Source organism: Timaviella obliquedivisa GSE-PSE-MK23-08B (assembly GCA_019358855.1).
Taxonomy (GTDB): domain Bacteria; phylum Cyanobacteriota; class Cyanobacteriia; order Elainellales; family Elainellaceae; genus Timaviella; species Timaviella obliquedivisa.
The window spans coordinates 228,367-343,709 of record JAHHII010000003.1 but is presented as its reverse complement, the minus strand read 5'-3'; the positions used below and the strand labels follow the sequence as shown (position 1 = coordinate 343,709).

General features: G+C 47.7%; 100 protein-coding genes and 4 pseudogenes (2 of these 104 only partly in view). 52 read left to right on the top strand and 52 right to left on the bottom strand.

What is annotated here, in order from left to right; genetic code table 11:
* Nucleotides 1-450, bottom strand: partial view of a hemolysin family protein gene (locus KME11_07500; protein ID MBW4515053.1) — the 5' portion only. Its footprint begins 861 nt before the window's first position; the window shows 450 of its 1,311 coding nt (coding positions 1-450); its start codon is at nucleotides 448-450; the stop codon falls past the left edge of the window.
* Between the two features lie 140 nt (nucleotides 451-590).
* On the opposite strand from KME11_07500, the gene mfd reads away from it, so the two are divergent.
* The 5 genes from mfd (at nucleotide 591) to KME11_07475 (ending at nucleotide 11,047) form a co-directional block, all read left to right on the top strand.
* Nucleotides 591-4,061, top strand: coding sequence for a transcription-repair coupling factor (mfd, locus tag KME11_07495; GenBank protein MBW4515052.1), 3,471 nt, complete (start codon nucleotides 591-593; stop codon nucleotides 4,059-4,061).
* Nucleotides 4,062-4,268: 207 nt separating this feature from the next.
* Complete coding sequence (locus KME11_07490; GenBank protein ID MBW4515051.1) at nucleotides 4,269-6,485, top strand: GAF domain-containing protein; 2,217 nt, start codon at nucleotides 4,269-4,271, stop codon at nucleotides 6,483-6,485.
* Between the two features lie 80 nt (nucleotides 6,486-6,565).
* Nucleotides 6,566-9,325: a response regulator gene (locus KME11_07485; GenBank protein ID MBW4515050.1), complete on the top strand. Its 2,760-nt coding sequence runs from the start codon at nucleotides 6,566-6,568 to the stop codon at nucleotides 9,323-9,325.
* A 76-nt stretch (nucleotides 9,326-9,401) separates the two neighbouring features.
* On the top strand, nucleotides 9,402-9,785 hold the full coding sequence (locus KME11_07480; GenBank protein ID MBW4515049.1) for a response regulator: 384 nt from the start codon (nucleotides 9,402-9,404) through the stop codon (nucleotides 9,783-9,785).
* Between the two features lie 140 nt (nucleotides 9,786-9,925).
* Nucleotides 9,926-11,047: a 5-(carboxyamino)imidazole ribonucleotide synthase gene (locus KME11_07475; protein MBW4515048.1), complete on the top strand. Its 1,122-nt coding sequence runs from the start codon at nucleotides 9,926-9,928 to the stop codon at nucleotides 11,045-11,047.
* A 501-nt stretch (nucleotides 11,048-11,548) separates the two neighbouring features.
* Here the strand turns inward: KME11_07475 and KME11_07470 are convergent.
* Nucleotides 11,549-12,274 (bottom strand): peptidoglycan-binding protein, encoded by a 726-nt coding sequence (locus KME11_07470; protein MBW4515047.1) that lies wholly within the window; start codon nucleotides 12,272-12,274, stop codon nucleotides 11,549-11,551.
* A gap of 219 nt (nucleotides 12,275-12,493) precedes the next feature.
* Here KME11_07470 and KME11_07465 point away from each other — a divergent pair, with 219 nt between their 5' ends.
* On the top strand, nucleotides 12,494-12,856 hold the full coding sequence (locus KME11_07465; GenBank protein MBW4515046.1) for a hypothetical protein: 363 nt from the start codon (nucleotides 12,494-12,496) through the stop codon (nucleotides 12,854-12,856).
* A 267-nt stretch (nucleotides 12,857-13,123) separates the two neighbouring features.
* Here the strand turns inward: KME11_07465 and KME11_07460 are convergent, their stop codons facing one another.
* From KME11_07460 to KME11_07440, 5 genes are all read right to left on the bottom strand, one after another.
* Nucleotides 13,124-14,782, bottom strand: a complete 1,659-nt coding sequence (locus KME11_07460) for an AarF/ABC1/UbiB kinase family protein (GenBank protein ID MBW4515045.1) — start codon at nucleotides 14,780-14,782, stop codon at nucleotides 13,124-13,126.
* Nucleotides 14,783-14,956: 174 nt separating this feature from the next.
* Nucleotides 14,957-16,039: a glycosyl transferase gene (locus KME11_07455; protein ID MBW4515044.1), complete on the bottom strand. Its 1,083-nt coding sequence runs from the start codon at nucleotides 16,037-16,039 to the stop codon at nucleotides 14,957-14,959.
* A gap of 42 nt (nucleotides 16,040-16,081) precedes the next feature.
* Nucleotides 16,082-17,869 (bottom strand): serine/threonine protein kinase, encoded by a 1,788-nt coding sequence (locus tag KME11_07450; GenBank protein ID MBW4515043.1) that lies wholly within the window; start codon nucleotides 17,867-17,869, stop codon nucleotides 16,082-16,084.
* 291 nt (nucleotides 17,870-18,160) lie between these two features.
* Nucleotides 18,161-18,574, bottom strand: coding sequence for a hypothetical protein (locus tag KME11_07445; GenBank protein MBW4515042.1), 414 nt, complete (start codon nucleotides 18,572-18,574; stop codon nucleotides 18,161-18,163).
* 86 nt (nucleotides 18,575-18,660) lie between these two features.
* A complete protein-coding gene (locus tag KME11_07440; protein MBW4515041.1) occupies nucleotides 18,661-19,749 on the bottom strand; it encodes a hypothetical protein in 1,089 nt (362 codons plus the stop codon).
* Between the two features lie 371 nt (nucleotides 19,750-20,120).
* Between KME11_07440 and KME11_07435 the strand changes: the two are divergent.
* Nucleotides 20,121-20,273: pseudogene (locus KME11_07435) on the top strand (IS1 family transposase).
* Nucleotides 20,274-20,304: 31 nt separating this feature from the next.
* On the opposite strand, the gene KME11_07430 reads toward KME11_07435, so the two are convergent.
* The 9 genes from KME11_07430 to KME11_07390 all read right to left on the bottom strand — a co-directional run bounded on the left by KME11_07430 (nucleotide 20,305) and on the right by KME11_07390 (nucleotide 30,929).
* A complete protein-coding gene (locus KME11_07430; protein MBW4515040.1) occupies nucleotides 20,305-20,697 on the bottom strand; it encodes a DUF4280 domain-containing protein in 393 nt (130 codons plus the stop codon).
* A gap of 12 nt (nucleotides 20,698-20,709) precedes the next feature.
* Entirely contained in the window at nucleotides 20,710-22,701 is a 1,992-nt protein-coding gene (locus tag KME11_07425) for a VgrG-related protein (protein ID MBW4515039.1), read from the bottom strand.
* A 93-nt stretch (nucleotides 22,702-22,794) separates the two neighbouring features.
* Nucleotides 22,795-23,244, bottom strand: a complete 450-nt coding sequence (locus tag KME11_07420) for a hypothetical protein (GenBank protein ID MBW4515038.1) — start codon at nucleotides 23,242-23,244, stop codon at nucleotides 22,795-22,797.
* 33 nt (nucleotides 23,245-23,277) lie between these two features.
* Entirely contained in the window at nucleotides 23,278-29,397 is a 6,120-nt protein-coding gene (locus tag KME11_07415) for a hypothetical protein (GenBank protein MBW4515037.1), read from the bottom strand.
* A 14-nt stretch (nucleotides 29,398-29,411) separates the two neighbouring features.
* Nucleotides 29,412-29,951 (bottom strand): phage tail protein, encoded by a 540-nt coding sequence (locus tag KME11_07410; GenBank protein MBW4515036.1) that lies wholly within the window; start codon nucleotides 29,949-29,951, stop codon nucleotides 29,412-29,414.
* Entirely contained in the window at nucleotides 29,935-30,129 is a 195-nt protein-coding gene (locus KME11_07405; GenBank protein ID MBW4515035.1) for a hypothetical protein, read from the bottom strand. The genes KME11_07410 and KME11_07405 overlap by 17 nt, the downstream gene beginning before the upstream one ends.
* Before the next feature lie 76 nt (nucleotides 30,130-30,205).
* On the bottom strand, nucleotides 30,206-30,562 hold the full coding sequence (locus tag KME11_07400) for a DUF5615 family PIN-like protein (protein ID MBW4515034.1): 357 nt from the start codon (nucleotides 30,560-30,562) through the stop codon (nucleotides 30,206-30,208).
* Nucleotides 30,563-30,570: 8 nt separating this feature from the next.
* A complete protein-coding gene (locus KME11_07395) occupies nucleotides 30,571-30,708 on the bottom strand; it encodes a DUF5615 family PIN-like protein (protein ID MBW4515033.1) in 138 nt (45 codons plus the stop codon).
* The gene (locus KME11_07390) at nucleotides 30,705-30,929 is read right to left on the bottom strand and encodes a DUF433 domain-containing protein (protein ID MBW4515032.1); all 225 of its coding nucleotides are present in this window, start codon (nucleotides 30,927-30,929) and stop codon (nucleotides 30,705-30,707) included. The genes KME11_07395 and KME11_07390 overlap by 4 nt, the downstream gene beginning before the upstream one ends.
* 44 nt (nucleotides 30,930-30,973) lie before the next feature.
* Between KME11_07390 and KME11_07385 the strand changes: the two genes are divergently transcribed.
* Nucleotides 30,974-31,540, top strand: a complete 567-nt coding sequence (locus KME11_07385; GenBank protein MBW4515031.1) for an adenylate kinase — start codon at nucleotides 30,974-30,976, stop codon at nucleotides 31,538-31,540.
* On the opposite strand, the gene KME11_07380 is transcribed toward KME11_07385, so the two are convergent.
* On the bottom strand, nucleotides 31,511-32,368 hold the full coding sequence (locus KME11_07380; GenBank protein MBW4515030.1) for a DUF1350 family protein: 858 nt from the start codon (nucleotides 32,366-32,368) through the stop codon (nucleotides 31,511-31,513). The two genes, KME11_07385 and KME11_07380, sit on opposite strands and share 30 nt — an antisense overlap.
* A gap of 611 nt (nucleotides 32,369-32,979) precedes the next feature.
* On the opposite strand from KME11_07380, the gene KME11_07375 reads away from it, so the two are divergent.
* Nucleotides 32,980-33,849, top strand: coding sequence for a hypothetical protein (locus KME11_07375; GenBank protein ID MBW4515029.1), 870 nt, complete (start codon nucleotides 32,980-32,982; stop codon nucleotides 33,847-33,849).
* Nucleotides 33,850-33,896: 47 nt separating this feature from the next.
* Here KME11_07375 and KME11_07370 read toward each other — a convergent pair whose 3' ends face one another.
* A complete protein-coding gene (locus tag KME11_07370) occupies nucleotides 33,897-34,244 on the bottom strand; it encodes a VOC family protein (protein ID MBW4515028.1) in 348 nt (115 codons plus the stop codon).
* Nucleotides 34,245-34,375: 131 nt separating this feature from the next.
* Here KME11_07370 and KME11_07365 point away from each other — a divergent pair, with 131 nt between their 5' ends.
* The 4 genes from KME11_07365 to KME11_07350 all read left to right on the top strand — a co-directional run bounded on the left by KME11_07365 (nucleotide 34,376) and on the right by KME11_07350 (nucleotide 38,307).
* A complete protein-coding gene (locus KME11_07365; protein MBW4515027.1) occupies nucleotides 34,376-35,068 on the top strand; it encodes a YqiJ family protein in 693 nt (230 codons plus the stop codon).
* Nucleotides 35,069-35,079: 11 nt separating this feature from the next.
* A complete protein-coding gene (locus KME11_07360; GenBank protein MBW4515026.1) occupies nucleotides 35,080-37,068 on the top strand; it encodes a flotillin family protein in 1,989 nt (662 codons plus the stop codon).
* A 302-nt stretch (nucleotides 37,069-37,370) separates the two neighbouring features.
* Nucleotides 37,371-37,811, top strand: a complete 441-nt coding sequence (locus KME11_07355; protein ID MBW4515025.1) for an FxLYD domain-containing protein — start codon at nucleotides 37,371-37,373, stop codon at nucleotides 37,809-37,811.
* Nucleotides 37,812-37,965: 154 nt separating this feature from the next.
* On the top strand, nucleotides 37,966-38,307 hold the full coding sequence (locus tag KME11_07350) for a DUF760 domain-containing protein (GenBank protein ID MBW4515024.1): 342 nt from the start codon (nucleotides 37,966-37,968) through the stop codon (nucleotides 38,305-38,307).
* On the opposite strand, the gene tadA is transcribed toward KME11_07350, so the two are convergent.
* Both tadA and grxC read right to left on the bottom strand, forming a co-directional pair.
* Complete coding sequence (tadA, locus tag KME11_07345; protein ID MBW4515023.1) at nucleotides 38,299-38,823, bottom strand: tRNA adenosine(34) deaminase TadA; 525 nt, start codon at nucleotides 38,821-38,823, stop codon at nucleotides 38,299-38,301. The genes KME11_07350 and tadA overlap by 9 nt on opposite strands.
* A gap of 4 nt (nucleotides 38,824-38,827) precedes the next feature.
* Nucleotides 38,828-39,136, bottom strand: coding sequence for a glutaredoxin 3 (gene grxC / locus KME11_07340; protein MBW4515022.1), 309 nt, complete (start codon nucleotides 39,134-39,136; stop codon nucleotides 38,828-38,830).
* A gap of 117 nt (nucleotides 39,137-39,253) precedes the next feature.
* Here grxC and mutY point away from each other — a divergent pair, with 117 nt between their 5' ends.
* A complete protein-coding gene (gene mutY, locus KME11_07335) occupies nucleotides 39,254-40,321 on the top strand; it encodes an A/G-specific adenine glycosylase (protein MBW4515021.1) in 1,068 nt (355 codons plus the stop codon).
* 2 nt (nucleotides 40,322-40,323) lie between these two features.
* Here mutY and KME11_07330 read toward each other — a convergent pair whose 3' ends face one another.
* From KME11_07330 to KME11_07315, 4 genes are read right to left on the bottom strand one after another with little or no spacing between them, the layout of a single operon-like run.
* Nucleotides 40,324-40,965 carry a hypothetical protein gene (locus tag KME11_07330; protein ID MBW4515020.1) on the bottom strand — a complete coding sequence of 214 codons (642 nt, stop codon included), beginning with the start codon at nucleotides 40,963-40,965 and terminating at the stop codon, nucleotides 40,324-40,326.
* Nucleotides 40,966-41,006: 41 nt separating this feature from the next.
* Nucleotides 41,007-42,590, bottom strand: a complete 1,584-nt coding sequence (locus KME11_07325) for an HlyD family efflux transporter periplasmic adaptor subunit (GenBank protein ID MBW4515019.1) — start codon at nucleotides 42,588-42,590, stop codon at nucleotides 41,007-41,009.
* Between the two features lie 57 nt (nucleotides 42,591-42,647).
* Nucleotides 42,648-45,635 carry a peptidase domain-containing ABC transporter gene (locus KME11_07320; GenBank protein MBW4515018.1) on the bottom strand — a complete coding sequence of 996 codons (2,988 nt, stop codon included), beginning with the start codon at nucleotides 45,633-45,635 and terminating at the stop codon, nucleotides 42,648-42,650.
* Nucleotides 45,632-46,381 (bottom strand): peptidylprolyl isomerase, encoded by a 750-nt coding sequence (locus KME11_07315; protein MBW4515017.1) that lies wholly within the window; start codon nucleotides 46,379-46,381, stop codon nucleotides 45,632-45,634. Before KME11_07315 ends, KME11_07320 begins: the two co-directional genes overlap by 4 nt.
* A 527-nt stretch (nucleotides 46,382-46,908) precedes the next feature.
* On the opposite strand from KME11_07315, the gene KME11_07310 reads away from it, so the two are divergent.
* The gene (locus tag KME11_07310; GenBank protein MBW4515016.1) at nucleotides 46,909-47,790 is read left to right on the top strand and encodes a metallophosphoesterase; all 882 of its coding nucleotides are present in this window, start codon (nucleotides 46,909-46,911) and stop codon (nucleotides 47,788-47,790) included.
* Nucleotides 47,791-47,844: 54 nt separating this feature from the next.
* Here KME11_07310 and KME11_07305 read toward each other — a convergent pair whose 3' ends face one another.
* Entirely contained in the window at nucleotides 47,845-50,142 is a 2,298-nt protein-coding gene (locus tag KME11_07305) for a polysaccharide biosynthesis tyrosine autokinase (protein MBW4515015.1), read from the bottom strand.
* A gap of 92 nt (nucleotides 50,143-50,234) precedes the next feature.
* Nucleotides 50,235-51,518 carry a polysaccharide export protein gene (locus tag KME11_07300; protein ID MBW4515014.1) on the bottom strand — a complete coding sequence of 428 codons (1,284 nt, stop codon included), beginning with the start codon at nucleotides 51,516-51,518 and terminating at the stop codon, nucleotides 50,235-50,237.
* A gap of 619 nt (nucleotides 51,519-52,137) precedes the next feature.
* Between KME11_07300 and KME11_07295 the strand changes: the two genes are divergently transcribed.
* The 6 genes from KME11_07295 to KME11_07270 all read left to right on the top strand — a co-directional run bounded on the left by KME11_07295 (nucleotide 52,138) and on the right by KME11_07270 (nucleotide 58,949).
* The gene (locus KME11_07295) at nucleotides 52,138-53,133 is read left to right on the top strand and encodes a glycosyltransferase family 2 protein (protein MBW4515013.1); all 996 of its coding nucleotides are present in this window, start codon (nucleotides 52,138-52,140) and stop codon (nucleotides 53,131-53,133) included.
* 35 nt (nucleotides 53,134-53,168) lie between these two features.
* Nucleotides 53,169-53,771: a serine acetyltransferase gene (locus KME11_07290; GenBank protein MBW4515012.1), complete on the top strand. Its 603-nt coding sequence runs from the start codon at nucleotides 53,169-53,171 to the stop codon at nucleotides 53,769-53,771.
* Nucleotides 53,772-56,072: a DHH family phosphoesterase gene (locus KME11_07285; GenBank protein ID MBW4515011.1), complete on the top strand. Its 2,301-nt coding sequence runs from the start codon at nucleotides 53,772-53,774 to the stop codon at nucleotides 56,070-56,072.
* 32 nt (nucleotides 56,073-56,104) lie between these two features.
* Complete coding sequence (locus KME11_07280; protein ID MBW4515010.1) at nucleotides 56,105-57,511, top strand: aldehyde dehydrogenase; 1,407 nt, start codon at nucleotides 56,105-56,107, stop codon at nucleotides 57,509-57,511.
* A 323-nt stretch (nucleotides 57,512-57,834) separates the two neighbouring features.
* Nucleotides 57,835-58,581, top strand: a complete 747-nt coding sequence (locus KME11_07275; protein ID MBW4515009.1) for a 1-acyl-sn-glycerol-3-phosphate acyltransferase — start codon at nucleotides 57,835-57,837, stop codon at nucleotides 58,579-58,581.
* A gap of 221 nt (nucleotides 58,582-58,802) precedes the next feature.
* Entirely contained in the window at nucleotides 58,803-58,949 is a 147-nt protein-coding gene (locus tag KME11_07270) for a hypothetical protein (GenBank protein MBW4515008.1), read from the top strand.
* On the opposite strand, the gene kaiC is transcribed toward KME11_07270, so the two are convergent.
* The 4 genes from kaiC to KME11_07250 form a co-directional block, all read right to left on the bottom strand.
* Nucleotides 58,946-60,505: a circadian clock protein KaiC gene (kaiC, locus tag KME11_07265; protein MBW4515007.1), complete on the bottom strand. Its 1,560-nt coding sequence runs from the start codon at nucleotides 60,503-60,505 to the stop codon at nucleotides 58,946-58,948. The genes KME11_07270 and kaiC overlap by 4 nt on opposite strands.
* Nucleotides 60,506-60,571: 66 nt before the next feature.
* Nucleotides 60,572-60,895 (bottom strand): circadian clock protein KaiB, encoded by a 324-nt coding sequence (kaiB, locus tag KME11_07260; GenBank protein MBW4515006.1) that lies wholly within the window; start codon nucleotides 60,893-60,895, stop codon nucleotides 60,572-60,574.
* 113 nt (nucleotides 60,896-61,008) lie between these two features.
* Nucleotides 61,009-61,692 carry an SH3 domain-containing protein gene (locus KME11_07255; protein ID MBW4515005.1) on the bottom strand — a complete coding sequence of 228 codons (684 nt, stop codon included), beginning with the start codon at nucleotides 61,690-61,692 and terminating at the stop codon, nucleotides 61,009-61,011.
* A 53-nt stretch (nucleotides 61,693-61,745) separates the two neighbouring features.
* Nucleotides 61,746-62,612 carry a circadian clock protein KaiA gene (locus tag KME11_07250; protein MBW4515004.1) on the bottom strand — a complete coding sequence of 289 codons (867 nt, stop codon included), beginning with the start codon at nucleotides 62,610-62,612 and terminating at the stop codon, nucleotides 61,746-61,748.
* A 230-nt stretch (nucleotides 62,613-62,842) separates the two neighbouring features.
* On the opposite strand from KME11_07250, the gene KME11_07245 reads away from it, so the two are divergent.
* Nucleotides 62,843-65,971, top strand: coding sequence for a hybrid sensor histidine kinase/response regulator (locus KME11_07245; GenBank protein ID MBW4515003.1), 3,129 nt, complete (start codon nucleotides 62,843-62,845; stop codon nucleotides 65,969-65,971).
* A gap of 112 nt (nucleotides 65,972-66,083) precedes the next feature.
* Here KME11_07245 and KME11_07240 read toward each other — a convergent pair whose 3' ends face one another.
* The gene (locus KME11_07240) at nucleotides 66,084-69,341 is read right to left on the bottom strand and encodes a phycobilisome rod-core linker polypeptide (GenBank protein MBW4515002.1); all 3,258 of its coding nucleotides are present in this window, start codon (nucleotides 69,339-69,341) and stop codon (nucleotides 66,084-66,086) included.
* A gap of 382 nt (nucleotides 69,342-69,723) precedes the next feature.
* On the opposite strand from KME11_07240, the gene KME11_07235 reads away from it, so the two are divergent.
* The 13 genes from KME11_07235 to KME11_07175 all read left to right on the top strand — a co-directional run bounded on the left by KME11_07235 (nucleotide 69,724) and on the right by KME11_07175 (nucleotide 79,341).
* Nucleotides 69,724-69,897, top strand: a complete 174-nt coding sequence (locus KME11_07235) for a hypothetical protein (GenBank protein ID MBW4515001.1) — start codon at nucleotides 69,724-69,726, stop codon at nucleotides 69,895-69,897.
* A gap of 107 nt (nucleotides 69,898-70,004) precedes the next feature.
* Nucleotides 70,005-71,204 carry a class I SAM-dependent methyltransferase gene (locus KME11_07230; GenBank protein ID MBW4515000.1) on the top strand — a complete coding sequence of 400 codons (1,200 nt, stop codon included), beginning with the start codon at nucleotides 70,005-70,007 and terminating at the stop codon, nucleotides 71,202-71,204.
* A gap of 176 nt (nucleotides 71,205-71,380) precedes the next feature.
* A complete protein-coding gene (locus tag KME11_07225; protein MBW4514999.1) occupies nucleotides 71,381-71,731 on the top strand; it encodes an ATP synthase subunit I in 351 nt (116 codons plus the stop codon).
* A gap of 84 nt (nucleotides 71,732-71,815) precedes the next feature.
* On the top strand, nucleotides 71,816-72,577 hold the full coding sequence (locus KME11_07220) for a F0F1 ATP synthase subunit A (protein ID MBW4514998.1): 762 nt from the start codon (nucleotides 71,816-71,818) through the stop codon (nucleotides 72,575-72,577).
* Between the two features lie 142 nt (nucleotides 72,578-72,719).
* Nucleotides 72,720-72,965, top strand: a complete 246-nt coding sequence (gene atpE / locus KME11_07215; GenBank protein MBW4514997.1) for an ATP synthase F0 subunit C — start codon at nucleotides 72,720-72,722, stop codon at nucleotides 72,963-72,965.
* 105 nt (nucleotides 72,966-73,070) lie between these two features.
* The gene (locus tag KME11_07210; protein MBW4514996.1) at nucleotides 73,071-73,502 is read left to right on the top strand and encodes a F0F1 ATP synthase subunit B'; all 432 of its coding nucleotides are present in this window, start codon (nucleotides 73,071-73,073) and stop codon (nucleotides 73,500-73,502) included.
* A 41-nt stretch (nucleotides 73,503-73,543) separates the two neighbouring features.
* Nucleotides 73,544-74,086 carry a F0F1 ATP synthase subunit B gene (locus KME11_07205; protein MBW4514995.1) on the top strand — a complete coding sequence of 181 codons (543 nt, stop codon included), beginning with the start codon at nucleotides 73,544-73,546 and terminating at the stop codon, nucleotides 74,084-74,086.
* Complete coding sequence (locus KME11_07200; GenBank protein MBW4514994.1) at nucleotides 74,083-74,637, top strand: F0F1 ATP synthase subunit delta; 555 nt, start codon at nucleotides 74,083-74,085, stop codon at nucleotides 74,635-74,637. The genes KME11_07205 and KME11_07200 overlap by 4 nt, the downstream gene beginning before the upstream one ends.
* Nucleotides 74,638-74,682: 45 nt before the next feature.
* Nucleotides 74,683-76,203: a F0F1 ATP synthase subunit alpha gene (atpA, locus tag KME11_07195; protein ID MBW4514993.1), complete on the top strand. Its 1,521-nt coding sequence runs from the start codon at nucleotides 74,683-74,685 to the stop codon at nucleotides 76,201-76,203.
* Between the two features lie 61 nt (nucleotides 76,204-76,264).
* Nucleotides 76,265-77,215 (top strand): F0F1 ATP synthase subunit gamma, encoded by a 951-nt coding sequence (locus KME11_07190; protein ID MBW4514992.1) that lies wholly within the window; start codon nucleotides 76,265-76,267, stop codon nucleotides 77,213-77,215.
* A gap of 156 nt (nucleotides 77,216-77,371) precedes the next feature.
* On the top strand, nucleotides 77,372-78,547 hold the full coding sequence (locus tag KME11_07185) for an SAM-dependent methyltransferase (protein MBW4514991.1): 1,176 nt from the start codon (nucleotides 77,372-77,374) through the stop codon (nucleotides 78,545-78,547).
* A 154-nt stretch (nucleotides 78,548-78,701) separates the two neighbouring features.
* Entirely contained in the window at nucleotides 78,702-78,929 is a 228-nt protein-coding gene (locus KME11_07180; GenBank protein MBW4514990.1) for a hypothetical protein, read from the top strand.
* Entirely contained in the window at nucleotides 78,919-79,341 is a 423-nt protein-coding gene (locus tag KME11_07175; protein MBW4514989.1) for a putative toxin-antitoxin system toxin component, PIN family, read from the top strand. Before KME11_07180 ends, KME11_07175 begins: the two co-directional genes overlap by 11 nt.
* Before the next feature lie 45 nt (nucleotides 79,342-79,386).
* Here the strand turns inward: KME11_07175 and KME11_07170 are convergent, their stop codons facing one another.
* The 6 genes and pseudogenes from KME11_07170 to KME11_07145 form a co-directional block, all read right to left on the bottom strand.
* Nucleotides 79,387-81,063, bottom strand: coding sequence for a DUF3352 domain-containing protein (locus tag KME11_07170; GenBank protein MBW4514988.1), 1,677 nt, complete (start codon nucleotides 81,061-81,063; stop codon nucleotides 79,387-79,389).
* A gap of 56 nt (nucleotides 81,064-81,119) precedes the next feature.
* Nucleotides 81,120-81,920, bottom strand: a complete 801-nt coding sequence (locus KME11_07165; GenBank protein ID MBW4514987.1) for a TPM domain-containing protein — start codon at nucleotides 81,918-81,920, stop codon at nucleotides 81,120-81,122.
* 179 nt (nucleotides 81,921-82,099) lie between these two features.
* Nucleotides 82,100-83,443: a guanine deaminase gene (guaD, locus tag KME11_07160; protein ID MBW4514986.1), complete on the bottom strand. Its 1,344-nt coding sequence runs from the start codon at nucleotides 83,441-83,443 to the stop codon at nucleotides 82,100-82,102.
* A 271-nt stretch (nucleotides 83,444-83,714) separates the two neighbouring features.
* Nucleotides 83,715-84,059: pseudogene (locus tag KME11_07155) on the bottom strand (DUF948 domain-containing protein).
* Nucleotides 84,060-84,065: 6 nt separating this feature from the next.
* Nucleotides 84,066-84,425: a YtxH domain-containing protein gene (locus KME11_07150; GenBank protein MBW4514985.1), complete on the bottom strand. Its 360-nt coding sequence runs from the start codon at nucleotides 84,423-84,425 to the stop codon at nucleotides 84,066-84,068.
* Nucleotides 84,426-84,519: 94 nt separating this feature from the next.
* Complete coding sequence (locus KME11_07145) at nucleotides 84,520-84,951, bottom strand: hypothetical protein (protein ID MBW4514984.1); 432 nt, start codon at nucleotides 84,949-84,951, stop codon at nucleotides 84,520-84,522.
* A 165-nt stretch (nucleotides 84,952-85,116) separates the two neighbouring features.
* Here KME11_07145 and psb28 point away from each other — a divergent pair, with 165 nt between their 5' ends.
* From psb28 to KME11_07120, 5 genes are all read left to right on the top strand, one after another.
* Nucleotides 85,117-85,446, top strand: coding sequence for a photosystem II reaction center protein Psb28 (gene psb28 / locus KME11_07140; protein ID MBW4514983.1), 330 nt, complete (start codon nucleotides 85,117-85,119; stop codon nucleotides 85,444-85,446).
* A gap of 90 nt (nucleotides 85,447-85,536) precedes the next feature.
* Nucleotides 85,537-86,046: a MogA/MoaB family molybdenum cofactor biosynthesis protein gene (locus tag KME11_07135; GenBank protein ID MBW4514982.1), complete on the top strand. Its 510-nt coding sequence runs from the start codon at nucleotides 85,537-85,539 to the stop codon at nucleotides 86,044-86,046.
* Between the two features lie 225 nt (nucleotides 86,047-86,271).
* Nucleotides 86,272-86,874, top strand: a complete 603-nt coding sequence (locus tag KME11_07130) for an S-layer homology domain-containing protein (protein ID MBW4514981.1) — start codon at nucleotides 86,272-86,274, stop codon at nucleotides 86,872-86,874.
* A gap of 53 nt (nucleotides 86,875-86,927) precedes the next feature.
* A complete protein-coding gene (locus KME11_07125; protein MBW4514980.1) occupies nucleotides 86,928-87,398 on the top strand; it encodes a tetratricopeptide repeat protein in 471 nt (156 codons plus the stop codon).
* A 150-nt stretch (nucleotides 87,399-87,548) separates the two neighbouring features.
* The gene (locus KME11_07120; protein ID MBW4514979.1) at nucleotides 87,549-88,742 is read left to right on the top strand and encodes a trypsin-like peptidase domain-containing protein; all 1,194 of its coding nucleotides are present in this window, start codon (nucleotides 87,549-87,551) and stop codon (nucleotides 88,740-88,742) included.
* 40 nt (nucleotides 88,743-88,782) lie between these two features.
* Here the strand turns inward: KME11_07120 and murJ are convergent, their stop codons facing one another.
* Both murJ and recA read right to left on the bottom strand, forming a co-directional pair.
* Entirely contained in the window at nucleotides 88,783-90,474 is a 1,692-nt protein-coding gene (gene murJ / locus KME11_07115) for a murein biosynthesis integral membrane protein MurJ (protein ID MBW4514978.1), read from the bottom strand.
* Between the two features lie 43 nt (nucleotides 90,475-90,517).
* Nucleotides 90,518-91,618 carry a recombinase RecA gene (gene recA, locus KME11_07110; protein ID MBW4514977.1) on the bottom strand — a complete coding sequence of 367 codons (1,101 nt, stop codon included), beginning with the start codon at nucleotides 91,616-91,618 and terminating at the stop codon, nucleotides 90,518-90,520.
* Between the two features lie 509 nt (nucleotides 91,619-92,127).
* On the opposite strand from recA, the gene KME11_07105 reads away from it, so the two are divergent.
* Together KME11_07105 and xseB are read left to right on the top strand one after the other, a co-directional pair.
* Complete coding sequence (locus KME11_07105) at nucleotides 92,128-93,375, top strand: exodeoxyribonuclease VII large subunit (protein ID MBW4514976.1); 1,248 nt, start codon at nucleotides 92,128-92,130, stop codon at nucleotides 93,373-93,375.
* A 53-nt stretch (nucleotides 93,376-93,428) separates the two neighbouring features.
* Nucleotides 93,429-93,644, top strand: a complete 216-nt coding sequence (xseB, locus tag KME11_07100; protein MBW4514975.1) for an exodeoxyribonuclease VII small subunit — start codon at nucleotides 93,429-93,431, stop codon at nucleotides 93,642-93,644.
* On the opposite strand, the gene ureA is transcribed toward xseB, so the two are convergent.
* Together ureA and fabI are read right to left on the bottom strand one after the other, a co-directional pair.
* Nucleotides 93,634-93,936, bottom strand: a complete 303-nt coding sequence (gene ureA, locus KME11_07095) for an urease subunit gamma (protein ID MBW4514974.1) — start codon at nucleotides 93,934-93,936, stop codon at nucleotides 93,634-93,636. The genes xseB and ureA overlap by 11 nt on opposite strands.
* 7 nt (nucleotides 93,937-93,943) lie before the next feature.
* Complete coding sequence (gene fabI / locus KME11_07090) at nucleotides 93,944-94,720, bottom strand: enoyl-ACP reductase FabI (protein MBW4514973.1); 777 nt, start codon at nucleotides 94,718-94,720, stop codon at nucleotides 93,944-93,946.
* A 431-nt stretch (nucleotides 94,721-95,151) separates the two neighbouring features.
* Here fabI and ntcA point away from each other — a divergent pair, with 431 nt between their 5' ends.
* The 3 genes and pseudogenes from ntcA to KME11_07075 all read left to right on the top strand — a co-directional run bounded on the left by ntcA (nucleotide 95,152) and on the right by KME11_07075 (nucleotide 97,453).
* Nucleotides 95,152-95,823 carry a global nitrogen regulator NtcA gene (ntcA, locus tag KME11_07085; GenBank protein ID MBW4514972.1) on the top strand — a complete coding sequence of 224 codons (672 nt, stop codon included), beginning with the start codon at nucleotides 95,152-95,154 and terminating at the stop codon, nucleotides 95,821-95,823.
* A gap of 111 nt (nucleotides 95,824-95,934) precedes the next feature.
* Nucleotides 95,935-97,065 (top strand): annotated as a pseudogene (locus KME11_07080) (hypothetical protein).
* A gap of 169 nt (nucleotides 97,066-97,234) precedes the next feature.
* Nucleotides 97,235-97,453 (top strand): hypothetical protein, encoded by a 219-nt coding sequence (locus KME11_07075; protein ID MBW4514971.1) that lies wholly within the window; start codon nucleotides 97,235-97,237, stop codon nucleotides 97,451-97,453.
* Nucleotides 97,454-97,469: 16 nt separating this feature from the next.
* Here the strand turns inward: KME11_07075 and prfC are convergent, their stop codons facing one another.
* The 3 genes from prfC to KME11_07060 form a co-directional block, all read right to left on the bottom strand.
* Nucleotides 97,470-99,098: a peptide chain release factor 3 gene (gene prfC / locus KME11_07070; protein MBW4514970.1), complete on the bottom strand. Its 1,629-nt coding sequence runs from the start codon at nucleotides 99,096-99,098 to the stop codon at nucleotides 97,470-97,472.
* A gap of 150 nt (nucleotides 99,099-99,248) precedes the next feature.
* The gene (locus KME11_07065; GenBank protein ID MBW4514969.1) at nucleotides 99,249-99,560 is read right to left on the bottom strand and encodes a hypothetical protein; all 312 of its coding nucleotides are present in this window, start codon (nucleotides 99,558-99,560) and stop codon (nucleotides 99,249-99,251) included.
* 143 nt (nucleotides 99,561-99,703) lie between these two features.
* A complete protein-coding gene (locus tag KME11_07060; protein MBW4514968.1) occupies nucleotides 99,704-100,180 on the bottom strand; it encodes a phosphate-starvation-inducible PsiE family protein in 477 nt (158 codons plus the stop codon).
* A gap of 129 nt (nucleotides 100,181-100,309) precedes the next feature.
* Between KME11_07060 and queG the strand changes: the two genes are divergently transcribed.
* Together queG and KME11_07050 are read left to right on the top strand one after the other, a co-directional pair.
* Nucleotides 100,310-101,347, top strand: a complete 1,038-nt coding sequence (queG, locus tag KME11_07055; protein MBW4514967.1) for a tRNA epoxyqueuosine(34) reductase QueG — start codon at nucleotides 100,310-100,312, stop codon at nucleotides 101,345-101,347.
* A complete protein-coding gene (locus KME11_07050; protein MBW4514966.1) occupies nucleotides 101,344-102,186 on the top strand; it encodes a prephenate/arogenate dehydrogenase in 843 nt (280 codons plus the stop codon). Before queG ends, KME11_07050 begins: the two co-directional genes overlap by 4 nt.
* Here the strand turns inward: KME11_07050 and KME11_07045 are convergent.
* The 5 genes from KME11_07045 to psaC all read right to left on the bottom strand — a co-directional run bounded on the left by KME11_07045 (nucleotide 102,169) and on the right by psaC (nucleotide 105,776).
* Nucleotides 102,169-102,729, bottom strand: a complete 561-nt coding sequence (locus KME11_07045) for a cofactor assembly of complex C subunit B (GenBank protein MBW4514965.1) — start codon at nucleotides 102,727-102,729, stop codon at nucleotides 102,169-102,171. The two genes, KME11_07050 and KME11_07045, sit on opposite strands and share 18 nt — an antisense overlap.
* Nucleotides 102,730-102,857: 128 nt before the next feature.
* Complete coding sequence (locus tag KME11_07040; GenBank protein ID MBW4514964.1) at nucleotides 102,858-103,220, bottom strand: PadR family transcriptional regulator; 363 nt, start codon at nucleotides 103,218-103,220, stop codon at nucleotides 102,858-102,860.
* A gap of 712 nt (nucleotides 103,221-103,932) precedes the next feature.
* Nucleotides 103,933-104,595 (bottom strand): response regulator transcription factor, encoded by a 663-nt coding sequence (locus KME11_07035; GenBank protein MBW4514963.1) that lies wholly within the window; start codon nucleotides 104,593-104,595, stop codon nucleotides 103,933-103,935.
* Between the two features lie 96 nt (nucleotides 104,596-104,691).
* Nucleotides 104,692-105,429: a DUF554 domain-containing protein gene (locus KME11_07030; GenBank protein ID MBW4514962.1), complete on the bottom strand. Its 738-nt coding sequence runs from the start codon at nucleotides 105,427-105,429 to the stop codon at nucleotides 104,692-104,694.
* Nucleotides 105,430-105,530: 101 nt separating this feature from the next.
* A complete protein-coding gene (gene psaC, locus KME11_07025) occupies nucleotides 105,531-105,776 on the bottom strand; it encodes a photosystem I iron-sulfur center protein PsaC (protein ID MBW4514961.1) in 246 nt (81 codons plus the stop codon).
* 320 nt (nucleotides 105,777-106,096) lie between these two features.
* Here psaC and KME11_07020 point away from each other — a divergent pair, with 320 nt between their 5' ends.
* The 3 genes from KME11_07020 to KME11_07010 all read left to right on the top strand — a co-directional run bounded on the left by KME11_07020 (nucleotide 106,097) and on the right by KME11_07010 (nucleotide 108,982).
* A complete protein-coding gene (locus KME11_07020) occupies nucleotides 106,097-106,624 on the top strand; it encodes a DUF937 domain-containing protein (GenBank protein ID MBW4514960.1) in 528 nt (175 codons plus the stop codon).
* Between the two features lie 196 nt (nucleotides 106,625-106,820).
* A complete protein-coding gene (locus tag KME11_07015; protein MBW4514959.1) occupies nucleotides 106,821-108,170 on the top strand; it encodes an AAA family ATPase in 1,350 nt (449 codons plus the stop codon).
* Nucleotides 108,171-108,229: 59 nt separating this feature from the next.
* Entirely contained in the window at nucleotides 108,230-108,982 is a 753-nt protein-coding gene (locus KME11_07010; protein MBW4514958.1) for a hypothetical protein, read from the top strand.
* 56 nt (nucleotides 108,983-109,038) lie between these two features.
* Here the strand turns inward: KME11_07010 and typA are convergent, their stop codons facing one another.
* Nucleotides 109,039-110,832, bottom strand: a complete 1,794-nt coding sequence (gene typA / locus KME11_07005; GenBank protein MBW4514957.1) for a translational GTPase TypA — start codon at nucleotides 110,830-110,832, stop codon at nucleotides 109,039-109,041.
* Nucleotides 110,833-111,310: 478 nt separating this feature from the next.
* On the opposite strand from typA, the gene KME11_07000 reads away from it, so the two are divergent.
* Complete coding sequence (locus tag KME11_07000) at nucleotides 111,311-112,642, top strand: family 10 glycosylhydrolase (GenBank protein ID MBW4514956.1); 1,332 nt, start codon at nucleotides 111,311-111,313, stop codon at nucleotides 112,640-112,642.
* Between the two features lie 56 nt (nucleotides 112,643-112,698).
* Nucleotides 112,699-113,299: pseudogene (locus KME11_06995) on the top strand (Uma2 family endonuclease).
* Between the two features lie 203 nt (nucleotides 113,300-113,502).
* Here the strand turns inward: KME11_06995 and truB are convergent.
* A complete protein-coding gene (gene truB, locus KME11_06990; protein ID MBW4514955.1) occupies nucleotides 113,503-114,390 on the bottom strand; it encodes a tRNA pseudouridine(55) synthase TruB in 888 nt (295 codons plus the stop codon).
* A 41-nt stretch (nucleotides 114,391-114,431) separates the two neighbouring features.
* Nucleotides 114,432-115,343: the 3' portion of a phosphopyruvate hydratase gene (gene eno, locus KME11_06985; protein MBW4514954.1), read on the bottom strand. Its footprint extends 378 nt past the window's final position; the window shows 912 of its 1,290 coding nt (coding positions 379-1,290); its start codon lies off the right edge, out of view — the gene reads right to left on this strand; it ends in the stop codon at nucleotides 114,432-114,434.

Here is a 115,343-nt window from a genome sequence, read left to right as displayed (position 1 = left end):
CGGAGCGGTGAGGCGTTCCATCAGCCGCATAGGAATGGCGATCGTCAGAGCAATTTTTTCAGGGTTGTTGAGGGCTAAGCGCTTGGGGACAAGTTCTCCAACAATTAAAGATAAATAGGTGATTGCAATAACAACAAGTGTTGAAGCGATCGCCCCACTAGAAGGCGCTAACTGAGGAATTTGAGCGATCGCCTTTGCTAGGGGTTCATCCAGCGTTGCGCCGCCCAAGACCCCAGTCAAAATCGTAATTAGCGTAATACCAATTTGCACGGTCGAAAGGAAACGATTAGGCGAATTAGCTAAGGCTAGGGCAGCTTTCGCCTTAGCATCTCCTCTCTCAGCCATTTCCTGAAGGCGTACTTTTCGAGCCGAAACAACTGCCATCTCAGACATTGAGAATATGCCGTTAGCAATAGTCAGAAGCAGCACAACGATAATATCGAAAATCATGGGAGAACAGGATTGGGGTGCACTATTAGAGAATAGTAGTCGTTAAAGGGTGAAGGGTGAAGAGTCTGCCCTGACTTTCCTCTTGCCTTCTAGAATAGTAAACATTAAGACTCCTCCTTCGACTCTGGTGCGTACAGACTATGGCTTTTTCTTCGATTACCCGTGCCCTTGGGCGATCGCCCCTGACCACCGAACTGCTGTCTAAGCTCAATGAGCAGCGATCGCTCAGTCTCAACGGGGTTTCTCGCATTCCTAAAGGGCTGGTTGCTTCGACTCTGGCCCAGGCACAACAGCGGAGCCTACTGGTCGTTACTGCCACCTTAGAAGAAGGCGGACGTTGGGCAGCACAGCTTGAGGCAATGGGGTGGGCAACCGTTCATTTTTATCCCACGTCAGAGTCTTCGCCCTACGAGCCGTTTGACTCAGAGGCAGAAATGACCTGGGGGCAACTCCAGGTTTTAGCAGATTTGCTAGGGATTAAGGGCACGGGCGATAAGGCTTTGGCGATCGTGGCAACTGAGCGAGCGTTGCAGCCCCATTTACCTCCTGTGGAGGCGTTTCATCCTTATTGCCTGACGCTAGATAAAGGCATGGAGTTGAGCCTGGAAGATTTGGGGCAAAAGCTGGCAACCTTAGGATATGAGCGGGTCGCTTTGGTGGAAACCGAGGGGCAGTGGAGTCGGCGAGGAGACATTGTGGATGTGTTCCCGGTAGCGGCGGAACTGCCTGTACGATTGGAATTATTTGGAGATGAACTCGATCAGATTCGAGAGTTTGATCCCTCAACACAGCGATCGCTCGACAGCATCACTCGTCTGGTTTTGACCACCACCACCTTCAGTCCTATTATTGCCTCACAGATGCAATCTCAGTTGCCTCAAGCTGCCGAGCATCTGACTCCTGAAGAATTGGAGCAGCTTGAAGCCGGAACCCTGGAAGGAATGCGCCGATTCCTGGGACTTGCCTTCGATCGCCCTGCTTCCCTGCTCGACTATCTCACCGAAAATACTCTAATTGCCATCGACGAACCCGACCAATGTCAAGCCCATGGCGATCGCTGGTTTGAAAACGCCGAGGAGCAGTGGCAAGAAGTGGCTCGGCTGCCCAAAATTCATCGCTCCTTTGCTGATTCCTTGACAGCCATTCAACACGAACGCCTCAATCTCACCGAACTTGCTGAAGAAGGCAACGGCTTAAACCTTTCTAGTCGCACTGTCCCTGCCGTTCCTCACCAATTTGCTCGGCTGGCTGAAACCCTGCGACAAGAGCGCGATCGCCATTTTTCTATTTGGCTAGTCTCGGCACAGCCCTCCCGCTCCGTCTCGCTGCTGCAAGAACACGACTGTCCCGCCCAATTTGTCCCCAATCCACGCGACTATTTGGCGATCGATAAACTGCAAGCGCAACGCACTCCTGTCGCGGTTAAATATTCTGGTTTAGCCGAGCTAGAAGGGTTTGTTCTGCCTACCTTCCGGCTCGTAGTGGTGACCGATCGAGAATTCTTTGGACAACACTCTTTAGCGACACCCAACTACGTTCGCAAACGTCGCCAAGCGGCATCTAAACAAGTTGATCCAAACAAGTTGCAGGTGGGTGATTTTGTGGCGCATCGCAACCATGGGGTCGGAAAATTTCTCAAGCTAGAAAGCCTAACCATTAATCATGAAACCCGTGAATATTTGGTGCTGCAATATGCCGATGGTTTGCTGCGAGTTGCCGCCGATCAAGTCGGTTCATTATCGCGTTTTCGAGGCGGCGGCGATCGCCCTCCTGAATTAAATAGAATGTCGAGCAAAGCCTGGGAAAAGACTAAGAGTAAAGTTCGTAAAGCCATTAAAAAAGTGGCGGTTGATCTGCTCCAACTCTACGCCCAACGGACGCAACAGCAGGGCTTTTCTTATCCCCTGGATATGCCCTGGCAAGAAGAATTAGAAGACTCGTTTCCCTACCAGCCTACGCCCGATCAATTGAAGGCAGTGCAAGATGTTAAACGAGATATGGAAAGCGATCGCCCCATGGATCGCCTCGTGTGCGGTGATGTCGGCTTTGGTAAAACCGAAGTAGCCCTGCGCGCTATCTTCAAAGCAGTCACCGCAGGCAAGCAAGTAGCGCTACTTGCCCCTACCACTATTCTGACTCAGCAACATTACCACACGCTCAAAGATCGATTCTCGCCCTATCCTATTCAAGTCGGCTTATTGAATCGATTTCGCAGCCCCGAAGAACGTCGCAACATTCAGCAGCGTTTAACGACAGGAGAATTAGATGTGGTTGTCGGTACTCATCAACTCTTGGGCAAGGGCGTTGCGTTCAAAGACTTGGGGCTGTTGGTCGTGGACGAAGAACAGCGCTTTGGCGTGAATCAAAAGGAGAAAATCAAAGCTCTCAAAACCCATGTTGATGTGCTAACCCTGAGCGCCACGCCAATTCCTCGGACGCTCTATATGTCGTTGTCAGGAGTCCGGGAAATGAGTCTGATTACCACGCCACCACCGTCCCGCCGCGCCATTAAAACTCATTTGTCGCCCTACAATGCAGAGGTGGTTCGATCGGCAATTCGGCAGGAACTCGATCGCGGTGGGCAAATCTTCTATGTGGTGCCGCGTGTGGAAGGCATTGAGGAAATTTCGACGCAGATTCGAGAGATGATACCGGGAATTAGGATGGCGATCGCCCATGGACAAATGCAGGAAAACGAACTGGAATCTACCATGCTCACCTTTAGCAACGGCGACGCAGATGTTTTAGTGTGTACCACCATCATTGAATCAGGATTAGATATTCCGCGTGTTAATACCATCTTGATCGAAGATGCGCAGAAGTTTGGATTATCGCAACTTTACCAGCTACGAGGACGAGTTGGACGCGCTGGCATTCAAGCCCACGCCTGGCTGTTTTACCCTAAACAAAGTCAGCTTACGGATGTGGCACGCCAGCGGCTACGAGCAATTCAAGAATTCGCCCAACTGGGTTCTGGCTACCAGCTTGCTGTTCGAGATATGGAGATTCGGGGCGTTGGTAATTTGCTGGGTGCAGAACAGTCGGGACAGATGGATGCGATCGGGTTTGACTTGTATATGGAAATGCTAGAAGAGGCAATTAAGGAAATCCGAGGACAAGAAATTCCGCAGGTCGATGACACACAAATTGATCTAAGTTTGACCGCGTTTATTCCAGCAGATTATATTCCTGATTTAGACCAAAAGATGAGTGCTTACCGCGCAGTTGCAACGGTACAGTCGAAGCGAGAACTAACGCAAATTGCCGCAGATTGGAGCGATCGCTATGGCGCTATTCCGGTTGCCGCCACTCAACTTTTGCGCGTTATGGAGCTTAAGCAAGTTGCTAAATCCTTGGGCTTCAGCCGCATTAAACCTGACGGCAAACAGCATGTAGTGCTAGAAACGCCTATGGAGGAACCCGCGTGGAACCTGCTGAAGGAAAATTTGCCTCAACATCTTAAACCACGTTTTGTTTATACGCCTGGAAAGGTTACAGTCCGTGGGTTAGGCATGGTAAAAGCTAGCCAGCAAATGGAGAACTTGATTGATTATTTGGGCAAAATGCAAGGAGGATTACCAGAAGCTGCGCTCATTCATTCCTCTAATTGATTACTTCAAAGAAACTGCGAGACGTTTATTAAAATCATCGAAAAACGGACGATTTTCCAGTTATGACGATTAAGTCCTTGCATTAGGACGCTATAATGCCCTAGATATTCATAACAGACAATTTGGATATCTTATGTAGAGGAGTCTACGGTGCTTTTGTGGGAACACTCGAAAACGTTCGCCCCCAATTTTACCAGTGATGCGAGGATGATTTCAGCGAGTCTCAAAAAGCTAGTTTTCAAAAAAGAGCTATCCCTCATTAAAGAGATTGTGAATGCTGTCGATTCCCAAATCACCATTCAAGATTCTGATGGTCAATTCCTCCTAGGAAAACCGATCGCCAGTTACTCCCATCAATTCCCAATTCAATTAGCAGGACAGCTTCTAGGCTGGGTAAATGGTGATGAAAGAGCCGCTGCGATCGCGAGTCTCCTGGAAAATCTAGCTCATCGAGAGATAGAGAAACGAACACTCGCCCAAGAGCTTCTCAGCAAATACAAAGAAATCTCTCTGCTGTTCAACATTTCCGAAAAAATTATTGATAGTTTAGATGTCCAAGAAATTGCTTCGCTTGTCCTAGATGAAGCGAAAGGATTGCTTAAATCAGAAAGCGGAGTGCTGTTATTAATCGGGGAGGGTACATGCCGTTTAGATGGCATTGCCTCATTTGGCGAAGATTTGTGCTTCAAAGAAAATATTGCACTCGGTGAAGGGCTTTTAGGACACATTATTCAGACGGGCAGGGGAGAAATTATTAATGATATTTCTTCAGATCCTAGACATCTAGGTGGGCAAGAAGACATGACTACTTTAATTTGTGTGCCTTTGAAGAACAAGGAGAAGGTGTTGGGAGCGATCGTCTTGAGTCGTCCTAAAAGTTTGCCCTACAGTGCTGAAGATCTAAAGCTGCTGACGACGCTGGTTTGCCAAGCCGCAGGTATTATTAGTGCCTTGCAGCACGAACGCAAGCTTAAAGAGAGTCGCCAAAATGATCTGATTTTTCGTCTCTCTGCACAAATTCGCGACTCGTTGGAATTAGGAATTATTTTAGAAACTGCCGTAAGCGAAATTTACACGGTATTGCATCTCGATCGCTGTCTTTTTTTGTGGTATCAAACCGAATCAAGACACCAAAAGATTGCTTGCTCCCATCCCCATTTAGTGCAGCCCGTCGGAGGACTAGAAATTGTTACCGAAATCAATAATCCTAACCTCTCTACGCTTAAAGGCTACTACCTGCCGCAAGGGGTCGGCAATTTGGCTGACCAATTTCAGCGCCACGAAACCGTGCAGATTAATCAGGTCGAAACTTTAGACGATGCGGTTACTCGCGAGTTCTTATTGTCTAAAAATTTTTTATCGCTGTTGGCAATTCCAATTCAAACACTGTCGGGTCAGGTGGGTGTTATTTGTTGTGGCACCAGTAAAGAGTCGCGCATCTGGAATGAAACTGAGGTCGAACTGTTGCGGGCAGTTACCAATCAATTGGCGATCGCTCTTGATCAAGCTGAACTGTACGAGAAAAGCCGTATGGCTGCACAAAGCGCCCAAGAAAAAGCGCACCAGCTAGAACTGACCTTGCAAGAACTTCAGCACGCCCAATTAAGACTGATTCAAAGCGAAAAAATGTCGGGTATTGGTCAAATGGTTGCGGGTATAGCGCACGAAATTAACAACCCCGTTAGCTTCATTCATAGCAACGTTAACTATATTAACCAGTACAGCCAAGAGTTACTGAAGCTGATCAAACTTTATCAGCAGGAATACCCTCACCCTACGCCTGCCATTCAATTAGAACAGGAGACGATCGACCTGGATTTTTTGTCAGAAGACCTGCCCAAACTGCTCAAAAGTATGAACATGGGTACCGGACGCATTCGAGATATTGTCCTATCTTTACGAAACTTCTCGCGACTCGATCAAGCTGAAGTTAAGCCCGTTGACATTCACGAAGGCATCGACAGCACCTTGTTGATTTTAGGACATCGCCTCAAAGCCCAGTTTCAATTTACAGGCGTTGAAGTTATTAAAAATTACGGTACTTTGCCTTTAGTAAAATGCTACCCGAGTCAACTCAATCAAGTCTTTATGAATCTGCTCGCGAACGCGATCGATGCCCTTGAGGAAAGGAAAAAACCATCAAATTGGATTCGCATTTCCACAGAGTGCACCGATGCCGAAACCGTGGTTATTCGGATTGCTGACAACGCTTTAGGAATTCCTGAACATGTCATTGAAAAACTTTTTGATCCCTTTTTTACCACTAAACCTGTAGGCAAAGGAACTGGATTAGGGCTATCAATTAGCTCTCAGATTATTACAGAACGTCATGGTGGCAAGCTACGCTGCGAATCAACTCTTAATCAAGGAACAGAATTTATCATTGAAATCCCGATTCAACCCTCTCTTGAAGAGACTCCGTAATCTACAGTAAAAATGTCAGCAAGATCAGACAATTGGGTGGGAATGCTAAGGAGGCTCCTTGCCGAATTCTTATAATCTCTATGAGTTGTCCTCCTATTCTCAACCCTCAACCCTTTTTATCTATAAATCATTGGTTTAATCATTTGAAGGTTGCTCAAAAAATTGCTTTTGGGTATGCCGTAGTGGTAGGAGTGGCGATCGCTGGAACAACCTTAGGTATTATCCTCAGCAATAACCGAGCAAACCAAGCGGAAAGCCTTAGAAAACATGCGCAGTACGAAGTTGCTTTAGAAAGTCGTTTGCAAACGAGCATTTTACAGGTTCGTACCCATCAGCAACAGCTTATTCCCCTTCTACAATACCCAGAGGATTTCCGGACAGAATATGCCCATATTCGACATCACACCCTTGGAATCGAAAAATCGTGGGCAGATCTTGAAGAAGTTGCCGCTGATTTTGTAGAAGAATCCCATCTCAGCCAAAGCGATACTGCGCTCATCAAATTTCTGAAAACTTACGATGGCATACCAGATGCGTATCTTCAGACTGTTGATGGTTTGGCAACAGAAATTGATTTCAATCAACTTAAAGACCCGGGTCAACTTCAGGTGGCTCAAGCTCGGTTGCTCGAATTTACCAATAGTGATCTGGCTATCAAGTTTGACGCGATTTCAGACGACCTCGTCGGGCAAATTGAAGCGTCCCGAGAAGAGAGTGTGGAGGCAGACGCAGAGTCACTTCGAGCCAATACCCTACGGAACTGGGCTGTAGCATTGAGTATTATTGCTTCTGGCGCGATCGCTACCTTACTTGCTACAGCCATTAGCCGCTCTATTACTCGCCCTTTGACAGAACTAGAACAGATGGCACAACAGGTCATTAATGCACAAGACTTTAGCCTTCGCTCAGACATCTTCAGCCAAGATGAGGTAGGCACCTTAGCAACTGCGCTAAACCAACTGATTGAATGGGTAGAAATAAGGACTTGGGCACTCGAAAAGTCTCGCGATGGACTAGAGAAAACGGTCAAAGAACGGACTCAAGAGTTAAACGTCATTATTGACAGCTTAGGAGACGGCTTGTTGGTCACGAATGCTACAGGGAAAATCATTCGGTTTAACCCAGTGTTGTTAACAATGGTTGGATTAACGCATGAACACCTTGAAGGAAAGACCTGTCTTGAAGTCTTTAAAGAAGATGTCACAGGTTTAGTCACACAAAACTACATTAGCCCCGCTGCATCTTTAACTTCAGAGGTCACGTTAACCCATGAACGGATTGGACAAGCCCGCGTAACGGCGATCGCCGAGCAAGGTGCTACTAATCAAACCTATCTGGGTTCGGTTGTGCTAATTCGAGATATCACCGTAGAGAAAGAAATCGATCAGATGAAGACCGACTTTATCTCGACAGTTTCCCATGAGCTACGCACTCCTCTGACCTCAGTCCTAGGTTTTGCTAAACTCATCCAGAAAAAGCTAGAAGATGTCGTGCTGCCTGCTGTCACCACAGATAGCCCCAAAATTCAACGAACTGTTAAACAAGTCCGTGAAAACCTTCACATTATTATTACTGAGGGCGATCGCCTGACTTCACTCATTAACGATGTGTTAGACATTGCCAAAATTGAGGCAGGCAAAGTGGAATGGGATATGCAGCCTTTGCCCATCTCCGAAATTCTTGACCGGGCGATCGCGGCTACCGCTGTTTTAGCACAAGCTGCTAAACTCCAGATCATTCGCCAAATCGAACCTGACTTACCCGAAGTCGTAGGCGATCGCGATCGGCTCATTCAAGTCCTTATTAATCTGCTCTCCAATGCTATAAAATTTACCCCCGTAGGAACGATCACTTGTCGGGCGCATAATCATCAGGGCAATATCATTGTCAGCGTCATAGACCAGGGTATTGGCATTGCCCTGGAAGATCAGCCTAAAGTTTTTGAGAAGTTCAAACAAGTCGGTGAAGTGATGACCGACAAGCCCAAGGGCACTGGCTTAGGACTCCCCATTTGCAAACAAATTATTGAACATCACAACGGACGGATTTGGGTAGAAAGCCAGCTAGGTCAAGGCAGTAGTTTTACTTTTAGTCTTCCTACTACCGTCTCTACTCAAGCCATCTCAATACACCTGGATTCTTTGGTGCAACAACTTAAAGAAAACGTAGATCGAGCGGTTTCTTCAAACGGTAGTCAAAAGAACTTGCTTGTGGTGGATGATGAACCCCATATTCGAGAATTGCTTCGCCAAGAATTGGAAGCCGAAGGCTATTTAATTAGAACTGCTCAAGATGGCATTGAAGCCCTGCGCTTAGTTGAAGAACTTCCCCCCGATCTCATTATTTTAGATGTGATGATGCCCAATATTAGCGGGTTTGATTTGGCGGCAGTTTTGAAAAACAATCCAGCGACGATGAACATTCCGACTATCATTCTTTCCATTATTCAAGACAAAGAACGAGGCTATCGCTTAGGGGTCGATCGCTATCTCAGTAAACCCATCAATACAGAGTTGCTTTTGAGTGATATCAAAATGCTCTTAACGCAAGAGATTTCTCATAAAAAAGTGCTGGTGGTAGATGCCGATCTTTCTACCGCAAAAATCTTGAGCGATGTTTTAGTCTCTAAAGGCTACACCGTCACAGAAGCAACGACAGGCTCTGAAGGGATTGAAAAAGCTCTCTCAATTAAACCCGATATGATCATCATCAATGCCGAAGCCTCGGAACAGCACAATATTGTCCAAACCCTACGATTTGACAACGGTTTGAAGAACGTCGTTTTCGTTGTTGTGCAACAAGACTGCACTGCACCCAAACTAGCTCAACGGGTAGGATAACGAATCATAGCCTTGGATTGAGAGAAATTGGATTGAGAGAAATAGAAGACTAAGCAGAAAGATCAAGGAAAATCTCATGACTCAAAGTATTTTGATTGCTGATGATGAAGCTCATATTCGGATTTTGATGGAGCAAACGCTGGAAGATTTAGAAGATCAAGGCGTTGAGCTTTTGCTTGCTACAAATGGAGCGGAGGCGCTAGAAATTATTCAAACCCAAAAACCAAATCTTGTATTTTTAGATGTCATGATGCCGAAAATGAATGGGTTTGAAGTATGCCAAATTGCCAAACAAAATGCTAGCACCCAGGATGTTCACATTATTATGCTGACTGCTAAAGGGCAGGAATTTGATCAGCAAAAAGGCAAGGAGATGGGAGCCAACCTTTATATGACTAAGCCGTTTGATCCAGACGAAATTGTTAGAAAGGCATCAGAGATTCTGGGGTTGGATAAATAGTGACTCTGCAATTGACATCCTTGATCCGGGCTTTTAGGGCACGGTCAAGGATTCTGGGGTTGGATAAATAGTGACTCTGCAATTGGCAAAGATTTAGTCTTATGATACGTCGATAGAAATTGATGCAGAGTGAGAGGGCTATGACCAATCGAGTTGGGATTATTGGCGGTGGGCAACTTGCCTGGATGATGGCAGATGCGCTTAAAAAGCTGGGGTTAGAACTCATGGTGCAAACGCCCCAAGCTGATGACCCGGCGGTGGCGATCGCCACTCAAACTATTTTTGCCGCCATTGATGATGCCGCCGCCACTGCCCAGCTTGTTCCCCTCTGCGATGTCATTACTTTTGAGAACGAATTTATTAATCTGACAGCACTTTCGCCTTTGGCGCAACACGTTCCTTTTTACCCAAGCCTCTCATCCTTGGCTCCTCTACTCGACAAATATAATCAACGCTCTTATCTCACACGCCTCAATCTACCTGCACCGGAATTTGTGGCGCTGTCTGAAGGAACTGATTTAGGTCAACTGGGGTTTCCGGTTGTGCTCAAAGCTCGGCAGCACGGATATGATGGCAAGGGAACGTTTATTGCCAAAACGCGATCGCATTTAGAACGGTTGCTAGATGAGTTCGAGAATGGGTCAGAACAATGGCTTTTAGAAGAATTTGTTGCCTTTGATTGTGAGCTAGCGGTGATGGCAGCGCGATCGCTGACTGGAGAAATAACAATTTACCCAGTCGTAGAAACTCAGCAGGTCGATCAGGTTTGTCGGCGAGTGCTAGTGCTGCCGCAGGAGCCAGCCATTGTTGAGCAAGTGGAAGCGATCGCTCGGACTTTGCTTAACAGCCTAGATTTCGTAGGCATGATGGGCATTGAATTTTTTTTGACAGATGGTAAAGTTTGGGTTAACGAAACTGCTCCTCGTACTCATAATTCAGGACACTATAGTCTTGATGCCTGCGTTACTTCTCAGTTTGAGCAGCAGTTGAGAGCGGTTTGTAGAATGCCGTTGGGTAATCCTGCGTTGCAGTGTCCAGCAGCCGTGATGGTCAATCTATTAGGCTACGAATCAGCAGAACAAGATTATCGATCGCAGCGCCAACAGCTTGAGCAAATTCCTCATGCCCACGTGTATTGGTATGGCAAAAGCATTGCTCGGGTGGGGCGCAAAATGGGACATGTAACCGTCACTTTATCATCTGCTGATCGGGAGCAAGCAATGGCGATCGCCCAGAACATTGAATCTATTTGGTATCGGTAAAGCTTTTATTTCTAGCCCGTCTTTCTATCTTAATAAGAGCGGGTCTGACAGGAGGCTGTCAGACCCTTCAAGGATGATTCGATTCGTCAAAACTAAGTAGAGAGGGTTTATACGAATCCGTAGCGATTCTCAGCAGCCCACAATTCATCCTGTTTTTAGGCTGTCTCTTAGGAGACATTGAGCTTTGGTGGCGCGGGCACTAATGCGAAGTCAAAGAAAGGGCATACATTTAGTGCGATCGCATCTCACTTACATTTTGTTACAGGGAGTGAAATTGCTACAACTGAGCGCTACGGCTAGATTTAGGGCAGGAGGTACAGGCTCTAATCTAGAATCTGGGTTGAGTAATTGCTTCTTTGTACCTGAATTCAAGATAGCATCTGTGCCCTCAACTGTGCTCTCGATCGCCCGGAATGTTTACTAAAGTTGGCGATCGTTAACAGAAGTTTAAAGAATGAATATGAAAGGAAAGAATTCTTCCCCAGCTACTTCTTAAAGTACTTATTGAAGCAAAGCGTCCCAAGTTGCTGAACCGACCACACCGTCCGCGTCTAACCCATAATTTTGCTGCACTGCCTTAACCGCATTTTCAGTTTCTGCCCCAAATACACCGTCCACGACTCCATTAAAAAAGCCCAACCTTCGCAGGCGTTGCTGAAGCTGGCTAATGGCTGAACCGCGTGTTCCCAGCCGTAAGATCGGCAGGGAGATCGTTGTGGGTTGGGCAACTACCGGAGAAGGCGCTGGCGTAACAGGCGCTGGCGTGACAGGCGAAGGACGAGTAGGAGTCGGTGTAACTGGAGTAGCAGTATTAGCAACCGGAAGCAAACGGTTCCAAGTCGCAGTTCCGGCAACACCGTCGGCGGTTAACCCGGCAGCGCGTTGGAATGCTGATACGGCAGTTGCAGTACCCTCTTGGTAAACACCATCGACGGTGCCAGTGTAGTAGCCCAGTAGTTTAAGCATGGCTTGAAGCTCGGAAACCGATTCGCTACGATCGCCCACCGTGAGAATGGGGCGTATGCCACCACCGGGTTGTGCCGTAGGAGTAGCTGCGGGAGTATTACGAGGGCGTTCCTGCGCGAAGGCAGAACCCTGACCTAAACCAATGAAGAGCAAAGCAGCTATTTCAACGAATAGTCCAGCAAGGGGGACGACGGGAAGAAATGAAGCGCGAGGGGAATTTGAGAGACGAGTGTAACGACTGTTCATTGCCGATATCTTCATGCCGATGACTTCTCTGAGAATCAGGTTTGTAGACAAATTAAGGTTTAACCGCTGCCTAGGGATTTTTCGACCTCAACTCTAAGCTTGAAACCTTTTTTTAGTCGCCGCCCTTTACAAATCTTAAATTAGCAAACTTGCTCGCCCTTATTTTGTCTTTGCTGTTTTGAGGAACAACCGCGATCGCGCATACTAAATAGGTAGATTATCTCCTGATGAACCATGCTTGATTTTGAACAATCCTCCCTTGATGAACTTGTTCAACCCGCCGTTTTAGTCACCATCATTTGTGAAACTGTGCTGAAAGACAGTGTGGTTGGTTTGTTGAGAAATCTTAAGGTAAAAAGCTACACCGTGACTGAAGTGGAGGGAAAAGGGCGCTTTGAAGCTCTTGCTGGAGCCAATGATGACAGCAAGCTAGAGAGCGAAACTCCTTTAACGACCTATGTTGAAACTCAAGTTGAAGTACGGACGCTAGTTTCCAAAGATCTCTCCAACGTGATTTTATATACTTTGAAAGAGCAACAGAAAAACTTCACAATTATTGCATATCGTCAAACAGTCGAAGCTTTAGCCAGTGACTAAATAATCAACACGTCCAAGCTGAGTGGCTTTTGTTGTATTTACTTTTGTTGCATTTACTGGATGGGCGATCGCAATAGTCATAGGTCAAATTAGCCCAATCAATGTACCTAATCAATGTATTCAGTATCAATGTATTCAGTCTACCAAGTTGCATCCGTCATCAAGGTTTGATGGATCAAACCCCTGGTGTTGAAAAATACTTAGCTTACGAAAGTAGATAGAGTCCTGCCAAGAGTTTATGATATGCCTCACATCAGCACGATGAACTTACTTCAACCGCCCCGATCGCAAGATTGTAAAAATTAACCATAGTCCTAACAAACTCGCTGCGCCAAAGAAAATATTGCCGACTAAATGCACCTGCGGCGTTTGCTGCCCTGTTGATAAAATGGCTGCACCAATAATCAGTGAACCGACGACCGTACTAAACGATCGCCGATTGGCGGCATCATCCATTGTGCGGCGCATGGCATTAAAGTCTTGGATGTTGAGGTTAATCCGTAGAGTTTCGGAACTCAGGCGATTGAGCAAAAAGCCGATTTGTCGAGGCGACTCTAGGGATAGTTCTTTGAACTCTAGAACAGTTCTCAGGAGCGATCGCGCCGGGTCTTTGCCAATGAGTTGGCGCTGAAATAGGTCAGACATCAGCGGCGTAATTTCCTCAACAACATTGACCGATGGATCGAACTCGCGTCCGGTTCCTTCTAGGTTAACCATGGACTTAGTGAGCAGACCAATGTTGCTAGGAAGCTTGAGGTTGTTAAGGCGCGCAGCTTCTAGAATGGCTCCGAAAGCTTCGCCAACATTCAGGTTACTCAGACTGACGTTAAGATAACGACGAAGAAGGCGATCGTAGTCAGTTTGAAGGCTAAGGAGGTTAATAGGCTGGCTCATATCCATAGGTTTTGCCAGTTGCAGCGTGATTTGGGCGCAACGCTCAGGATCAGCGTCAATAATTGCCAACACCAGTTCGACCATCAAAGATTGAGTGCGCGAGTCCAGCACACCCATCATGCCACAGTCTAAAATACCGACTCTTCCATCTTCGAGGTAGAACAAATTACCAGGATGCGGATCAGCGTGGAAGAAGCCATCGGCAAGGTACTGCTGGAGGAATGCCCGGAAGAGCAGTGTGGTGAAGGCGCGGCGTTCGGCTTTAACATCGCCACCATAATTTTTGCCTTCTAGCTTGGCTTGCAGAAAAGGTTTGCCTTCTAGCCATTCTAGAACCAGAATTTTTTTGCTGGAGAGTTCGGGGTAAACCTGAGGCACAACGATCTGAGTAGGATCAAACCATTTGCCCTGACTGAGGTTGTGACGGAGTTGATCGGTGTAGGTGGCTTCGAGGGTGAAGTCGAGTTCATTTAGGAGAGAGGTACTGAATTCTTCGGCGAGGGAGACGATGTTGTAGCGTTTGCCGAATTTGGTGGTGGAGAGGAGGGCAGCGATCTGCTTAAACATGGAAATGTCGCGGTCTACGGTAATGTCGATGCCGGGGCGTTGAATTTTGACGGCGACAGGTTGACCGTTTTTGAGGGTGGCGCGGTGGATTTGAGCAATGGAGCCTGCCGCGATCGCCACTTCATTCATCTGTGCAAACGCTTCTTCTAAAGGCTGCTTCAACTCTTGCCGAATCTCGACTTCAATATCTGCCCATTTTACAGGTGGCACATTGGATTGCAGATTGCTCAATGCCTCAATGTAAGAAGCGGGCAGCAAGTCGGGGCGGGTGCTGAGCAATTGCCCTAGCTTGATATAAACAGGCCCTAAGTCAGTGAGGATTTTGCAGAGAATTTCGGGGGCAGGAATTTCTGGCTCATCGCTTTTACCCAAAGTTAGGAGTTGGCGCATGTAGTCCCAACCGTGACGAATGAGAACTTCGATGATGTCTCGCTGACGAGTAATAGGATTAAAGAAGACAGGCATAAGGAGGGGGCAGGAGACAATACACTTATTCTGCGATACTTTTTTGAATTCGTTGGAGGATACGTTTCTCCAGAAAAGTTTGATAGGCGTAAAACTTTGTGCCTACCGAATCACAAGATATTAAGACTGCAAGGTTTAAAGCTGTGAGATAGCGTTGCGTAATGGATAGGGATTTTATAGCCAGTCATCCACCACGGCTTGCGCGATCGCTTCATTGCCATTCTTTGTGGGTCGCCAGTCTGTCCGAGGGGGCTGAAATGGTTGCTCTAGAAACTGCCAATCTCCCTTAGAGAATTCATCTGGCGTGAGGATTTGGTGAGGGTGACAGTCTTGCATTCCGGCAAGCAGCACAGGCGACTCGGCAAAGTCTTCGCGGGTAATCGTGATGATGGGCGTGTCCATGCGGCAGGCTTCGGCAAAGGTGCTGTATCCCGGTTTGGAGACTACGGCGCGGCACAGCGGCATAAAGTCTACGGGACGATATTGACCGCCTGTTACCTTAACTAAGTTGGGTAAATTGGGTGCTTGGCGATCGAAGGTAATGAATTGCCAATCGGGGAAGTTTTGAGTATTTAAGTAGGGAATTTTAGCGAGTCCCAAACCGCCAAACGTTAGCAGGATAGTTTTTTCGACGGGGGTAGTAATCCCAAATTTCTCTCGCATTTCGGCAACTGAGAAGTGGGGCAATCCTCCGGTTAAGCCGACATCAGTAATATGGGGAAAAGCGCTCATAGATTCATGGAAAGGCAACCGAAACAGGCGATCGCATTCGCCAAATTTTGCGGCAATCCAATCTGCCATTTCTATGAATTCGCCGCCCCAAGGACGATAAATAAAATCCCAGCCAAAGTTACTAATCATCCAGCAAGGCACCTTGGCGGCACGGGCGATCGTGGTTGCTAGAGGCGGAATATCTGCTAATACCAAATCCACCCGATTTTGTTGCAGAAACGTCACCTCACGGGCAACGATCGCCTGCTCCTCAGCCCGAAACTGCTTCAACTTTGCCAGCGTTGCGTCCTGATCCATCGTGACGCTATCGCTTTGGATAATGCCAATATCTAACGCTGAATGCCGATGAATAAAATCCCCTTGAATATAAGAATCTAGCAGCCATCGAGGAGCAGTAGTCGCCAAAATAACTAAGATTTCAGGACAAACGCGCTGAATTTCAGCAACCAAAGCTGCCATCCGAGTAGCATGTCCAAAGCCATGATTCGTCACAGCAACATATAGCGTTGGCGTTGGTGTTGGCATTATGAAAATAAAAAATAACGGGAATCAGAAATAGTCAAAAAGTTAATGGAGTCCATCCTCCCATACCGCCATATAAACCCGGTCTTGCTCGTTTCGTTGAATCACGCCTTGAAGCGACCCAACCCGAAAACTGTATTGATTAGATTGGCGATCGCGCACTGCAGCCAGCCCTTCCTCAATCTCTTCAGTCAACTGATTCGACAACATTCCATTTAGTGTTACTCGCATCGTCAGAGTATCGACCGACTGAACAAACGAAGCCTCGGTTTGACGCAAGCGATCGCTGTCCTTGTCATAGATGTAACCCAAGCTCACCTGATCAGGAACCACGTCATACCGGGTAGAGCGCGTATTTGCCCAGTAAGCATCGTCATCCTCACTATCGGGTTTTCCCAGAAGTGCCTCTACCTCTTGCTGTGAGGTGCCTGTAGCAATTCCACGGACGCTGCGGCGGGTGCGCCCCGAAGAATCGTCGTCGTCATCGCGATCGTCATCACGGTCTGACTTGCGGGGTTTATTAGGTTTGGTGGGTTCGATCGGCTGAATCTCTTCTAGTGCCAGAGAGGGTTCAGGGGAAGGTTCAGGAGAAGGCGATGGCGAAGGAGAAAGCGAGGGTTCAGGGGAAGGTTCAGGAGGAGGCGAGGGCGAAGGGTCAACCGATTCAGTCGGCAAAGAATCAGGCAGGTCGGCAAATTGCTGAGAGCGAAACCAGACGGCTCCAATGGCAGCTGTCACAATACTAGCGATCGCCACAAGTCCCAAAAAAGCAAAACCCCAACTCCCTGATTTCTTTTTAAGAGGCGGGTTAGGGTCGGGGGCAAGCCCTACTACGGTACGAGCATTGGTGGGAACGTTTGGAGAAGCATAGGGCGGCACAAAAGACGCGGCAGGTGGCGTAGAAACATTTGGCGCAGAAACATTAGGAGAAGAGTAGCGAGGACTTACTGCCATCGTCGGCGCAGTCGGCGGACTGGCGGGCAAAAGGCTAGGTGGTTGAGTGATAGGTTCTCCTGCCATAGGCGCGTAGTCGGGCAGCATAGACAGCCATTCTTCAATCGTGCGAGGGCGATAGTGAACATCGATCGCCATCCCTTTCATGACGGCTTGATTAACTTCAGGACTGAGGTAAGGCTGCAATTCGGCGGGCGTGGGCATGGTTTGGCGATCGCGCAGAATTGACGCAACCGGAACTCGTGCCGTTAGCAGGGCATATAACGTTGCCGTCAGACCGTAAACATCGCTGGCAGGCGTTCGCTGCTGTTGGGTGATGTATTGTTCAACGGGGGCATAGCCCTCAGAAATCATGCTGGTGTGGGTTTGGGTCACACCCGGAGTAAACTCCCGCGAAATGCCAAAGTCAATCAGCACTACCTCTTGGGTGTTTTGCCGCAAAATGATGTTCTGGGGCTTAATATCCCGATGCAGCAGCCCGTTTTGGTGGACGACTTGCAGCGCCGCGCCGACTTGACGAATGTAGTGAATGGCGATCGCTTCTGGCAGTGGCTTGTCTGGGAAGACGACTTCTTCTAACGTTTCGCCTGGGATGTAGTCCATCACTAAATAAGGCACGCCTGCTTCAATAAAAAAGTCATTGACCCGCACAATATTAGGATGAACACACAGCGCTAATCTGCGCCCTTCATCCTGGAACTGTTGCTCTAACTTTGCAAACTGCGGATGGTTTTTGTTAGCAGGATTGAGGGTTTTAATGACAACCGTTTGACCCAAATAATGATGAGTCGCCTTATAGGTGATGCCAAAGCCACCTTCGCCCAGCAGTTGGTCGAGGCTATATTTGCCGCCCTGCAACACTTTACCCGTTGCGTTCATAAATCTTAGAGAGGTTGGTGAGTGTTAACACTGAGACAACTTTAGCTTATTGACAACGGGATGAGCAGTCATACTCAGCCAGAGAATGTTCTAGAATTCTATCCACCCTCATCCCCAATCCTTCTCCCAGAGCAGGAGAAGGGAGCCAGAATCAAAATCCCTCTCCTAGAAAGGGAGAAGGATTTAGGGTGAGGGTGCAAAACTGGGATGTACCATAAGCATTAAGCATTCATATAATGGCTAAGCATCTTAAAATTTGAACACTACTCTCCAACAGAGGCATTCTTTGCATTAATCAAGGGCAGTTTTGATCTGGGCGATCGCACCCGTTTGAATAGCGACAACAAGACCGCTGGCAATCTGAATCACATCAGCAACAACCTGCAAAAACTCTAGAAACTTATCAACTCTTTGTGCTGCTACCTTTAGTTTATCAGTTGCAATACCAATTCTTGAGGCAGGGCTATCCACGTCCGTAGAGAGCAAATCATCCAGTCTCCTACTTGCGATCAAGCCCAATAACTGCGCTGCTAGGAGCTTAAGCTTCTGCAACTCTCCTTCCGCATCACGCTTTTGCTGCCAAGAAATTTTCTTGTGTTTAAAAAATGCGGTCTCTACCTGATTACTACCCTCTTTATAGGCTTCTAAAACCTGTTTTCTCCATTCTTCAAGTTCACCTATAGTAATGTCCTTTGCCATCTTCATCTGCTTATTCTCCTGCTGATTGATGATTGTTTAATGACTAGTTGATGATTAATCCCTGATCAGGATGATTCAAGGAAGGACAGTGCTTAATGAGTAGGCTTTAAGTCCAAGCTTTCTAATAAGGGTGTTACTCGCTCGATATATGCGTCTACCTCTTTTCTCGCTTGTTCCAACTCAAACTGACTCATCTCCTGATTTGGAAAGTCAGTCTCTACAGCCTTCATATTCGTTTTTGTCTCATCTTGAGCAAAATACCGATTACATTTAGCGGTCTGCTCAGGAGATATCTCATCTTTGCCATCATTAAAAATACGCTTGAGGTTAGCGTGGGTAGCAGCAGTTGCTTGAATGAGATTGATATAAGTCGATGCCGTGTTTTTTCGGTCAGTGACCTTTAATAGTTCGTCTCTTAACTCAGCATTGCGTCTGTCTTGTGTGTTTTGCAGTTCTGGCGCAGATTCAGGACTTAAAGGCTGAGTGATTACATCGCTCAAAAGATTAGTTTGAAGGTAATAACGAGTAATAGAGTCAATTTCATCATCAAGCTGTCCTTGCATATAAATTTCATCAATAAAACTGGTAAAACCCATAGAGTACGATTGAATATCTGGGTCAGTACAAACGACAGCAACTTTAATGTTTCTTCTTCGGAAGTCTGTCAAAAGTAAATTGGTTAAAAAAGTCGCAATATTAACTCCGGTATTAATCGTGTCATCTGTAAACTGCAAAGTTGAGTTGCCAGTCTCTACTCTTAATTCTTTGAGAGATGCACCAATAGATTCAAATTTTGCTTGAACTTCCTCTTCTCTCCCCACGGTGAGTTCTCCAATGGCTTCAACATACCCTACTAAAAGCTGACCGACGATGCGAGCGCGATCTGAATTTGATCGATATATTTGGTCACATTGTTCTAAACCGTCTCTGATGTTTTGTCCGGTCTGAGAGGTGTCTCTGTTGAGCCAATTGTTTGAACGTACACACGAGTTATAAATATCTAGAGAAACATTCTCGTTGAGTTCGTTCAACCTCTCTGCTTCTTCACTCAGAGCCTGAGCTATTTTGAAATCACGATTTGTACAACTACTGAGGGCTAAAGAGGTGGAAATTAAGATCAAAAAAAGTTTGATGCTGGATGAAACTATCTTTCCTAAACCAGAAGACTTTTGAATATTCATAAATTTGACTCTCTAGAGCTTAAATCGTGTCTTTACCAATAGATACCTGCTCGACCTGCCCGTTGAAACTGAACAAGACACTACAATATTCCTGAAGATTGTTCTTTGCATACCGGACTTAATGCAGATTAGTCAACAAGCGTTTCCATATAGTATTCTGAATTTTTTAGCTCGCGCGTAAAGTTTTTATGCCAAGTGTTTTCATAACAGAGTGACCAGATGGAAAATGTCACGCTAAATGGGTTCTTGGCAAAGTTATGATGTTGGCGGCGAGATATTGTGCTCAACGGCTCTACACAGGCACAATGGCACAACTTGACTGACAAATGTGAGTATTCTCAGGAACTATAGTGATCTCAATAGCACGGGTGATAGGCGATCGCAATGCGGAGAGGTTCAAGACTTTATGGTCGATCGTCAAGTGCTGGCGCTGTTTTTTCTATGTCACTGATGGTTGGCAGGTCTATCCAATGTTCATTGAGGAAGGAAACCAGATTCTTAGCCAGACCTATATGACTCGTGTGAATCATATCCTCTCTTAAATTTTTATCACAGCTATGGAACCTGCACCATCACCTGTCCGGGATAAGTAAATTGAATGACACCGCCCCAAGCACACATACATTTAGATGTGCTGTTCAACGCCGGAAAATTATTAATTAATACCGTTGGTGTGCCCACAATCCAGGGAGCAGGCGTGACCGGAATACAGGGCATTGGCGTTAATACACCGAATGCGGCAGCCGTGGCAGCGGCAACCATAGGATTAGAGGGCGTAGTACACATACTAAATGGGGGAATATTGGCGATCGGGGCAAAATCCATAATCGTGGCTGCCAATGGACCGCCTGCCGTAACTGGCATACCTTTAGGAATCACCATTAAAGCGCTGGGTGCAACCCCAAACGAACAAGTCATCATTGCGCCTGCACAAACTTGTTGAGCCATGATCGACAACCTCTAATTAATCTTGACTAACGAACCCTGAACTTTCGCCATGCCGCTTGCTTCCAGGCTGGCAAGCGCTCCTTCAACCTTGACAGCAGCCGATCCAGATACCGTCGTATTGAGTCCTTCGACCTTTGCTGCTGCTGTTGCTTTTAGCGTTGCATTAGTGCCTTCAGCCGCGATCGCCGACGTACTAATATCAAGTTTATTGTTCATCACTTTTGCTAAGAAGGAAGAGGTGGCAGCTAGTTCAATATCTTTTGCTTTAATCGTGATTTTATTTGAGCTTCCTGCGGTCATATTGATATCTCCAGTCGAGATGAAATCGATCTTTCCTGGGGAGTTATCATCTAGGGTCAAAGTGTGTCCGCCCGTCGTTTTAATCTCAATCTTTTTCCCCTCATCATCCATGAAAATAGAGTGACCTCCAGCGGTTTCAGCTTTAATAAATTTAGTTGAATCATCTAGATGTAATTTATGTCCATCTACGGTGGTTAAATAAACGCCTTTTTTACTATCATCTTTATCTTCTTCCACAAACTGTAAAATGTGTCCCAAGCGAGTCTTAAGCGTTCTGAGCCGTACTCCTGCATCACCCACAGAATTTTCAGGAACCGTTGGCGGCGCATCAGTACCATTCCAGACTCCTCCTAGCACGTAAGGACGATGAATATCACCATGTTCAAATGCTACTAATACTTCGTCGTTAACTTCGGGCAGACAATCAAACCCCCGGGTTGCCCCAGCACCCACCCCAACAACCCGCGCCCAGGTGCTGGCATGAGTTGTCGTTAGCGTGGGGAACTGAACTTTAACCCGTCCTAAGCTTTCAGTATCTTTGTTGTCGGTGACAATGCCCACGAGCATCGTTTGCCCTGGCTTGAGCCGGGTAGGAGAAGACAAGGTAGACATCAGATCGCCGCTGCGTAAACCCCGGACGCTGAATTCTGTGGAATAGAAGCCTCCAGTGTAAATGTGACGGGCTTCTGTGATGTAGTAGGAGCCGTTGTATTTGCCCATGTCGCTCAAGCTGACGACTTTGCCGACTCGAATTAAGGGATTGCCCTCGGCTTTAGCATCGGCATAAATAAATTCGCCGCCCATCTCGTTCATGAGGGCTTGGGCGATCGCATCTGCCTCAGCGGTACTGCCTACAGGCTGGTCAACCACCGTAATTTTGGGAGACGCAGGCTTGCCGTTAAAACTACTGCTAGTATCTGCCCCGACCCCATGGTCATTAGATGTTTGTACTGTCGTTGCCGAACTTTTAGTCGAAACGATCGCCTCTTTTTTCACATAATCCCAGCCCCGCACTTCCACGGAACTGACCTGATCAGCACTGCTAACCCGCACCCGAAAACTATTCAAGTTGCGCAACCAGGTCAAATTTATGGTGGTACCTGCTGTCGGGCTACGAAAATTGAGCTTGCCATCTTGGACAAATAATTCAAACCCATTGCGGGCAGCCCGTTCCCGCAAAAACTCCATGTTCGTTTGATTTTCTTGAAAAACGTAGGGATAAGTGGTGCTAGTCGTCGTGACCGTTCCGCTTGTAATTCCCACTTCCCCCATCACAGTCTTCACCAAATCGCTATCAGTGACATCTTGAAAGGAACGGATCTTTCGTCCTCGGTGCAATCGATGGGATACGTCATAACCCCGAATAATAATAGGAGCTTGAGAATCGCTGGTAAAGTTTACCTCGATCGCCGTGACTTCACCCTTCAACACCGTACCGCTGTTAGCATCATCAAATTCGCTAGAAGCCGTTGTACTAGCAGCAAAGGCAATTTCTACCGGATCACCGATGGAAAACACATCAATATGTTTCCAAAAAGTATCCCCACTACGCCCCGAAAAAGCAGAGTTATTAATCACTAAAGTAAACATCCCTGGCAGATGCAGACTTTCTTCTACAGAAATTTGCAGAATATCCTCCATCACTGCATCTGAAGCAGATTGACCGTTAATCTTTAGAGTCGGTTTAGCCAGATAACTTGGCATAGGATTCTACCCAGGGGAGCACCCTCAGGTTAATAAATTGCATCAAATTGCACTACTCTCCAAAAGTCGAATACTCTCCTGCTGCTCTGGCTTTCAAGAACTGCTAGTGGTGTCAATTTGCTCTAACGATAAGTCAACAATTGCTCTTACAGGAGTTCCATCGGGAAGAAACATCGTCAATCGATAGGACAAAGTTTTAACAAAGCATTTTAAGTATTGCTGACTGCCCCAGGTAAAAATATAAACTGGAGGTCGTCCCAATGAGGCGGCAAACTCAACGCCTTGACACAATTTGTTGATGTAAGTATTCATGACATCTTTGCCACTTTCATAGGTATCAAACAAAATGTTACCAATACTAAGGCTGTAGGGTTGCGGGCTGCCAAAGCTTACCTTGGGCAATCCTCCAGCCGTGGTTGCTCCCTCAGAACTTTTGATAGTTGCACTTCGGCTAAAGCGCAACTCTGTCGGGTTAAACATAAATTCAATATTGTCTGTACTGTCTTGGCTAATCAGATGGGCTTTAACAGGTTGTTCAGTCATGTTTTCCTCAATCTATCGCTATTTTTTAGGGCTTTACCACGGCATTCTGCCCAAATTTCTGCCTTGTCTTTCTCGCTCAATTTCCATTTTTTGGCGCAGCAGACCGTAGATCTCTTGAGCTAGGGTTTCAAGGAGTGTGTCAATCTGGGCTTCCTGCTGAAAGTCATTGCTGGAAAGGGTAGTAGTAGGCGCGTTAAGGACTTCAATAGGCGCGTTAGGAGCGGGCTCTTTTTGTAGGGTTGGGGTGGCAAATTTGGCTTGAATCAGGTTAGGGGCAAGAGGCGAGTAATAGTTGGTAGAGTGGCTTTGCTGAGGCTGAGTGGGCTTTGGATTAATCAGTTCTGCAATACTCGACCAAGCGCTAGGTGAGGTGCCTGGATGGGCTGAAACGGTTGCAGCAGCGTTCGTTAGCGCTGAAGGCGGGGTGGGTTGAGTATTAGATGATGGTTGGGTTTGAATTGCTAAATTGGGGTTTTTGTGATGAGGTGGAGAAGAATTAGAGAATGAGTTTTGAAACGGCAGAGGAATAGTAGAATCAGATGATTCTACAGGTAGCTCATCGGATAGATTATGCAGGGGCGACCCCTTGTGGGTATCTCGGAGAGATCGCTGTACTAAAGGTTTGAGAACGGTTAAGTCTTGCAAAAACCTAGGGAGTTGCGGCAAATTGGCAGATAGTTGAGATGATGAAGAACTTACCGCCTCTGATTGTTCAGAATTGTCGAGTTGAGCAGGAAGCGATGAATGCTCAGAGGAACCATCTATAAAACGCTGAATATCCGAACTGAGGGGATTGGAAAGAACAAGAGGACTTTCACTCTCAACAGGTAGATGATCCTGCGCAGCGGCAATTTGGGCATCTCTGCGCCCATTCGGCGTGGAATCGTAAGAAGACGTAGTATTCCTATCATTAGCGATCGGAATAAAGGGTTCTGCCCTTGGGATTGGAATGGCGATCGTAGGTTCACTAAAAGGTTGAGCGATCGTCTCATACGAAGATTCAAGAGGCAGATCATCTAGTGCGCCGGACTGAACTGATCCAGCTATGGTATTGAGGTGTAATCGCTGTACTAAAGGCTTGAGAACGGTTAAGTCTTGCAAAAATCTAGGGAGTTGCGGCAAATCAGTGGATAGTTGGGATGATGAAAGATTTACCGCCTCTGATTGTTCAGAATTATCGAGCTGAGCAGGAAGCGATGAATGCTCAGAAGAACCATCTATAAACCGCTGAATATCAGAGCTTAGAGGATTAGGAAGAACGTGAGAACTTTCACTGTCAACAGGCAGGTGATTCTGTGAAGCGGCAATTTGGGCATCTCTGCGACCATTCGGCGTAGAGTCGTAAGAAGATGAAATATCCCATGTATTGCCGATCGCCTGAGAAGACGGTTCTGTGAATGGAATGGCGATCGCAGATTCGCTAGAGGGTTGAGCGATCGCTTCAGATGAAGATCCAAGAAGCGTTTCGCTTGATGTTTCTGCTCTAAGGCTTTCTCCAAAATAACGACTTTCTAACTCAAGTGAAATATCTGGAGAACTTTGTGAGATAGCATTCTCGTGTTCAGCAATAGTTTCACTATCTGTAGAGCGCTGAATATTAGAACCAGGATGGATAGATGAAGAGAATAAAGAATCAATAGTGTGAGGGCTGAGCGGTACTACAGGTGTCTCATTCTGTGAATAACTTGCTGAATCAAGTGGAATATCTGGAGAGCTTTGACTTTGTGAGATTGCGGGGTTGTCAGTTTCAGGTCGTTCTGGTTGTTGAATCTGTGTAGAACTTTCTAAAAAGGTGAGGCTATCAGTTTCAAGCCGTTCTGGTTGTAGCTCACTTGCTGAAGAAGATAAATTTTTTGAAGGAGGTGAGTTCTCTGTGGCTGGGTTGCTAAACAGTGCTTGCGATAAAATTTCTGCCTCGACAATGGCAGAAGGAAAGTCAATATTCTCGATCGGGCGCTGCTGAATTGTAATATCAAGCTCTGATTTCCCGGTCGTGAGGAAGAGAGATGGCTGATCGGTGGAAGGTGATGCAGCATTTCTCTCTCCAAGTTCATCTTTTAAGGAAACATTTTGACTGGTTTCGTGTTTCTCGCTGGCGATCGCATTCAAGTCAGGCTGAGAGTAGGCTGACTTGTTTACCTCTACAGCAGCATTTTCTTGAACTGCATAAGTATTAGTAAAAGCGCCGCTAGAACTGGTAGAGGCTGCTTGAATCGTTGGAGCTTTGGCAACAGGCTGATTAGAAATATCAGAAGTATTTTCTACAACTTCGTGAATGCTTTGGAAAGTTGAATTTAAATGTATTTCTGTAGGTAACGCCACATTGTTGAATGGCGTTGAGTTTTGTACAACTGGCTCTAAAGATTCAACTCTTCCCTGAATATTAGAGGAATTGGAAATTGCATCTGTCAGAGAATGAGTACGTTCTGAGCTTTTAGAATAATTGAGTTGAGAATCATGATCGACAAATGATTCTGAAGGGGAAAGGGCGATCGCTGGTTCAGTTGAAAATTGAGCGATCGAATCGGGCACAAAGTTAACGCTGTCTGCAACTCTTTCTTCTACAGAAGCAAAGTCTGCTTGAATTTCACTAGCACTAACAGAAGCAGTTTGAACATCTGGAATGCTACTAGCGAATGCAGAGTTGGCATCAAGAATATCCTCTGGAAAGTTCTGTGGCTCTGGGTTAGGCTGTTCCGATGCTGTTAAAAGTTGGGGCTGAGAACTGAATGATTCTGTTGCAAATACGTTTTGAAGACTAGAGGCAACTGCTGATTGCTCAGATGCTGATGGCTCAGACTGTTCTAGATTTATTTGAAAAGAATCGGATATTGACGGTTCAACGAATGCACCAGAATCACTGACCGAAGCTAATAATGTTTCATTCTTTAAAAAATTTTCTGATTCAATATCAGAAAATTCTCTAGTTTCAATAGGACTTTCGTTAACAGATTCCTCTAACTCTCGCTGAATAATCGACGATTCAACGAATGCACCAGAATCACTAACTGAAGCCAATAACGTTTCATTCTTTAAAGGATTTTCTGATTCAATATCAGAAAATTCTCTAGTTTCAATAGGACTTTCGTTAACAGATTCCTCTAACTCTCGCCGAATTTCTGGAACCCCTAACTTTTCTAGAGTTGGAGCATTTGGTAGTGACGACTCATTGCTAATGTCTTGAAGCGGCGTTTCTAGTTCTGTAAACTCCGACGAAACAGTGACAATCTCCCCCTCAAATCCATCACCTTGTAAGTTAGGCAATGTTTCTAAATCAGGTTCTAAGCGAATTGAGTTAGGGGACTGAGTAACAGTTTGAGCATTCTCTATGGCAGAGTAGCGTTGAACTACTGGTTCTCGAACGCTTGTAGCATTAGCAACGTTCGGTTCTATTAGATCTTGGAAGCCTGAGCGGGTAGAGAGAGGAAAATCATTTTCTCGATCGCCAATCTCATTGCTTTGCCTTTGAATTGTCGCATCTGCATTTTCCCCGTAAATCTCTCCTAACGAGACACTCTCTCCGGTTACAGCAACTTCTACGGTATCTGTGCAGGCATTTTCAACCCGACGTTGAATGCTTAGCGAACTAAGTTCAGCAACCTCGACAGAAGCCCCATCTTGCAGAGATGATTCAGGTGAAGGAATGAAATCTCCTAAAAGCATTTGCGAAGATTCTTCAGAAGACAGGTCTAAGACTTCAGCTTCTTCTCGCAGTTGGAGAACATCTGGAGCAGCAAAGCCTACCCAGTTTTCTTGCGCGTCTAAAGTAACACCGTGACTACTAACACCGTGACTACTAACACCGTGACTACTAACACCGTGACTACTAACACCGTGACTACTAACACCGTGACTACTAACACCGTGACTACTAACACCGTGATTAACGATCGAAGATGGGCTGCGATCGCGTAAAGACGTGTCCTCATCAATCAAGAACGTATCGGGGTTAGGTGCGGATGAATCGTAATGGGTTGAAGTTACATCCTGACAAATTGAGGCTGAATTGAGATGAATTGAAGACGCATCTTGATTAAGTGCAGCCGCATTGTGACTGCTTACAGACGTGTCATGATGCAGAGAATTTGGACTTAGAGGAGCATCACCATCACTTTTTTTGTGTAAGCTTGCAGGTTCTTCATCACGCTTCGGCTCGCTGACCAGCAGTGGTTCTGCTAAAGAAAGAAGTTCGGGGTTGGCACTTGTTGGGTCAGTCCAATCAGATCTCTGCTGGAGTTGCGGTAGTGAGGCAAGCGTAATAGATTCGGCAGGAACCACTAACTCCAGGAGAGACTCACTTATTTCTGTAGGCGGCGGCTCTTTCCTAATCTGAAGTGAAGGTTGAGGTTGAGGTGTCTCCTGTTGTCCAATTTCTGAAGTGAACCTTTCTGGAGTAAACCTTTCTGGAATAAACCCGATCGCCCTCTCGGTTCCATTCTCAGCCGATGCTTCTGCAAATTGCTGAATACTGGTCACATCCTCTGGTTCTCCGGCTTCTGGAGAGATAGGAAAAGGACTTTGAATAATAGACTGTTTGCCTGCGTCTGTTTCTAGCGAAAGCGAATAGGAGATTTCCTCTAAACTATTTTCTTGTTTTGCCTGGAGGGTATTTATCTCAACAGCATTTATCGTGCTGGGTTGATGCTGATTGCTGAGAACAACATTTTTTCTTTGAATTGTTGGTAAATCCTGACTCTTCGACTCTTCATTACGTGTTTCAATAACTGACCGATTTTGATTCGTCTGAGCATTGTCTTTAGGTTGAATCGCCTGTTGATTATTGGAAGCAGCTTGTATTGCTGGCTTCATCTCTGTCAGAATTTCTACTGAAGAAATAGGTAGCACAGAATCAATACTCTGTGCTGATTGCCGTTGAATTTGCGAAGATTCTGCTGGCTCGTTGTTAGAGGATGTCTGAGAAGTATCAAAGGTTCTTACACTCGCCCCCCAACCCCCCATTTTGGGGGACTTTGAAGAAGGAGTGGCTCGGAAGTCCCCCAAAATGGGGGATTTAGGGGGCGGATTGGATAGCAACTTAGACTTCTCAGACAACCTCTTAGAAGCGCTTACTTCTTCTCTTGTTAAAGGATTGTCTAAATCTGTTTCTACCGTTGTAATTTCTGGGTAGTCTACTAAGTTCTCTAATTGAGTTGTTTTCTGTGAAAATGATGGAAAAATTTCTTGACTTGATTGGTCTTCTTGCTGTGACTGAATCGTGTTTGACGCTGGGATTAGAAAATTCTCTGAGGTGATTTTCTGTGGATTTAAGTCTTGTCTATTTTCTAAATCAAATTGCGTTAGCGCGATCGCATCTAAGCCGTCAACTGGAACCGCATCTTGACTATCGACAGACAAGAAAACAGAATTCTCTTGAAGCGAGGTTTGACTATTTACAAATGGTAAATCAGTCTCTTTTGAAGCATTTATTTCTGTGTCTTTTGCACATTGCTGAACCTCTAAATTTGAGGTGAGAAACTGCTGAGTTACAGCTTGAGTAACCGTTCCTTCTCGCAAGTTTTCTGTCTGTTTCTGAACGTCTAAATTGAAGTCTGGGCGCTGCCGAATTGTAGAGTCGAGGGTTTCGATAAAAGATGGAGAGGCAGGTTCTGGAGCAAGTTCCAAAGATGACGTAGTTTGGGGCAGTGATGGAGTAGCTGCATTGTTCCGCTGGGGCTGAATCAGCGAGGGTGCTTCAGAAATAGGCTGGGGCAAATTGGTAACAGAAAGCAACTCTGGAGTAGAAGTTTTCTCAGGGATAGGCGCATCTTTTCGTCTTAGAACAGACTTGAAAAACTGGACAACGCCTTGCATAGGGTGGGAGAGTGACGTGCCGGGATGAGGCTTCGGGTGGGTAGACGGCTTTAGTTGAATAGGTTGATCATTGGGTTCTGACAGACCAGAGCGTTGCAGATTAGGCGTAGATTCTGGCTCTTGGAAATGGGTAGGTTCAGCAGCTTGAATTGAAGAAAAATCGAAATTCTCGACCTGCGGATGCACGGCAATAGGCTGCAACACTGATAGCGATCGCAACCCTAGCGGCATCAAAAATTTAGACTGCCCTAAAGTAGATGGCGATCGCAACGGCTCTTTAATTCCTAATGGTTCTAGAGCGGGTTCAGCCTGATCAGGGTCAATGCGATCGGCTTCTGACATGGTTTTCCCATCTCCTAATTACTTGAGAAATATCCAGAAGCGCCGCGCCCTGTCAACATGGTGGCACCGCCGCCGCCCGAACTTGCGACTACCTTTAAGCCTTCATAAGCAAGGGTCAATTCTTCAATGGCAACGCTAGACCCATTGGCGGTCAACGAGGGAGCCTTCCAGGCTAAAGGCACTGCTCCAATTAACGTCCAGCATTGCATGGTTTCGCCAGCTTGGTTAAAGGTCAAAATATTAACGTTGCGACGATGATTGGAGGTAGCAGTGCCGCTGTTGCGAGGAGTCAAGATCTTGCTAATCCAAGTCCAAAACAATAAATCGCTTGTGATTCCTCGCTTTAAAGTAATATCAGTGAATTCAGTTTGTCCTAAAATAATTCGCTGCTGATCGTTAACGCCGCCCTCCATAAATGTTTCTTTTTTAATTTGCATTCCCAAGCCAGAACATTCGCTAAAGCAGGCAGTAATAGTGCTTTCAATTTCGACGTAAAAGCGGTTACTCGTGACATAGTTGAATTCATGATTAGCCGTCTTAGAAGCGCTTTCCATACCCACGACTCCGTTCTTGGTGAATGCGTAAATCTTGCTGCAACAGTTCATAGACGCGATCGCCCAACTGCTGTAACTGCAACGGATTTTGCAAAATTTGCTGCGTCAGTTTAGCGATCGCTGTTGCCACTTCTGGCTGATTGGCGATCGTCCGTATTTTCCAATTTTCATCGACCATAGCCAAACCCCTAACCCTGACAAGAGCATAAGAAGTAGGGCAAAATCTGGGTAGTAGCTAAAAGTCGAGGATGAGACTAGAACAAGGTGAGAATGCCTATGGAAATGCTAGCTTCCATTATTTTAAGATCACCGTAATGATCTCGTAGAAGTGATTCGATATTTGCTGTTTTACAGTTACCACGTCGAATCCAAACTACCTTTGGAGGAAAGCCCCGCATTAAGCAGAGTTCACTGTAATCAGCATCCTTTGTGACGATCAAAAATTCTTCCTGTTGAGCATACTGCCAAATTTGGCGTTGCTGAATGAAGGTATGAAAATCCGGTTCCCCTGCCCTTTTAGGGAAGGGGCTAGGGGTTAGGTTGAGTCGCCAATGCAGCGAGATAGACCTCTCCCCAACCCCTCTCTTGAAGGAAAGGGGCTTTGAGCAAATTCATACTTTCATTCAACACCGCCCCAAATTTCAGTATCTGAAGCTTTGTCTAAACTCAGCAAGTAAATATGGCTTGAACCAGGATAAACATCTGCTAAACGACTGACTAGCGATGGAGAAGGATTGTGATCGAACAACAATCTCACGCTTCTACAACCATTGATACTTTTTCTCGATCGGCAGCGTAGCTTAGACAAGCAAGAATATCCTCTTCTGTAAGATAAGGGAAATCTTGCAAGATTTCTGAGTGAGACATTCCTGTAGCTAGATACTCCAAAACATCATAGACTGTTATCCGCATCCCTCGAATGCAAGGCTTACCGCCTCTTTTTCCTGGTTCTGTAGTAATGATATCTTTGTAATTCATTGGCTTACTTTCCAAGGATTGTCTTTATTCTAGAGCATCCCCCTATGAGCAACACAGTCCTTAGAGGTCAACGCATTTCGATCGTTGGTACTACTGGATCAGGAAAAACAACGTTGGCAAAAAAAGTTGCTGAAACCTGTGAACTACCCCATGTGGAATTAGATCAACTCCAGTGGGAACCCAACTGGACAGCCGTTCCAGTTAATATATTTCAAGAGCGAGTGAGGCTGGCATTAGAAGGCGATCGCTGGGTGGTAGATGGTAATTACAGTAAAGTTCGAGACTTGGTTTGGAGCCGAGCCGATACTGTAATTTGGCTTAATTACCCGTTCCATATCGTTTTTAGGCGATCGCTCCAACGAACCGTTAAGCGCATAATCACCCAAGAGGAATGCTGCAACGGCAACTACGAAAGCGTTAGGAAAACCTTTTTCGATCGAGATTCCATTCTTTGCTGGATGCTCACCACCTACTCAAAAAATCAACGCAAGTATCCGTCTCTATTTCAACAGCCAGACTATCAGCATCTCAATATCATGCAATTCCAGTCGCCCCACCTCACCGAGAATTGGCTATCTCAACTAGCGATCGCGCATTCTCGTTGGGTCTAACCACAGCAAAATGGTTGCTTTAAGCTCATTGAGATCGCGGTAAACTTCTTGCCGCACAAATTGTCCGATCGCATCCAACGGCGAAAATTCTGTGGTTTTCCAATTCACATCGTGTCCTAGCGGCGTGGTATGAGTACCCTTGAGAATTTGAACTGATGTCAGTTCAGGAAAGCGCGCTAGTAAAGCAGTATGGAGCGATCGCGTTTGATCAATATCATCATTGCGAAACTTGATCAGCAAATTGCGACGAACTTGGTAATGAGTCGCAATCAGTTCGTTGGTTTCTTCAGGAGACGGAGTAAACTCCACATTTAGATCAGGTGCAACAAACTGAGGAAAAAATTGAGCCGGGATTTGGGGAGAAAATTGAGATGCGAACTGAGACGCAAATTGGGATGCCCCTTGAGAGAACTGCGTCATCTGCTCTAACATGGGAATAGAACGTTTGGCAGGATAGTTATTGAACGAGATCAGCACGTTTCCGGCTCGTTCTTGAGGATACAAACTGCCAATCAGCACATGCAGCTTACAGCCCATGCTATGACCCACACCATAGATTGGCAATCGCCGCTTAATCACGTCATTTTCAAGGTAATCGAGCGCTAAGTTAGAGTTACGCATGACTCGTTGAGCGATCGCCGTATGGTCAAACGTATTGACAAACGGAGTGGCAACCACCGCAAAGCCCTGACTTGCCAAAAACTCTAGCAGTGCCCGATAAGTAACTTGAGGCGCAGCAGCAACAAACGCACCGCCTAGAAAATGAGCGATCGCTAAAGGACGAGGGGGAACTAAAACCCAATTGCCGTAAACTTCTTGCCACTCCATACCTTAACGCTGCCTCAGGAATACTTCTTTATCGTAATGAAAAAAGAGAGGATTTTCCCGCTGGTTAAGCAGATGTTGTTTCAACAGATTAAAAGAGAGTAGAAAAATGAACTGAGCAACCCTAGCAAGAATGCAAGTCCTCGCTCAATGCGTGATTGCACGTGATTGCGATCGCTCAGAGTCATCAGTGAACTAAAAAATTAGGACTGTTCAATGTTCAGCGTCTTTTAAGCACATTGGTTTTAAGCACATTGGGCACATGGGTACTTTCTAACTTCAAGGGCAATCTTTAGCTTTATTTAATTCACCAAATTTAATTGACCAAGATTTAGAGAAATTAACTCAGGTACACTTCAACAGCCTCAATCTTAACTTCACGAAGATTTTAGATAGACGAAGCATGTCCTTGTAGACTTAGATAAAAAGCCACAGTAGCATAGGTTAAATTAAAAAAGTTTTCCCTAAACTGATACGACAATATATAGAGCCTATAAATCTAAGCATTTTTCAAGCAAGTAGGACAAACCTACCAGACAAAGCAGACCCCATTAAGTTTACAAAATTAACCAGAATCAAAGAACTGTAACTGATCCCATTTACTGGATGTGCCCATGAAGAATCCCCAGTTTGCCCTCATTACTCCCAGCTACACGCCAGATTTTGAGCGCTGTAAACTTCTAGCTTGGAGTGTTCAGCAGTTTTGCCAGCCTCCCGTAACCCATTACATTATTGTTACCCGTAAAGACTTTCCCCTCTTTAAGCAACTCCAAAGTCCGCATACTGAAGTCATTACCGTCGAGTCAATTTTGCCTAAATGGCTGATCAAATTGCCTTTTATTAAAAACGGCTGGCTGAGTTTGAAAACTCCACCTGTACGGAACTGGGTTGTGCAGCAGCTGGTGAAAATCAGTGTTGGGCAGCACATCAGCCAAGATGTCATGACCTTTGTAGACTCTGATTTAGCTTTTATTCGTCCGTTTAGCTTGCAAAATTTTGTGCAAGACTCGCAGGTTAGGTTATTCCGGGTAGATATCGATCAAGATCGCCCCGTGACTCCCTGGGAAAAATCTGTTGCTAAGCTCTTGGGTTTACCTGTTAAGCCTACCCCCTACTACGTTGGCGGCATTGTCACCTGGAAACGGGATAACGTCTTGAAAATGCATCGCCATATTGAACAAGTTTCAGGGCGAGATTTTTTAGAAACACTCTGTTCTTCGTGGGAATTGTCAGAGTATATGTTGTACGGTGCTTTTGTCGAGTTTGTATTGAAGGAGAACTCTGGGCACTTTTGGAATGATCGACCCATTTGCAAAGAATACTGGAACCCTGTGGGTCTTTCGGATGAGGAGCTTGCAAGCTTTTTTCAAGAAATAGACGCTGAAAATATTGCTGTCATGATTTCAGCAAAAGCAAATATTGCTCCTCATCGCTATCAGGCGTTTGTTGAAGCAATCCCTTCTACCACCCAATACACTGGCTAGAAACCTGCTGATGTTTTAAGGAATAAGTAATCTCGCTGGCGGCTGGTTCAGGCTGGTTCGTATAGATACTCGAACCAATTGTTGTCCAAATCACGCCCATAGAAGGAAGCCGTGCCGTCTCGATGCTCGTGGATGGGGGTGAGATGAACGCCATTGGCTTTGAGGCGATCGTAAGCTGCTTCTACCTCAGCGCGATCGCTGAACATAAACCCAAAGTGTGGCCCTGCCTGGTCATAGTGTGGACTTAGCAATGCCAAACCATCCTCACCCGCTTTCAAATACGCCCAATCTGGATCTTGCCAAACCAGCTCCATACCTAAGTTTTGATAAAACTGAGCGGCTTTCACAAGATCTTTAACACAGATGGCAACATGCCCGATTCGTTTGAGTTGCATAGGATCTAAGAAATATTACAAACCTTGTCGTTTTAACCTGATTCTATTCTAAATGAGTGGGGAACTAGCAGAAGGGAGGGTAATCTCTGGCAAACTTCTTCCCTAATTTCCCACTCTTTGCCATAAACCCTATGCCGCTTTTTGATAGTTCTAACCTGCCCTACTGGATACTCCTGGGAATGGGCGTGGCACTGTTTGTGTTTGTGATCGTCTCCGGTGGCGGCGATGGTGATAGTGATGCGGACATAGATGGCGATGCCGATCTAGACAGTGATGCTGACGTGGGCGGTGATGCCGATGCAAACGGGGGCGGAGACTTCAACCTGGCTCAAACTTTGGGCTGGATAGGAATTGGAAAAGCGCCTCTCATTTTGCTGCTGGCGACCGATTTAAGCCTTTGGGGTTTGCTGGGCTGGATGATCAACGTTGCAGTGGGTGGAGGAACTGTAGGCGGAGGAACTGTAGCGCTGGTAGTGGCATTGATAAGTGCTCTAGTGCTCGGAGGACAGATTGCCAAGCCTGTGGGTAAGATTTTTACGGCATTTGGTGAAGAGACGAGTGGCGATCGCCTGATTGGTTGCTTAGGCTCGGTGAGCACGGCTCGCATTCCTTCAGCCTCTGAAGGGAAAGTGGGTCAAGTCGATGTGCTAGATTCCGCCCACAACTTGGTCACAGTTAACGCTATTTTGCCTGATTGGGCGACGGTTATTCCTGAACGCGGCATTAAGGTTTTGGTCATTGAACGAACTGCCGAAGCCTATATCGTGATCTGCCAAGACAGTTCCGACCAAGATTACTGGTTTAGTACACACAACTCTCGCTAGGTAATTGACCCATGTTATTTTGGCTCACGTTTATTCAAGCTCTGCCCACGCTCTCGATTGATCCAGTCACAATGATTGATCCAGTGGCGATCGATAAAGTGAATTTATTTCATTCTGAAGTTTCCAGCCCGATTGCGTCTCACCCGATCGTGTCTCACCCGATCGCGTCTCAACTCATGCCTGTTCCTCGCCAACCTGTGGTCGGTCAAGTCAGTCCGATGTTAGTTTTTCCAGGAATAGCAGGCGGATTAATTTTCCTGCTGCTGCTGAGTATTTGGGCGTATACTCGCGTTTACGTCATTACGCCTAACAACGAAGCATTTGTGCGCACCGGAGGCGTATTTGCTAAAGGAAAAACCGTTATTCTCAATGGCGGCTGTGTTGTCTTGCCAGGGTTCCATGAACTGACTCGTGTGCCGTTACGAGAAATCTCCATTGATGTAGAAAGAACCGGTAAATTAGCTGTTCGCACCCAAGACTATTTGCGGGCAGATATGCGTGTGACTTTCTATGTTTGCATTAGCGCCTCAGAAGGAGATGTGCTGACAGCTGCCGCAAGATTATCCCAGGGAAACAAAATTACCCCTGACGATATTAAAAACGCCCTAGAAAAACGAGCCGATGATGCGATTCGGGCAGCGGCAAAAACCAAGAGTTTGGCAGAAATTGATTCAGACAAACTGGGGTTTGCGCAAGAAGTTTTAAACTTGGTGCAGCAGGATTTGGGCAAGGTGGGTTTGACGCTGAATAACATCGCTATTTCTGAAATCCAAGAAAGCGATACCTACGACACGAATAATTTCTTTGATGTGCAGGGCGTGCGATTACGGACTGAGACGATTCAGCGATCGATTCAGCAAAAGCGAGAAGTAGAATTAACCACGCAGGTGGCGATCGAGCAAAAAGAACTGGATGCACAGAAGCGATCGCTCCAAATTGTTCAAGAGAAAGAAGCTGCAAAACTGGAGCAACAACTGCAAATTGAGACGCTTAAAGCTAGACGAGAGCGAGAAATTCAGGAAGCCAAATCTCAAGAAACAGCATTAACTGAACGCACTCGGATTTTGCAGGAGAAAGCCGTTGAAGAAGAAGAAATTCGTCGTAAACTGGGCATTCAACAGAGCCAGATTGATGCCGATATTGAACTAGAAGAACGGAACAAACTTTTCAAAGTAGCGCAGGCACTTCAGCAACAGCAATCTGAAATTGCCGAAATTAATCGGCAACGCCTAGTGGATGCCAGCCGATTGGATGCTCAGGTGCAAATTGCCGATTCCGAGAAACTCGCCCGCCTTGCTCAAGAAGATGTGGCGATCGCTTTGGCTAACAAACGCAAAGAAAGCTTTCAAGCTGAAGCCCAACGCGCCAAAGCCGAAGCCGGAGTGCTGACCGCCACCGAAGTTGAAGGCGCAGAACGAAAGCGCCAACTTTCGACTATTGCTGCCCAGCGAGAAGCCGAAGAACGCCGGATTGAAGCCCAGAACGTCGTTGAAATTGACGGTTATCGGCGGCGGCGCCAGGCAGAAACGGCTAAGGAAGCAGCGGTGCTAGAAGCGGAAGCCATTCGGATGCTGGCAGATGCTAATCGAGATGGGGCGATCGCGCAATCGGAAGGACTACAAGCCCAAGTCATCGCTAAAAATGCGTTGGACAACTCTAAGCTAGTCGCCGACACCTTCATGACCATCTGGCCCGAACTTGCAGAGAAGCTACCAGAAATTGTTCAAGCACTTGCCCCTCAACCCGGTGTCATTGGCGATGCTCGAGTCTACGCATTTCCCGGCGCAAATGGCAGCGGCACAGCAGACATTAGCAAGCTATTGATGTCTACTAGCGGATTAGCATTAATTAACACACTGTTGGACGAAGGAAAATTGGGCGCGTTAGTAGGACAGGTCGGGCAGTTGTTAAGCCAAAAGCCCAAAGCTGAGACTTCAGAAGGCTTACCTCTCGCTCATATCGATTCCTTGAGCGATCGACCTGTTGCCATACTTGATTAAATTGGCAAGATTCTACTAGGCTTCTATGCTCAGGAAGCCTGAAATTTTATTATCCTCGGAGTTAGAGCTAAGGGAGTTGCAATTAAATAACGCCCCGAACCGCCCCCTAAATCCCCCATTCTGGGGGACTTCCGAACCTGTCAAAGTCCCCCAGAATGGGGGATTTAGGGGGCTGATAAGTCAATGCATCCCATTGGAGTTTTATTTTCACGCAACTCCCTAATGACCCTGAGCGATCGCCCCACGTCTTGCCCCAAAGATTCGCGGTAAGCTAAAAGCGATCACTCCTCTTGTAAAACCTTATGAATCGCTCTATAAGATTTCAATTTTTAGCAATCGGTTTATCGTGCTGCTTATGGGTTTGCAGTTGGGCGATCGCCCCTGCTGCCCTCGCTGTTACCCAGATCCCCGTCTCTAACATTGACTATCATGATTGCCCCGGAGACGTTGCTGAAGGCGCGATCGCCTCAGGTAGCAGCATGACCGCCAATTGCTTTATCGTGACCGGAACCGCCAACAATACCTCTGGCAAACCTGTTATGGATGCCGATATCTTTGGGCGCATTTATGATGCTAACGGCAACTCAGTGATGCAAAACCGCACTCGACTAGGCGGCGTTCCCGAAATTCCTCCCGGTAAAAGCACCTTTGAAATTCGCATTAGCGTTCCTGCAAATCAGCCCACCCCACTCAAGCTAGAGCAATTCAAAGCCTCAGGGTTTAGTCGCCAGGTTCGCAAGTAGTTGCAAATAATTTGAAAGCCACAATTTGTTCAAAGGCTTACAAGGCATCAGGTGAGCATAACCCCCATACTCAGTTCGGTTCCGCCCACTTTAGAGGGTTGTAACAAATTGCTACATTAGGAAGCAAGACAAAAGCCCTTCGAGGTCATTGAACATGAACGACTCAACTAACCAAGTTTCAGAGCTTTTTGAAGGTGGCGAAGCCAGCAACCCTCTTTGGCAATACGTCCAATCGATGAGTCCTGAGACAGCGGCACGACTTGCTAAACCTGATTCTCAAGAAGTTCTGCAAGTGATGGAGCGCAACATTATTGGGATGCTGGGTGCCCTACCCCTAGAGCATTTTGATGTCACGATCACAACTAGCCGCCAACAGCTGGGTCGGTTAGTTGCCTCAGCAATGATGAGCGGCTACTTCTTGCGCAATGCTGAGCAAAGAATGAATTTTGAAGCAGCGATGCAAGTAGGTTCCTTGGATGAAGAGCAGTCAAGCTAAAGGACGATCGCTTTTACTAGCGTGTCGTCTTTGCTGAAACCAGTCCTGCAACTGTTGTCGGCAAGCCGTCTCTAGAATTCCCCCCATCACCCGCAAACGATGATTAGAACACGCACTGTCTGGCAAATTAGTAACTGTGCGAACTGCTCCCGCTTTCGGATCGTCTGCCCCATAGATTAATAGCCCTAATCGAGCATTGATGAGTGCGCCTGCACACATGGGGCAGGGTTCGAGCGTGACATAGAGTGTGCATTGTTCTAAGTGCCAGGACTGCAAGGCTTGACCCGCCGATCGCAGTGCCAATATTTCCGCGTGAGCAGTGGGATCATGATCTCGTTCGCGGCGGTTTTCGCCCTCAGCAATGAGATTACTCTGGGCATCTACTACTACAGCGCCAACGGGTACTTCTCCAGCGGCTCCGGCAGCAGCGGCAAGCGCGATCGCCCGTTTCATCCAGGCACGGTGCTTTAAATAGTCGGGATGTTCAATTAGAGGCAGCGGAATCTGGGGTTCGATCGCTCTAGCCCTCCATCAGCAGCGGATCAAGCTTGCCCTGTCCATCTAACCGATACAAATCATCACAGCCGCCAATATGCTGCTGGTTAACAAAAATCTGTGGAACGGAACGTTTGCCTTGCGATCGCTCAGCCATTTGCGATCGGGCTGTTTCATCACCATCAATTTTATATTCTGTGAACTTTACTCCTTTCCACTTCAGTAGCATTTTGGCACGGATGCAGAAGGGGCAAGTTTGCCAGGTGTAAATCTCTACGTTGGCAGTCATTTTTTCGGGATGACGACCGAGAAGCGAGTTGATTGAATTCAGCATGGTTTTCACTAGCGCTAATGATCATTTTAGACGTAGGCTGACGATATAGCAGACTAACGATATGGCAGACTGATGATCGCTGGCGATCGCAGCAAATCTGCTTCCTACTTTTGGTTCATGTTGCAAGTTCTTCGCCTCCGTCAATCGTTACTCGACTGGTACGCTACTGCTGGTCGGATTTTGCCTTGGCGAAAAACCCAAGATCCCTACGCCATCTGGATCTCGGAAGTCATGCTACAACAAACCCAGGTCAAAACGGTTATTCCGTACTACGAAAGATGGCTAGACTGGTTCCCGGCGATCGCTCCACTTGCCGCCGCCGACCAACAGCAAGTCCTTAAAGCTTGGCAAGGCTTAGGGTATTATGCCCGCGCCCGCAACCTGCACCGCGCGGCACAAATTATTGCGACTCACCACAACGGCATTTTTCCCACTGACCTGGCGATCGTCACGACTTTACCGGGCATCGGACGAACCACTGCGGGCGGTATTCTTAGCGCGTCATTTAACCAAGCTACGCCGATTTTGGATGGCAACGTTAAACGAGTTCTCGCTCGTCTTATTGCCCTGCCTGTGCCGCCTCACAAAGCTCTGAGCACTTTATGGCAGCACTCTACCGAACTGCTCGACCCGCAGTACCCCCGCGACTTCAATCAAGCCTTAATGGATCTGGGTGCAACCGTTTGCACACCCAAACATCCATCTTGCTTCTGTTGCCCCTGGCAAACGCACTGTCAGGCTTACAATTTGAACAAACAATCCGAAATTCCTATGACTGAAAGCCGTGCTGCTATTCCTCATAAATCGATTGGCGTTGCTGTCATTTGGAACGAGCAAGGACAAATTTTAATCGATCGCCGTCGTCAAGAAGGGCTACTGGGCGGACTCTGGGAATTTCCGGGGGGCAAAGTAGAATCCGGGGAAACCATAGAAGAGTGCATTATTCGAGAAATACGTGAAGAGTTAGGCATTGAAATTACCGTTGGCGATCGCCTTATCACCCTCGATCATGCCTACAGCCATTTCCGCGTTACTCTTAACGTTCACCACTGCCAGTTCCTCAGCGGCATTCCCCAACCCCTTGAATGTGAAGAAATCCGTTGGGTTACTGTCGAAGATCTAGACCACTTTCCCTTTCCCCAAGCCAATGTGCGAATTATTGAGGCAATTCGCGGTGAAGGATAAGGTTAAGATTTTGTCGAGCGATCGGACAAAACCTTTAGAAACCCCAATCCTAGAACAATGGGAATCGCCCAAAAAATTACTGTTCCCTGCTGATCAGACGGCTTACTGCTGTGCACCTCATCTGAGCGATCGGTATCGACTCGATTCTGAGGAGACTGCGCCACTGTTGGCATGGGTGAGTTTTGTGGCAGGGGCAAGTTTTGGGCAGTTCCTGCTGCCACTGTTACTTCAGACTGCATCTCAAACGCTTCAAATGTGCCTGCGGTTTTGGGCGTACAGTTCAATTTCATTTCATACAGCCCTGGCGCCGGGAAAACCACATCTGTTCCTGGAATTCCCTGATATTCCTCAACCGCGATCGCTTTCAACGGCGGCTGTAGAATGGGCGGATCGCCATCTTTATCGGGCTGCGAGTAGACTGCTAGGTTGCAATTTGCCTGTTCCAAGGGCAGAATCTCGCCCCCTTTCCGCGTCAAAGCCACCCAAACTTTCGCAGGCTCTCCCGCTCTAGGATTGTGGTCAGGCTCAATATGCCAGGTTCCAGCAATCTCTCCAGCAATCTCAACGTTGTGGGCGATCGCCGGAGCAGACAACAGCGTTAAGAGTAGCCACGTTACCTTTGCAGCTTTAAAAGTTTCAATCACAAGTTTCTAGAGATTAAGTTCAGTCTCCAAAATATCCACCTCTACCGTACATTCTGGAAACTATCGACCTTGCGAGTAAACTGGTCGGTAACAATCGTCATCACCGTGCGTTTACGAATCTTGATATTGGCGCTCACCGACATCCCCGACTGGATTGGAATCTGTTGCCCAGCCGTTTCAATATACTGTTTGTCGAGCCTGATTTTGATGGGAAAGCGATAGAAATTATGCTCTGGGTCGGGTGGCAAAGCGTCAGAGCCAATTTGTAGCACCTCGCCCTTGATATCCCCAAATTCACTAAACGGGAACGAATCAACCCGCACATCGACAATCATGCCTTGACGGACAAAACCCACATCCGCATTCGTCACATAGACCTCAGCTACCAGACCATCACCCGGCACAATTTGCACAATCGGTTCGCTGGTAGTGGCAACAAATCCAGTGCCTTTAGCTTTCATATCAAACACAACGCCGTCTACTGGCGCGCGCAGTTCTTGATACTTTAAAGTGACCGAAGTCTGACTCAGCTTATTTTTAAGTTCAGCAATTTGCGCGTCGTTATCCACGATCGCTTTATTTAGCTGAGTATCGATGCTGGCTAGCTGCTTTTGGTTTTCGGCAATTTTGCCCAATACGTCGGTGTCGGTCACCGCCATTGTATTTTGCATTTTCTCATTGGCTCCAGCGATCGCGTACTCTAGGCGCGCCATCTCTTGCACCAGGCGATCGACCTCATTGCGCGACTCTAATAATTGCTGCTCCTGGCGATCGACTTGGAGGGTACCAATGCCACCTTGAATGGAAAGCTCCTTAAGCCGTCCATAAATACTTTCATCAATCGTGAGATTTTTTTGCGCAGCAACAAGCTGGCTCTTGGCTTGGCTAAGCTGCTGTTGCAACTGAGCCACCTCAAACTGAGCCGCCGAAGACCGCGTGTCTGACTCCCGCAAGCCTGCCTGGATTCGCACCCGTTGCGCTGCCGACAACCCAGAAGCAGTCGAATCGCCGCCAAGCTGAGCCTCGTACAAGCGGGTTTCGTCAATTAAAGCAGCGCGATTGGTAGCGAGCGCCAAAATTTCTGGAGGAACATTGACTCCCACAGCAGGCGCATTAACGCCACCCAATTGAGAACGATAGAACTGATTTTGGCGCTCCAAAGATGCCAAGATCTGTTGGCTTGACCTCCGTTCCGCCTCAGCCGCCGTGGTATCCATCCGAATCAGCACATCGCCTCGCTTGACTCGCTGACCGTCTTTGACCAAGATTTCTTCCACCACGCCGCCGACTGGAGCCTGGACGGGCTGGACACTTCCTTGAGGCTTGAGTTGTCCGGGGGCAGGTACGGCTTCGTCAATTTTGGCAAAGGAAGCCCAAATGAGCATAAAGGACGTTACGCCAACAATTCCCCAAACGATCGCCCGCGACCAGAGGTTAGTTTGCTGCAACACAACAGGCTGATCGAAGACTTCGGTACGAGTAATTTGTCCTGCATCTGATGCACCCACCCGAACTTTAGTCGAGCGATCGGTCGCTAAAGCCAGCCCTAAGCTATTGGTTTTACCGTTGCCATTGCCATTCGTTTTACCAGCGCCATTGCCATTGCCGTTTTGCTTATTAACCATTGCCGAAGCCTCCTTTAACTGGGATGTAGATAACTGAGAGATGGGCGAGCAGCAATATTACATTTCAGATTCTTGTTGTTGATAGAGACAGAAGTACCGTCCTTTCAATGCCATCAGTTCATCGTGGGTGCCCATTTCAACGGCTGAGCCTTTGTCCATTAGTAGAATCACATCTGCATTTTTAATGGTGCTTAAGCGGTGCGTAATGAAGAATACGGTGCGATCGGCAAACACTTCAGCAAGATTGAGGCAAACCTGGCGTTCAGAGTCGTAATCTAGGGCGCTAGTTGCTTCGTCTAAAATCAGTAAATTAGGGTTCTGAAGAACAGTTCGAGCGATCGCAATGCGTTGGCGCTGCCCCCCTGATAGAGCCGAACCTCGTTCTCCTACCCTAGTATTGTAGCCATTGGGCAACTCCATGATGAATTCATGAGCCGCTGCCGCTTTAGCAGCCTTAATAATTTCATCGGAAGAGGCGTTGGGGCAGGTGAGGGCGATATTTTCCTGAACAGAGCCATCGAATAACAGCGTATCTTGGGGCACAATGCCGACCTGTTGCCGCAGCGAGTACAACTCCACCTTGGCAATGTCGTAACCATCGATCACAATCCGCCCAGATTCTAAGTCATACAAGCGGGGCAGCAGCTTCATCATGGTACTTTTACCCGAACCGCTCTGCCCAACGATGCCAACAAACGAGCCAGCGGCAAAATCCAAACTTACGCCGTTAAGCTGCCAGGGCCCACTTGTGCCAAACCGAAATAGCACATCGTCAAACCGCACGTTTCCTACGATCGGAGGCATGGGAATATTTTGGCGATCGAGTTCGTTGGCTTCGGGTGCAGCATCTACAATGTCGCTTAGGCGCTCAATGGAAAGCCCTACTTCTTGGAAGTTCTGCCAAAGTTGTGCCAATCGAAGTAATGGGCTAGTCACGTAGCCTGAGATAATCCGAAAGGCAATTAGTTGACCTAAAGACATCTGCTGATCTAGTACCAAAGAAGCCCCTACCCACAGCACCAGCAAACCCGAAAGCTGGTTCAGAAAGTTACTCGCTGAACCCGCAGTGGTTGAAGTCAGAACTGTTTTAAAGCCCGCGCTGACATAGCGACCGTAGCGCTGCTGCCACTGCCATCTAGCTCGTAGTTCCATGTTTTGAGCTTTGACAGTCTGAATGCCAGAGACAACTTCTACCAGGTAAGACTGGGTTTCGGCGTTGCGCTCGGCTTTGACCCGGAGTTGGTTCCGAATTAGGGGTGAAGCAACGACTGCTAGCAGAATAAACAGTGGCACGGTCGCCAACGCCACTAGCGTCAGCAGCCAGCTATAGAACAGCATGACCACGATGTAGATCACAGAGAAGATCGCATCCAGGACTACAGTGAGAGCAGTACCCGTCAAGAAACTCCGAATGTTTTCGAGTTCGTTAATTCGGGTTGCCAGTTCACCCACAGGGCGCTTTTCAAAGTAGCGGAGAGGCAGACGCAGCAGATGGTCAATAATTTCTGACCCCAGCGTCATGTCGATACGGTTGGTGGTGTCTACAAACAGGTAGGTTCGCAAAGTGGTGAGAATAGCTTCGGCGATCGCCAGTCCAATTAAGAAGATCCCCAACACATTCAGCGTGTCGGCACTGTTTTGAACGATCACCTTATCAATGATCACCTGCACCATGAGGGGATTGGCGAGGGCAAAAAGCTGCACAAAAAACGAAGCAACAAATACCTCAAACAGCACCTTCCGATGTTTCTGCACAGCAGGCAAAAACCACTCTAGGCTGAAGCGCTTTTGGGGCGTTTGAGAGGTTGGCTTAATCAGCAAAACCTCGCCGCGATCGCCCCAGGTCGAGGCGAACTCAGAAGGTTTGCGCCGAATGATGCCCAGTTCGGGAACACCAATGACCAGTTCTTTCTCGCTGGCTTCATACAACAGCGCCACATTTTCTTGCCACATCACCATGGCAGGCGCTTCTAAGCGACCGACGGCATTGGCGGGAACAGTAACTAACTGAGCGTGCAGACCCAACATTTCAGAAACTGCGCCACAAAGCTCTAGGGAAATTTCGCCGCTGCGCTCTTGCTGATTGACTAACACGCGCCGAATCACGTCTTTGCGGAAAGGCGTATTGAGGTGTAGGCAAAGCATTTGAATACAAGCCGTTGCCGAATCTAACTGCCCTCGCCCCCGAATGTGGGGATACCTTTGAGGAATTTTAGAATCGTTGAAATTTCTGCCATACGCTGGATCTGGCTCTGGTGGGCGATCGGGAGCGTAGGGAATGTCAACATCTACAACTTCAGCATGGACGGCTTGTGCCTCATCCAGGGACTCCTCAGTATCAATTTTCTCGGTCATCGACACCGGAAAACCAATCAGCCGGGCAGCCCGATCGCCCGTCACTTCTAGGTCAGCGCCACTGGCAGTGTCGATCCGACTGCTAACGGGTAAGTCGTTCACCTTGCCGCCGCCACTCACTAGCCAAATTCGCTCAGCCTCTAGCTGATGGACAGGAATTTTGCCAGGGGGAATGTTGCAAACTACGGCTTCGGTTTCTGCTTGAAATGCCAGTTCTTTCAGGTTGGCATCTCCGTTTGCTTGCCGATGTAGCTCTGCACCGAGTAAATCAAAAACTTCAATCAGCGGACACTGTTTACGAAAGGCGATCGCTAGTTCAGGCTCTCGTTCTAACAACAGCATGAAGTCAGCAGCAGAAAGGGTGAGACAAATCGTTTCTGTAGAAGCGATCGCCGTTTCACATGCCACACCTCTCACTAAGCCTACCCAGCCCAAAATGTCTCCCGGCTTCAAAATGCCCAAAGTGACGGGGCGCTGTGTCCGAGGATCGTAGGCAAGCGATCGCACATGCCCTTGAAATAGAACCGACACTTGCGCAGGCATTTTGTCCCGAACTAGCACCGCCTGCCCCATGCGATAGCGCAGCATTTGCATTCGCTCAGTCAAAAAGTCGAGGGCTGTCGAAGAGAGTTGGTCGAAAGGGGGAACAGTCACCAAAAAATCTTGGACACTAGATTTTGTGTAAGTCATGAGACGCTGGGGGCGAGAGTATGAGTAGCTAGGGGCTGAAGCTTTGAGAGTTGTTCTTGAAGCCAAGTGTTAAAACATTCATCAAGTAAGCGACGACGCATTGGATCATCAAGTTGTGCCGGAATGAATTTCTCCAGACGAACCAAAACTAGCCACTCACCAACCCTAGTCGGCGCACTGATTTGACCCGGCTGACTCAGAGACAATAATTGCGCCAACACAGGGTGAGGCACACTTAGTTCTACCGGACCAATTAACCCATCGGTTTGTGCCTCCGGGCCCTGAGAATAAGTGCGTGCGAGTTCGGCAAAGGTTTGTTCACCTTCTAGTACCCGAAAATAAATTTCCTGGGCAATGCCTACATCTTGAGTGCGAATCAGCGAATAAATCACTTTATCCAACTGGTTTTTACGGCTGAGGAAGTAAGACTCGACTTTCGGTCCCCAAACTTTTTGTTTAAATTTGTCAATTCGCAAATCCCGTGTGGCGAGGGAGTCAAGCTGTTGCGAAGTCATACCATATCGCCCTAACCAAGCTTGGCGATCGTCTTCTGAGGTAATTTCATTTTGGGTCTGGAAATATTCTGTTGCCTGGGCATTTTCTTCAGGAGTACATTCAATAGGCGCGATCGCCTGGTCAATTAAGATTTCCTGCACCAATCGCGGCATCATTTGATAACCTGCCAGCAAAGGCAAGACTTCTTCAGCCGTGATTGAACGATTATCAATTTGCAAAACTACAGCCATCTAATTTAAGTCTCTACATTCAGGTAGGCACGAAATTAACTGCACACTTTAGAACTTGCCCTAATTCCTTAGCAATGCTTCCCACTCAGTTTATTCAAACTACTTAAAAATTCAAAGAGTAGACAAAAAATAAAGTGTGCCTGTAGATAGTTACCCAGCCCTATATTGCCGGAAAACGTATGCCTTAGTGCAGTTTCGCATAAAAGTTATCAGGATCTTGGCAGTGTCGAATAAATTCAGCAAGAACATCTTAAATCGGCAGAGTATCGAATAACTTAGATCGATGAAAAGTATAAAGTATTACCCGTGTTTAGAAATTTAAGACATCAAGTATTACTGAATACAAATGCCCTGCTCAAAACCTAGGTCAATCCCCTAAATCGACCTTTAGAAATCTAGTTTGCCTGACCTCAACCTCATTTCACAGAGGCTAAACTTTGAATGCTTGCTCCTCATAGACGCGACTGCAATACTGCATTCCTGCGGAGGACAATCTCATTTAATGATTAGGAGTCACCTTCGGTTTTATGCACAAGATTTTGGCAGGGTCATTGGCTGTTGAAAGACTAACGATTGAAATTGCTGGATTACCCGAATCTTTAGAGGGAACCAGGGTCGTGCAACTCTCGGATTTGCACTATGACGGACTCAGGCTCTCTGACGAACTGTTGGCAGAGGCGATCGCCACTAGTAACCAAGCCAAGCCTGACCTAGTTGTGTTAACGGGTGACTACATTACCGATTCCACAGCACCTATGGAAGCATTGGCGCGATCGCTTCAGCAGCTTCAAAGCCAACTGGGTATCTATGCCATATTAGGGAATCATGACCACTATCGACCTGGCTTTAAAGCGACGGTGACTAACGCCTTAACTCAGGTCAGTATTCATGTTCTCTGGAATCAAATCGCCTATCCTTGGGGGACACAATTTCCTCTAGTGGGCTTAGCAGACTTTTGGTCACGCGAATTTGACCCTGCCTCTGTTTTTCCCAAAATTCCCGCCTCCGTTCCCCGGCTTGTTCTTTCTCACAATCCTGACAGCGCCGTGCCGCTACAAGCTTGGCGAGTCGATTTACAACTTTCTGGGCATACCCACGGCGGACAAATTGTTATTCCAGGGCTAGGACCAATAGTCAGATGGCTAGAGCTAGGTAGAACTCACATAGCTCCCTTACTCCACCCGTGGCTACCATTTTCACAAGGCAAAAGCAACCGTATTGTGCGTCATTGGGAATGGTCAGAAGGTCTGCACGCAGTGGGCACAAACACCCTTTATGTCAATAGAGGACTAGGCACATATGCACCTGGGCGGCTATTTTGCCCCCCCGAAGTAACCATCATCACCTTAATTGCCAAACCTATCCGTCACCGCAATAAGCCCTCCGCCATAAGCTTAACGACAGGTTAATTTCACTTGATTTAATGAGGGATTGAGACGAGTTGATGGGATTGAGGCTATCCTCTACCGACGACCGAACGCCGAACTGCTACGGTTTTGAGCCGTTGGACTATTATGCTCTCGAAGGTAATTAGTGACCATGCTGATGCTAGATAGGCGTAAGGTCATTAGCTTACTCAGTACCCGTTCAACTGAGGTCCGGTTCGTGCGGTTAGCGGCAATTACCATCAAGATTTCGTCTACTTGGGTTGTCAGGAAACTAGCATCCGTTAAGCCGTAAAGGTGAGGCGTATCATAAATGACTAAGTCGTACTGCTGCTGAAACTTCTCCATTAGTTGCTTCATTTGGTCGGAGCCAAGCAGCCGTGCCGAACCTGGTACTGCTGGACCTGCTGTAAGAACATAGAGGTTGTCATCAAGAGGCGATTGTTGAATAAACTCTTCGACATTAAAGCCCCGAGCCAATGCTCCGCTTAAGCCACCCGTATTGGGCACATCTAGACGGTTATGAACTTGGGGTTGGCGCATATTAGTGTCTACTAGCAGAACTCTCTGTCCTGCTCCAGCGGCAGTTTGCGCCAGGTAAACTGCAATTGTGGTTTTGCCATCACCTGCCTCAGGAGAAGCCACCATCAAGGAACGAATGGGTGGCTGAGAGAGGCGAATGTTAGAGTAAAGGTCGCTAAAGGCTTCCCGGAAGAGAGCGGTACCTAAACGGCTATCACCTACAGCTACATCATCAACCGAGCCGAAAGCTGAGGGAAAATCAAGCGCCTGCTTTGCGCCTCTAGAAAAGGGAATAATCCCAACCAGCGGCAACTGAATGCTCTCCTGAATATCTTCAACAGAGTAGAAAACATTACGATATTTTTCTAGAAGCAGTGCCAGCAGAGAACCTAGGAGCAAGCCTAACGCAACACCACCCAAGACCCAGCGGGAGGCTTTGGAAGGAAGTGGAACGGGGTTGCCGTCTTTATCGCGCGGGACAAGGGGTTCAGAGATGAGTTCCCAGGGTACTTCGGTTTGAGCCGTTTCAACGCGCAGAGATTCTTGCTGAGTTTGAAGACGATTGAGGGTTTGGGTAGAAATATCGAGCTCACGGACTAAATCGCTGTAGCGGCGAGCGACCGCGGGGAACCGCTGAAGACGAGCTTCAAATGTGCCTTTAGACTGGTTCACCGCTTGGTTGCGTGCTTCTAAGATTTGGATCTGGTTACCTGCTGTTACCAGTTGCCCAATGAGTCCAATACGGACTGAGTTTTGGAAAGCTGAAACCTGAGAGTTACCTGTGCTGCCTTGAAGGTTTTGTCCAACTACGGTTTGGGCTTGCTCTGTCATCAGCGCCAAGATATTCCTTTCGCGTTCTCGTAAAGACTGAATTAAGGGTGCTTCTTCATTAAAACGAGCAAGCTCAGTAGCAATTTGGGTTTGAACTTCTTGGAGAGACGCTTTGGAGGCTTGGTAAGTTGGGTCTTCACTCAATGCAGAGGCAGCGATCGCCTCATTGGGAGATAGCTGCAACTGTCGCTGCAAGTTGGCGTAGAGAACCCGCTGCTCCCCTAGTTCTCGCTGAGTTTCTAACTGCTGAGTGGTGATGTCATTAATCCGAGTGGACAACTGGCCCCCTTGCGTCGCCGGATCAACAAGTTCGTATTGCTGCTGCAAGTTTTGCAAATCATTTTGCAGATTGTTGACCCGTTGCTTGACTTCAGGCAGCTGGTCATCAATGAACTTAATTCCTTCCCCTGAACGGGTTTTACGTTCTTCCAAACTGTATTGGAGATAACGAGCAGCAGTCACCTTCAAGACCTTCTGAACTAGCGCTTCATCACTCCCTTCAAAAGTCACTTTGATAATTTTGGTCGGATCTGGGCTGTCCTCAGGTGCCAGCCGTTCTACCTCCAATCCTGCTGTTAGATTTTCGTAAGTAAACTCAGGAAACTGAGTTTGAGTTTCTTGCACAATTTGGTTGAGTCGGGTGGGACTCTGCAAAATCTCAAGCTGGGTAGGATAATCTACCGAGAAATTATCTCGATCAGGAACCCCACCCGAAGCATTGCGAGTTAAGTTAGAAGGATCAGATGTCCTTGCCTCATTAGAAACCGGCTCCACCAAAATTTGGAAGCTGCCTTGATAAACGTCGGGGATGCGCATAGCTTGCCAAGCTGCCGCAACGGTAATAGCAGTGGTGACCCCTGCAATCAAAAGCGCCTGACGCTGTAAGGTTCTGCCCAGCGATCGCAGGTTTATCCCTCGATTTGGAAGATTATCATCATCATCCATGTCTGGTGATGGCGGCATCAACGGGGGTCTAGCCCTGATGACGGGTGCCAAGCTTTGAGATGTCTGCTCTGTCTCCATATTGCCCTCTGTTTAGCTCAAATTAGCTCAAATTGCTTCAACCACCTAATCCTCAGGAAAACCAGAGGCTCCATCACCACGTTTTCAGCCGACTAATCATTATTGAAGATGTCAAAGACATTGAAGATGCCAAAGATGTTCCCCAACGGTCTAAAGAAATTGTCGAGCGTATCGCCTGTCTGGGCTATCCCCGATCGCCCTACCACGATTGTGTCAAACTCTCGCAGTGAGGGATTTGTTTCTTCATTAATACCCGCAGTCAAATCAATCGGAATCGTTCGCCGAACTGCTGTGCCATCAGGGTTGAGACGAACCAGAATGACATCTTTCCTTCGAGCTCTGCTGCTCTCAAAGCCACCCGCTGTCAGCAAGGCTTGGTTTAAAGAAGTGTTAGGCGCAACTTCAACCGTACCTGGAGCTTTGACTTCTCCAACCACATTGACCAGAATAGTCGCAGGGGCGAAGCTAGAAGAACCATTAAGTAGGGCTTCTTCAGGGCTGAGGAAGGCAGATTGGGGCACCACCAAAGTGTCGCGATCGCGCAAGGCAACATCTTGCTGAATTTGTCCCGATCGCAGTAATTCCCAAAGGTTAACCTTAATTGTTTGCTGAGAACCATCGGGCTGAGGACGGTTGACCTGCACTTCGCGGAGATTAGCTAGTTGGGTAATGCCTCCTGCCTGCTGAAGTGCCTGGGTAACCGTCGGCCATTGGCTGGCAGCACCGCCCCCTGCCACTGACGTATTACTCACCAAAATTTGGTTTGTCTGCCCTTGAGGGCTAATGATGTAAGACCCTGGACGCTTCACTGCCCCAACTACGTTAACCCGGAGCGTCCGGGCGGTCAAAAGATTGACAGTAATTAAAGGATTACGAATGAAAGGTGCGTAGGCATTCTCCAATTGGTCGGAAGCCGCTGATAGTGTCAACCCTTGCAGCCTAATCTTACCCACCCACGGTAAGTTAACAGAGCCGTCGATCAGCACTACGTACTGACCCTGCGCACCACTTAGTTCTGGGACATCAAAGATGTCTAACCCGATTTGGTCACCCGGTCCCAGTCGATATTCTTCCTCTTGATAGCCTGTCGTAGGAACTTGGGTGCGCGGTACACTCAAACGGCTGGGAGTTAATGGCGTTACCGGACGAGGTGTTGCTGGAGTTGCTGATGGGGCTAAAGTAGGTGGGACAGTTGGAGACACTGAAGGCACAGGAGGAGGAGGAGGTGCAACAGGAGTTTGCGCTTGCCCAGGAGTTGCACTGAGGGTAGTTACCCATACAACAGCCGCTAACGCCAGGGGTCGAAGTGCCCACCGTAACCCCTTAAAATCAGAAGTCTCAAAGACCAAAACCGACCTTTGATACTCAAACGCCATAGAAGTTATAGAAATTTTGCAGGACTGAGCCTTTTGGATATTCTTCACCGTAGCCCTCATAACTTTTACTAAAATCCTAAGGAATCGGAATAAAGTTTCTGTAGAAAATCGACTTGCTTAGTTGCGTTTTAGATTGCTCTGTTATCTCGCCCTCAGCCAGTCTCGTGGATCTAGTGTGCGATCGACTCGATCTCTATATACGTAGAAGTTACTAAGCCATCGGGAGAATTATTCCTGAAATCTCCATCCAAACTATCACAAAGTTGTTGATGGTCAAGCCCAAAACTACGGGTCATAGCTAGACTTTCATAGTTTTTTCATCAAATCAATATGGCATCTTGATGAAATCCCCGTATAAATCAACACATTACTCATGGGTTTTTAATATCTTTCTCGGCAGATTTGACTAAGGTTGAGGAGAGGAGTCGCCAGTTCAGTCAATTAATTGAAGATAGGCAATCAATCTTTTCCGAAAAGTCTGAGGTATTACGTAGAATTGATTTATAAAATTGTCCGCTTGTCTAGACAAATCTTGGTTTCCTTAGCTGCTTCATTATCATGCCTGCTGTCTCCCTTGTTGACCTCGACTTAATCTTTTTGTTCTTTTTAGAGAATCCTCATGTCTGCTGTCACACCTACCTCGTCGTGCGCTCGTCTTAGGATCATTATTCTCAACTATCGAACCCCGGAATTAACGATCGCCTGCCTGCACTCTCTTGTTGATGAAGTGCAAGCTCTGCCAGGAACACAGGTAACAGTTGTAGATAATGATTCAGCAGATGGCTCAGTTGAACAAATCTCAGCCGCGATCGCCACTGAAAGCTGGAACTGGGTTACCTTTCTCCCCCAGGAGCGCAATGGCGGCTACGCCTTCGGAAACAATGCTGCCATTCGCCCAGCCTTAGCTGATGATGATCCTCCCGACTATTTTTTGCTGCTCAACCCCGACACTGTAGTACGACCCGGTGCCCTGCACGCCTTAGTAGACTTTATGGAGAAAACTCCAGAAGCTGGAATTGCAGGCAGCCGCCTGGAAGAACCAGATGGAACGCCCCAATGTTCAGCATTTCGGTTTCCCAATGTTTGGAGCGAGTTAGACAGCGGCTTGAGATTGGGCTTAGTCACTCAACTCCTAGCTCAGCGGATTGTGCCTATTCTGCCTGTGACTGAAGCGATTCAGCAAGTAGATTGGGTGGCTGGAGCCAGCATGATTGTGCGGCGACAGGTCTTTGAAACTGCAGGCTTGATGGATGAAAAGTACTTCTTGTATTTTGAAGAAGTTGACTTTTGTGTGGCAGCTAAGAAGGCGGGCTGGTCTTGTTGGTATGTTCCAGAAAGCCGAGTGGTGCACTATGTGGGGCAAAGCTCAGGAGTTACTGATACCAAGCGTAAGCCAAAGCGCCGCCCGACTTACTGGTTTGATTCGCGGCGACGGTTCTTTGTCAAAAACTATGGATGGAGCTACGCTGTTTTAACAGAGGTTGCTTGGGCTACAGGGTTCGTAGTGTGGCGGCTGCGGCAAATCATTCAGCGGAAACCTGATGATGACCCACCTAACATCTTGGGAGACTTTATCCTAAATAGTGTCTTGCTGAAGGGAGGGAGAGAGATTTGAGTGAAGTACAAGTTCCTGATAATCTAGTTATCCCGATGGTTGATCAGACGGTTGATCAGACGGTTGATCAGACGGTTGATCAGACAGTGGAGCCAGCAGCAAATGAGGGCTCAGAAGAATCGCTGACGCTGTGGCAACAAATTCAGGAAGACTGGAAAGCACACGGATGTGACTGGACTAAACCTGGGTTTCGGGCAGTAGCGATTCAACGGTTCGGGGTTTGGCGCATGTCGATTAAGCCCATTTTACTGCGTGCCCCCCTCAGCATTTTCTATCGATCGCTCTACCGCAAAGTCCGCAATACCTACGGAATTGATTTGCCCTACACGGTACAACTCGGTCGGCGAGTCGTGATTGAGCATCAAGGGGCAATTATAATTCATGGCGATTCTGTAATTGGCGATGACTGCATTATTCGGCAAGGGGTAACCTTGGGTAATCGCTACCTCGATCGCCCTTTAGAAGCGCCAATTCTGGGCGATCGCGTCAACGTGGGAGCAGGGGCAAAAATTCTGGGTCAGGTTCACTTGAGCGATGACGTTAACATTGGGGCAAATGCCGTAGTGCTGAGTGATGTGCCTGCTGGCGAAACCGCTGTTGGCATTCCGGCAAAAGTTCTCAAGTCAAAAGCCGAGTAAATGGTCGATTCTTTGGAATGGTGGGTGCCAAGTGTCGCTGAGATACCGGACTGGTTTTTGGCGATCGTTTGTCAGCAGAAGGCGGTGGGTCAGGGAACAGGGCGCTGGGGAGAGTATGCGGCTCAATTGCTCTGGCAGCGAGGTATCCGTGACCCAAGTCAGCTCGCAGGCTTTTTAAATCCGAAGGATTATCAGCCTAGTAGCTCATTTGCTTTGGGTGAAGAAATGCAGCGAACCGTCAATCGCTTAGCAATCGCTCGACAGCAGGGCGAACGGGTTGTAATTTGGGGCGATTGTGATGTAGATGGCATCACTGCAACCGCCGTTTTGTGGGAAGGGTTAGGACAATTTTTTCCAGCCGATTTTTTAACCTACTTTATTCCCAATCGGTTCACTGAGGATCAGGGGCTGTCGATCGCCGGGATTGACGCGTTGGTAGACTGCACGCTAATTGTGACGGGCGGTACGGGCAGTACCAACGCCCTAGAAATCGAGTATGCGCGCGGGCTAGGCATTGACATCATTGTGATTGACCCGCACACCGTCGATCGCCCTCCTGCGATCGCCCTCATTAATTCTCATGGGCTGCCGACTCACCATCCTTTCGCTCAGTTGTCGGGCGTTGCCTTGGCGTATAAGGTAGTGGAGGCAATGTACGAAACCCTACCAGAAACGCCTCAACGCCCTTTAGAAGATTTACTAGATTTGGTTGCGATCGGGCTGATTGCTGATTGGGTGGAGCTTAAGGGCGACTGTCGATATTTAGCACAAATCGGCATTGCCAAATTGCAGCAAACCCAGCGGCTAGGGCTGGTGAGGCTGCTGGAGTTATGTAAACGGAGTGGCGATCGCCCCACTGATATTTCATGGGGTTTGAGCGCTCGCATCAACGCCATTAGCCACATTCAGGGCGATGCCCGCTTTTGCGTGGAGCTATTAACTAGTCTTGATCCGTCCCGTTGTCAGCATTTGGCAGAAGAGACAGAATTGGCGAACATTCGCTGTAGGTCTTTGCAAAAGGACATGGCGCAGCAAGTTAAAGCTCGGATTGCCCAGCTAGATTTATCAACCACCCCAGCTATTGTCCTGAGTGATCCGCAATGGACGATTGAGGTACTGGGGTTAGTGGCGGCACAGATGGTGCAGGAGTATCAGCGTCCAGTAATTTTGCTAGGAATAGAACCTTTTGCAAATACTGCCAGCGAGGCGAAAGGAGCCGCGCGATCGCCTGAATCGATCAACTTGTACTCACTATTGAAAGAACAGGGGCATCTTCTCGGCAGCTTTGGCGGACATCCCCTAGCAATGGACATCCGGTTACCAACAGAAAATATTGATCTCCTTACCGCAGCCATCAATCGCCAGCTTCGGCAGCAGCAGCCCTTAACCATCCTGACCGAGCGACGAGCAGATTTAACGGTAACGGTGGCGGAGTTAGGACAAGGTTTATTTCGGGAGTTAAAGCTCTTGGAGCCGTATGGCATCGGAAATCCAGTCCCGCGATTGCTGATTCAGAACTGCTGGTTTGAGAAAGTTTGGCATCGCAATGTTGAAGATTGGCGGGGACGTAAGGTTCGCTACATTAAAACGGAGTTTGAACTCTGGGATGAGGGGACACAACTGGGGTTTCCAGGCGTTTGGTGGGAGCATTACCGGGATGAGATTCTACCAGGACGCTGTGACGCGATTGCCGAGCTAGACTTCAATACCGCCAAAAAACGCTATGAACTCCGCCTGATTACCCTGCGCCCGACTCGTACCCTTGCCCCCAGCATTCAGCTTGATTGGCTGTTAGATTATCGCGGGTTGCCTCAACCGCCCACTACCGGAGTTCTGCAGTTAGATCAATGCCCTAGCCATTGGGATGAGTTGCAAACCCTGTTCCGGGAGGCAGTGCAAACCCAGCAGAAATTGGCGATCGCCTATCCTCCTCCTCCTCTAAACTTACCTAGCCAAACCTGGCAAACACTGGTCGGCATTGCCAAATATCTGAGCCGCACAGGCAAGGCTGCCACCTATCAGCAGTTTATCCAAAAGTTAGAACTGAGCGATCGGGCTTTGCGGCTTGGCTTTCAAACGCTAGAGATATTAGGGTTTGCAGTTAATCTTCAGGGTGATCAACTCCAGGTGACGTATCAGGCGGTGGAACGCGTGGAGAGGCAAGCAGAGATCGATCAGGCGATTGCCAATTTTTTAGAAATCCTCCAAGAAGAGCGATTCCATCAGCATTACTTTTACAAAGTGCCGATGACGACAATTCAAGCGATCGCCTATCAGACAGTGCGGGGATTGATAGAGTAAAGGGAATAGATCCAGTGAAAGAGGAATTCAGGATGACATTGACTTCGCCAATTGAACATCGTGAAGAAATCCGCGATCGTGTTCAAACCTTGCTTTCTCAGCAACGCGCCTTTTTCAACACTCGGCAAACCCAAAGCATTGACTTTCGCTTAACCCAACTCAAAGCCCTTAAACAAGCCATTCTCAGCCGTCAAGCTGATATTGTCGCCGCCATCCACGCCGATTTGGGTAAACCTGAATTTGAGGCGTATTTAACCGAAGTGGGGGTGACTCAAGAAATTGACTACGCCATCAAACACCTTCGTGCCTGGGCTAAGCCTCAAAAAGTATCAACCTCACTGGTAACCTTTCCATCCAGCGCCGAGATCCGACCAGAGCCATTAGGCGTTGTCCTCATTATTGGCCCCTGGAACTATCCTTTTCAGTTAATGATTGCGCCCTTGGTCGGAGCGATCGCGGCGGGTAACTGCGCTTTTATCAAGCCCTCGGAACTTGCTGTTCACACTTCGCAAATCATTACTCAAATCATTCAAGCCACCTTTGCTCCTCACTATATTGCTGTTGTAGAAGGAGGCATAGAAGCGAGTCAGGCGCTCCTGGCAGAACGGTTTGACCACATCTTTTTTACAGGCGGGACGGCGATCGGGAAAGTTATTATGGCAGCCGCAGCCCAGCATCTTACCCCTGTCACGCTAGAGCTAGGCGGCAAAAGTCCGTGTATTGTCGATCGCGACGTACATCTTGAGCACACAGCCCGCCGCATCGTCTGGGGCAAGTTTCTCAATGCCGGACAAACCTGTGTTGCCCCCGACTATCTGCTGGTCGATCGCCAAATTAAACCTGCTCTAATTGCCGCCCTGCAAAAAACTATCTGCGAGTTTTATGGCAATGATCCATCCCAAAGCTCCGATTACGGTCGGATCATTAGCCCTCGGCATTTTTTGCGGTTAGCCAATTTATTGCAAGGAAAAATTTTAGTAGGCGGCGAGACAGAGGCTGAAGAGCGCTACATTGCACCGACTTTGATTGATCAAGTAAGTTGGACAGATGCAGTCATGCAGGATGAAATTTTTGGTCCCATTTTACCGATTTTGGAATACGAGGATTTAGGAGAGGCGATCGCCCAAATCAACGCCCAACCCAAGCCCCTCGCCCTTTACGTCTTTTCTAAAAACAAACAAGTTCAAAATCGCGTCTTGCAAGAAACTTCTTCGGGTGGCGTTGCCATCAACGAAACCATTATGCAAATTGCCCCTCATGCGCTTCCTTTCGGCGGAGTGGGTAACAGCGGTATGGGCAGCTATCACGGCAAGTTTAGCTTCGACACTTTTTCCCATCGCAAAAGCATTTTTTACAAGCCCTTTTGGCTCGACATCAAACTACGGTATGCGCCCTACGCCGGAAAACTAGCAGGGGTTAAACGTATGATGGGCAAATAATCCACTGGCAGCGCTCACTGGCACAAACCACTGGCACAAATCACCGGCACAAATCACCGGCACAAACCACTGACACCGATATAAAAAATGGAGCAGCAATCGCTCCATTTTTATTCCATTTTTATGAGGTGTCAGGAACAGTTCAGAGCAGGGAATGTTCAAGAGGGGCGGGTCATCAACACTTCAAAACTGTGACGCACATGACAGGATTTAGAACTGTCCACCCATAAAACGGCGCTAGCCCATAAGCCGCTATGTTGTTTGTAGGTGTTAAGGAGTCTTCGATCGCAACTTGAACCACAGTTTTTTAATTCATGACGGCAATGCTCACTTCTTCCCCTATGTCGATGGAAACTACATCTTCTACTCAACCCATTACTGCTATTAACTCTCGCTTTTCGCCTTGGTTAATTCCTTTGTCATATTTTCTTTGTCGGCTCATTCTGCCCTTATTTTTCAAACGTATTGAAATTGTTGGGCAGGAAAACTTACCCCTCGCAGGTTCAGTCGTGTTAGCCCCGACCCACCGATCGCGCTGGGATGGTATTTTAATTGCCTTTGCCGCTGGACGCTTAGTAACCGGGAGAGATATGCACTTTATGGTGACGCAAGACGAGGCAGAAGGTTTGCAGGGATGGATACTTAAAAGGCTAGGTGGGTTTCCTATTAATCCTAAGAATCCTTCGGTAGCAAGCTTGCGTTACGGCATTAAGGTTTTGCAAGATCATCAAATGATGGTGGTTTTTCCAGAGGGAAATATTTTTCGGAATCATGAGATTAATCCGCTGAAACCAGGGTTAATCCGACTGGCGCTGCAAGCTGAGTCCAACCAGCCTGGTTTGGGCATAAAGGTTGTGCCAATTACCCTCAGATACAGCCATGCCATTCCGCGTTGGGGTTGCGAGGTGATGATTCGGATTGGTAAACCGATCGAGGTTGCTCAATACAATCAGGCAAGCGCTAAACAAAATGCCAAGCAGTTGTCTGGAGACTTAACAACGGCATTGGAAGGGCTAAGTGCGATCGAGGCAGAGGAAGCTAGGGTTCTGTCGTTTGTTAGCCAAGGCTGAAGGGGTTAGGAAGAGCGGCAGTAGTAGGGAGAGGACTGTGCCGCAGATTTGTGCAAAAAATATTAATACGAGATGGCGATCGGGAGTGAACAGGTTGGTGAACGCGAATGACAGCGGTCGGTGAACGTTAAAACGCTGCTAATGCGATTCTGAGGACAATAAAGATTAACATGGTTAGTCTTAGGGGGTTTTGGAAATGCACAAAATGATGACCTTAAAACATGGATGAGGCAACGCAGAGGAATGTAAGAGCGATCGGGGTGAAACAAGAAGATTTTCCGCCATTTTGGCAAAAGGAGAGATCATTTATTGCGGCGCTGGGAAAGTTCTATCAGCGGGTGAAGACAAAGAATAAAGAGGCGCTCTAATCCTCTTCTGCCTTCTCCTGAAATGCCCGCACAATCCGAGATAACTCATTCTTCTCATCTCCGGCAATCCGGCTAGGCGAACCGCTAATGATGCCTTCAAAGTTGCGGAAGGACTCTTTAATTTCGGGCCCCTGATCACTAATGGTATATTCCCGAATGCCTTTATCATGCCAGGAACCGCGCATCTTAAACACGTTAATGGCACGCGCCATTTCACCCCGAATTTCTACATATTGCAGCATCAAAATTGTATCGGTGATGGTAGAAATATGGGAATTGGTGATGGAGTTAGATCCCATAAACTGGTCGGTCGTGTTGGTAAAGAAGCCCGTGATTTCTTCTTGCTTGGCAAAGCCAGTCACCCCAATTACGAACTGCCGAAAAGCGTTGTTGCTGACTCCTCGCGCCAAGGCAGAAAGAGAGTCGATCGCAATCCTGGCAGGTTTAAACTCAGCAATTTCAGATTTGATAGTCTGTAAATGATCTTCCAAGCCTGATGATTCAGGATAAGTGCAAAGAATTTTCAGCAACCCCTTCTGCTCTAATTCTTCAAAGTCTGTGCCCCACGAGTAAGCGTTGCGTGATAGCTGCGCCCGCGATTCTTCGTAAGCAAACAGAATTGCCCGTTCGCCCTTCAGGCAGGCATCTTGGATAAACTTGCTCACCAGCAGGGTTTTGCCTGTACCCGTCGCGCCCGTTGCCAAAATGATAGAGTCTTTGAAAAAACCGCCGCCGCACATAGTGTCGAGAACTTTAACGCCCGATGAAACGCGAGTATTAGACGATCGCTGCGTCAGACGCATAGCGCCCAGCGGAAAGATATTAATCCCATCCTTAGTAATCGTGAAGGGATATTCGCCTTTCATGTGGGTAGTGCCGCGTAGCTTAAGAATTTCAATGGTGCGGCGGCGGCGTTCGCCCTCCAGCACATTGCGGACAATCACCACATTATCAGACACAAATTCTTCAACGCCAAAGCGAGCAACGGGGCCGTATTCTTCAACACGCTCAGTCGTCATGATCGTCGTCGCACCGACTTGCTTGAGACGAGCCACCAGCCGGAAGATTTCGCGGCGAACAACGGAGGCAGCATCGTACTGTTGGAACACGGCGGTAACCGAATCAATAGAGACGCGGCGGGCTTTGTATTTACGGATGGCGTATTGAATCCGTTCGATCAGTGCAGAGAGGTCGAAGTTGCCAATCACGTCTTGCCCATCTGGGTCAGGGGAAGCATCAAGAATGAAGAGTTTGCCTTCATCAACAAATTTTTGTAAGTCCCAGCCAAAACTACAGGCGTTTTTAATCACGTCGGCAGGAGACTCTTCAAAGGTGACAAAGATACCCGGTTCATCAAACTGAGTAATGCCGTAGTAAAGAAACTGCACGGCAAACATCGTTTTTCCGGTACCTGATGTGCCGCTGACAAGGGTAGTGCGACCAATTGGCAAACCGCCGTGGCTAATGTCGTCGAAGCCTTCGATCAGGGTGCTAATTTTTTGGACACCTGCTATGAGGGTAGAATTTTCGGAAGAAGACGGATTAGATAGAGTCATGATTTGTCGTAACAGGATTAAAAATAAGAAATTAAAAACAATATTGCTAGAGCGATATTTTAGAGACTAATCAACTTCTGAAGCATCCTCTTCTTCCTGAAGTTCTTCGTAGAGTAAATCCAAACCAATTAAAACGCGCTCTCGATCAGAAAGGTCACCAATGATTTTGCGAACTGGAAGAGGAAGAATTTTAGTGAGAGTTGGTGTAGCAAGAATTTTATCTTCTTCAGCAAGCTGAGGATTTTTGAGAACGTCAATCACTTTAAGGGCATAAACTCCTTGAAATTCTTTCTCTAAAATATTGTTGAGAGTTTGCAATGCGCGTATGGAATTAGGAGTATTCCCAGCAACGTAGAGCTTTAAGATGTATGTTTTCTTGAGGGGACTCATGGCTGGGGGTGGGGGATACCTTTGACGACTGAACTATGATCAATGGTACTGAAATAAGCCTAGAATCCTGCCCGCCCTTCAAAATTGGGATTTTTAAAGAGCGGCTGAGGATATTACTGGGGTGCTATTCTGGTGAAAACTGTTCTGCCGTGATCAAAGTCTGGAGCCTGACAGATAGCAGAAAGGAGCCTTTTAGACGGATCAACTTCTAGCTGACATGATCCATTTCCATTTGTCCCAACTCGCTCATTAGTTAGCAAAGACTTAAACCCATTGACTTTCAGGCTTATTTTATTATTGGCGTTGCTAGTGATTACGCCATAGTAGGTGACCGAAAAGGGTTGTATATTTTCGCCTAGAGCATCAATTTTTACAATTGCGCTATCTGCAATGACCCTGACTTCTGCCTTACCTGTTCCCTTATGCCTGGCGTTTTCAATTCTCCCATTGGCTTCGTAGCTTGGCTCTAGGGAGGGGTCTGAGGTGCTAGAATCTGCAACGACTCTAACATAGGGGGCAAAAACCCAGCCTTCAACGCGCCCTGTAACAATGTATGCCCAGTTGCCTTCTTGCTTAATGCGGTTGGCGCGAACGCCTCTATCAAACTGGGTCAAAACTGAGTAATTTGTGCCAGGTCCTGTTCTCACATTGAGAATATCTACGTTAACTTCCACGGTTTCCGCTAGTGCTGAGGAAACAGATATGACGATCGCCGCCATTGCCGAAAAGCTGGCGATCGCCCATTCTTTGAGTTTCATGGTTACTTCCCCATCAGGGTTAAATTGTCGTTTCATCATAGAACTTTACAGGCTTTTGTATGGGGTGTTAAACGGGTTATTTAGACAGGAGACTAAGACTCGCGGGGAATAGAGCGGCGATACATTTCGCAGAGGTGGGCGATCGCCTCAATTAAAGTCAACCGATAGTCTTGCAAAATATCGTCGTTTCTTCCTTCTAGCTTAAGTTGCTTAGAAAATTCATCCATTAAGTTCATATGCACTTCAACGACTTGAGCCACAGAAACATCGGCGAAGAAAGCGACATTCACAAAATTGTCGAGCCGAGCATTGAGCGCTGACGGATCTGAAAAGTAAGTCAAAACAATTTCGCAATACTCTGCTTTTAGGTGCCGCAGTAGCTCTTCGCGATCGGGCTGACTCATGTGGCGCAGAAAGTTTTGTGGATCGCGTTTGTAATAAACCCCTAAATACCCCAATCGCTCTTTCAGCTTTTCAGATAAACGAAGCTGCTGAGATCTGAGGGGTGTTGCTGGAATGCGAGTGGTAACGACAGGCTGACGAACCGGGGAAAGCTGAATGAACTGGGCGATCGCTTGATCAATAACAAAGCCAATCTGGTTCAATTGATTGGGCAATAAACAAATAGTTGCAGCATGATAAGACCAGTCCTCATGATTGTGGGCAACTACTGCTGGGATACTTGCACCCTTTAAAAACACAGTTGGGAAAAAGATAGATTGCTGACTCAGTTGATCCAAAACGCTTTGTAACTTAGGTCGCTCTTCTAAAATGAGACAATCGATAGAACAATTTTTTTGTTGAACAAACTGTAAAAAACTCTCTTCAGAAGTAAATCCGTTGAGTCTATAGGTGACGGCTACAGCTTCAGGTAGAGCGACTTCTCCCAAAATTTGAGAGATAGTCTGGATCAGCGTATCAGACGAATAAAGTCCACAAACAGAGAGAGAGGAAGACAAGGTACTCAGGAGTAAAAGTTGTTGGTTCTCTATTAGGCTAGTCTTCACGACTATTTGCCACAGGCATCAAACTTGCTATAGCTGTCAAGCCACAATAATTAATAATATACAAAAGTCAACAATCATCAAAATAATTAACATTAATCATACTTGAAAACTTGTCGCTTGCTTTGAGATACCGCGATAATCAATGGAGTTGCTGTATCCAATCACAGGTCGGAAATTTGGGAATGGAAACTGTGTCTCTCAAGGAATTTATCCTGTCTGTGCCCACCTGCATTGAAACGGATGATTTAGCAAGCGTTTGGCAACGGCTAGGGCAAATGGGATGCGATCAGGCGATCGTGTTAAATGAACAGCAAGCGCCCTTGGGAATATTACGGTTAAGCCGATTAATTCCTTACTTATCTTTAACAAAAAGCTGGGTCGATGACGCTCTAGCCGCTCAGACGATTCAGCAGATTTGTAGATCCTTGGGACAAGATCGGCAGCCCTTGCTCGAAGATTTAACCCCTCTATCGCTGCAATGGAGCCTAGAAGATTTTCGACCTCATTTTTCCGAAATTGAGCGGCGACAGTGGGCTTTAGTTGACGGGTTGGGGCGATATGTAGGCATTCTCGATCGCCTTCAGCTTTTACAGTTTATGACCTGTGTCGCCGAGAATTCGCACGCTCCCTTAAACCAAAGGCGAGTCGCCCCGCTGCCCATCGCTCTATCCATCAACCCAATGGTGGAATTGCTGGAACGATTGCCGATTCCCCTCATGCTACAAACGGCAAGTGGACGGATGGTGGCTCAAAATTTGGCCTGGCGGCAGCAGATTGGTCAATTGCGCGATCCTGAGCAGATTAGTCAGCAGGCAGGGCAGATTTTAGAAGAGGCAACGGTAAATAACACTTCAACAAGTAACACCTCAACCGGAAACACTGCCGAGCCTGCCGATAATACTTATCCCAGCATTTGGGAAAATTTGGAGCCATTAAGTGGAACAGCGTTGAATGGAATCACTTTAGATGAGAGAGAATTAGATAGGACAGGGCGATCGGTCGGCTCTTGTCTTGGAACAGAACCCGACACTTGCGTCTGTATCTGCCCCATGAAAGATGGACAAGATCGGGTTTGGCAATTTGTCAAAATCCCCATGGGTTCAGCTTCCGAATTTAAGCTAGCAACCTTAGACTTTTCTGCCGATGCCAATGGGCGCTTTGCCGCAGGTCAGGTCGCCCTCAGCCAAGCCGATAGCCTTTGGTTAGTTCTGGCTCAAGATACCACCGATCAGCAGCAAATTGTCAAAGAACTGGCGGCAAAAAATGCAGATTTGGTGCAGCTTAATCGGTTAAAAGATGAGTTTTTATCCTGTATCAGCCATGAACTAAAAACGCCCTTAACAGCAGTATTAGGCTTGTCGAGCCTATTAAAAGATCAGGCACTGGGCAAGCTGAATGAGCGGCAATCGCGGTATGCCCTGCTTATTCACCGCAGTGGGCGGCATTTAATTTCAATCGTAAATAATATTCTAGATTTAACTCGGATTGAGACAGGGCAGATGGAACTGATGCCAGAGCCTTTAAACCTTAAGACAGTTTGTCAGCAAGCTTTTCAATTAGTGCAGCAGTTGCAGGCAGCGGAAGAAGAGGTAGAAGCTGAAGTTTTAGTGGGAGCATCTGAGGGGAAAACTCAGTTCAATCTAGAAATTCAACCGGGGCTAGAGTCACTGGTGGCAGATGATTTGCGGTTGCGGCAAATGCTGGCAAATCTCCTGTCGAACGCATTAAAATTTACAGCAGCAGATGGCAAAATGGGGCTTAAGGTAGAAGCTTGGGAAGGTTGGCTAGCTTTCACGGTTTGGGATCAGGGAATTGGCATTCCAGCAGACAAGCAGCATCTAATTTTTCAAAAGTTTCAACAGTTAGAAAATCCGCTCATTCGGCAATTTAAAGGAACGGGATTAGGACTCGTATTAACCCAAAAGCTGGCGCGTTTACATGGGGGCGATGTTACCTTTACGTCAGTTGAGGGAAGGGGCAGCGAGTTTACGTTGCTGTTGCCACCGAGTCCGCCTGCGCCGCAGCAAATTGGAGCAGAGATAGGAACAGGAACAAGGCAACCGTCGCCCATAGATTTGGGGATGAATTCGGGAACGGTTTCGACGACGGCGCACAATCGGCTAGTGATGATTGTCGAGGCAACGCCTCATTTATTAGATGAATTGACTCATCAGGTCGTTGGGTTGGGCTACCGGGTGGCGATCGCCCGTTCTGGGACTGAGGCGTTAGAGAAGATTCGCCGCCTTCAGCCCTGTGTAGTTTTTCTAAACCCTGTGCTGCCTATGCTTTCAGGATGGGATGTGTTAACGCTGCTGAAAGCAGACGAAGAAACCCGTCAGATTCCTGTGGTGGCGACGGCAATGCGAATTGATCAGAAGCAGTCTTACCAAAATGGAGCAGATTCATTTCTATCTCTACCCGTTCAGGCAGATTCCCTCCAGCGTTGCCTGGAACAGGTCGTTAAACCTTTGCTTTCAGAGCCACTGCCGATTCAACTGAGCTTAACCATATTACATTTATATGAAAGTCAGACAACCCCTGGACTGATTTCTGCGGATTTGACCCGTTTGCTGCACCCCCATCAATGCCGAATTCTAGAGGTGGATGATCTCGAGCAGGCAGATTTGTTGGCGCGGGTGTGGAAGCCAGATATTGTGTTGCTGGATGGAGCTTGTAGCGATCCACAGTCCTATTTAGAGCGGTTCAGCCGATCGCCCTTTTTGTCGGCGTTACCAGTGGTCACGTTGACAGCACAGATGACCGAAGCAGCCAATCAAATTCTAGGGTTAGCGGTGTTTCCCTGTTTGGCTTCAACCCCCAATCAGCCCATTGAGGTGGGTAGCCCGGAGGTGTCTGCATTGCTGCAAGTGATGCAGATGGCGGTTGGAATCGCTTGGACACCTCAAATTTTAATTTTTGACTTACCCACTCCTGGATTAGAGCATTCGCCTGCGCCTCAGAGTGTACGAGCATTAATGCAATATTTACAAATTGCTGGGTTTCAGAGTGCGATCGCGGCTTCTTGGCAGGATGTCATCCAAAGTTTACAGAATCAGAGTATAGATTTGCTGTTGCTGTGCGGTGATCCGGCGGTAGCCCAGGGGCAGTTAGTGGAGATGGAGCGATCGCTGACTCCTTTAGAAGCAAAGCCGCCAATCTTGTTTTGGAACTATCAGACGCACCGAGCAGAGCTTGATCCGTTTGCGCAGAGTACGGTTGAGCAAGTTTGGGGAAATCGGACTGAAGTTATTCCTGGGTCTTTACCTATGCCGGAGTTATTAGCACGAGTCAATCAAGTCTTAAAGCGATAATCTGGGGCGATCGCAATTAAATTAGCCCCATAAAAAGCCCATGATCTAATTCAGATCATGGGCTTTCCCTTTCAAAGTTCCTCTCCTATGGAAGAGGGATTTAGGAAGTCACCTAGCGAAAGCGTTGGTAAGGAACAACATCTTCGCCAAAATAGCGGGTGTATTCAGCGCTATCGACAATGAGTGCGATCGCAGCGTTCAAGCCTTGATTGCTAACAATCTCACTGTACTGAGTGGCTTCTGCCTGAGTTGCAGGCACCCGTCCTAACAAATGACGGAAGAGGAATTCAACCACCTTTGCCTGCGGATAAGGAGTGCAGAACCGTTGAACATATTGCCCTGAACCGGCTAAAGCTTTGACAAACGTTCTGACCGAAATTTCACCATTTCGGATCTGGGTTTCCAACTCAACGAGGCGGAATTCAGCAGGCACCTCAGCCTCAAACAAATCCATCACTTGAATGTAGATTGCCGCGATCGCCACTTCGGTTTCAGAAGCAGCCATGCCCGAATGCACCCGATAAACGCGAGCAGGCTTGCGGCTCGTCTCAGTTGAGTGAGTCGTTTGGCGACCGAGTTGTTGACTGACGTTTGCCGATTGGCTTAAGTCAGACATTGCCTGCCGCATCAAAGGCATTTTAGTAATGTCGATGCGAGATGTAACTGGGTCGAAGCTAGGAACAACAACCTCGTTGTTCTGCTTAGTGAGTTGGTTATACAACCGCTCCGTATTGGGGAACGTTGCCGCAGGCAATGTCGGGAAACGACGATAGGGCACGGTATCTTCACCAAAATACTGAGCGTACTCTGGCGTATTAACCATGGCTCGAATGAATCCACCCAAACCCTCAGAAGCCAAAATCACGTTGTACTTGCGAATTTCAGCTTGATCAGAAGGGGCACGACCTAAGAAGTGCTTAGTACCCAACTCAATCACCTTGGTGTTGGGGAAGGGGGTGTAGAACTCCTTAATGTAAAGCCCTGAGGTACCGAGTCCTTCAATAAACTCTTTCAGGTTGATTTCACCGTTAGCTAGCTTGCTTTCCAACGCCGAGAACTCATTACGGGTGACATAAGGCTCAACGTCTCGCTCAAAGATCTGGCGATATGCTGCCCGTGTTAGAGTCTTAACGGCTACCGGATCAAGAGTTGTGAGCTTAAAGACCTTGGTTTGTTCACGCTGCTTGCTGACTCCTTGCCCCGTGCGGAACTGAATATCGGGAAGCGATCGCGTTTCGTTAATCGAACCTAACTCCACAAAGCGCGGTGTCACCGTTTTATCAAGCTTGGCACCCTTATCGGCAATGCTCCCTACTCGGCTCGTGCGAAGCGCTTGACCTGCCGGAGTAACATAGCGCTCGTAAGGAACGGTATCTTCCCCAAAGGCTTCGCTGTATTCTACGGTGTCTAAAATGGCATCTACAACTGCATAGAAGCCTTTCTTAGAAGCCAGGTCAAAGTAAGCGTTCATCTCTTGGCGACCATAAGTTGGGCGACCGAGAAGGCGGCGATGGATATACTCGATCGCCTTAACCACATACAAAGGTGTCCAGTACATTCCCCGGAACACATCCGACTTTGCCAACATGCGGACAAATTCCCGCACTGTAATATCCCCATTCTCCAGCTTAATTTCTGCCACCTTCTGACGCTGACCTTCGTAAAGATCGCGCCCAAAGACTTGCAGATATACCGCCCGGATTACCTTTTGGGTAGAGCTCTCAGAGAACTTAATACTAATTCCCTTGGTATTAGTTCCTTTGGTAAAGGTTTTAGTGTTGGTAGGAAGTTGATCGAGCTTAAAGACCTTGGGCCCCAAAGAACCTGGGGCTGCGCCTCTGGCACCCGGATTGCTGAGTTGGTTATTAATTCCGGCTCCTCGGTTAATCAAAATCCGCCGTGTATCCTTTCCAAACGGTGCCGGGCTGCTGCTAGGATTGCGAGTTTCTTTGGAGAAAATTGCCCCAAACTGAATTTCTAACGGATCATTACCCGAACCGTAAACGTGCTGATCGGGCAGAGGGCGATTGTACCGGGCAAAAGTAGTTAGGAACTGAGGAACTTTGCGGAAGGGAGCGCTGTATCTAAACAGGTCTTGCTGGGGCCCCCAGTTGCGGCATTCTTGTGCCTCTTGACCCAAGCCCCGGATATAGGGCACTGTTTCTTCACCAAAGTAATCTGAGTATTCCTTAGAATCGACTAGAGCATCGATCAACGCCGCTAAACCGCCTTTAGAGACGATCGAGAAGTAGTTTTGCACCTCTTCACGAGAGCTAGGGCCCCGCCCTAAGAAGTGCCGGAACGCCAATTCCAATGCCCGACTATTAATGAAAGGCTCGAAAAAGTTCTTGCGATATAAAGGTGACTTACCCAGCCGACGAACGAATTCCTTCATAGAAATATCGCCGTTCTTGACCTTCGACTCTAAATCAGAAATGCCAAGGGAGTATGCCCGGGTAATGTCCCGCTCAAAGACTTGACGATATGCCGCTTTAATCGCATCGTTCTTTTCGATCGCTGACAAACCCGGCTTCATAGCGTACTTAGAACGACGCTCAGAAGCAAGTGCATAGATTTGAGGCAGTTCCAAGCCCTGCTGATCAGGCGTTGAACGCTGACGAACGGTGTTGGAAGGCGTTGCTGCTCTAAACTCGGTCAACAGCACATCAAAATATTGAGCAACGATCGCCCCTGCATCCTGGTCATTGCTGAAATAGCCCAGAGCCGCTTGTCTCATGCCTTGAATAGCAACAATCGTGGCAGCCCCAGAACAAGCATTCTCAATAATGTCTCGTAGACCGCGAACGTTAACCGCAATGATGTTTGGATCACCCGCCACGATCGCATAGGTGACATAGCGCAAAAACCAACTTAAGTCCCGCAGAGATTTCTGCATATTGCGGGGACCGTAGCGCGCCACGTTAATCGGACGGAAGCCTACTGGAGTCCCACCCCCAGGAGCCGTGCTAAAAAGCGAACGGAAGCCGTCGAACAGCCCGTTCCCGCCACCGCCGCTAGAAACATAGGTGGTTGTTCCTAGCTTCATATTTTCTTTGGCATCCAGCGCTATTCCGCCCATACCCACCATGACAGGGGCATCATCAGCAGGCTTTTCTAAGAAAGCCATGGGAGAGCCACCCACAAAAATTCGATTGGCAGCCCGGGAAACAATGAGTTCCGAATTTTGACCGAGGATAGCGGCAATTTCAATCCGCTTCAAACCTGAATCGAAATAGCCCGAGAGTTCGCTCAGCTCACCACGTCCCAAGAAGCGATCTTGCTGCTCGGCTTGAGAAATGGTTGCAACAGGTACAGTTTGATAGAGTTGCGGACGCGCAACAGAGCTTCCACCACTTGCCTTTACACTCATTGGATTCCAAAAGCTCCCTTGAATAAAAATTGCATTTATTTTGGATGTGCCCACAGCTACTGCCGGAAAACTGCCTCTAATTGAGCCGCAGCGTCCGAACCAACTCTAGGCGATCGACTTGACTTCTAACTTAAAACGTTTTGGGTTCCAACATTGGAATTATTAAAAAGTATGTATTTTCCCAACGCTCTGGATTCCCATGTCTTTCTCAATATCACAGATCTTATGGGATTAGGGGGACGAGCCTGAGAGGAACTTTAAGTTTCGTTACCTTGTCAGGATGTGCTGACATAGGTTTTCTGGATCTATTTGCTAGCTTGACTTTCTAATAAGCTACGATACATTAGTACTTAGTTCATGTGTACTATTTAGAGTGAACCCCATGACCCAGCAAACTTTGTCTCAACCCTATTACTGTAGCGATCGCCTTCATGGCCACAGCGAACTGCTTAAAGAAACCAAAATTCTTTTCAACCATCAAGGCTCAGACGCAGAATTAGTGCAACAAATTGCGATCGCCGTTCAAGCTATCAATACTCTCAACCCTAAACCCTAGGCTCTTCTGTCCCCATACTTCCCGAATCCTCATCTCTAAAGGTTACGTACTGGCAACTCGCTTTTCGGTAAACTCATTCTTACTGGTTTCGTGTGAGTTTACAAAATATGTCCGACCCCCAAGCGATTAGCGCAGCAGTTGCCAAACTCTACGACACTTACCCCTTTCCTCCCGAACCCCTTCTCGACGAACCGCCCCCTGGCTATAACTGGCGTTGGAATTGGAATACTGCCTACAGTTTTTGCACCGGACAAAAGCCCGATCGCCAAGACATTCGCATTCTTGATGCTGGATGCGGCTCGGGCGTTGGGACAGAATATCTAGTTCACCTTAATCCGCAGGCGCAAGTGGTTGGCATTGACCTCAGCGCTGGCACTTTGGCAGTTGCGCAAGAACGCTGTCAGCGATCGGGTGCTGATCGCGTTGAGTTCTATCAAATGAGCTTGTTCGATGTCGAGCAACTGCCCGGTGAATTTGATCTGATTAATTGTGTCGGCGTGCTGCATCACACTCCCGATCCGATTCGGGGTATCCAAGCATTAGCCCAAAAGTTAGCTCCCGGCGGATTGCTCCACATCTTTATCTATGGAGAGTTAGGACGCTGGGAAATTAAATTGATGCAACAAGCGATCGCCCTCCTTCAAGGCAGTCAAAAAGGTAACTATGCAGATGGCGTACAAGTTGGGCGAAAAATTTTTGCGACTTTGCCTGAAAATAATCGCCTTGTCAAACGAGAGCGCGATCGCTGGTCGATGGAAAACCACAAGGATGAATGCTTTGCGGATATGTATGTCCATCCTCAAGAAATTGACTACAACATTGAGACAGTCTTTGAGTTAATTGACGCTTCGGGACTAGAATTCATGGGCTTTTCTAACCCCAAGGTGTGGCAACTCGATCGCCTCTTGAGCCAAGCGCCAGAGCTAATGGAACGAGCGCATGGGTTAAGCGATCGCCAGATCTATCGCCTCATTGAACTCCTCGATCCTGAAACGATCGCTCACTACGAATTCTTTTTAGGTCGTGCCCCCCTCCCCAAAAATGACTGGCTCAATGACTCAGCACTCCTAGAAGCAATTCCTGAACGCAGTCCTTGTATGGATAACTGGGAGAGCGGCTGCTTGTTTAACTACGATTATCAGGTCGTGAAGTTAAACGATGCAGAAGTAAAATTTTTGAGAGCCTGTAATCCCAACGGAACCCAAACTGTTAGGAAAGCGATGGAGGAAGCTGGATTGGATTTAGAGGGAGTGCGATCGCTGGTTGCCCAACACCTCATCTTGCTCGCTCCAACCCAGACATCTTGAGCTTCTAGATCGTATTAAGTATTATTGCCGAGCGATGATATGATTTTTGAGGGTCAGAAATGACTTTTGCCAACCCTGGTGCTCTCTTTATATATATTGTGAACCCGCCAGAATCCTCTCTCGAAACCACTGCCCAAGCCCCGCTCGGCGAACTCCCCCTTGAGCCAAATTCCTCCATGGAGGAGTACTACAGTCTTCAGCAGTACCTGTTGGTGGTGACGTTAATTCTGACCGCAATCATTTTTATTGCCGTCTGGATTTTCTACTCCCTCAACATTGCCCTGAATTACCTGATTGGAGCGTGCACAGGTATGGTTTACTTGAGAATGTTGGCTAAAAACGTTGAACAGCTCGGTCGAGGGAAAGGACAAATAGGAAAGAATCAACTGGCGGTACTGATTGGTGTGATTGTAATTGCATCTCAATGGAACCAGTTGCAAGTCCTCCCTATTTTCTTAGGTTTCCTCACCTTTAAAGGAGCGATTCTCGTTTACACGTTGAAGATTTTATCGGCTCCCCAAACCTGAAGGGTTCCTAAACCTGAAAGACTGAAGGCTAGTCGATCAAGCTGAAACGTTGTTGTGTCCACCTCATTTGGACAATCCTTTGGAATGCAAATGCTAAGTTTTCTGGATACCCTTACAACGTTTCCTTTAGCTGAGTTAGAAGTAGGCAATCATTTCTACTGGCAACTCGGTGGACTCAGGCTCCACGGACAAGTTTTCATCACAAGCTGGGTTGTGATTGGGCTGCTACTGACGGCATCGGTGCTGGGCACTCGCAACATTCAGAGAGTGCCTCAAGGGATGCAAAATTTCATGGAGTACGCCCTAGAGTTTGTGCGAGACATTGCCAGAAATCAACTGGGTGAAAAGGAATACCGCCCTTGGCTGCCGTTCATTGGTACCTTATTCCTGTTCATTTTTGTCTCAAATTGGTCAGGAGCATTGCTTCCTTGGCGGTTAATCAAACTGCCAGTAGGCGAGCTTGCAGCTCCTACCAGCGACATCAACACGACTGTGGCGTTGGCACTCTTGACCTCTCTGGCATACTTCTATGCTGGGTTCCGCAAAAGAGGACTTGGATACTTTGCCAAGTACGTTGAGCCGACTCCCATTCTGTTGCCGATCGCCATCCTAGAAGATTTCACGAAACCCCTCTCCCTCAGTTTCCGACTTTTTGGAAACATTCTGGCAGATGAGTTAGTCGTGGCTGTGCTGGTTCTGTTGGTGCCTTTGGTCGTACCCATTCCAGTCATGCTGCTAGGTCTATTTACTAGTGCCATTCAGGCATTAGTATTTGCCACCTTAGCAGGTGCATACATCCACGAAGCTCTCGAAGGGCATGGTGATGAAGCCCATGAGGAACACTAGTTCCTTAAACAAGACTCGGATTTGGTTCGCAATTCCCGTCGGAATGGTGACCATCCGGTAGAGCGTAGCTCCTGCGCAAACAATTAATTGATTACTGAATCAATTCTCTCTGTAATTTTGTACAACCCGAAAGGAAAAAATCATGGATCCATTAGTTGCTTCTTCTTCCGTTATTGCTGCCGCCTTGGCAATTGGTCTGGCTTCGATCGGTCCTGGTATTGGTCAAGGTAATGCATCAAGCAGCGCGGTTGAAGGCATTGCTCGTCAGCCTGAAGCTGAAGGCAAGATTCGCGGTACGCTCTTGTTGACTCTGGCGTTCATGGAATCTTTGACTATCTACGGTTTGGTTATTGCATTGGTGCTTCTGTTTGCCAACCCTTTCGCATAGGATAAATTTGCACTGGGGGCGCATTTCGTCCCCAGTGCAGAACGTAGGAAGATATGACACAAGACAGAGTCACTGTAGAAAGCGCAATCGCCCAGGAGGCAAAAAATGTTTGATTTTGATGCCACTCTTCCCTTGATGGCGGTACAGTTTTTGTTGCTGATGGTTGCGCTAAACGCAGTTTTTTACAAGCCCTTGATGAAGTCATTGGACGATCGCGATGGTTACATCCGTTCTACCCAGACAGGCGCTCAAGAGCGGTTGGCAAACGCCGAGAACTTGGCAAAGCAGTATGAGAAAGAGCTAGCGGATACCCGTCGGCAGTCTCAGTTAGTGATTACCAATGCCGAGGCAGAAGCTCAGAAAATTGCGGCAGCCCAAATTGCTGAAGCCCAAAAAGAAGCTCAGGCACAGCGCGAACAAGTGCAGCAAGAGCTAGACCAGCAAAAAGCGGCGGCGATGCAGTCGCTGGAACAGCAGGTTGATGGTCTGAGCCGTCAGATCTTGGAGAAGCTGTTAGGGTCACAGGTCTTTAATTAATTTGAATGTAATTGTTCGGATACAGCACAGTAACTCGTTAGATGGAAACCATGGGGACGCTCATATTACTAACTGCTGCCACAGCCGAAGAAGCAGGCTTTGGGCTTAATCTCAATATTTTAGATACGAACCTGATCAACCTGGCGATCGTGCTAGGAGTGGTCGTCTACCTGGCTCGTAACTTTTTGGGCAAAACATTGGCTGAGCGGCGATCGCAAATCGAGCTCGCTATCAAAGATGCCGAAAAACGCAAGCAGGAAGCCTCTGCTGCCCTTGCTAGCCAACAGCAAAAGCTAGCACAAGCCAAAACTGAAGCTACACGCATTAAAACGGATGCCGAAGCCAGCGCCCAGGTGGCCAGAGCAGAAATCATGGCTCAATCTGCTCAAGACATTGAGCGTTTGAAAGCCTCTGCGGCTCAGGACCTCAACTCTCAACAGGAAAGGGTCATGACCGAATTGCGCCAGCGCGTCGCTGCCCTAGCCCTGGAAAAAGTAGAAGCTCAACTTAACTCTGGACTGAGTGCCGATACCCAAAAGCAACTCGTCGATCGCAGTATTGCCATGATGGGAGGTGCTTCATGAAGTCTGGTTTAATGGCGGCTGAAATTTCCGAGCCTTATGCTCAGGCAATTATGTCTCTTGCCCAGTCCAACAATCTGGTGGATCAAATTGGTGAGGACATGGCTGGTATTTTAGGGTTGCTCAAAGATTCTCCTGAGTTCCTTGCCTGTGTAGAAAGTCCCCTTGTGGGGGTCGAAGCCAAAAAAGCCGTTCTCAGCCAGGCGCTTGGCTCTCAGATTCACCCCTTCACGTTAAAATTTCTTTTGGTATTGGTCGATCGCGGCAGGATTACTTTCTTAGAAAATATTTGTCAACAGTTCCGCGTCCTGTTGCGCCAACTTCAGAAAACCGTTTTGGCAGAAGTTACCTCAGCCGTCGAAATTTCTGATGAACAGCGCGAATCCATTCGCCATCAAGTTTTGGCAATGACCCAGGCTTCTCAAGTTGAGTTTGAAACCCGAATCGATCCTGACCTAATTGGGGGTGTCATCATCAAAGTTGGCTCTCAAGTCATTGATGCCAGCCTTCGCTCCCAGCTTCGCCGGATCACAATGCGCCTCGGTGCAGGCTAACCCAGTCTTCTCTGTCCTTAATCTTTTCATTCGAGAGAGTTACCTATGGCAATTAGTATCAGACCTGATGAAATCAGCAGCATTATTCAACAGCAAATTGAGCAGTACGACCAAGGCGTAAAAACTGCCAATGTGGGTACAGTGCTCCAAGTTGGAGACGGCATCGCCCGCATCTACGGTTTGGAAAACGCCATGTCGGGTGAGCTACTCGATTTTGAAGATGGCACAGTCGGCATCGCGCTCAACTTGGAAGAAGACAACGTCGGTGCGGTGTTAATGGGCACTGGCTTAGGCATCCAAGAGGGAAGCGCCGTTACCTCTTCAGGCAAAATTGCTTCTATTCCTGTGGGCGATGCGATGATTGGTCGCGTTGTGGATGCGCTGGCTCGTCCCCTTGATGGCAAAGGCGAAATCGTCTGTAGCGAAAGTCGCCTGATTGAGTCTCCGGCTCCTGGCATTATTGAACGGAAGTCGGTTTATGAACCGATGCAAACCGGAATCACCGCGATCGACGCGATGATTCCGGTTGGTCGTGGACAGCGAGAGTTAATCATTGGCGATCGCCAAACTGGGAAAACGACGATCGCGGTTGACACCATCCTGAACCAAAAAGGCACAGGCGTTATTTGCGTTTACGTGGCGATCGGTCAAAAGACTTCAACCGTTGCTCAAGTCGCTGACGTGCTTCGGGAAAAGGGCGCTCTTGACTACACCATCGTCGTCGCCGCCAACGCTAACGACCCTGCCGCGCTGCAATACCTGGCTCCCTACACAGGCGCAACCTTAGCTGAGTACTTCATGTACAAAGGTCAAGCAACCCTAGTGGTTTATGATGACTTGTCGAAGCAAGCCCAAGCCTACCGCCAAATGTCCTTGCTGCTCCGTCGTCCGCCCGGTCGTGAAGCGTATCCTGGCGATGTGTTCTATCTTCACTCTCGTTTGTTAGAGCGTGCCGCTAAGCTCAGCCCTGAACTAGGCGAAGGCAGTATGACCGCGTTACCTATTGTAGAAACCCAAGCGGGGGACGTTTCGGCGTACATTCCTACCAACGTTATTTCGATCACAGACGGTCAAATCTTCCTGTCCTCCAACCTCTTCAACTCCGGTCAGCGTCCCGCAGTGAATCCTGGTATTTCGGTATCCCGAGTTGGTTCTGCGGCACAAACCAAAGCCATGAAGCAGGTGTCGGGTAAGGTAAAGCTAGAGTTGGCTCAGTTTGACGAGTTGCAAGCATTCGCTCAGTTTGCTTCTGACTTGGACAAAACGACTCAAAACCAGCTTGCACGGGGTCAGCGTCTACGGGAAATTTTGAAGCAGCCTCAGTACTCCCCGCTGTCAGTCGCGGAACAAGTCGCCATTATTTATGCTGGCATCAACGGTCATTTGGATGATGTTCCGGTTGAGCAGGTGACCAGCTATACGAAATCTCTGCGCGATTATCTGAAGAACAGCAAGCCCAAGTACGGTGAATTGATTGCCAGTGAGAAAAAGCTGGGCGATGAAGCGGAATCCGTTTTGAAAGAAGCGATCGCTGAATCTAAAAAGACCTTCCTGGCATCTGTGTAACCCTGTTAGCTTATGGGCGATCGCTAGACCGCCCATGACTGCGATCTGAGGAATTAAAACTATGGCAAATCTCAAAGCAATTCGCGATCGCATCGATTCGGTCAAGAATACTAAAAAAATTACAGAAGCAATGCGATTGGTTGCGGCTGCCAAGGTGCGCCGCGCTCAAGAGCAAGTCACAGCCACTCGTCCCTTTGCCGATCGCTTGGCGCAAGTTCTTTATGGCTTGCAAGCTCGGCTTCAGTTTGAAGATGCTGACTTGCCTTTGCTGCGAAAGCGGGAAGTTAAGTCGGTGGGCATTTTAGTGATTTCGGGCGATCGAGGCTTGTGCGGTGGCTATAACAGCAGCATCATCAAACGCGCTGAAACTAGGGCGAATGAACTAAAAGCAGAGGGTATCGACTACAAATTTGTATTGGTCGGGCGCAAAGCTACCCAGTATTTTCAACGCCGAGACCAGCCCATTAGCGCATCTTTTATGAATTTGGATCAGGTTCCCTCGGCGGCTGATGCCTCCAAGATTGCTGACGAACTGCTATCACTCTTCTTGTCTGAGTCAGTCGATCGGGTGGAGTTAATCTACACCAAATTTGTATCTCTGGTCAGTTCTCGCCCAGTCATTCAAACCCTTCTGCCGCTAGATCCTCAAGGGTTAGAAGTGGCAGACGACGAGATCTTCCGGCTGACCAGTCGGGGCGGAACGTTTGTGGTAGAACGGGATAAAGTGGAGGCAAGCGCGCCTAAACCGCTGCCTAAAGACATGATTTTTGAGCAAGATCCCACTCAAATTTTGGACGCATTGTTGCCGCTGTATTTGAATAATCAACTATTGCGGGCGCTACAGGAGTCTTCGGCAAGTGAATTGGCGGCTCGGATGACAGCCATGAATAATGCCAGCGAGAATGCAAAGGAACTCATCCTAAGCTTGACATTGACCTATAACAAGGCTCGTCAGGCGGCAATTACTCAGGAGATTTTAGAGGTTGTCGGTGGAGCAGAGGCTCTAGCTTAAGAGCTTTTGGATGATTCATTGACTCTTACTTAGAATCTCACTTAATTGATGGAAGGGCAGGGCAGATCGTTGTCCTGCTTTTTTAATTCCCCTGAATTCACTTCAAGAAGAACAAAAGATACTACGCTAGGAAGCTAGATAGGACGGGAGATAGTAATGGAGATTGCAGAAAGTAATTCAATTCTCTGTAAAATAATTGCTGAGCAGATTGCCAAGAGATCTGAGCAAAGAATTACTTTTGCTGAATTTATGGATCTAGCCCTTTATCATCCGCAGCAGGGCTACTATGCTACGAATCAATCAGGAGAAGGAATTCAAAGCGATTTCTTGACTTCTTCTCACCTGGGTTCTGACTTCGGCGAACTTCTAGCCCAACAATTTGTCCAAATGTGGGAAATCCTAGAGCGCCCTAATCCGTTTACCTTAATCGAAATGGGAGCCGGACAAGGGCTACTCGTCCAAGACATTCTTCGTTATCTTCATAAATACCATTTTGCCTGCTTTGAAGCACTACAGTATATCATTATCGAAAAATCGCCTGCCCTAGCCGCAGAGCAACAGCGCCGATTCGGGAAGTTTGCTGAATCATGGGGAAGTCTAACCTGGCAAACTTGGGAAGAGATCCCTAACGATTCGATCGTAGGCTGCTGTTTCTCGAATGAGTTAGTCGATGCTTTTCCTGTTCATCGAGTGGTGCGAGTCGGTAAAACACTGCAAGAGATCTACCTTGGAACTTCTTTTCAGGAAACAATTGGAGAACTTTCTACCCCAAAATTGACAGAGTATTTCGAGAGAGTGAACGTGAATTTAACTGCTCAATCCTATCCTGAAGGCTATCGTAGCGAAGTCAATTTGCAAGCATTGGACTGGCTAGAGTCGGTGAGCGATCGCCTCCATCAAGGTTATCTCTTAACGATTGATTACGGTTACTCTGCCCAACGTTACTACAGCCCAACTCGCACTCAAGGAACATTACAGTGCTATTACCAACACGCACACCATGATGATCCATACCTAGCGATCGGGCGACAGGACATTACTGCTCACGTTAATTTCACAGCATTGGAACGGTGGGGTGAACAGTTTGGGTTACAGAATATGGAACGCACCCAACAAGGATTATTTTTAATGGCGCTGGGTCTGGGCGATCGCCTTGCTGCTCTTTCTAGCTCTGACCAATCTCTGCAAGACATCCTCCGCCGTCGCGAATCTCTCCATGCCCTCATGAACCCCATGGGGTTAGGCAACTTTGGTGTACTGATCCAAAGTAAAGGGCTAAAGGCAACCCAGCAGAATCAGCCGCTTACAGGGTTGAGTGCGCCAATGCTCTAGGGAGGTTTTTGGTTGAAGAAATTATTTTTGCTTGAACTTTCTAAGATTGGAGAGTGAGGCGATGGTGATATGCTGCATTACAAGCTAGAGTGGCATTGTCACCAGAGAAGATTGATGCTGTATTAAATCTAAAACTTCCTAACCTATTCAGACCATGGAAACAAAACCCATTATCGTTCATGTTAATCTAGAAGCTGCTCACATCTTTGAAACTGCATCGGAAGAGCAAAGGCGTAAAATTGAGACGTTGCTCAGCTTAAGATTGACCCAGGCGACTCGTGAGAAAAGGGCACTAGAAGAAGTCATGGATGACATCAGCCAGAAGGCAGAGGAGCGAGGGTTGACTCCAGAAATTTTGGACTCAGTTTTGAATGAGCGGTAAGGTGCGTTATGTTTTCGATACAAATGTGATTGTGAGTTCATTGCTGTTTAGTAGTGGTAATCCCTCGAAAGCACTTCGGTATGCTCTGAAACAGGGGGAAGTTCTGTTTTCGCTTGAGTTATTGGAAGAACTTAGCAACGTGCTTGGACGAGAGAAATTCAATCGCTTTGTAACAAGTGAAGAACAGGATGAGTTCTTGGAAACGTTCGTTGAACGAGCAACACTAGTTGAGGTTACTGAAAAGGTACAAGAATGTCGCGATCCGAAAGATGATAAGGTTCTGGAACTGGCATTGAACGGACAAGCAGGGTATATTGTCAGCGGCGATAAAGATTTGCTGGTACTTAATCCATTTCGTAAGGTGAAGATAGTCACAGCGGAGGAGTTTTTAAGAGCCGTTGAGATAGCTTGAACTATCTCAGCAGCACAGCGTTCCTAGGGTGAGAAAGCACCAAGGTTATCTTTTCAACTGAACGAATACGCCATTATGCTGCCCCTGAGCGTCACTTCCATAATTGCTGAGAGTGGCTGATGCGACATGATCTAACAAGATCTGAACTTTTTTGGAAATATCTTGAGGCGAGTGCTCCGAGATATCGGCAAACGATCGCCCCCACATCTGCAAAGCGCCTTCATCTAAAAACAAATAGCCGTTATTGCGCGGTGCTAAGGCGGCGATCGCCCGCTGCCTATCTTCTGCCACAGGCGCTTGGGCAGCCTGGATTGCTTGCTCCATTGCCTCTAGAGAAGTAGCAAAAATTTCGTAGCCATTGACGCTGGCGTGAACACCCTCAACTTTAGCTTGAATGGTCATTAGCTTAGATGCGGCGTTTTTTGGGGAATTAGCACGGGGCTTAGGAACGGTTTGCAAGGTTGTCCAGGCAGTAATTTTTGTTTCGCCTAGTGGCACAGATCCTAAACTAATGCCCTGAGTTTGAGCGATCGCATTCAGACGCTTCAACCCCTCAGTCGTTTCAGCCGATTGCCGCGTGACAAATATCCAATCATTCGTCCCTTCAGAACGAGGCAACATTCCCAGCGCATACTCTCCTGGCATCCAACTCAGCACGTCCTCTGAAAGGCTAATATTCCACTGTTTTTCAAGCTTGGCAATGGGCTGTTGCAATAACTTGGCGATCGTTTCATAGCCGACTAAATCAGTTTCAAACTGTGCCAAAACCTGCTTAACATTCGTTCCCGCAGCCGTGACTAAGCCTTTTGGAATAAACTTCAGGGCATCGACAGGAGCAGACAGAGCAGGTTGCGTAATGGTTGTCTCAGCCGTTGTTCCTGTTGTAGACAGAAGCGTTGCGTCTGCCAGTAATCCTTGTGGAGCTAACTTCGCAGTCATCACTAGACAGTCATACAGCGGGTTAAGCGGTAACGAGTTCCCTCCTACAGTTGCCAACTGGGGCAGATTAATGACCATCAAGCCCAAGGATTCAGCGGGTAAGTTTGTCGTAATTTGTTGATAAACTTTGCTGTTGCTTAGGTTTAGCTCTGGAACTTGGGCATTGTTGAGAGCATCGCGCAATACCTTAGGATGATTAGCGAATAGAACAAAGCGATCGCCCACTACTGCACTCGCCAAAGACTCAGCACCATAAACAATTGGCACACCGAGATATTGCTCGGCTACTAAATCGGCTCCCTTAGCGACTCGTTTCTGCCAAAATCTTTCTAAAGATTCCTGAGCTTGCTCCGGTTTATCAGTGGCGATCGCTACCAAATATCCGGGCTGCTGACCATTGTCACTGTCTCGATCCAAATCTGTCGCCGTCCACGCCCAAGTCATCTCATCGCCTGCCCAGGGCTGAATATCATGGGAGTAATTCAAATGGGTATCCGCCAGCAAGCTATTTTGAAACTGCTTAAACTCTGTTTGCATGGCTCGGCGTTGAGTTGGCGGCGTAAAGACTAGTCCGCCTGAAATTAAGCGATCGGGATTGCCAAAAAACGAGGCAACAATGGGCGATCGCCTCGACATAAAAATCGCTGCTGACGGCATTCCAGGAGAACTGATCTTTCCGCCCAGTGGCGAACTACTTGCTAACCAGTAAGCACCACCCGCACCCACCCCTAGCAGAATGATCACAGCCAATGCCAGCGCCGAAAAGAAAGAGCGAGACTTCATAACGCAACAGGGGACGAATGGAATCAATCCCCAGTTTATTACCCTTGTTGCCCAATTTACGTTTCAGAAGGCGAAGAAGAATTCAACATTGGTGATAAATATGCAACCAACGCCCCTAACACAAACCCAGCAATATTCCGCACCAATGGCACCCACTCAGAAGTTCGTGATACCACCGGACCAATACCGAACGCAATAAACAAAATGCCCCATAAAGGAGAAAAAAGCAGCGCCCACTGCCAAGAAAAAAGCTTTCCATCACGAGGTTGAGCCGCAAAACCACAAATTACGCCTCCCAAGACTGAGGTCACTAGGGTCAGAATCCACTGTTCTCTCGGCAAGCCTGGAACAAATTGACATCCTCCCTGACGTAAACATGTCTTAATTGACTCTAAAGCGCCCAAAATTGAACCATCTTCACCGTTATCTCGAACAAAGAATTGGTTGCCGTAGCGAGTTTGCAACTCAATCCAGAAGGTGCGTGGCATTAAATTGTAGAGCGCATCTCCGACGCTAAAGCTCAATAGGTTGCCGCCGCGTGGGTCGGCAATCACCATGACGCTACGCTCATCCAATCCCCAAAAATCTTTCACGGCTCGACCCGGAGTCCGATCGAACTGAGTTAATACTCTTAGCTTCCAGCCTGTCTCAGTTTCGAAATCTGTGAGTTGCTGATCGAGCTTGTCCTGCTGAATCGCTGTTAAGGAATTAGCTAAGTCAATGATTAGCGTGGGCGAAGTGGGTAATAAATCTGGGTTGTCGTACGCTTCAGCCGCCGGAGCGATCGCCCAAGTCGTAACGACTAATGCAAAAGCAACAAGAATCTTGAAAAGGTTGTGAAAAGGGGATTTTGACATGAACAAATCAGCAGCTTCTCTAAGGTGAATACGAATCAGTTACTCAGGTAACGAAACATGAGAGGATTCGTTACATTTTTTAACGTTAATATTATTTTAATCATACAAGAGTGATTAAAACGGAGCAACGTTAATGATCCCGGAATCTTAGAATGTTGCAATCTACATGATCCTGCAATCTAATTCTGTGAGTCAGCGATCGCGTAAGCCAAGTCTCCAGCAATATAAACCGCATGAATTGCCCGATCGTCTCCTAAAATCATCATGCCAAAAGCGGTTTTAGCCAGGTCTTCTAAAGACTGCGCAGGCATCTCAGCATTCCGAATGGTCATTAGCGGCGTGGCTTGTGGGTCTAACACAATAAAATCCGCCTCTTTTCCAGGCTGAAAATTTCCCAACTTGTCTTCTAGAGAAAGCGCCTGTGCCCCGCCCAGCGTCGCCAAAAAGAGCGCCTTAAACGCAGACAGCGATCGCCCTTGCAACTGCGATACTTTGTAGGCTTCGCTGGCAGTCTGTAACATGGAAAAGCTAGTTCCTGCACCCACATCAGTGCCCAGTCCCACCTTCACGGGCTGAGCGATCGCCTTTGCCTGATGCAGCTTAAACAATCCACTCCCCAAAAATAGATTGGACGTAGGACAAAACGCCAGGGTCGCTTTAGCTTCAGATAAGCGTTGAAACTCTGCATCGGTTAAATGCACCCCATGAGCGAACACTGACTTTTTGCCAACCAGTCCTGCCTGATCATAAACATCTAAATAACCTCGGCGATCGGGAAACAGTTCTGCCACCCATTCCACCTCTTTTGGGTTTTCAGAGAGATGGGTATGCAAATAAACCTCTGGAAATTCTTGCAGCAGCTTTCCGGCTAACTGCAATTGCTCATCAGTCGAAGTAATGGCAAACCGAGGCGTAATGGCATAAAGCAAACGTCCCTGACCGTGCCACTTTTGGATCAATTTTTTGCTGTCTTGATAGGCACTTTCAGGCGTGTCGGTCAAAGCTGCGGGGGCGTGCCGATCCATCAGCACTTTGCCTGCAATTATGCGCAAATTCCGACGACTGGCTTCCTCAAAAAAGGCATCGACCGACTGAGGATGAACCGTCGCAAATACTAATGCTGTTGTTGTACCGTTTTTTAGCAGTTCGTCTAAAAACAGCGAAGCAATTTTCTGTGAGTAATCTCTATCTTTAAATTTTTCTTCAGTTGGAAACGTGTATTGATTAAGCCATTCTAAAAGCTGCTCTCCATAAGCCGCAATCATTTCAAGCTGCGGAAAATGAATGTGGGTGTCAATAAATCCTGGCATGATCAGCTTGCCAGGGTAAGCGGTTACAGGTACATTAACATACTGAGGATGCAGGTCAGCATAAGTTCCAAAAGCGGCGATCGCCCCTGCTTCAATCACCAGTAGTCCGTCGGCAATATACCGAACGCTTTCTAGCTCAGAGACATAAAATGGATCATCAACAAAATCAAGAAACGCTCCTCGAATGGCATGGATGGAGTTAGCTGAAGACATCTCAATTTTTCTCATGAGTTAAGCGATCGCGGATATCCTCTAGCTCCTCACTTAGCTTTGCAACCGAATCAGAATAATTAGATAGCGCTATTTCGGCTTCCTGAGAAGAATTCACGAGTTTCTCAGCTACGTCTTCTCCAATCTCTACAGTTTCAATCTTTACAGTAGGTCTGGTGTTAGCAATCAAACGGGGCGGATCTTTAATATCTTCCGATCGGTCATCGTCGCTATCGGGATCAATAGTCTTTGCGCCAGCAGGGTCAGGGCGGCTGAACGCTTTCCAAGCTGCCTTGACTCCACTCACGATGCTACGAGTCGTAACTTCTGTCTTCTGCTTCACGCCGCTAATGCTTTGATCAACTTGCTGCACCACCCGCCCTGCGCCTTGAACTCCCTCACTCATGTCATCGGTGAGGCTGCTAATTTCAGCGCCTGTATCTCGGATCGACTTGAGGGTGGGCGGAAATTCACGGTTAAGCGTGTCGAACAACTTTTCGGCGCTCCGAGCCGCGCGGGCGAGCTCTCGGAATGCAGGCATTGCCGCCACCAATACCGCAGCAATGCTCACTGCCACAAAAAGGATAGAGACCCCTAACCAAAACACAGGATCAATCACAGCAGACTACCTCACGCCAGAATCACGAATTGGCGATCGCCCTTCGACCTTTAAGCGCGACTCAGAAATATCTTGTACTTCTCGTTGGCTTGCTTCAACGCCAGCCGCGATCGCTTCTTTCAACCGTCCTAGCGTTCCATCCCAGTTACGAACTGCTGTTTCAGAGAGGCGATCGGCTTGCAATTGCACACTACTCGACAAATCTTCAACTAGTTCGGGCAACGCATCCGCCGATTTTCTAATCAACTGCCGAGTTTCCCGTCCAGTTTTTGGAGCCACCAATAAACCTGCTACGGCTCCTACAATAGCGCCAACAAACAAACCTCCAACAAACGATCCTGATGATCCAGAACGGTTATCTGACATTATCTATTCCCCGCCAAACAGCACATATATCTCAGCCCATACCTATAGAGTATTGAATCTTGGCACGGACGACCGATTTAGATCTATTTTTTTCTCAAAAAGACGGTTTTTGAGACTTCGCTAAGCCAGTCTTTGAAGCGCCACGTGCGGCTTGCTTCGACGGTGACTGCTTTGACAGTGACTGATTCGACAGTGACTGATTCGACAGTGACTGACTCGACAGGGGCAGCTTCTTGCCATACCACTGCCACACCAATTGCCCCAAACCTAGTAACTTCAAAATTTGTTGAACTCGCAGCAACTTCACCTCCAAGAGCCGATACTGCTGCCGCAACTGATAAACGCCAGTTTCTCCCTTGCCAATGCCTTGAGGTGCACCGCTCAACACACGATGCGTAGCCCGTTCGGCTGCAACGAGTGCGTCTGCTGCTTTCGAGAGTGCCGATCGCAATTTCCAGACCCGCCAAGCCACGTACCAACATCCCGTAGCAATTAGCAGATTAATACCGATAACAACTGCAACCATGACTACTCCGCTGCAAGGATTGAGGCATTGCTGAATGAAAGCACGAACCTGAAAATGCTCGGAGAAATGCAATTTAGCACTACCGAATTAAAACTGATCATAGTTCAAGACTATGCGAGGTGGAAAAATGGGAAGATGGATTAAGCGCAGTTTAAAGGAGCAGTCATGGCTGAAATTCAATTTTCTAGAGGTATTGCAGAAGAAATAATCCCCGATGTGCGGCTCACCCGCTCGAAGGACGGTACCAACGGCACTGCCACATTTTATTTTGAGAAACCCAAAGCTTTTGAAGATGACAGTGCGGTTTCAATTACTGGCATGTACATGATTGATGAGGAAGGAGAAATCACCACCAGAGAAGTCAATGCCAAGTATGTCAACGGTCAACCCGAAGCTTTGGAAGCGCTCTATGTCATGAGAAGCACGGCTGAATGGGAGCGGTTTATCCGGTTTATGGATCGCTATGCAGCGGAAAACGGTCTGGAGAAAGGTTAAACCTGGTCGATATCTACTCGCATAACCCCCTAAACTTTTGCTCTTAAGGGGCGAAAGTTTAGGGCAATGGTGAATTTAACAGGACTTGCTATGGCTCCTATTCCCCATCCTGATGTTCAACCGCTGAGGGTCAACTGTGCGGTCATTACGGTTAGCGATACTCGCTCTGCCGAGACAGATAGCAGCGGTCAGATGATTCAATTGTTGTTGCAAAATGCCGGGCATGAGGTAGTGGATTACGCCTTGGTTCGAGACGAGCCAACGCAGATTCAAGCCCTAATTCAAGCCCTCTGCCAGCGCTCTGATGTGGAAGCATTGATCTTTAATGGCGGTACGGGTATTGCGCCTAGAGATACAACTTATGATGCGATCGCCCGTTCTCTTGATAAAACGCTCCCTGGATTCGGTGAACTCTTTCGCTGGCTCAGCTATGCAGAAATTGGCTCACGGGCGATCGCATCACGGGCTGTCGCAGGCGTTTGCCAGTCTAAGCTGATTTTCTCAATTCCTGGCTCAACTCCTGCCGTACGTCTTGCAGTTGAGCGCCTAATCTTGCCTGAACTAGAGCATTTAGTCAAGCAGATTAATCCTAATTTTTAAGGATGTTTTCAGCATTGAGGACGATCGCCGCAGAATCTTTGTAGTAGCTTGTTTTGTACGCTAGGTTCCAGCCTAAATACTGTCACAGCCTTCACCCAATTCTCGATTAGTCATTGCATAACAAAGTTGAACTAGGTTCAGTTCCATTTCCGGATAACTAAGCAAACGGACTGTTGATTGCAATGGGTAGCAGAGGAATGTAAGTGGTGTTGTGGAGTGAAGACTATGGAACGATTAATTGGTGCAATTTCCCTCACGGTATTACTAGTGGGTGTGTCGGCAGTCGCACAGGTGCAACCCCAGCCTGAAGGGTCTTTATCTAAACTAATTAGCCCAGCGTCCAAAACTTTACTTGCCTCAGACAAAGTGCCTGCTGATCCGCCCTTAAGCCGGGCTGAGTTGGCTCAACTTTTGGTCAAAGAATTTCGGCTTCGCCCTTTTTCTCAAATTAGTCAGGCTAAGGTTCAAGATGTTCCAGAATCTTACTGGGCACATTCAGAAATTCAAACTGTCTTAAGTCGCGGCATCATGACCTGCGATCGCCAAGGCAAGTTTCATCCTAGCCAACCTGTTCCTAGAACTGAAGCGCTAGCCATTTTGGCAAAAGCCCAAGGAGAAAAGCCTTTACCCGAATCCACTGTGAAGGCTATTCTCAGTCGCTATCCAGATGCTGTTCAGATTCCTAAGGCAGATAGAAGCGCGATCGCCATGTCTCTTCAATCTGGCATTCTTCCCCTCGATTCGGGTAAAATCGCGCCTCACACTCCTATGACTCGGAGCGCCATGGTTCGCGTTCTGAGCATCTATAAAGGAGACAACAAAAAATAGCGGAAGTTGTACATTGGATGAATTAACCCCATCTCTAGATATTTTCCTTCCTCATGAACAACGCTCCCATCAATGCCCTTCTAGAAGATCTTAAGAATCCAGACGAAGGCATCCGAGAAAAAGCGACCGTAGAACTCTGGCGAATTTGGTTTCACCAAAAAGGCGCTTATGGGCTAGAAATTATTGAACAAAGTCAAGTTCATCTAGATGCAGGAGAATTCGTTAAAGCCGAAACGGTCTTAACCGATCTGATTCAGGATCAGCCCGACTTTGCCGAAGCCTGGAACCGTCGGGCAGTGCTGTACTATTTGACCGAACGCTATCGTAAATCTCTTAAAGACTGTCAGCAAGCCGCAGCGCTAAATCCGGTTCATTTTGGTGCACTCCACGGTATTGGACTATGCCACGCGGCTCTGGGCGAGTATACCGAAGCCATTCATGCGTTTCGACGTGCCCTCGAAATTCAACCCCATGCCTTGATCAATCAAAGGCTATTGCTAGAATGCACAACTCGTCTAAGCTAGAGCGATCGAGCTAAAACGATGCTTATAAATGCGGGTAACCCCACCGATCGCCCCTTGGCAAAAATTAGAAACCTTCTTCTAAAATTGGACGAAAGAGTGCCTGTTCACTCTGCTTCACCGTTCTATCCGTTTTCTTGGGTTGGTTTGCAAATGATCACTCGCATATTGGCAATTTTTCTAGGTGCGCTATTAGCGCTTAATCCCTTACAGGCTTTACCTAGCTGGGCTGAACCTGTTTCGACGATCGCCCCTGCGATCGCGTTGCAACCCACAGCCTATCCTCAGGTGCCAGCTTCTGCCCCTACTCCTAAAGGCGGCAGCTTTGTTGCTGCTGCTGTTAGGCGAGTAGGGGCAGCCGTTGTCCGCATTGACACCGAGCGCACCATCACTCGCAACCCCGATCCGGTTTTCAACGATCCGTTCTTTCGCCGCTTCTTTAATGATGGCATGGTTCCCGATGCCCCCTATGAAGAACATTTACAAGGGCAAGGATCGGGCTTTATTGTCGATGCGACGGGCACTATTTTGACCAATGCCCATGTTGTCAATGGGGCTGATCAAGTGACCGTGACGCTGAAAGATGGACGAAAATTTAAGGGCGAAGTTAAAGGTGCTGACGAAGTGACCGATCTGGCAGTGGTCAAAATTCAGGTGCAGGGCGGCGGATTGCCAACCTCAGACCTAGGAGACTCGGATCAGGTAGAAGTGGGCGATTGGGCGATCGCCGTTGGTAACCCCTTCGGACTCGACAACACAGTCACTCTGGGCATTGTCAGTACTCTCAATCGTCCTAGCGTGACCGCAGGCATCCCCGAAAAGCGCTTAGATTTCATTCAAACTGACGCAGCCATTAATCCTGGCAACTCTGGTGGTCCCTTGCTCAACGAACAAGGCGAAGTGATAGGCATCAACACCGCCATCCGAGCCAATGCCATGGGGATTGGGTTCGCCATTCCCATCAACAAAGCGAAAGAAATCACGTCGCTGTTAGCGCGAGGCGAAAAAGTCAGTCATCCTTACTTAGGCGTTCAAATTGCCACCCTCACCCCCGAACTAGCCAAGCAAAATAACAGTGACCCTAATGCAGTCATCCAACTTCCCGAAATCAATGGTGTTCTGGTTGCAGGCATTGTTCCAAATTCTCCGGCAGCTTTGGCAGGATTGCGACGGGGGGATGTCGTCACGCAAATTGATGGACAACCCCTGGCTACCGCAGATCAGTTGCAAAACCTAGTAGATAAGAGCAAGCTAGGACAGCCGTTGCGAGTAACTGTGCAACGAGGTAGTAATACGCAGCAAGTATCAGTGCGAACTGCTGAATTACAGGCAAATCGACAAAATTAACGAAGAAGGCGGGTTAGATGCCCGCCTTTGTTATCTTTTTCTATCGTCCTAGTCGCTGCCGAATCTGTTGTGTAAACAGTTCCACCTCAGGTAGCCTAAACTGGCTCACCATGAGACTAAACGTTAACAAGCCTGCGGCTCCTGCGATCGCAAGCTGTAAGACTTGAATCAAAAAGTTTTGGGCGCTCCACCCATTTTGCAGCATCGTTAATATGCCCCAACTGGTTACGCCCGAAAGGATACTGATTAAGGTTAATCCACAGATAGACGCAGCCCACGATCGCCAAGCCAAACCCCCAAGCCGTCGATTCAGAAAATAAGTTAACGCAATTACTGAAAGAACATTGACGCTCACGGTTGCCAAAACCAAACCCTGTACGCCAAAGGGCAGCAGCAAATAATCAAACAGCGCGTTCAAGAAAATGTTAACCAGGCTGATCTTGAACGGCGTATCGCTATCACCCAGCGCATAGAAAACCCGCACTAAAACATCCCGGCTCAGATAAACAAACATTCCTATCGCATAGGCAATCAGCACGGTTGCAACCAGTTGTGAGGCTTCTGTTTGAAATGCGCCGCGTTGGTAGACTACCCGGACAATAGAAGTCGAGAGAGAAATCATGAGACCGCTCAGGGGCAGCATAACGATCGCCGTAATCAATATCCCTTGACGAATTCGTTGCTTCAGTGCCCCCCAGTTTTGCGGATCAGAAAGTTGAGAGAAAACGGGCAGCAATGGCACCAAAATCACGTTAGAAAGAATCCCTAGAGGAGTCTGCACGAGCAGATTGGCGTAATCTAGAGCCGATACCGCAGCGGAAGGTTTCTCTAAATAAGACGTGAAATACATGTCGGTGTAAACGTTGATTTGCAGCATTCCTGAGGCAAATAACGCAGGACCCATGACTGTTAAAACATCTTTAACTACAGGGTTTTTAAGGTCAAGGCGAAGCCGGAAGCCGCCCAAGCCTGCTTGCTTTTGGGCGATCGCTTGTGCCACCCACTGCAACACCGTCCCCACCACAAATGCCCCAGCCAAAACGCTACCGCCCAGCAAAGCGTACTGGGGATCACTGACTTGACTCCCTAGCCAAAATGCTAGCCCTCCCACTGCTACTACAATCGTCACGCTCGACAGCAATGGACTGATAGAGGGCAACCAATATACATCCGCTGCATTCAAAGCCCCAAAGCCAATACCAATCATGCCCGCGAACCACGCCGTCGGAGCCATAATTCGCAGTTGATGAATCGCGATTTCTCGCACCAGCGGTTCTTTCTCAGCCAAGCCTGGTGCTACTAAGGTCAAAAGCTGCGGCGCGGATACTACTACGATCGCCGTTAACACCAGCATGACCAGTCCCACTAATGTAGAAATCGTCTCGATTACTGGCACCGCCTCGCGCTTATCCTTCTTGGCGAGAACACTGACCATAGCGCTATGGAACGGGCCGTTAATTCCACCCAGCAAGATCAAGAAAAAGCTAGGAATGATCGTAGCGAACTGATAAGCGCCGTATGCCGACCCTACCCCAAACACAGCCGCCACTAGTATTTGACGACCCAGCCCAAAGACTTTACTAACCAGAGTGGCGATCGCCACAATACCTGCAATGCCAGCCAGCGATCGCGATGATTTCTTTAATTCGGACGGTCTTTTCGATTCAGACACAGGAAGCTCACAAGAAATGGGTTCCCGGACATCGCGTCCGGGCAATTCACACCTACCCATTTAACCGTAAGTTGTCCCAAGGGTAGCATCGCCACCCGACGACCTATTCTTCTAAATCGACCTCTTCAATCTCGTCTTCATCCTCATCGGCGCTGCCTGAACTGGTTGGAGTCACAGAGTTTGCAGAAACCACAGCCCCCATCTCCAGTTTTTCTCGCACCAACTTCTCTACCTCTTTCGCAAATTCGGGTTTCTCTTCCATGTACTTAATGGCGTTATCGCGGCCCTGGCTAATGTTTTCGCCGTTGTAGCTATACCAGGCACCGCGCCGCACGAGGATATTCATTTCCTCAGCCAAGTCCATCAGACAGCCTAAGGTAGAAATGCCCTTACCAAAAATGATGTCAAACTCGGCAATGCGGAAGGGAGGAGCCACCTTATTTTTCGCCACCTTGACTTTGGCGCGAGTCCCGTATTCTTCAGTTCCCTTCTTGAGGGTTTGAATCCGACGAATATCGAGCCGGAGGGACGCATAGAATTTGAGGGCATTGCCGCCTGTTGTGGTTTCTGGGTTGCCGTAGGAGATCCCAATTTTTTGGCGCAACTGATTGAGAAACACGACAGTACAGCCAGTTTTGCCAATATTTCCCGTGATTTTCCGCAGGGCTTGGCTCATTAAACGGGCTTGTAAACCGACGTGCACATCGCCCATTTCTCCTTCAATTTCTGCCCTTGGTACCAGAGCCGCCACAGAGTCTACCACCACAATATCGACAGCGGTAGAACGAACCAGCTGATCAACAATTTCTAGCCCCTGTTCGCCTGTATCGGGCTGGGAAACAAGAAGATTAGCGATATCTACCCCGATCGCCGCCGAGTAAACGGGATCAAGAGCGTGCTCAGCGTCGACAAAAGCTGCAACGCCACCTGCTTTCTGGATTTCAGCAATAATGTGTAGCGCTAACGTTGTTTTACCAGAGCTTTCTGGCCCATAAATCTCGACAATTCGTCCTTTGGGAATACCGCCGCCCAACGCTAAATCAAGGGTGAGCGCCCCACTAGGAGTCGTTTCGATCTTCATGCGACCTGCATCGCCCAGGCGCATAATTGTACCTTTACCAAAGGTGCGATCGATTTGTGTTAACACCAGGTCTAAGGCTTTTTCGCGCTCTGAACCTTCATTATTTTTAGTAGCTTTAGCCATTCGTACCTCAGGGCAAGATTTTGCAAAAATTTAGAACCGGGCAGACAAATTAATATAAGTTGTAGCGTCTTATCGGCAAAATGCCGAAAGACGTTAGTAGTAACCTCGTTGAATTCTTGAGCGATTTCTAAGTCTACTCTTAGAATTTACTTTGGAATAAGCTCTGCTCTTTAAAGGGGAATTGACCGTTCAGCAAACTGCTTCAGGGCAGCAAGATTCCTTTAAAATGAGGACGTTGCACCAACCTATATTCTAGCTCGTTTTTGATTTAACCATACAAATGTACTAAATTGAATTAGACTTGGCGCTAAACTAAAAAAATCTGGTGTTGCTCAATGAAGCTATGAAGCTGCTCAAAGCCCCTTTCCTTTAGGAGAGGGGTTGGGGGAAAGGTCTCCCTAGTTGCGTTGGCGACTGAACCTAACCCCTACCCCCTTCCCTAAGAGGGCAGGGGAACCGGATTTTCATGGCTTTTTTTAGCAATGCCGACTAAAGAAAATCCTTGGGTTATGAACGATAATTTTCCTAGTCTGATTATTCCTGACACTGCTCTTTCGGTGGCAGGGCTGACTTCCTATATTCAAGACTTGTTAGAGCAGGATAATCAGCTTGTTCAGGTTTGGGTAACAGGGGAGGTTTCGAGCACCAATCATTATCAGAGCGGGTTGTTCTTTACGCTGCAAGACCCTGAGGCTAAGGCAACCCTTAGCTGCGTCGTTTGGAAAAGTCAGATGGGTAAGTTGGCGACGCTGCCCGTTCAGGGAGAGCAAATTATCCTTCTAGGTCGAATTAGTGTCTATCCTCAGCGGGGTAGCTACCAGTTAGTGGTGTGGCAGGTGTTGCCCGCAGGCGAGGGGCTACGATCGCTCCGTTACCGCCAGTTGCGTAAGCGGCTAGAACTAGAAGGATTGTTTGATGACGATCGCAAACAACCTCTGCCGCCCTACCCTCAAGCGATCGCCGTAGTCACATCCCCCCAGGCAGCGGCTTGGGGAGACATCAAGCGCACCCTCAAGCGCCGTCATCCGGGAATGCAGGTGTTGTTATCACCAGCCCTGGTTCAGGGTGACCAGGCACCTGCCGCGATCGTCCAGGCGATTCAACGAGTCGAGCGAGACGGACGAGCCGAGGTGCTGATTTTGTCGCGGGGCGGTGGGGCAGTGGAAGACCTGGCTTGCTTTAACGATGAACGAGTAGTGAGAGCAATCGCTGATTGCCCGATCCCGATCGTCTCTGGCATTGGGCATCAGCGGGATGAATCGCTGGCAGATTTGGTTGCTGATGTTTGTGCTCATACGCCCACGGCAGCAGCAGAGCAAGCCGTACCTAATCTCAGAGATGTCATTGCCGATCACCGCGATCGCATTGCCCTACTGCACCAAACTACGCAGCAAGCGATCGATCAATCCAGTGCGCAGGTTCAACGGATAAAGGGCAAAATTCGCCGCCTTCACCTCGATCGCCAAATCAGACAGCAAGGGCAAGCGATCGCTTGGATGCGCCAACGTTTGACTCAAAGTGCCCTCCAACCCGTTCAGGAAGCCACCCAGCACTGCGAATTACTCCGCCAAAAGCTCAGTGCGCTTGATCCAGCCGCTGTTTTAAGCCGAGGCTACGCCTTAATTCGTCACACAGACGGCACTGTTGTCCGATCCACTGCACAACTAATGCCAGGGCAAGCACTCACAGTCCAGTTAGCCCAAGGACAAATGCGAGTCACTGTACAAGAAATCACCACCCCAGAGCAAAACTCATGAGCAAGCGTTCTAAAATTACCGAAACTTCTGAACCCGTAGAAGTCGACATTACTATGCGCCTTCCGGCAAATTGGCGTTACGAAGCAACTGTCGCAGAAATTGAGGCGACTATCGAGCAGATTGAAAGCGGAGAACTTCCTTTATCTGAGGTGTTTGACCAGTTCTCTACAGCCGTTGAGCAGTTGCGCCAGTGCGAGGGATTTCTGAATCGCCAGCAGCAGCAGGTAGACCTACTCATTGAGACGCTGTTAGATGAGCCTACCGAATAGGATCATGCACGGTTACTAGCTTCGTGCCATCAGGGAAAGTAGCTTCGACCTGGACTTCATGAATCATTTCAGGGATGCCTTCCATGACTTCTGTCCGGGTTAGCAGCGTTGTGCCAAAGCTCATGAGTTCGGCAACCGTGCGCCCATCCCTGGCGCCTTCAAGAATAGCCGCAGAGATGTAGGCGATCGCCTCCGGATAGTTCAGCTTAACGCCCCGAGCTTTCCGCCGTTCGGCAACTAGCGCGGCAGTAAAAATCAGCAATTTGTCTTTTTCTTGAGGAGTAAGCTGCATGGTTAACCTACATTCCCATAATTTCGTAACCAGCATCTACGTATACAATTTGTCCCGTAATGCCGCTGGCTAAATCGCTACATAAAAATGCTGCCGTATTGCCCACTTCCTTCTGCGTCACCGTCCGCCGCAGCGGAGCCACCTTCTCCACATGGTGAATCATATCTAAAATTCCACCCACCGCCGAAGATGCCAGGGTGCGAATCGGTCCTGCCGAAATGCCATTAACTCGAATATTGTGACCCCCCATTTCAGCCGCCAGGTAACGCACATTCATCTCTAGCGCCGCCTTGGCAATTCCCATAGTGTTGTAGTTAGGAATGACCTTCACACCGCCCACATAGGTCATAGTTACGATGCTTCCCCCTGCCGTCATCAAGGGCTTAGCGGCATGGCTGAGGCTTACCAAGGAGTAGGCGCTGATATCGAGTGCTTGAGTAAAAGCCTCCCGCGAGACATTGCTGAAATCTCCCACGAGCGCATCTTTACTAGCAAACGCCAGACAGTGAATGAGGATATCGAGCTTGCCCCACTTCTCTTTCACCGTGTCGAAAGTTGCTTGTACCTGAGCCTCGTTTTGAACATTGCACGGCACAAATAACGAGGGATTCAACGGCTCTACCAGTTCTCCGACTTTCCCTTCAAACCGTCCCTTCTCGTCGGGTAAATAGGTCACCCCAATATTTGCCCCTGCCGCATGAAGCTGTTGCGCAATTCCCCAGGCGATCGAGCGGTTATTGGCAATCCCCGTGACCAAAGCATTCTTCCCAGTCAAATTCAGCATGTCCGTTGCTCCCAGCAATTTGGCGCACCTATCAATTTGGCGCACCTATGGAGAATACTGAAAAATGGTGCAGATGCATAGAGGCAAGATGAGATAGAGGCAGGATTAAGGATAGGAAAACTTTGTGTCTCTAAATTTCATGGCAGAATACTGAACCCTTCTCTCTTTTTGACAAATTCTTACTGATTTTCTCTGCTAAAGCGGATGAAGAAAGAAATATGTAATTTTTAATACGTAAAATACTCCGAAAGTTAAGTTTAGTGTTTTAAAGTCAGAGGTTGCTCACAGAAATTAAATCTCGGAACAATTATGTTCACACGCGAACAATTTAGTGTGATTATGTTCACAAGTGAACAATTTAGAAAATGCTTAATGGCTATTTCTGAATCCTTCTAATTGGTGTTCTAAGCTCGCTGTTAGGGAAAAACTGCATGGTAGCGTTACAAGATAGACCATTAGCGAATGTATTCCGTCAACTCGGGGGGAGTGCTTGCCCGCCTATCCTAGAAACCTTCGATCGCGGCAAAACGATTTTCTTTCCGGGTGATCCGGCAGAGCGAGTCTACTTTTTAGTCAAGGGCGCAGTGAAGCTATCGCGGGTTTACGAAGCGGGTGAAGAGATCACGGTTGCTCTGCTGCGAGAGAACAGCGTGTTTGGCGTGCTATCCCTCATTACGGGGCAACGAGCCGATCGCTTCTACCATGCAGTCGCATTCACCCCCGTAGAATTGCTGTCAGTGCCGATTGAGCAGGTTGAAAAAGCACTCAGAGACAACCCCGAACTTTGCCTGATTATGCTGCGAGGTTTGTCGTCTCGGATTCTGCAAACAGAGATGATGATTGAGACATTGGCACACCGAGATATGGGTTCGCGGTTGGTAAGCTTTTTGCTGATCTTGTGCCGAGATTTTGGAACTCCTACAGGAGAAGGGATCACCATCGATTTAAAGCTTTCGCACCAGGCGATCGCAGAGGCGATCGGTTCTACCCGTGTTACTGTGACTCGTTTGCTAGGCGACTTGCGCACCGATGAAATGATTTCTATTCACAAGAAAAAGATCACAGTTCATAATCCAGTGACGTTAAGCCAGCAATTTAACTAGGTTGTTATGTGGCTTTGGTTCCGGTGGTGGCTTGAGTCTAAAAGATCACTAGCAGCGGGTGAAGCAAGTTGTTTGGGAACTTACAGATAGAACATCAATTTTCTGAGAAATATGTTTTACTCCAGGAGAATTAATAAGGATACTCAGAAAGTTGAAGTCTGGGAATGTGAGTGGTCAAACAAAGGCACCGGAGTGGCGAAAAAGGAATACATTCGCAATTTGGGTGACGAAGAAGCCATTGACTTCTCGCACGATGACTATAATGCAGCCGATGCCGTTTGTTGGGCTCCAGGCAGAACGATCGGAAATATTGCAGTTAGCTCAGAGGAAGCCTTCGGTATGTTTGAAGGAGCCTCTGGTGATGATGCTATTCTTCCTTGTCAGATAATTCCTGCTGGCAAGTTTCGGAATGGAGCAAAACGGTGGTACTGCAAAACCCATCAAATACACTGGGGGGTAAAAGCTGATTACGCAGCCGCATCTGAATCAGGGGAAGTGAGATGCAGCAATCATCTCACCAAGATGAGCTATGTAATTAACCCATTGGAAATAGAGTTTAAGGACTTTGAAGAAATTGGCATTTGGTGCTCTCTTCCTCCAGCTTTATCCTCAGAGTGTATCGAAAAAAGGGCTCCCAAAATTCATGTACACAAGCGATTTAGCAGCAGGGTAAATAAGACTGTAGATAGAGATTTTGACGCTATTGTTTGTTCTTACAATGAGAAACTTAGCTTATTTAAAAATCCAGAGATCACAAGAATTTAGGTAACACCTCCCGCTGCATTTGAGTTTGTCCGGTCGATTGAGGAAGACCGAACAATGTCTTGTATTACGTGTAAAAAGTGTGGCTACCCACATCTTGATTTAGGTGACTTTGCGACTAGCCCCCACAAAAAGCATTTTTGTGGGAACTGTGGAACCGACAGCATTTGGAGCACCGAACCCATCGTTTCCACTCCACTCAAGCCATTACATGATCAGTTTAGTAATAGCAATACCTATACTGTTCCTGATAGAACTTTATGCCTAGATGATTATGCTGGACTAAAATTTGAAATATGGGCATCTACTCCAGCAGTCTTGTGGACAGCAGAACGTCCGCAAGAAAAAGGAATACATGTTCATGTATACGAAAACGGTAGGCGAATTGTGGATGACACATTTGGTACAGTAATTTTTCAAGACGAAGAGTTGCAGCGAACTGCCATGTGGGGCAACATGGTTCAAAATACGCTGTACTAAAAGCGCCTAACAAGTGTGTGTACTCGGAACAGAGGTTTATGCAATTAGTTATGATGCAAAGTGCAATGCCGTCCGGTGACGCGCCTGCCGTTATGCGCTTATACTGACTGTGCAAATCCCATGAGCCTAATCAGTGCCCGTTCAGTTACCCGAAAGGAACGTAAAGCTCATGAGTCAGACCTTTGAAATGGATGATGATTTACGCCCTGAATACGACTTTACTCAACTCTCTGTTGTAGCATGTGGTCAAGGACGCAAAAAATCTGCCCTAACTATCCAGTTAGATCCTGATGTGGCGACAATTTTTCCAGATTCTGGGTCATTTAATGAAGGATTGCGCCTGTTGATGAGACTGATTCAACATGCCCTGTCCCATCCAGATGTATAGTCGGTGATAGGAACTGCTATAGCGACTCAGGCTCTTGCCCAGACACCACAGGCGCGATCGCATTCAACTGTAACTCTGGATGATCGCCCTCCACCTGCTGACAGTTCCACTCATTCCGGAACAGCAATACAGGTCGCCCCCAGCTATCTTTTACCGTCACAGTATTGAACAAACGACCTGCCTTTTTCAGCGCTTCCCAGCCACCCACGACCCAACGGGCAACGCTATAGGGCAAGGCTTCCAGCATGGTTTCAACACCATACTCGTTTTGTAGACGAAACTGCACCACTTCAAATTGCAGTTGCCCGACTGCTGCCAGAATCGGATCGCGCTTAGCTTCATCGGCAGAGTACATAATTTGAACTGCGCCTTCTTCCCGCAATTCGTTCACGCCCTTGCGGAATTGTTTGAACTTGGAAGGGTTAGGATTTTTAAGGTAAGCAAATAACTCTGGCGAAAAACAAGGAATGCCCTCGTACTCCATTTTCTGCCCGTTAAAGATGGTGTCGCCAATGGCAAAAACGCCAGGGTTATTCAAACCAATTACATCGCCAGGATACGCTTCGATCACCGATTCCCGATCTTGCCCAAATAGCTTTTGAGGATGGGAAAGGCGCACCGATTTACCCGTGCGAGCATGACTGACCACCATATCTCGTTCAAACTTGCCAGAACAGACGCGAATGAAAGCAATGCGATCGCGGTGTTTGGGATCCATGTTCGCTTGCAGCTTAAACACAAATCCTGAAAACTCCGGATATTCAGGAGTAATGTCGCCCAAAGTACTACGACGAGAACCGGGCTTCAGAGCGTAGTCTAAAAACGAGTTGAGGAAAAGCTCTACTCCAAAATTAGTCATGGCGCTACCAAAAAACACGGGAGTCATTTTGCCTTGATGAATCAAGTCCAAATCAAATTCAGAGCAAGCCCCGTCCAACATCTCTAGATCTTCTTTGAGCTTGTAATACAGATCCTGTTCCAGCAAATCTTCAATGCGGGGATCGCCCAAATCAATCACCGTCTCGGTAGCTTCGCGGCTACCGTGGGCACTACGCTCGAACAAATGAATTTTACGGGTTGTACGATCGAACACGCCTTTGAAGCGATCGCCCATGCCAATCGGCCAGTTGACAGCGTAGGTCTTCAAATCCAATTCGCTCTCAATTTCGTCCATTAGCTCAAACGGATCACGCCCAGGGCGATCGAGCTTGTTGAAGAATGTAAAAATAGGAATTCCCCGCATTCGGCAAACCTCAAACAGCTTGCGAGTTTGCGGCTCTAAGCCCTTCGCCGCATCTTCCAGCATGACCGCATTATCAGCAGCAGCAAGAGTACGGTAGGTATCTTCACTAAAATCTTGGTGTCCCGGCGTATCCAGCAGATTGATCCAGTAGTTGCTGTACTCAAATTGCAGCACCGTCGAGGTGATCGAAATACCCCGTTGCTGTTCCATCGCCATCCAGTCAGACGTGACGTGTCGCTGTGCTCGCCGCGCCTTGACTGCGCCTGCCTCGTGAATGGCACCCCCGTACAACAACAGCTTTTCAGTCAACGTTGTTTTCCCAGCATCGGGGTGGGAAATGATGGCAAAGTTGCGACGATGGGCGATCGCCTCAGCTAAGTTTGGGGATTCTGCGGTGGACATATCTACGCCTACTCAGGGAATGCTCTTCATTATACGAAATGCGTTCCCAGCAGATCTGACTTTATTCAGCAAAAATGATTTTATGGTACAAATGCTGATCGCCTGGTAGATGTTTATAAGACCCAATGGACAAAGGCAACAACTTACCCCCTAATCTCCATCCTTATTGTTGTTACCCCACCCCGACTGCTCAGAATCTCGATCGTCCTCATCCCCGTCGTCATCGTCGTTGTCCTGTCCTTGCTGCTCAGAGTTCTGCTCATCGTTATCATCGTTCTCCCCATTTTGTTGAGGCGTATTTGGATCATCATCCCGATCCGCTTTGTTCTCTTGAACGGTTTGAGGACTACCTGACTCTTCTTGACCTGAAGGCTGACCGCAGCCTGTCAGAAGCCCCATACCTGTCAAAAATACTACGCTAGCTACTACCAAAACCTTAGGAAACTTTGCAATCATGACCATGTTTCTAACCTCCACTTAAGGCAGTTTAAAACTTAGCAAGCTTCCGAAGAATTAAGGGATAAAGTTTTTCTATGACTACGATTGATGCTAACAAAACTATCATTCGTGGTAAAGTCTAGCCTGCCCCATGATCCTGTTACTCTCTACGAATGACGAGTCGCGCGCCGAACAATCCAGTAGCTGATAGAAAGCGCAAAAATAGCAGTTGCTAAAGCAATTAGCTGAAAGCCATTGTCTTTAGCAAAGTCAAAGATAATAATTTTTCGAGCCACTGCTGTTAAAGAAGTCACTACCACTAACTCAAGCTGAACCGTATGGTTTTTAAGATAAGCGGTGATATTTTCGAGAACTTCTAACGCAATTAAAACGTTTAAAAATAAGCCAAATATTTCAATAATAGTCACGCTGAAGAGCTTGTCAGGTTCGGTAAAGCTATCATTAAAAATAATTTCTTTGATTAGAAATAAGAACAATTCAACGACGGTAGTTAGCAAAACGCCAACCATGGCGATCGAGAGTATTTTAGAAACCCATTTTTCTACTTCCCTCAGGGCAGCCAAAAAGCTCTCATCGCTGCCAGCGGCTCTAACAGACGTAAAAAAGTTTTGAAAGAACCTCATAATTAGAAGGGAGTCAGGATAATGTGGCTGGCGATAACGCCATTACTAAAATACTTCCTACTGGGGATCAAAATCGATAGGATTTAACCCCAGAGAACTATCAGTTTTGAGTATGGTTGGTGGTGCTTTATGCTTAATTTGCATCTTTTAGTCAAGCAAAAAGCCCTAGATTTAGGGTTTCATTTAGTAGGAATTGCAAGTGTTGATGACTCGATCGCAGACGAGCAGTTAAACCCTGTAGACTATCAGAAGAAGGGCGACCCTTGCGGTAACGACGAAGCCGATCGTGCCTCTTGTTCGGAAGCCAACACTCACCTATCGACCTGGTTAGCAGCAGGATATCATGCGGATATGGGCTGGATGGAGCATCCTCAGAGGCAAGATATTAGACTGTTAATGCCTTCGGTACAGTCTGTAATCTGTGTGGCGCTCAATTACTATACTCCCCACGATCGCCCCTCTGGCAAAGAATACGCCAAAATTTCCCGCTATGGCTGGGGACGCGACTACCACCGGATTTTGCACAAAAAGCTAAAAGCCTTAGCCCTTTGGCTAGAAGCTCAGAGCGAAACCCAAACCGTAACTCCAAACGACTCTATTCAGGCCCGTTACTATGCCGATACTGGAGCCATTCAAGACAAAGTTTGGGCAGAACGTGCTGGACTGGGCTGGATCGCCAAAAACAGCAACGTTATCACCCGCAAATACGGCTCCTGGGTCTTTTTGGGCGAAGTCTTAACCAACGCTAAACTCACCCCCGATCGCCCTCATACTGCCCACTGTGGCACCTGCACCCGCTGCCTTGAAGCTTGCCCTACCCAAGCTATTAGCCCCGCTTTTGTAGTAGATGCAAATCGCTGCATTGCTTACCACACCATTGAAAACCGAGCCGAAGAAATTCCTCCGACGATCGCTCCTCATCTCCAGGGTTGGGTTGCAGGTTGCGACATTTGCCAAGATGTTTGTCCCTGGAACCAACGCTTTGCCCAAGAAACCAACGTTGCCGAATTTCAGCCCTATCCCCAAAACATTGCCCCAACGTTAGAAGCGATCGCCCAGATTACTGATGAAGATTGGAACCAACGATTTCCTGCCTCGGCTTTGCGCCGCATCAAGCCTCGGATGCTCAGACGCAATGCTCAAGCAAATTTGAGAAATACAAAATGAAAATTGGAATTGTCGGCTTAGGACTGATTGGCGGCTCCCTGGCGATCGACCTGCGCCAACTGGGTCACACGATTTTGGGTGTCAGCCGTAGCCCTCAAACTTGCCAAGCAGCGATCGCCCGTAATATCGCTCACCAAGCCAGCCCAGAACTGAGCCTCCTTGCTCCTGCTGAAGTCGTTTTTCTTTGTACGCCGATTGCAGCCCTGCAATCTACCGTCAAACAACTGATCCCTCACCTAAACTCCGCGACTATCCTGACCGATGTAGGTTCAGTTAAAGCTTCTGTGGTTGAAGCGATCGCGCCCCTCTGGCAAAACTTTGTGGGAGGACACCCCATGGCAGGCACCGCCGAAAGTGGTCTAGATGCAGCCCTCTCAGGTCTCTTCATCGATCGCGCCTACGTCCTTACGCCCACCTCTAAGACTCCACCTGCCGCAGTAGAAGTCGTGGCTGAGATTGCCCGGTCGCTTCAGTCTAAAGTCTACCAGTGTCACCCAACTGATCACGATCGCGCCGTCGCCTGGATCTCCCATCTGCCCGTCATGATCAGCGCCAGTTTGATTTCTGCCTGCATGGCTGAGGTTGACCCAACTGTTTTAGATTTAGCTCAAAAATTTGCGAGTTCTGGCTTTAAAGATACTAGCCGAGTCGGCGGCGGTAACCCAGAGCTAGGAGTCATGATGGCACGATATAACCAGGCAGAAATGGTGCGATCGCTCTATGCCTACCGCCATGAGATCGACCAATTGATTGAACAAATAAAGCAAGGAAACTGGACAGAATTAGAGAGAAAGTTAGAGAAAACCCAGGGCGATCGTCCCTCATTCCTTTCCCGATAAAGACTCCAACGGCTCAAATATCTCAAAGCCCAGCGCGCTTCGTAACTCTGCTAACTCATCCCGGTGAGCAGTTACCGTCAACAGACGTTGCTCGGGCATTCCCTCTACCGTCAAAGACTCCACCTTTAAAGCAACTTGCTCCTGCCGCCCCGACTTATTCCAGTAAAAAATACCTGCTACTGGAGCCACAACCACCAGTGCCGGGAAAAACCTTGCCCCCTGCGGGAACAGATAAGCCAATACCAGCGCCGCACAGAAACTTCCGCTGGCAGCTATCAACGTCAGAAATACTGCCAAAAAAGCACTAGGACGCACAAGACCCTCAAACGTTACCAAACTCTGAGCCGCATCTACCGACGCAATTCGATACGATCGCTGGGTAAAGTACTGCTGAATTTTTTCTCGTAAAGGCTCCTCAGGCAATTGCGTCACTAACCTAATGACCTCAATGCGATCTTTGGTAGAAGCACGAATGAAGAAAAATAGCCCAATCACCATCAAAGCAGTGAGCAGAACCGTGGATGAAAGAACAGGCATAGAGATATTGGCGTAGAGGACAAGGCAAAACCCGATCACTTCAGCTTACCCGGAACTGCCATCCCAAAGCTTTAGACAGACAAAACGACTGGATTAAGCATTGCCTAACCCAGCCGCATCATTTTCACCCGGTACTAATGCGATGCTGCTTGAACAGATTTACCAGCATAACTTTGCCAAAGACGAGAGAGTTCATTCGCCTGCTGTTGCCAGTCAGGACTAATTTGGTACATCCGTCGAGGACGACCCCGACCCTCAACTTTTTTCCAGTAACCCGTAATGGTGTTGGCATCTTCCAAAAACTTAAGAGCACTATAGAGCACCGTATCCGACAAGCGATAGGTCGGGTACTCGTGCTCTAAAAGGCTAATCAGTTCGGTTCCATAAGAATCTCGACGAAGTAGCACAGCCAGCACATAGCAGACTGCTAGTTCTTTGTTGAGATAGAACGGGGGTGGATTACGGAAGAATTGGTGAATATCGTCGAATGTAGTCATAATTGCTTACCTAACCCAGTGGACAATTCAACGCTGGCAGTTTTTTGAGCAAAGATTTAACCCATGATTCAGTGATTCTGAATCAATTTGCACATCTTTTTGCAATAACTGAAACTGACCCAATCTAAAAACCAATGCCAGCCGAAGGGAAACTTCACGCTATGGGGACATTATGAGCGTGCGTTTAGAGCTTAGTTAACTCAAGCTCAGGGCAGCGTCAAAAAGCGAAAGAGCGAAGAAGCCCGGCAACAACCTTGATTTTCCTTCAATCTAAAAGTGATTCGACAGAATCACTTGCTCTACTTGTGTAAAGAGAAATTAGATTAAAGCTAGCCAAGAAGAAACACAGAGAGCGAGACCGAGCTAAAAAAATGAGGTAGGTTTAGTAGTAATGGGTTACTCCCAATGGTTGCTACTTAATAATTGTCTCATTGTAGTGATTCCCTGGCAGGCATTGCTGCCTGTCTTTACAAGCCGTCATGCTATCTTAGTCCTGATAGTGGGATTTGTGGGATGAGTGCGGGCGATTTCTCATTAATTTTTAACCAAGTCCAGGTTTTATGAGTGAAGCGAAAAGCGATCGCATCCCTTATAAATAAACCGTTGACAGAGATTTATCAAGTTCGAAAAAAGTTAGTATTTTATTTTGTGTCGTTTCAAGTCAATTTATTTTAAGGCAGGCATTCACAAAAAAGTCAGTGGCTTAACCTGTTCAAACTAATCCAGCGCGAAGAGCCACAACTGCCGCCTGTACCCGATCGTCTACCGCAAGCTTGTTCATGATGCCTCGGACATGAGTCTTAACTGTATTGGGGCTAAGGTACAAAACTGTTGCAATTTCGGGGTTACTGCGCCCTTCGACCATCAGCTTCAGCACTTCTACTTCTCGGGGTGAAAGCTGTCCTACAGCCGTAGATTCAGCACTGCTATGGGGGGGCTTGAGTTGCTCCATCACTTGACGAGCAACGATCGGATCGAGGTAGCTGGCTCCTTCATGGGCAGATGCGATCGCCCGTATCAGTCCATCCACGCTTGTTCCCTTGACGCAGTAAGCATCTGCCCCACTGGCTAGAGCAGCAATTACCTCATTATTAGCAGTATGAGACGTTAGCATGACTACTCGTACAGTGGGCAATGTTGCCTTAATTTTCTGGGTTGCGGCGATGCCATCCATCCGGGGCAAGCCAATATCCATCACAATCACGTCTGGCAGAAGTCTCGTAGCCGCTTCTATTGCTCGATAACCGTCCTCTGCTTGTCCCACAACAGTTAGACCTTCAGCATTAGAGAGAGACTGTTCTAAGCCCAACTGCATCATTGGATCATCTTCAACAATTAAGACCCGAATGGAGGATGTTTCAGAGGGGATATTCATGAATGCTTTCCATTGAATTTTTCGATAGAACTTGGGCACTTCAGTGGCTCTGCCCTCTAATAGCGCTTATTTTACCGTGGTGTTCAAGTAAAGTCCCTAAGTCAATCGATCGGTTAACCAGTAGAGCATCAGGGCGATCGCTAGAGCTGGCAAGAAGGACGCTAGCCGAATTTTCGTGACGGCTAGCAAGTTTAATCCGGTGCCTACAATGATTAATCCGCCGACTCCCGTAATCAAAATTACAGGTGGAGCCGTAGCCGGATTGGGCAAGGTTAAAAGCCCTGAAGTGAGGGAAAGCCCACCTTGATAAAGCAGAATCGGCAGGCTGGAAAAACCGACTCCTATGCCAAAGCTGCTGGTCAGGGCGATCGCTGCCAACCCGTCAATTGCCGACTTGAGCACCAGCACCGTGTTATCTCCGGTTAACCCATTACTCAGGCTACCAATTACTGCCATCGGTCCGATGCAGAACAGCAAACTCGCGGTTACAAACCCCTCGGTAAATCCGCCCTCGCCCTTAAACCTTCGTTTGAGCCAATGCCCGATCGCCTCTAACCGCTCTTCTAGCCGCCACCATTCTCCTAATAATCCTCCTACTACCATCGCCACCATCCCCAAAATCACCCCATCCCAGCGCCCTACCTGCACCTTCCCCAAGCTATTTGCCATGCCAATTCCCACCACCATTACCGTCAGCCCCACCCCTTGAGTAATGACCTGCTGCATCTTCTCTGGCAGCCGCCCCCGCACTCCTAACCCCAGCCCCGTACCGACTAGAATTGTCGCGACATTAATCCACGTTCCGCTGGTTTTACCCAAAAAATCAAGCGTCATGTTTATTCATAGATAAAGAGAATGGCTCACAAAAAAAAGCAGGGGAACTCCCCCGCTTTATTATAAAAAGACGCTTAGATCAAGCGCCCTAATTCGCCATCCTAGTAAGCCAGACCCATGCTACGGGTGGTTTCTGCGCCCAGGTAAACCCGGATGCTGAGGAAGTCGGTTGGGCAAGCTGTTTCGCACCGCTTGCAGCCTACACAGTCTTCTGTGCGAGGCGAAGAAGCAATCTGTGCAGCCTTGCAGCCGTCCCAAGGAACCATCTCCAGAACGTCAGTAGGGCAAGCACGAACGCACTGGGTGCATCCAATACAGGTATCGTAGATTTTGACTGAATGAGACATTGATATAGTGGCTCCAAACTATTTGATGTGTACGGCTTTACTGCTGGAACTCACACAAGATGCTAAATTCCCACAATAAACCGCACCCTGAGTTCTCCAATCGAAACCAGTTTACAGTAGTGCTTTTACGCAGTTCTGAGAATGCTTGCAAAACTTTAAAGTTCGTAATATCCAAAAGTCTTAAGATTTTCGGTGGGTTGCCTCAAAATCCTCTAACTTTCGGGTTACATGATTCATTAGACTCGTCTGTTAGTTTCTAGTTAATTTTTGATAGGTTCGGACTAAGACCAAGATCTCAAAGCAAAAGGAAAAAATAAATCATGGGACTTTTAGATCAACTCATGGGTGCAGTCAGCAATCCTAACCAGCAAGCTAACCCTGACCAGCTTGGCGCTATTTTCAATGCAGTTCAACAAATATCTGGAAATCAGGGCGTTGCTCCATCTGCAACCCAGTCGGTGTTATCGGCGCTGGGCGGTCATGTCAAAATGGCTTTGCAGCAGCAACAGCAGACCAATGGCGCAGACGGAGTCGCATCAATGGTGAGTCAACTGAGCGGCACAGCCCCTAGTGCAGGAGCGCTGAATGCAATTTTTGGCGGCAATCAGCAGCAGGTGGTTCAGTCGGTGTCACAGCAATCGGGCGTTAATGCCAACACCATTCAGGCGATGCTGCCTGCTTTAATTCCTGTAATTATGAGTATGTTGCAATCTGGAGCTATGACCCAGGGTGGTGCGCCGGGTGCGAGTGGTGGAAATCCCTTATTAAATGCTTTCTTGGATGGCGATCAGGATGGAGATACTGATTTAGGGGATCTAATGTCGATCGCTGGCAGGTTCATGCGATAGGTTTGTCTAGTACCTATGAAGCGTGTTAAGCGCAAGTGTGGGGTAAGGCGATCGCCTTACCCCATAATTATTGGAAGTTTTTAGAGGACTAACTTTATATAAGTTAAGAGATTCTTCATAGCATCCTCAAGCTATAGCTTAGTAAAGTACGGGTACACTGAGGGTCGAGCTTACCTGATGAGACGCTGAACCTGAAATGTTTCAACCCTTGCCTAGTTTCTATGATCCAGAGAACTGTAGAAATGAGTCGGAGGTTGAGAGTAAATTTATTGTTCAGTATTTGTTGCCTGCTTTAGGCTACCCGCCGGAAACTTGGCATCAAGAAGTTACGTTTGAAAATATTCGCTTAGATTTTTTGGCGATTGCTTCCACGCTGTTCGGCTGGAACGGTCATCTGATGGTCGTCATTGAGGCAAAGCATCCTAAGCAAAACCTGTCGCACCATGTTCGGAAGTTTCGCCGTTACCTTGATGAATTAAATGTGCGTTATGGCTTGTTAACCAACGGTCGGCAAATCAGAATCTATGAGCGCACCTCAGAAGGATTGCATCTACGGCTACAAATTTTAGGACAGGAAGTTCCTCAGCGAATTGATGAACTACAAGCATTAGTTGGCAGACAAGCTTTACAGCAAAAGCCGCTGCCTTCGCCCTCAGATTTTCCCATTTCAAAACAGCAGGAAAAGCAACCCATGAAAACGATCGCGATTTATCACAACAAAGGTGGCGTTGGCAAAACTACTACGGTCGTTAACCTAGCCGCCGCTTTAAGTAAACAGAAAAAGCGAGTACTAGTAATTGACTTGGACAGCCAAGCAAACACTACGTTCGCAACTGGGCTGGTAAAGTTCCAAGACGAGTTGAGCGATACGATCAAAAGTAACTACGTCTATCACGTCATTGTTGAGAAGAACAAATTCCCGATTCACGAAGTTGTCCGGCGCTCAGATTTTACAACTCCTCCTTTTGATGTACTTCCCAGCCATATTGACTTCATGGAGCATGAGCAGGAGCTAATTCAACTTCCAGCGGCATTAACTCGTTTGGTTAAGAAGCTTAAAGATGTAGAAAACTCCTACGATATTGTTTTAATTGACACACCACCATCCCTAAATCTCTATGCCCGAATTGCGCTGATTTCCGCAGATTATCTGCTCATTCCTTCTGATTTACGCCCTTTTGCTAATGAAGGACTTCGGAATGTATGGCGGTTCGTGACTGATGTTAACGAGTTTCGAGAGTCGATGGGTCGGAGTGCTTTAGAAATATTAGGAGTACTGCCTTCTAAGATCAGCACTGCCGCTAAGTTTGTAGAATACACTTTACCAAAAATGGAAGCCATCGTCAGTTCACAGTATGGGTTCTCACTGCTTAAATCAAGAATTTTCGAGCGCCGTGATACGTCCGCAGCCGTGGAGCAGTCTATAGAGATCGGTGATTTGGAGATTCCGAATCCAACCTCAATTTTGGACTACAAACCAAATTCTCAAGCCGCAGAAGAGTTTGAAGAACTAGCACAAGAAGTGCTGAGCTTAATCCAATCTTGAACTATTGTCTGAACAATGAGAGGCAAGTAGAAAGAACTAGATTTCCGAGGTGTTAGTCTATGGCATTGTTCACTTCCATTGTTGACTTAGAGAGTATTAGAGTTCCTGACTCTGACTTTGAACCCGAATCGCACGCAACAGAAATCGAAGCTTTAGCACGGAAAATCTTGCATCTAGAAGCTTCGATTCATATTCCAGTAGTGCGATCGCTTGGCATTGACGAATACGAACTTGTTTCAGAACACTTGACTTACTACGCGTATCTCAAAGCACGAGAATTAGATGAGGAACTTCCTGAGCAACTGATGGTGTTCATCATGGATGCCAAAAATGAGGATGACATTCGCGGTCAGCTAGAAGTTACAGAAAAAATTCGTCAAGTGTCTGGGGGCGGTTCTGGGGATACAGACCTTAAACTAGGCAATCTAGAGGGTCAAGTAACGCAAACTTCTGAGCAAATGCTTAAGGCGATTGATCAGCTTAAAGCTGATTTTCTAGAACTAAAGCGCGATTTATCAACAGAAAGAGAAGCTCATGAGAAAAACGAGAGCGATACAAAACTTCCGCAGTCTGTTCTACCACTTGAAGCCTTTAATCGAATCTTAGAACCCGCGATCGCCCGCGACACGACCAGTAAAATTGCATTTTTAGGCGGCAAAAAGCCTCAAAAAATTGTTCAAAAGCTGCAAGCTTTCAAACAAAAAAACCCTGAGCAAAAGTTTAGAAGCTTTGCAGAGGTTTTAGAGGCAATTCGGGGAGAGAGCCTTTTATCCGAAGCAAAAATGCTAGAAGTAATCGATCGCTGGAATTAGCTAAGAAAAAAGGGTGAGCATTGCCCACCCCTTAAATTTAATTAAGCTAGGAATTTCTAACGCTTAACTAGTTTCTTAGACATCTTTCGCAAACGAATAGAATCTGGGGTAACTTCTAAAAGCTCATCTGGTCCAATGTACTCCAGCGCCCGCTCCAGACCCATATCGATCGGAGTTTGAAGCTGCACTAGCTCTTCACCGCCCGATGCGCGGTGGTTTGTAAGTTGCTTAGACTTACAAATGTTGATCTCCAGGTCTTGCTGGCGGTTATGTTCGCCCACAATCATGCCCTTGTAGACCTTGGTTCCAGGAGAGATAAAGAATGCACCTCGATCTTCAGCATTCTTCATGGAGTAAGCAGTCGAAGTGCCTTCTTCAAAAGAAATTAGCACCCCATTCCGACGAGCATCGATCGCAGCAGTAATGGGTCGATAGTCGAGGAAGCTGTGGTTCATGATGCCGTCACCACGGGTTAAGCGCATGAACTCACCCCGGAAACCAATCAAGCCCCGTGCTGCAATAATAAACTCTAGCTGGGTGCGACCGCCGTTGGCACTGACCTGCATGTCTTGCATTTCGCCTTTGCGTTGACCCAATCGCTCAATACAGCCGCCGACGCTATCTTCGGGCACATCAAGAACGAGTTGCTCGAAGGGTTCGCAGGGTTGACCACTGACTTCGCGGTAAATGACCTTGGGTTGGGAAACTTGGAACTCGTAGCCTTCACGGCGCATAGTTTCAATCAAAATACCCAGGTGTAGTTCACCTCGACCTGCCACAGAAAAGCGATCGGGAGAATCGGCTTCTTCCACTCGCAGCGCAACGTTGGTTTCTAGCTCACGGAACAGGCGATCGCGCAACTGCCGCGACGTGACAAACTTACCTTCCTGACCCGCAAACGGCGAATCATTTACTAAGAAAGTCATCTGCAACGTTGGCTCATCCACCTTAATCAGCGGCAAGGCTTGAGGATTGTTAGGGTCAGTAATAGTTTCGCCAATGTTAGCGTCAGCAAAACCTGCAACTGCAATAATGTTGCCAGCCGTGGCTGACTCAATTTCGATTCGGTTCAAACCTTTGAAACCCAGTAGCTTTGTAACTCTGGCTTTAACGATCGCCCCTGTTTCAGTCACCAGCGCCGCCTGCTGACCCATTCTAATTTCGCCATTGTGAATTCTCCCAATGACAATTCGCCCCAAGTAATCAGAGTAATCTAGCGTTGTCACTTGCAACTGCAAAGGCTTCAGCGGATCGCCCACCGGAGGCGGTACATGGTTAAGAATGGCGTTGAACATGGGCTTCATGTCCGTTCCTTCTTCATCCATCCGATCCTTGGAGTAGCCCGCCAAGCCCGATGCAAACAGGTAAGGGAACTCGCACTGAGCATCATCTGCGCCTAGCTCTAAGAACAAGTCAAGAACCTTATCAACGGCTCCGTGAGGGTCGGCTTGGGGGCGATCGATTTTGTTGACTACTACGATGGGACGTAAGCCTTTTTCTAACGCTTTTTTAAGGACAAAGCGAGTCTGAGGCATAGGACCTTCGTTCGCATCGACGATTAAGATGCAGCCGTCTACCATGCCCAAAACCCGTTCCACTTCGCCACCAAAATCGGCGTGTCCGGGGGTATCTACAATGTTAATTAAGGTGTCACCATAGTTAACGGCAGTGTTCTTAGACAAAATAGTAATGCCCCGTTCTCGCTCCAGGGTATTGGAATCCATTACACAGATCGGAACCTCTTCGCCCTCTCGAAATGTGCCGGATTGTTTCAACAGTGCATCAACCAGAGTTGTTTTGCCGTGGTCAACGTGGGCAATGATGGCAACATTGCGAATAGGCAGAGTCATAAGAATGGTTCCAGCGTAGGGGACAAAAAGTCTAAATGGGTACTGGCTTCCGAGATCGATACAAGGCATCCCTTGCAGGTTGATTTCTTTAAACTTAATTAAGGATTTTAGTTAAGAAGCCTCAATAATTCTAGCGTAGGACTTGACAACTCGTGTGAGTTTATTCCGACAGAATCGATTAATTAGAGGCTTGAGAGGATGTCTGAGAAGTATCAAAGATTCTTACACTCGCCCCCCAACCCCCATTTTGGGGGACTTCCGAACCAATGCTCCTTCAAAGTCCCCCAAAATGGGGGATTTAGGGGGCGGATCGGACAGCAATCTAGACTTCTCAGACATCCTCTGAGGACTAAAGGCTACTTTAAAACCTAAGCTGTAGAATAAAAAAATAAAAAAATGGCTCAGAAATGACATATCTTATGCCGAAGAACATAAAAGCATTGGCTTTTGAATTTCGGGAGGCATGGCAGTCTGAGGTATGGGGAGTCAAAAAACTTTATCAAGAATCGGGATTTGGGGCAGAGAAGGCTTCCTTACAGGCATCTCAAGGCGGCTCATGCTCGTGATCACAGGTCTAGCTGTTGCTCTCATAGTTCACTTGCCACTGGCGGCGATCGCTCAAGAGGCTTCAAATCTTCCAGTCTCAGAACTCAGAGGCGTGTGGCTTACTGACGTAGACAGCGACGTTTTATTTTCTAAACGCAATCTTAAGCAAGGTATTGAGCGTCTCGAAAGCCTCAAGTTCAACACTATTTATCCTACGGTGTGGAATGAGGGCTACACCCTTTATCCGAGCGAAGTTGCAGAACGGGTAACGGGCATTAAGCTTGACCCCGACCCTAGATTGGAGGGACGAGACGTTTTGAAGGAGGCGATCGAACTAGGGCACAAAAAAAACTTGACAGTTATTCCCTGGTTTGAATTTGGGTTAATGGCTCCGGCAGAGTCGGAACTGGTGAGACAGCACCCGAATTGGATTGGCAAACGCAAAGACGGGAGCCAAATTTACACCATGCACAGCAAGCAAATGGTGTGGCTTAACCCTGCGCATCCAGACGTTCAGGACTTTATTCGAGACATGATGATTGAGGTGGTTCAAAAGTACGATGTCGATGGTGTTCAGCTTGATGATCACTTTGGCATGCCAGTAGAGTTGGGCTACGACGATTACACGATAGAGCTTTATAAAAAGGAACACCAAGGCAAAGCACCACCGGCTGATCCCAAAAATAAGGCTTGGATGCGGTGGCGTGCCAGCAAGGTGACTGATCTGATGCTGACAATTTACTCAGGAATCAAAACACGCAAGCCCAATTGCATCGTTTCGGTGTCTCCCAATCCGAGGGAGTTTTCTTACGAGATGTTCCTACAAGACTGGGCAAGCTGGGCACGGTTGGGGTTTGTTGATGAGCTAATTGTGCAAGTTTATCGCAATGATTTCAGCCGATATTTGTATGAGCTAGCAGATTTTAACCGCCCTGAAATGGTCAGTATTCGGCGGCGCATTCCGGTAAGCGTGGGCATTTTGACGGGGCTGCGGGTAATGAACATTGACATTAGCCAAATTCAGAAACAGGTGCAAACTGCCCGCGATCGCCGTTTCTCAGGCTTCTCCTTTTTCTTTTATGAGTCGTTGGGCGATCGGGATGATGCTTTTCAAGCGATGCTCATTGGTTCAGCCGATCGTCCTGGCAGAGTTTCGCTCACTCGCATTGCGGCTCCTCCAGAATCTAGCCAGCCAGAATCTAGCCAGCTAGAGAGAGTAGAAAGAGTAAGGCGGGAGCGATCGAACCGTCCAAGCGATAACTAAACTTCTCGCTTCTAACGATAAAATCAAGCTGTCCACATATCCTTTGGAGGCATGGTATGACTGCCTTAACTGTGAGCTTGAAACCGACTATTGATCTCACCGATGATCAGTTTTACGAACTTTGTCGGAACAATCCAGACCTCCAGTTTGAGCAAACAGCACTCCAGTTTGAGCAAACAGCAAAGGGAGAACTAATTATTATGCCGCCAACTGGGGGAGAGACAGGGAATCGTAATTTTAGTCTTTTAGGACAGCTTTGGTTGTGGGTTGAGGAAGACGGAACAGGCTTAGGATTTGACTCGTCTACTGCATTTAAATTGCCCAATGGCGCAACCCGCGCTCCTGATGCCGCCTGGATAAGGCGCGATCGCTGGGAAACCCTCACTGCCAGAGAAAAGGAACGCTTTCCCCCTATAGCTCCTGATTTTGTAGTAGAACTCTGTTCTCGTACTGATGATCTGGAGGAAGCGCAGCAGAAAATGCAGGAATATATCGCTAATGGGGTGCGTTTGGGGTGGATACTCAATCCTCAAGATCAGCAAGTGGAAATTTATCGCCTCGGCAAACCCGTTGAGGTACTGACAGCCCCCTACGACGCTTTCTGGGGAAGAGGTATTGCCTGAATTTGTGCTATTGCTAAAGAATTTGCTGGAGTGACTGAGGTGACATTGTCATTGCGAGGGTTACGACAGCCATTGATGCACAGCATGGGATTAGGCTTCATCTATCAAGGAACCCATCAAGGCATTAAGGTGCAGAGTTGCCTTGGAGTTAAGAACGAAGGCGAACTGTTGGGTCTGTTGCATCAGCGATGTTGGATGCGCAGTCAGCGCAGTGGCAGGCGCGGAGAAAGCAGTGCCTTATTCCGCCCATACCATTTTAGGAATTAGTAAAAGTTCTTCCCCAGCTTCAACCTGTTCCCCAATTCCCAGAAAATTTCCGTCTTCATGACGAACTTGGTAGAAGCCTAGATTAATGGAGCCATCACTTGCAATCTTTTGACCCTGGCACCAGCGTTTTGAAACTTCTGCCCCCAGAGTTAATTGCGGGATATGTTGCAATGCCAGGTCAGGCGCGATCGCCTCAAACGTTCCCATTTCTATTTGCTCAGCCAAACTTTCTAATGTCAAACTATGGGGCAGAGCAAACCCACTGCTAAGAGTCCGCTCTAATGCCGACAGCGTACCGCCCAAGCCCAGCATATCGCCCCAATCCCGCGCGATCGCCCGAATATACGTACCTGTACCACACGCGATCGCTACGTCTAACTCTGGATAATCTCCCGATCGCCAGTCCAGTATCTCAATATCAAAAATCTCCACCGTTCGTACCGGAGCCTCCACCGCTTCTCCGGCGCGCGCCAACTCATACAGCCGCTTACCGCCGACTTGAATGGCGCTGTAGCTGGGCGGAATTTGCTGGATTTTACCGAGAAACTGGGGCCGAAACTTCTGCACTTCGGGCAAGGTCAAATGCGGGCAGGGATCAGCCGCCAGCACTTCTCCCGCCATGTCATCCGTTGCCGTTCGCACCCCAAACCGCACCGTCGCCCGATATGCCTTATCGTGCGACAGATATTGCAGCAGGCGAGTTGCCCGACCGACAGCGATCGGCAAAACCCCGATCGCCGCTGGATCAAGCGTGCCGCCGTGCCCCACTCGTTTAAGGTGTAGCAACCTTCGTACCCGTGCCACGCAGTCGTGGGAGGTGAGTCCGAAGGGCTTATTCAGATTGAGAAAACCGTTCATGAGCGCCTGGATGAGAGCCTGGAAAACCTTGGACTTTCGATTTAGGTGGGCCCTAAACCTGCGGCACCTGCATAAATCGCTTGCTTGCCCAGTTCTGCCTCAATGCGCAACAAACGGTTGTATTTAGCCACTCGCTCACTGCGGCAAAGCGAACCCGTTTTAATTTGTCCGGCACGAGTTGCAACGGAGAGATCGGCGATCGTGGTATCTTCTGTTTCGCCAGAGCGGTGACTGATGACCGCCGTGTAGGCGTTGCGTTGAGCCATATCAATGGTTTCCAGGGTTTCAGTCAGAGAACCGATTTGGTTGAGCTTAATCAAAATCGAGTTGCCAGCCACCATCTCAATGCCTCGCTTTAAGCGGGTAATGTTAGTGACAAACAGGTCATCGCCCACAAGCTGAATCCGGTTGCCCAATTCCTCGGTCAATATCTGCCAATTCTCCCAATCTTCCTCAGCCAAACCGTCCTCAATGGAAACGATCGGGTACTGATTGGTCAAACTCACCAAATAATCAACCATCTCACCCGGAGCATGTGCCGACCCATCATAAACATATTGTCCATCTTTTAAGATCTCATTGGCAGCCACATCCAGCGCTAATGCTATATCTTCTCCCGGACGATAGCCCGCTTGCTCGATCGCTGTCATCAACAAATCCAACGCCGCCTGATTCGACTTCAGGTTAGGTGCAAAGCCGCCTTCATCGCCTACACCCGTCAACAAACCCTTATCCTTTAACACCGAACTGAGGCTGCTAAAGACTTCTGCACCCCAGCGCAACGCTTCACTAAAGCTTGATGCACCCACAGGCACAATCATGAACTCCTGAATATCCACATTGTTATCGGCATGAGCGCCGCCATTAATCACATTCATCAACGGCACTGGCAAAAGGTTCGCCAAAGGACCGCCCAAATAGCGATATAGCGGTAAATCTAAGGCATTCGCGGC

Bases quoted from the DNA above. Each gene is read 5' to 3' on its own strand.
- KME11_07130 (MBW4514981.1), top strand. From the start codon at position 86,272: ATGGAACGATTAATTGGTGCAATTTCCCTCACGGTATTACTAGTGGGT.
- KME11_07445 (MBW4515042.1), bottom strand. From the start codon at position 18,574: ATGAAGATGGCAAAGGACATTACTATAGGTGAACTTGAAGAATGGAGA.
- kaiC (MBW4515007.1), bottom strand. From the start codon at position 60,505: ATGACTCTATCTAATCCGTCTTCTTCCGAAAATTCTACCCTCATAGCA.
- KME11_07405 (MBW4515035.1), bottom strand. From the start codon at position 30,129: ATGGTCGATGAAAATTGGAAAATACGGACGATCGCCAATCAGCCAGAA.
- KME11_07245 (MBW4515003.1), top strand. From the start codon at position 62,843: ATGGAAACTGTGTCTCTCAAGGAATTTATCCTGTCTGTGCCCACCTGC.
- KME11_07285 (MBW4515011.1), top strand. From the start codon at position 53,772: ATGGTCGATTCTTTGGAATGGTGGGTGCCAAGTGTCGCTGAGATACCG.
- KME11_07280 (MBW4515010.1), top strand. From the start codon at position 56,105: ATGACATTGACTTCGCCAATTGAACATCGTGAAGAAATCCGCGATCGT.
- KME11_07275 (MBW4515009.1), top strand. From the start codon at position 57,835: ATGCTCACTTCTTCCCCTATGTCGATGGAAACTACATCTTCTACTCAA.
- queG (MBW4514967.1), top strand. From the start codon at position 100,310: ATGCTTAATTTGCATCTTTTAGTCAAGCAAAAAGCCCTAGATTTAGGG.
- mfd (MBW4515052.1), top strand. From the start codon at position 591: ATGGCTTTTTCTTCGATTACCCGTGCCCTTGGGCGATCGCCCCTGACC.
- KME11_07410 (MBW4515036.1), bottom strand. From the start codon at position 29,951: ATGGAAAGCGCTTCTAAGACGGCTAATCATGAATTCAACTATGTCACG.
- KME11_07420 (MBW4515038.1), bottom strand. From the start codon at position 23,244: ATGACTGAACAACCTGTTAAAGCCCATCTGATTAGCCAAGACAGTACA.
- typA (MBW4514957.1), bottom strand. From the start codon at position 110,832: ATGACTCTGCCTATTCGCAATGTTGCCATCATTGCCCACGTTGACCAC.
- KME11_07365 (MBW4515027.1), top strand. From the start codon at position 34,376: ATGCCGCTTTTTGATAGTTCTAACCTGCCCTACTGGATACTCCTGGGA.
- recA (MBW4514977.1), bottom strand. From the start codon at position 91,618: ATGGCTAAAGCTACTAAAAATAATGAAGGTTCAGAGCGCGAAAAAGCC.
- psb28 (MBW4514983.1), top strand. From the start codon at position 85,117: ATGGCTGAAATTCAATTTTCTAGAGGTATTGCAGAAGAAATAATCCCC.
- KME11_07305 (MBW4515015.1), bottom strand. From the start codon at position 50,142: ATGGAGACAGAGCAGACATCTCAAAGCTTGGCACCCGTCATCAGGGCT.
- KME11_07235 (MBW4515001.1), top strand. From the start codon at position 69,724: ATGACCCAGCAAACTTTGTCTCAACCCTATTACTGTAGCGATCGCCTT.
- KME11_07185 (MBW4514991.1), top strand. From the start codon at position 77,372: ATGGAGATTGCAGAAAGTAATTCAATTCTCTGTAAAATAATTGCTGAG.
- KME11_07290 (MBW4515012.1), top strand. From the start codon at position 53,169: ATGGTTGATCAGACGGTTGATCAGACGGTTGATCAGACGGTTGATCAG.
- kaiB (MBW4515006.1), bottom strand. From the start codon at position 60,895: ATGAGTCCCCTCAAGAAAACATACATCTTAAAGCTCTACGTTGCTGGG.
- guaD (MBW4514986.1), bottom strand. From the start codon at position 83,443: ATGTCTTCAGCTAACTCCATCCATGCCATTCGAGGAGCGTTTCTTGAT.
- KME11_07295 (MBW4515013.1), top strand. From the start codon at position 52,138: ATGTCTGCTGTCACACCTACCTCGTCGTGCGCTCGTCTTAGGATCATT.
- KME11_07205 (MBW4514995.1), top strand. From the start codon at position 73,544: ATGGAAACCATGGGGACGCTCATATTACTAACTGCTGCCACAGCCGAA.
- KME11_07385 (MBW4515031.1), top strand. From the start codon at position 30,974: ATGAGCAACACAGTCCTTAGAGGTCAACGCATTTCGATCGTTGGTACT.
- KME11_07415 (MBW4515037.1), bottom strand. From the start codon at position 29,397: ATGTCAGAAGCCGATCGCATTGACCCTGATCAGGCTGAACCCGCTCTA.
- KME11_07460 (MBW4515045.1), bottom strand. From the start codon at position 14,782: ATGCCTGTCTTCTTTAATCCTATTACTCGTCAGCGAGACATCATCGAA.
- KME11_07310 (MBW4515016.1), top strand. From the start codon at position 46,909: ATGCACAAGATTTTGGCAGGGTCATTGGCTGTTGAAAGACTAACGATT.
- KME11_07355 (MBW4515025.1), top strand. From the start codon at position 37,371: ATGAATCGCTCTATAAGATTTCAATTTTTAGCAATCGGTTTATCGTGC.
- KME11_07465 (MBW4515046.1), top strand. From the start codon at position 12,494: ATGCTTGATTTTGAACAATCCTCCCTTGATGAACTTGTTCAACCCGCC.
- xseB (MBW4514975.1), top strand. From the start codon at position 93,429: ATGCGCCTTCCGGCAAATTGGCGTTACGAAGCAACTGTCGCAGAAATT.
- KME11_07180 (MBW4514990.1), top strand. From the start codon at position 78,702: ATGGAAACAAAACCCATTATCGTTCATGTTAATCTAGAAGCTGCTCAC.
- KME11_07325 (MBW4515019.1), bottom strand. From the start codon at position 42,590: ATGGTTAATAAGCAAAACGGCAATGGCAATGGCGCTGGTAAAACGAAT.
- ureA (MBW4514974.1), bottom strand. From the start codon at position 93,936: ATGCAGCTTACTCCTCAAGAAAAAGACAAATTGCTGATTTTTACTGCC.
- KME11_07040 (MBW4514964.1), bottom strand. From the start codon at position 103,220: ATGACTACATTCGACGATATTCACCAATTCTTCCGTAATCCACCCCCG.
- KME11_07000 (MBW4514956.1), top strand. From the start codon at position 111,311: ATGGGGAGTCAAAAAACTTTATCAAGAATCGGGATTTGGGGCAGAGAA.
- KME11_07165 (MBW4514987.1), bottom strand. From the start codon at position 81,920: ATGTCAAAATCCCCTTTTCACAACCTTTTCAAGATTCTTGTTGCTTTT.
- KME11_07125 (MBW4514980.1), top strand. From the start codon at position 86,928: ATGAACAACGCTCCCATCAATGCCCTTCTAGAAGATCTTAAGAATCCA.
- KME11_07010 (MBW4514958.1), top strand. From the start codon at position 108,230: ATGGCATTGTTCACTTCCATTGTTGACTTAGAGAGTATTAGAGTTCCT.
- KME11_07240 (MBW4515002.1), bottom strand. From the start codon at position 69,341: ATGAGTGTAAAGGCAAGTGGTGGAAGCTCTGTTGCGCGTCCGCAACTC.
- KME11_07425 (MBW4515039.1), bottom strand. From the start codon at position 22,701: ATGCCAAGTTATCTGGCTAAACCGACTCTAAAGATTAACGGTCAATCT.
- KME11_07050 (MBW4514966.1), top strand. From the start codon at position 101,344: ATGAAAATTGGAATTGTCGGCTTAGGACTGATTGGCGGCTCCCTGGCG.
- KME11_07030 (MBW4514962.1), bottom strand. From the start codon at position 105,429: ATGACGCTTGATTTTTTGGGTAAAACCAGCGGAACGTGGATTAATGTC.
- mutY (MBW4515021.1), top strand. From the start codon at position 39,254: ATGTTGCAAGTTCTTCGCCTCCGTCAATCGTTACTCGACTGGTACGCT.
- truB (MBW4514955.1), bottom strand. From the start codon at position 114,390: ATGAACGGTTTTCTCAATCTGAATAAGCCCTTCGGACTCACCTCCCAC.
- KME11_07350 (MBW4515024.1), top strand. From the start codon at position 37,966: ATGAACGACTCAACTAACCAAGTTTCAGAGCTTTTTGAAGGTGGCGAA.
- KME11_07135 (MBW4514982.1), top strand. From the start codon at position 85,537: ATGGCTCCTATTCCCCATCCTGATGTTCAACCGCTGAGGGTCAACTGT.
- KME11_07060 (MBW4514968.1), bottom strand. From the start codon at position 100,180: ATGAGGTTCTTTCAAAACTTTTTTACGTCTGTTAGAGCCGCTGGCAGC.
- KME11_07450 (MBW4515043.1), bottom strand. From the start codon at position 17,869: ATGAACGCAACGGGTAAAGTGTTGCAGGGCGGCAAATATAGCCTCGAC.
- KME11_07475 (MBW4515048.1), top strand. From the start codon at position 9,926: ATGACCAATCGAGTTGGGATTATTGGCGGTGGGCAACTTGCCTGGATG.
- KME11_07190 (MBW4514992.1), top strand. From the start codon at position 76,265: ATGGCAAATCTCAAAGCAATTCGCGATCGCATCGATTCGGTCAAGAAT.
- KME11_07270 (MBW4515008.1), top strand. From the start codon at position 58,803: ATGGATGAGGCAACGCAGAGGAATGTAAGAGCGATCGGGGTGAAACAA.
- KME11_07200 (MBW4514994.1), top strand. From the start codon at position 74,083: ATGAAGTCTGGTTTAATGGCGGCTGAAATTTCCGAGCCTTATGCTCAG.
- KME11_07485 (MBW4515050.1), top strand. From the start codon at position 6,566: ATGAGTTGTCCTCCTATTCTCAACCCTCAACCCTTTTTATCTATAAAT.
- psaC (MBW4514961.1), bottom strand. From the start codon at position 105,776: ATGTCTCATTCAGTCAAAATCTACGATACCTGTATTGGATGCACCCAG.
- grxC (MBW4515022.1), bottom strand. From the start codon at position 39,136: ATGCTGAATTCAATCAACTCGCTTCTCGGTCGTCATCCCGAAAAAATG.
- KME11_07075 (MBW4514971.1), top strand. From the start codon at position 97,235: ATGAGTCAGACCTTTGAAATGGATGATGATTTACGCCCTGAATACGAC.
- KME11_07220 (MBW4514998.1), top strand. From the start codon at position 71,816: ATGCAAATGCTAAGTTTTCTGGATACCCTTACAACGTTTCCTTTAGCT.
- KME11_07315 (MBW4515017.1), bottom strand. From the start codon at position 46,381: ATGGCTGTAGTTTTGCAAATTGATAATCGTTCAATCACGGCTGAAGAA.
- KME11_07015 (MBW4514959.1), top strand. From the start codon at position 106,821: ATGTTTCAACCCTTGCCTAGTTTCTATGATCCAGAGAACTGTAGAAAT.
- KME11_07470 (MBW4515047.1), bottom strand. From the start codon at position 12,274: ATGAAGATATCGGCAATGAACAGTCGTTACACTCGTCTCTCAAATTCC.
- atpE (MBW4514997.1), top strand. From the start codon at position 72,720: ATGGATCCATTAGTTGCTTCTTCTTCCGTTATTGCTGCCGCCTTGGCA.
- KME11_07430 (MBW4515040.1), bottom strand. From the start codon at position 20,697: ATGGCTCAACAAGTTTGTGCAGGCGCAATGATGACTTGTTCGTTTGGG.
- KME11_07120 (MBW4514979.1), top strand. From the start codon at position 87,549: ATGATCACTCGCATATTGGCAATTTTTCTAGGTGCGCTATTAGCGCTT.
- KME11_07150 (MBW4514985.1), bottom strand. From the start codon at position 84,425: ATGTCAGATAACCGTTCTGGATCATCAGGATCGTTTGTTGGAGGTTTG.
- KME11_07105 (MBW4514976.1), top strand. From the start codon at position 92,128: ATGAACGATAATTTTCCTAGTCTGATTATTCCTGACACTGCTCTTTCG.
- KME11_07225 (MBW4514999.1), top strand. From the start codon at position 71,381: ATGGAGGAGTACTACAGTCTTCAGCAGTACCTGTTGGTGGTGACGTTA.
- KME11_07065 (MBW4514969.1), bottom strand. From the start codon at position 99,560: ATGGTCATGATTGCAAAGTTTCCTAAGGTTTTGGTAGTAGCTAGCGTA.
- KME11_07375 (MBW4515029.1), top strand. From the start codon at position 32,980: ATGAAGAATCCCCAGTTTGCCCTCATTACTCCCAGCTACACGCCAGAT.
- atpA (MBW4514993.1), top strand. From the start codon at position 74,683: ATGGCAATTAGTATCAGACCTGATGAAATCAGCAGCATTATTCAACAG.
- ntcA (MBW4514972.1), top strand. From the start codon at position 95,152: ATGGTAGCGTTACAAGATAGACCATTAGCGAATGTATTCCGTCAACTC.
- prfC (MBW4514970.1), bottom strand. From the start codon at position 99,098: ATGTCCACCGCAGAATCCCCAAACTTAGCTGAGGCGATCGCCCATCGT.
- KME11_07440 (MBW4515041.1), bottom strand. From the start codon at position 19,749: ATGAATATTCAAAAGTCTTCTGGTTTAGGAAAGATAGTTTCATCCAGC.
- KME11_07300 (MBW4515014.1), bottom strand. From the start codon at position 51,518: ATGGCGTTTGAGTATCAAAGGTCGGTTTTGGTCTTTGAGACTTCTGAT.
- KME11_07320 (MBW4515018.1), bottom strand. From the start codon at position 45,635: ATGACTTACACAAAATCTAGTGTCCAAGATTTTTTGGTGACTGTTCCC.
- KME11_07490 (MBW4515051.1), top strand. From the start codon at position 4,269: ATGATTTCAGCGAGTCTCAAAAAGCTAGTTTTCAAAAAAGAGCTATCC.
- KME11_07170 (MBW4514988.1), bottom strand. From the start codon at position 81,063: ATGAAGTCTCGCTCTTTCTTTTCGGCGCTGGCATTGGCTGTGATCATT.
- KME11_07360 (MBW4515026.1), top strand. From the start codon at position 35,080: ATGTTATTTTGGCTCACGTTTATTCAAGCTCTGCCCACGCTCTCGATT.
- KME11_07175 (MBW4514989.1), top strand. From the start codon at position 78,919: ATGAGCGGTAAGGTGCGTTATGTTTTCGATACAAATGTGATTGTGAGT.
- KME11_07380 (MBW4515030.1), bottom strand. From the start codon at position 32,368: ATGGAGTGGCAAGAAGTTTACGGCAATTGGGTTTTAGTTCCCCCTCGT.
- KME11_07210 (MBW4514996.1), top strand. From the start codon at position 73,071: ATGTTTGATTTTGATGCCACTCTTCCCTTGATGGCGGTACAGTTTTTG.
- KME11_07020 (MBW4514960.1), top strand. From the start codon at position 106,097: ATGGGACTTTTAGATCAACTCATGGGTGCAGTCAGCAATCCTAACCAG.
- KME11_07455 (MBW4515044.1), bottom strand. From the start codon at position 16,039: ATGCCAACACCAACGCCAACGCTATATGTTGCTGTGACGAATCATGGC.
- KME11_07370 (MBW4515028.1), bottom strand. From the start codon at position 34,244: ATGCAACTCAAACGAATCGGGCATGTTGCCATCTGTGTTAAAGATCTT.
- KME11_07390 (MBW4515032.1), bottom strand. From the start codon at position 30,929: ATGAATTACAAAGATATCATTACTACAGAACCAGGAAAAAGAGGCGGT.
- KME11_07255 (MBW4515005.1), bottom strand. From the start codon at position 61,692: ATGATGAAACGACAATTTAACCCTGATGGGGAAGTAACCATGAAACTC.
- KME11_07145 (MBW4514984.1), bottom strand. From the start codon at position 84,951: ATGGTTGCAGTTGTTATCGGTATTAATCTGCTAATTGCTACGGGATGT.
- murJ (MBW4514978.1), bottom strand. From the start codon at position 90,474: ATGGGTAGGTGTGAATTGCCCGGACGCGATGTCCGGGAACCCATTTCT.
- KME11_07480 (MBW4515049.1), top strand. From the start codon at position 9,402: ATGACTCAAAGTATTTTGATTGCTGATGATGAAGCTCATATTCGGATT.
- fabI (MBW4514973.1), bottom strand. From the start codon at position 94,720: ATGCTGAATTTGACTGGGAAGAATGCTTTGGTCACGGGGATTGCCAAT.
- KME11_07230 (MBW4515000.1), top strand. From the start codon at position 70,005: ATGTCCGACCCCCAAGCGATTAGCGCAGCAGTTGCCAAACTCTACGAC.
- KME11_07035 (MBW4514963.1), bottom strand. From the start codon at position 104,595: ATGAATATCCCCTCTGAAACATCCTCCATTCGGGTCTTAATTGTTGAA.